Origin of the sequence: Flavobacterium anhuiense, from assembly GCF_001705175.1 — a bacterium.
GTDB lineage: Bacteria > Bacteroidota > Bacteroidia > Flavobacteriales > Flavobacteriaceae > Flavobacterium > Flavobacterium anhuiense.
The window spans coordinates 4,902,072-5,017,414 of record NZ_CP016907.1; the positions used below are offsets into that span (position 1 = coordinate 4,902,072).

Annotated in this window: 103 protein-coding genes (1 of these 103 only partly in view); 38 read left to right on the plus strand and 65 right to left on the minus strand. The window is 34.3% G+C overall.

The features are described from left to right. From BB050_RS20625 to BB050_RS20650, 6 genes are all read left to right on the plus strand, one after another. A protein-coding gene (locus tag BB050_RS20625; protein WP_236940384.1) for a RagB/SusD family nutrient uptake outer membrane protein crosses the window boundary here: on the plus strand, positions 1-280 show its 3' end. Its footprint begins 1,178 nt before the window's first position; only the last 280 of its 1,458 coding nucleotides appear in the window; its start codon lies off the left edge, out of view; it ends in the stop codon at positions 278-280. After that, positions 249-1,733: a hypothetical protein gene (locus tag BB050_RS20630; RefSeq protein ID WP_066034945.1), complete on the plus strand. Its 1,485-nt coding sequence runs from the start codon at positions 249-251 to the stop codon at positions 1,731-1,733. The genes BB050_RS20625 and BB050_RS20630 overlap by 32 nt, the downstream gene beginning before the upstream one ends. Before the next feature lie 134 nt (positions 1,734-1,867). Beyond that, on the plus strand, positions 1,868-3,010 hold the full coding sequence (locus tag BB050_RS20635; RefSeq protein ID WP_066034946.1) for a cytochrome-c peroxidase: 1,143 nt from the start codon (positions 1,868-1,870) through the stop codon (positions 3,008-3,010). A gap of 164 nt (positions 3,011-3,174) precedes the next feature. Continuing rightward, positions 3,175-4,629, plus strand: a complete 1,455-nt coding sequence (locus tag BB050_RS20640) for a sulfatase family protein (protein WP_066034947.1) — start codon at positions 3,175-3,177, stop codon at positions 4,627-4,629. A gap of 263 nt (positions 4,630-4,892) precedes the next feature. Then, positions 4,893-5,543 (plus strand): VOC family protein, encoded by a 651-nt coding sequence (locus tag BB050_RS20645; protein WP_066034948.1) that lies wholly within the window; start codon positions 4,893-4,895, stop codon positions 5,541-5,543. A gap of 62 nt (positions 5,544-5,605) precedes the next feature. After that, positions 5,606-6,889: a DUF6624 domain-containing protein gene (locus BB050_RS20650; protein WP_066034949.1), complete on the plus strand. Its 1,284-nt coding sequence runs from the start codon at positions 5,606-5,608 to the stop codon at positions 6,887-6,889. A 4-nt stretch (positions 6,890-6,893) separates the two neighbouring features. Here the strand turns inward: BB050_RS20650 and BB050_RS20655 are convergent, their stop codons facing one another. The 5 genes from BB050_RS20655 to BB050_RS20675 all read right to left on the minus strand — a co-directional run bounded on the left by BB050_RS20655 (position 6,894) and on the right by BB050_RS20675 (position 15,234). Continuing rightward, positions 6,894-8,894, minus strand: a complete 2,001-nt coding sequence (locus BB050_RS20655; protein WP_083219916.1) for a heavy metal translocating P-type ATPase — start codon at positions 8,892-8,894, stop codon at positions 6,894-6,896. 275 nt (positions 8,895-9,169) lie between these two features. Beyond that, positions 9,170-10,447, minus strand: coding sequence for an efflux RND transporter periplasmic adaptor subunit (locus BB050_RS20660; protein ID WP_066034951.1), 1,278 nt, complete (start codon positions 10,445-10,447; stop codon positions 9,170-9,172). Positions 10,448-10,449: 2 nt separating this feature from the next. Beyond that, positions 10,450-11,697, minus strand: a complete 1,248-nt coding sequence (locus tag BB050_RS20665) for a TolC family protein (RefSeq protein WP_066034952.1) — start codon at positions 11,695-11,697, stop codon at positions 10,450-10,452. A 16-nt stretch (positions 11,698-11,713) separates the two neighbouring features. Continuing rightward, complete coding sequence (locus BB050_RS20670; protein ID WP_066034953.1) at positions 11,714-14,854, minus strand: efflux RND transporter permease subunit; 3,141 nt, start codon at positions 14,852-14,854, stop codon at positions 11,714-11,716. Between the two features lie 107 nt (positions 14,855-14,961). After that, entirely contained in the window at positions 14,962-15,234 is a 273-nt protein-coding gene (locus tag BB050_RS20675) for a DUF6660 family protein (protein WP_066034954.1), read from the minus strand. 354 nt (positions 15,235-15,588) lie between these two features. Here BB050_RS20675 and BB050_RS20680 point away from each other — a divergent pair, with 354 nt between their 5' ends. Further along, complete coding sequence (locus tag BB050_RS20680; protein WP_008463216.1) at positions 15,589-16,710, plus strand: hypothetical protein; 1,122 nt, start codon at positions 15,589-15,591, stop codon at positions 16,708-16,710. Between the two features lie 10 nt (positions 16,711-16,720). Next, entirely contained in the window at positions 16,721-17,485 is a 765-nt protein-coding gene (locus BB050_RS20685) for a porin family protein (protein WP_066034955.1), read from the plus strand. Between the two features lie 69 nt (positions 17,486-17,554). Here BB050_RS20685 and BB050_RS20690 read toward each other — a convergent pair whose 3' ends face one another. From BB050_RS20690 to BB050_RS20710, 5 genes are read right to left on the minus strand one after another with little or no spacing between them, the layout of a single operon-like run. Then, the gene (locus BB050_RS20690) at positions 17,555-18,148 is read right to left on the minus strand and encodes a chemotaxis protein CheB (protein ID WP_008463214.1); all 594 of its coding nucleotides are present in this window, start codon (positions 18,146-18,148) and stop codon (positions 17,555-17,557) included. After that, positions 18,127-18,939 carry a CheR family methyltransferase gene (locus BB050_RS20695; protein WP_008463213.1) on the minus strand — a complete coding sequence of 271 codons (813 nt, stop codon included), beginning with the start codon at positions 18,937-18,939 and terminating at the stop codon, positions 18,127-18,129. The genes BB050_RS20690 and BB050_RS20695 overlap by 22 nt, the downstream gene beginning before the upstream one ends. Next, the gene (locus BB050_RS20700) at positions 18,936-19,313 is read right to left on the minus strand and encodes a response regulator (protein ID WP_008463212.1); all 378 of its coding nucleotides are present in this window, start codon (positions 19,311-19,313) and stop codon (positions 18,936-18,938) included. Before BB050_RS20700 ends, BB050_RS20695 begins: the two co-directional genes overlap by 4 nt. 17 nt (positions 19,314-19,330) lie before the next feature. Then, entirely contained in the window at positions 19,331-22,894 is a 3,564-nt protein-coding gene (locus BB050_RS20705) for a response regulator (protein WP_066034956.1), read from the minus strand. Positions 22,895-22,910: 16 nt separating this feature from the next. Next, the gene (locus BB050_RS20710) at positions 22,911-24,125 is read right to left on the minus strand and encodes a hybrid sensor histidine kinase/response regulator (RefSeq protein ID WP_066034957.1); all 1,215 of its coding nucleotides are present in this window, start codon (positions 24,123-24,125) and stop codon (positions 22,911-22,913) included. Positions 24,126-24,514: 389 nt separating this feature from the next. On the opposite strand from BB050_RS20710, the gene BB050_RS20715 reads away from it, so the two are divergent. Together BB050_RS20715 and BB050_RS20720 are read left to right on the plus strand one after the other, a co-directional pair. Further along, a complete protein-coding gene (locus BB050_RS20715; RefSeq protein ID WP_066035250.1) occupies positions 24,515-25,360 on the plus strand; it encodes an SDR family oxidoreductase in 846 nt (281 codons plus the stop codon). A gap of 173 nt (positions 25,361-25,533) precedes the next feature. Then, positions 25,534-25,797: a SemiSWEET family sugar transporter gene (locus BB050_RS20720; RefSeq protein ID WP_008463204.1), complete on the plus strand. Its 264-nt coding sequence runs from the start codon at positions 25,534-25,536 to the stop codon at positions 25,795-25,797. 72 nt (positions 25,798-25,869) lie between these two features. Here the strand turns inward: BB050_RS20720 and BB050_RS20725 are convergent, their stop codons facing one another. Beyond that, positions 25,870-26,694, minus strand: coding sequence for a hypothetical protein (locus BB050_RS20725; RefSeq protein ID WP_066034958.1), 825 nt, complete (start codon positions 26,692-26,694; stop codon positions 25,870-25,872). Between the two features lie 378 nt (positions 26,695-27,072). Then, on the minus strand, positions 27,073-27,414 hold the full coding sequence (locus BB050_RS20730; protein WP_008463201.1) for a hypothetical protein: 342 nt from the start codon (positions 27,412-27,414) through the stop codon (positions 27,073-27,075). A gap of 199 nt (positions 27,415-27,613) precedes the next feature. Between BB050_RS20730 and BB050_RS20735 the strand changes: the two genes are divergently transcribed. After that, positions 27,614-30,436, plus strand: a complete 2,823-nt coding sequence (locus BB050_RS20735) for a PAS domain-containing sensor histidine kinase (RefSeq protein WP_066034959.1) — start codon at positions 27,614-27,616, stop codon at positions 30,434-30,436. Here the strand turns inward: BB050_RS20735 and BB050_RS20740 are convergent. After that, entirely contained in the window at positions 30,426-30,857 is a 432-nt protein-coding gene (locus BB050_RS20740; RefSeq protein ID WP_008463197.1) for a response regulator, read from the minus strand. The genes BB050_RS20735 and BB050_RS20740 overlap by 11 nt on opposite strands. A gap of 231 nt (positions 30,858-31,088) precedes the next feature. Between BB050_RS20740 and BB050_RS20745 the strand changes: the two genes are divergently transcribed. After that, on the plus strand, positions 31,089-31,589 hold the full coding sequence (locus tag BB050_RS20745; protein ID WP_066034960.1) for a pyridoxamine 5'-phosphate oxidase family protein: 501 nt from the start codon (positions 31,089-31,091) through the stop codon (positions 31,587-31,589). A 138-nt stretch (positions 31,590-31,727) separates the two neighbouring features. Here the strand turns inward: BB050_RS20745 and BB050_RS20750 are convergent, their stop codons facing one another. The 3 genes from BB050_RS20750 to BB050_RS20760 all read right to left on the minus strand — a co-directional run bounded on the left by BB050_RS20750 (position 31,728) and on the right by BB050_RS20760 (position 33,822). Continuing rightward, positions 31,728-32,441, minus strand: a complete 714-nt coding sequence (locus BB050_RS20750) for a DUF72 domain-containing protein (RefSeq protein WP_066034961.1) — start codon at positions 32,439-32,441, stop codon at positions 31,728-31,730. After that, positions 32,438-33,169 carry a DNA-formamidopyrimidine glycosylase family protein gene (locus tag BB050_RS20755; RefSeq protein WP_066034962.1) on the minus strand — a complete coding sequence of 244 codons (732 nt, stop codon included), beginning with the start codon at positions 33,167-33,169 and terminating at the stop codon, positions 32,438-32,440. Before BB050_RS20755 ends, BB050_RS20750 begins: the two co-directional genes overlap by 4 nt. A gap of 68 nt (positions 33,170-33,237) precedes the next feature. Next, positions 33,238-33,822: a YciE/YciF ferroxidase family protein gene (locus BB050_RS20760; RefSeq protein WP_008463192.1), complete on the minus strand. Its 585-nt coding sequence runs from the start codon at positions 33,820-33,822 to the stop codon at positions 33,238-33,240. 188 nt (positions 33,823-34,010) lie between these two features. Here BB050_RS20760 and BB050_RS21940 point away from each other — a divergent pair, with 188 nt between their 5' ends. After that, positions 34,011-34,556, plus strand: coding sequence for a hypothetical protein (locus BB050_RS21940; protein ID WP_066034963.1), 546 nt, complete (start codon positions 34,011-34,013; stop codon positions 34,554-34,556). A gap of 203 nt (positions 34,557-34,759) precedes the next feature. On the opposite strand, the gene BB050_RS21700 is transcribed toward BB050_RS21940, so the two are convergent. The 5 genes from BB050_RS21700 to BB050_RS20790 all read right to left on the minus strand — a co-directional run bounded on the left by BB050_RS21700 (position 34,760) and on the right by BB050_RS20790 (position 37,443). After that, the gene (locus BB050_RS21700) at positions 34,760-34,924 is read right to left on the minus strand and encodes a DUF1328 domain-containing protein (RefSeq protein ID WP_008463190.1); all 165 of its coding nucleotides are present in this window, start codon (positions 34,922-34,924) and stop codon (positions 34,760-34,762) included. Between the two features lie 77 nt (positions 34,925-35,001). Next, positions 35,002-36,069, minus strand: coding sequence for a DNA topoisomerase IB (locus BB050_RS20775; RefSeq protein ID WP_418251614.1), 1,068 nt, complete (start codon positions 36,067-36,069; stop codon positions 35,002-35,004). Between the two features lie 68 nt (positions 36,070-36,137). Next, the gene (locus BB050_RS20780; protein ID WP_008463188.1) at positions 36,138-36,377 is read right to left on the minus strand and encodes a DUF7218 family protein; all 240 of its coding nucleotides are present in this window, start codon (positions 36,375-36,377) and stop codon (positions 36,138-36,140) included. 235 nt (positions 36,378-36,612) lie between these two features. Further along, entirely contained in the window at positions 36,613-37,203 is a 591-nt protein-coding gene (locus BB050_RS20785) for a hypothetical protein (RefSeq protein WP_066034965.1), read from the minus strand. A gap of 27 nt (positions 37,204-37,230) precedes the next feature. Beyond that, positions 37,231-37,443 carry a hypothetical protein gene (locus BB050_RS20790; protein WP_066034966.1) on the minus strand — a complete coding sequence of 71 codons (213 nt, stop codon included), beginning with the start codon at positions 37,441-37,443 and terminating at the stop codon, positions 37,231-37,233. A gap of 147 nt (positions 37,444-37,590) precedes the next feature. On the opposite strand from BB050_RS20790, the gene BB050_RS20795 reads away from it, so the two are divergent. Then, complete coding sequence (locus BB050_RS20795) at positions 37,591-38,178, plus strand: DUF4142 domain-containing protein (protein ID WP_066034967.1); 588 nt, start codon at positions 37,591-37,593, stop codon at positions 38,176-38,178. A gap of 222 nt (positions 38,179-38,400) precedes the next feature. On the opposite strand, the gene BB050_RS20800 is transcribed toward BB050_RS20795, so the two are convergent. The 5 genes from BB050_RS20800 to galA all read right to left on the minus strand — a co-directional run bounded on the left by BB050_RS20800 (position 38,401) and on the right by galA (position 44,505). After that, positions 38,401-39,453: an NAD(P)-dependent alcohol dehydrogenase gene (locus BB050_RS20800; RefSeq protein ID WP_066034968.1), complete on the minus strand. Its 1,053-nt coding sequence runs from the start codon at positions 39,451-39,453 to the stop codon at positions 38,401-38,403. A gap of 235 nt (positions 39,454-39,688) precedes the next feature. After that, a complete protein-coding gene (locus tag BB050_RS20805; protein WP_066034969.1) occupies positions 39,689-40,087 on the minus strand; it encodes a cupin domain-containing protein in 399 nt (132 codons plus the stop codon). A 312-nt stretch (positions 40,088-40,399) separates the two neighbouring features. Then, entirely contained in the window at positions 40,400-41,269 is an 870-nt protein-coding gene (locus BB050_RS20810) for a helix-turn-helix domain-containing protein (RefSeq protein WP_008463179.1), read from the minus strand. A gap of 417 nt (positions 41,270-41,686) precedes the next feature. Next, on the minus strand, positions 41,687-41,854 hold the full coding sequence (locus tag BB050_RS22120) for a hypothetical protein (protein ID WP_236940386.1): 168 nt from the start codon (positions 41,852-41,854) through the stop codon (positions 41,687-41,689). A gap of 14 nt (positions 41,855-41,868) precedes the next feature. After that, positions 41,869-44,505 (minus strand): beta-galactosidase GalA, encoded by a 2,637-nt coding sequence (gene galA, locus BB050_RS20820; RefSeq protein WP_236940387.1) that lies wholly within the window; start codon positions 44,503-44,505, stop codon positions 41,869-41,871. A 213-nt stretch (positions 44,506-44,718) separates the two neighbouring features. Here galA and BB050_RS20825 point away from each other — a divergent pair, with 213 nt between their 5' ends. Next, a complete protein-coding gene (locus BB050_RS20825) occupies positions 44,719-45,099 on the plus strand; it encodes a hypothetical protein (protein WP_008463176.1) in 381 nt (126 codons plus the stop codon). A 211-nt stretch (positions 45,100-45,310) separates the two neighbouring features. Here the strand turns inward: BB050_RS20825 and BB050_RS20830 are convergent, their stop codons facing one another. Then, positions 45,311-45,805 (minus strand): TlpA family protein disulfide reductase, encoded by a 495-nt coding sequence (locus tag BB050_RS20830; RefSeq protein WP_008463174.1) that lies wholly within the window; start codon positions 45,803-45,805, stop codon positions 45,311-45,313. 305 nt (positions 45,806-46,110) lie between these two features. On the opposite strand from BB050_RS20830, the gene BB050_RS20835 reads away from it, so the two are divergent. Both BB050_RS20835 and BB050_RS20840 read left to right on the plus strand, forming a co-directional pair. Then, positions 46,111-46,413 carry an ArsR/SmtB family transcription factor gene (locus tag BB050_RS20835; protein WP_008463172.1) on the plus strand — a complete coding sequence of 101 codons (303 nt, stop codon included), beginning with the start codon at positions 46,111-46,113 and terminating at the stop codon, positions 46,411-46,413. A 7-nt stretch (positions 46,414-46,420) separates the two neighbouring features. After that, entirely contained in the window at positions 46,421-47,527 is a 1,107-nt protein-coding gene (locus BB050_RS20840) for an NADH:flavin oxidoreductase (protein WP_066034971.1), read from the plus strand. Positions 47,528-47,774: 247 nt separating this feature from the next. Here the strand turns inward: BB050_RS20840 and BB050_RS20845 are convergent, their stop codons facing one another. The 4 genes from BB050_RS20845 to BB050_RS20860 form a co-directional block, all read right to left on the minus strand. Continuing rightward, the gene (locus tag BB050_RS20845; RefSeq protein WP_066034972.1) at positions 47,775-48,908 is read right to left on the minus strand and encodes an acyltransferase family protein; all 1,134 of its coding nucleotides are present in this window, start codon (positions 48,906-48,908) and stop codon (positions 47,775-47,777) included. Between the two features lie 120 nt (positions 48,909-49,028). Further along, positions 49,029-49,676, minus strand: coding sequence for a DUF1349 domain-containing protein (locus BB050_RS20850; RefSeq protein ID WP_066034973.1), 648 nt, complete (start codon positions 49,674-49,676; stop codon positions 49,029-49,031). Positions 49,677-49,878: 202 nt separating this feature from the next. Beyond that, positions 49,879-52,095: a glycoside hydrolase family 3 C-terminal domain-containing protein gene (locus BB050_RS20855; protein ID WP_066034974.1), complete on the minus strand. Its 2,217-nt coding sequence runs from the start codon at positions 52,093-52,095 to the stop codon at positions 49,879-49,881. 206 nt (positions 52,096-52,301) lie between these two features. Then, positions 52,302-53,948, minus strand: a complete 1,647-nt coding sequence (locus BB050_RS20860; RefSeq protein WP_066034975.1) for a DUF6377 domain-containing protein — start codon at positions 53,946-53,948, stop codon at positions 52,302-52,304. Between the two features lie 115 nt (positions 53,949-54,063). On the opposite strand from BB050_RS20860, the gene BB050_RS20865 reads away from it, so the two are divergent. Further along, on the plus strand, positions 54,064-54,408 hold the full coding sequence (locus BB050_RS20865) for a 5-carboxymethyl-2-hydroxymuconate Delta-isomerase (RefSeq protein WP_066034976.1): 345 nt from the start codon (positions 54,064-54,066) through the stop codon (positions 54,406-54,408). Between the two features lie 122 nt (positions 54,409-54,530). Here the strand turns inward: BB050_RS20865 and BB050_RS20870 are convergent, their stop codons facing one another. Continuing rightward, on the minus strand, positions 54,531-56,789 hold the full coding sequence (locus BB050_RS20870; protein ID WP_066035251.1) for an acyl-CoA dehydrogenase family protein: 2,259 nt from the start codon (positions 56,787-56,789) through the stop codon (positions 54,531-54,533). Positions 56,790-57,005: 216 nt separating this feature from the next. Beyond that, complete coding sequence (locus BB050_RS20875; protein WP_066035252.1) at positions 57,006-57,920, minus strand: EamA family transporter; 915 nt, start codon at positions 57,918-57,920, stop codon at positions 57,006-57,008. 111 nt (positions 57,921-58,031) lie between these two features. Here BB050_RS20875 and BB050_RS20880 point away from each other — a divergent pair, with 111 nt between their 5' ends. Continuing rightward, the gene (locus BB050_RS20880; RefSeq protein ID WP_066034977.1) at positions 58,032-59,453 is read left to right on the plus strand and encodes an aminotransferase-like domain-containing protein; all 1,422 of its coding nucleotides are present in this window, start codon (positions 58,032-58,034) and stop codon (positions 59,451-59,453) included. A 461-nt stretch (positions 59,454-59,914) separates the two neighbouring features. Here the strand turns inward: BB050_RS20880 and BB050_RS20885 are convergent, their stop codons facing one another. The 6 genes from BB050_RS20885 to aspA form a co-directional block, all read right to left on the minus strand. Beyond that, a complete protein-coding gene (locus tag BB050_RS20885) occupies positions 59,915-60,862 on the minus strand; it encodes a bestrophin family protein (RefSeq protein ID WP_008463161.1) in 948 nt (315 codons plus the stop codon). Between the two features lie 108 nt (positions 60,863-60,970). After that, positions 60,971-61,693 (minus strand): hypothetical protein, encoded by a 723-nt coding sequence (locus BB050_RS20890; protein ID WP_066034978.1) that lies wholly within the window; start codon positions 61,691-61,693, stop codon positions 60,971-60,973. Between the two features lie 83 nt (positions 61,694-61,776). Continuing rightward, a complete protein-coding gene (locus tag BB050_RS20895; RefSeq protein WP_008463158.1) occupies positions 61,777-63,159 on the minus strand; it encodes a HAMP domain-containing sensor histidine kinase in 1,383 nt (460 codons plus the stop codon). 1 nt (position 63,160) lies between these two features. Beyond that, complete coding sequence (locus tag BB050_RS20900; protein ID WP_066034979.1) at positions 63,161-63,835, minus strand: response regulator transcription factor; 675 nt, start codon at positions 63,833-63,835, stop codon at positions 63,161-63,163. A gap of 163 nt (positions 63,836-63,998) precedes the next feature. Further along, positions 63,999-65,270 (minus strand): BamA/TamA family outer membrane protein, encoded by a 1,272-nt coding sequence (locus BB050_RS20905; RefSeq protein ID WP_066034980.1) that lies wholly within the window; start codon positions 65,268-65,270, stop codon positions 63,999-64,001. A gap of 158 nt (positions 65,271-65,428) precedes the next feature. After that, positions 65,429-66,838 (minus strand): aspartate ammonia-lyase, encoded by a 1,410-nt coding sequence (gene aspA, locus BB050_RS20910; RefSeq protein WP_066034981.1) that lies wholly within the window; start codon positions 66,836-66,838, stop codon positions 65,429-65,431. A gap of 156 nt (positions 66,839-66,994) precedes the next feature. Between aspA and BB050_RS20915 the strand changes: the two genes are divergently transcribed. Further along, positions 66,995-67,573 (plus strand): pentapeptide repeat-containing protein, encoded by a 579-nt coding sequence (locus tag BB050_RS20915; protein WP_066034982.1) that lies wholly within the window; start codon positions 66,995-66,997, stop codon positions 67,571-67,573. A gap of 132 nt (positions 67,574-67,705) precedes the next feature. On the opposite strand, the gene BB050_RS20920 is transcribed toward BB050_RS20915, so the two are convergent. The 4 genes from BB050_RS20920 to glyA all read right to left on the minus strand — a co-directional run bounded on the left by BB050_RS20920 (position 67,706) and on the right by glyA (position 71,512). Then, positions 67,706-68,203 (minus strand): GNAT family N-acetyltransferase, encoded by a 498-nt coding sequence (locus tag BB050_RS20920; protein WP_083219889.1) that lies wholly within the window; start codon positions 68,201-68,203, stop codon positions 67,706-67,708. Between the two features lie 2 nt (positions 68,204-68,205). Further along, a complete protein-coding gene (locus BB050_RS20925; protein WP_066034983.1) occupies positions 68,206-69,246 on the minus strand; it encodes a GMP reductase in 1,041 nt (346 codons plus the stop codon). Positions 69,247-69,472: 226 nt separating this feature from the next. Next, positions 69,473-70,066 carry a MiaE family protein gene (locus tag BB050_RS20930; RefSeq protein WP_008463152.1) on the minus strand — a complete coding sequence of 198 codons (594 nt, stop codon included), beginning with the start codon at positions 70,064-70,066 and terminating at the stop codon, positions 69,473-69,475. A 171-nt stretch (positions 70,067-70,237) separates the two neighbouring features. Then, positions 70,238-71,512: a serine hydroxymethyltransferase gene (glyA, locus tag BB050_RS20935; RefSeq protein ID WP_008463151.1), complete on the minus strand. Its 1,275-nt coding sequence runs from the start codon at positions 71,510-71,512 to the stop codon at positions 70,238-70,240. A 109-nt stretch (positions 71,513-71,621) separates the two neighbouring features. Between glyA and fahA the strand changes: the two genes are divergently transcribed. After that, on the plus strand, positions 71,622-72,905 hold the full coding sequence (fahA, locus tag BB050_RS20940; protein WP_008463150.1) for a fumarylacetoacetase: 1,284 nt from the start codon (positions 71,622-71,624) through the stop codon (positions 72,903-72,905). Between the two features lie 172 nt (positions 72,906-73,077). Here the strand turns inward: fahA and BB050_RS20945 are convergent, their stop codons facing one another. Further along, on the minus strand, positions 73,078-74,118 hold the full coding sequence (locus tag BB050_RS20945; protein WP_066034984.1) for an agmatine deiminase family protein: 1,041 nt from the start codon (positions 74,116-74,118) through the stop codon (positions 73,078-73,080). Positions 74,119-74,302: 184 nt separating this feature from the next. Between BB050_RS20945 and BB050_RS20950 the strand changes: the two genes are divergently transcribed. Together BB050_RS20950 and BB050_RS20955 are read left to right on the plus strand one after the other, a co-directional pair. Further along, a complete protein-coding gene (locus tag BB050_RS20950) occupies positions 74,303-75,823 on the plus strand; it encodes a choice-of-anchor I family protein (protein WP_066034985.1) in 1,521 nt (506 codons plus the stop codon). Between the two features lie 203 nt (positions 75,824-76,026). Next, on the plus strand, positions 76,027-77,286 hold the full coding sequence (locus BB050_RS20955; protein WP_008463144.1) for an OmpA family protein: 1,260 nt from the start codon (positions 76,027-76,029) through the stop codon (positions 77,284-77,286). 303 nt (positions 77,287-77,589) lie between these two features. Here the strand turns inward: BB050_RS20955 and BB050_RS20960 are convergent, their stop codons facing one another. The 4 genes from BB050_RS20960 to clpB form a co-directional block, all read right to left on the minus strand. Then, positions 77,590-78,480 (minus strand): carbon-nitrogen hydrolase, encoded by an 891-nt coding sequence (locus tag BB050_RS20960; RefSeq protein ID WP_008463142.1) that lies wholly within the window; start codon positions 78,478-78,480, stop codon positions 77,590-77,592. 175 nt (positions 78,481-78,655) lie between these two features. Next, positions 78,656-79,069, minus strand: a complete 414-nt coding sequence (locus BB050_RS20965) for a hypothetical protein (RefSeq protein WP_066034986.1) — start codon at positions 79,067-79,069, stop codon at positions 78,656-78,658. Positions 79,070-79,405: 336 nt separating this feature from the next. Beyond that, positions 79,406-80,290 (minus strand): DUF808 domain-containing protein, encoded by an 885-nt coding sequence (locus tag BB050_RS20970; protein ID WP_008463137.1) that lies wholly within the window; start codon positions 80,288-80,290, stop codon positions 79,406-79,408. A 396-nt stretch (positions 80,291-80,686) separates the two neighbouring features. Continuing rightward, the gene (gene clpB, locus BB050_RS20975; protein WP_066034987.1) at positions 80,687-83,284 is read right to left on the minus strand and encodes an ATP-dependent chaperone ClpB; all 2,598 of its coding nucleotides are present in this window, start codon (positions 83,282-83,284) and stop codon (positions 80,687-80,689) included. A 206-nt stretch (positions 83,285-83,490) separates the two neighbouring features. Between clpB and ytxJ the strand changes: the two genes are divergently transcribed. After that, a complete protein-coding gene (ytxJ, locus tag BB050_RS20980; RefSeq protein ID WP_066034988.1) occupies positions 83,491-83,880 on the plus strand; it encodes a bacillithiol system redox-active protein YtxJ in 390 nt (129 codons plus the stop codon). A gap of 183 nt (positions 83,881-84,063) precedes the next feature. Here ytxJ and BB050_RS20985 read toward each other — a convergent pair whose 3' ends face one another. Continuing rightward, the gene (locus tag BB050_RS20985; RefSeq protein ID WP_066034989.1) at positions 84,064-85,230 is read right to left on the minus strand and encodes a hypothetical protein; all 1,167 of its coding nucleotides are present in this window, start codon (positions 85,228-85,230) and stop codon (positions 84,064-84,066) included. Then, positions 85,227-86,228, minus strand: coding sequence for a DUF2157 domain-containing protein (locus tag BB050_RS20990; protein ID WP_066034990.1), 1,002 nt, complete (start codon positions 86,226-86,228; stop codon positions 85,227-85,229). The genes BB050_RS20985 and BB050_RS20990 overlap by 4 nt, the downstream gene beginning before the upstream one ends. A 261-nt stretch (positions 86,229-86,489) precedes the next feature. On the opposite strand from BB050_RS20990, the gene BB050_RS20995 reads away from it, so the two are divergent. Continuing rightward, complete coding sequence (locus tag BB050_RS20995) at positions 86,490-87,809, plus strand: pectate lyase family protein (RefSeq protein ID WP_066034991.1); 1,320 nt, start codon at positions 86,490-86,492, stop codon at positions 87,807-87,809. Positions 87,810-87,890: 81 nt separating this feature from the next. Here the strand turns inward: BB050_RS20995 and argH are convergent, their stop codons facing one another. The 12 genes from argH to BB050_RS21055 all read right to left on the minus strand — a co-directional run bounded on the left by argH (position 87,891) and on the right by BB050_RS21055 (position 102,268). Then, entirely contained in the window at positions 87,891-89,171 is a 1,281-nt protein-coding gene (gene argH, locus BB050_RS21000; protein WP_066034992.1) for an argininosuccinate lyase, read from the minus strand. Between the two features lie 176 nt (positions 89,172-89,347). Further along, positions 89,348-90,418, minus strand: a complete 1,071-nt coding sequence (locus BB050_RS21005) for a M20 family metallo-hydrolase (RefSeq protein WP_066034993.1) — start codon at positions 90,416-90,418, stop codon at positions 89,348-89,350. Positions 90,419-90,665: 247 nt separating this feature from the next. Then, the gene (gene argB, locus BB050_RS21010; protein WP_066034994.1) at positions 90,666-91,442 is read right to left on the minus strand and encodes an acetylglutamate kinase; all 777 of its coding nucleotides are present in this window, start codon (positions 91,440-91,442) and stop codon (positions 90,666-90,668) included. Positions 91,443-91,544: 102 nt separating this feature from the next. Then, a complete protein-coding gene (locus BB050_RS21015) occupies positions 91,545-92,498 on the minus strand; it encodes an N-acetylornithine carbamoyltransferase (RefSeq protein WP_066034995.1) in 954 nt (317 codons plus the stop codon). A gap of 98 nt (positions 92,499-92,596) precedes the next feature. After that, positions 92,597-92,986 (minus strand): GxxExxY protein, encoded by a 390-nt coding sequence (locus BB050_RS21020; RefSeq protein ID WP_066034996.1) that lies wholly within the window; start codon positions 92,984-92,986, stop codon positions 92,597-92,599. Between the two features lie 104 nt (positions 92,987-93,090). Next, positions 93,091-93,852 carry a glutamate 5-kinase gene (proB, locus tag BB050_RS21025; RefSeq protein ID WP_066034997.1) on the minus strand — a complete coding sequence of 254 codons (762 nt, stop codon included), beginning with the start codon at positions 93,850-93,852 and terminating at the stop codon, positions 93,091-93,093. Between the two features lie 198 nt (positions 93,853-94,050). Then, positions 94,051-95,244, minus strand: coding sequence for a glutamate-5-semialdehyde dehydrogenase (locus tag BB050_RS21030; protein ID WP_066034998.1), 1,194 nt, complete (start codon positions 95,242-95,244; stop codon positions 94,051-94,053). A 99-nt stretch (positions 95,245-95,343) separates the two neighbouring features. Then, on the minus strand, positions 95,344-96,483 hold the full coding sequence (locus BB050_RS21035) for an aspartate aminotransferase family protein (RefSeq protein WP_066034999.1): 1,140 nt from the start codon (positions 96,481-96,483) through the stop codon (positions 95,344-95,346). Positions 96,484-96,573: 90 nt separating this feature from the next. After that, positions 96,574-97,551, minus strand: coding sequence for an N-acetyl-gamma-glutamyl-phosphate reductase (gene argC, locus BB050_RS21040; RefSeq protein WP_066035000.1), 978 nt, complete (start codon positions 97,549-97,551; stop codon positions 96,574-96,576). Beyond that, a complete protein-coding gene (locus BB050_RS21045) occupies positions 97,544-98,737 on the minus strand; it encodes an argininosuccinate synthase (protein ID WP_066035001.1) in 1,194 nt (397 codons plus the stop codon). Before BB050_RS21045 ends, argC begins: the two co-directional genes overlap by 8 nt. A gap of 55 nt (positions 98,738-98,792) precedes the next feature. After that, entirely contained in the window at positions 98,793-99,440 is a 648-nt protein-coding gene (locus BB050_RS21050) for a GNAT family N-acetyltransferase (protein ID WP_066035002.1), read from the minus strand. A gap of 560 nt (positions 99,441-100,000) precedes the next feature. Then, positions 100,001-102,268: a M1 family metallopeptidase gene (locus tag BB050_RS21055; RefSeq protein WP_066035003.1), complete on the minus strand. Its 2,268-nt coding sequence runs from the start codon at positions 102,266-102,268 to the stop codon at positions 100,001-100,003. Positions 102,269-102,454: 186 nt separating this feature from the next. Between BB050_RS21055 and BB050_RS21060 the strand changes: the two genes are divergently transcribed. The 3 genes from BB050_RS21060 to BB050_RS21070 all read left to right on the plus strand — a co-directional run bounded on the left by BB050_RS21060 (position 102,455) and on the right by BB050_RS21070 (position 104,525). Then, positions 102,455-103,306, plus strand: coding sequence for an aldose 1-epimerase family protein (locus tag BB050_RS21060; RefSeq protein WP_066035004.1), 852 nt, complete (start codon positions 102,455-102,457; stop codon positions 103,304-103,306). A gap of 8 nt (positions 103,307-103,314) precedes the next feature. Further along, positions 103,315-103,863 (plus strand): GNAT family N-acetyltransferase, encoded by a 549-nt coding sequence (locus BB050_RS21065; RefSeq protein WP_008463110.1) that lies wholly within the window; start codon positions 103,315-103,317, stop codon positions 103,861-103,863. A gap of 107 nt (positions 103,864-103,970) precedes the next feature. Next, positions 103,971-104,525: a DUF3575 domain-containing protein gene (locus tag BB050_RS21070; RefSeq protein ID WP_066035005.1), complete on the plus strand. Its 555-nt coding sequence runs from the start codon at positions 103,971-103,973 to the stop codon at positions 104,523-104,525. A gap of 3 nt (positions 104,526-104,528) precedes the next feature. Here BB050_RS21070 and BB050_RS21075 read toward each other — a convergent pair whose 3' ends face one another. Together BB050_RS21075 and BB050_RS21080 are read right to left on the minus strand one after the other, a co-directional pair. Continuing rightward, a complete protein-coding gene (locus BB050_RS21075; RefSeq protein WP_066035006.1) occupies positions 104,529-104,753 on the minus strand; it encodes a VF530 family protein in 225 nt (74 codons plus the stop codon). A gap of 107 nt (positions 104,754-104,860) precedes the next feature. Continuing rightward, positions 104,861-105,499, minus strand: a complete 639-nt coding sequence (locus BB050_RS21080) for an outer membrane beta-barrel protein (protein ID WP_008463105.1) — start codon at positions 105,497-105,499, stop codon at positions 104,861-104,863. A gap of 136 nt (positions 105,500-105,635) precedes the next feature. Between BB050_RS21080 and smpB the strand changes: the two genes are divergently transcribed. The 3 genes from smpB (at position 105,636) to BB050_RS21095 (ending at position 107,939) form a co-directional block, all read left to right on the plus strand. Continuing rightward, on the plus strand, positions 105,636-106,091 hold the full coding sequence (smpB, locus tag BB050_RS21085; protein ID WP_008463103.1) for an SsrA-binding protein SmpB: 456 nt from the start codon (positions 105,636-105,638) through the stop codon (positions 106,089-106,091). Between the two features lie 80 nt (positions 106,092-106,171). Continuing rightward, positions 106,172-106,807 (plus strand): hypothetical protein, encoded by a 636-nt coding sequence (locus BB050_RS21090; RefSeq protein ID WP_008463101.1) that lies wholly within the window; start codon positions 106,172-106,174, stop codon positions 106,805-106,807. Positions 106,808-106,889: 82 nt separating this feature from the next. Beyond that, complete coding sequence (locus tag BB050_RS21095) at positions 106,890-107,939, plus strand: Fic family protein (RefSeq protein ID WP_066035007.1); 1,050 nt, start codon at positions 106,890-106,892, stop codon at positions 107,937-107,939. A 27-nt stretch (positions 107,940-107,966) separates the two neighbouring features. Here BB050_RS21095 and BB050_RS21100 read toward each other — a convergent pair whose 3' ends face one another. Further along, positions 107,967-108,608 carry a protein-L-isoaspartate(D-aspartate) O-methyltransferase gene (locus BB050_RS21100; protein ID WP_008463097.1) on the minus strand — a complete coding sequence of 214 codons (642 nt, stop codon included), beginning with the start codon at positions 108,606-108,608 and terminating at the stop codon, positions 107,967-107,969. 309 nt (positions 108,609-108,917) lie between these two features. On the opposite strand from BB050_RS21100, the gene BB050_RS21105 reads away from it, so the two are divergent. The 7 genes from BB050_RS21105 (at position 108,918) to miaA (ending at position 115,339) form a co-directional block, all read left to right on the plus strand. After that, complete coding sequence (locus tag BB050_RS21105; RefSeq protein WP_008463096.1) at positions 108,918-109,883, plus strand: Gfo/Idh/MocA family protein; 966 nt, start codon at positions 108,918-108,920, stop codon at positions 109,881-109,883. 86 nt (positions 109,884-109,969) lie between these two features. Further along, the gene (locus BB050_RS21110; RefSeq protein ID WP_066035008.1) at positions 109,970-110,857 is read left to right on the plus strand and encodes a 3-hydroxyacyl-CoA dehydrogenase family protein; all 888 of its coding nucleotides are present in this window, start codon (positions 109,970-109,972) and stop codon (positions 110,855-110,857) included. A gap of 11 nt (positions 110,858-110,868) precedes the next feature. Further along, entirely contained in the window at positions 110,869-111,525 is a 657-nt protein-coding gene (locus BB050_RS21115) for a YggS family pyridoxal phosphate-dependent enzyme (protein WP_066035009.1), read from the plus strand. A 63-nt stretch (positions 111,526-111,588) separates the two neighbouring features. Beyond that, on the plus strand, positions 111,589-111,936 hold the full coding sequence (locus BB050_RS21120; protein WP_066035010.1) for a four helix bundle protein: 348 nt from the start codon (positions 111,589-111,591) through the stop codon (positions 111,934-111,936). A 98-nt stretch (positions 111,937-112,034) separates the two neighbouring features. After that, positions 112,035-113,396: an exonuclease domain-containing protein gene (locus tag BB050_RS21125; RefSeq protein ID WP_008463088.1), complete on the plus strand. Its 1,362-nt coding sequence runs from the start codon at positions 112,035-112,037 to the stop codon at positions 113,394-113,396. Between the two features lie 30 nt (positions 113,397-113,426). Beyond that, positions 113,427-114,266 carry an ion transporter gene (locus BB050_RS21130; protein ID WP_008463086.1) on the plus strand — a complete coding sequence of 280 codons (840 nt, stop codon included), beginning with the start codon at positions 113,427-113,429 and terminating at the stop codon, positions 114,264-114,266. A 152-nt stretch (positions 114,267-114,418) separates the two neighbouring features. Next, complete coding sequence (gene miaA / locus BB050_RS21135; protein WP_066035011.1) at positions 114,419-115,339, plus strand: tRNA (adenosine(37)-N6)-dimethylallyltransferase MiaA; 921 nt, start codon at positions 114,419-114,421, stop codon at positions 115,337-115,339. The last annotated feature ends 4 nt before the right edge of the window (positions 115,340-115,343 follow it).

The following is a 115,343-nucleotide window of genomic DNA, read 5'->3' on the forward strand; positions in this document are numbered from 1 at the left end:
AATGCAAGACATCAATACAATTCGTGCGCGTGCTAATGCCACTTTACTTACAAACACTTCAAACCTAAAAGAAGAAATACTTTTAGAAAGAAGAAAAGAACTTTGCTTTGAAGGACATTTGTTTTTTGATCTAATGCGTAATCACAAAGATATTTCAAGAAATGACGGGTGTATTTCTACAAACTGCGGTATGAAATATCCATCTCTAAAATTTGTGCTTCCAATCCCACAATCCAATATTAATCTTAATGAAAACTTACAGCAAAATGAATCCTATTAAGATATTTAGCATATTATCAGCAGCATTACTTTTGGCTTCCTGCTCAAAAGATGATTACAAACTAGGCTCTGAGATTGACCCGTACTTAAGATTTAACTTCTTGGTAAACAGCAATAATATTCCGTTAGAATATCCTACGGTAAATTCTGTTTTAGTACCTCAGTCCACATATACAAATAGTTCTGTAAAAACCCTAAAAGTTCCAGTTGCTTTAACTACTCGTGCCTTAAAAAGTGCGGTAACCACAAATTTCAGTGCGGTTTCTTCAACTGGAGACAACGAAAGTTTTACTGTTAATCCATTAAATCAATTAGTATTTGAAGGCAGTAAATTAACAGATACCATTTATGTTTCTTTTGATAAAAGATGGGTTGCAAACCAAAGCATCAATCTAAAACTCGAAACGGTTTCTGATCCTGATATTCATATCGGAAATTTAAACACAGCATATCCAAACAATACTTTCAAAATTGATTTGGGAACAATTGCAACTAACTACACTTTCCCTGTAACGCAATATAATGTCAAAGGTGAAGTAGGCGAAACAATTGATTTTGAAGTGAACTTCCCTAATGGCTTTTTCCCTGAAGAAATTAAAAATGCTAATTTTTTCAAATTTCAAAACGGTTTTGAATATTCTTTAACGCGCGATGATTTTGGCGATAACAGAAGTTCTGTAACATATCATTTAACTCTTTTAGAAGATCTGCAAAATGATGATGCCCGTTACGAATCAAAAATTACTTTAATAAATATTCCTAATTACACTGCTACAGGAAACACCAATCTGACAATTGTAAAACCGATAAAATCTCTAAGAGATATTCAGGCAAATCCAGCATCAAAATTTACCGATCCTACAAATGCGTTTTATTTGACTTATGGAGAACATTGGTTTAGCAACGGAACCACTTGTACTTGGCAAACTTTCAACGCTCTGACTTTTCCTGTTGTAGTTACAAAAGATGATCCGAATGCTATATTATATAGCGATAAAGGAACAACAAATCCTAATGACGATGTGTATCACGATGCATTCAAAATCGGGTTTAACGTTGCGAGCGGAACCAATACAGTAAATTCTTTTGGTTTAAAAAGATGGTTTTCTAACGAAAGCAACTCAGCTGCAATTTCTCCTGGATTCAATATTAAATCTGCTTTGGAATTTTTCCCTGCAAACGGAAACAGCAAAACCGAAGGAACTGTTTTAGTAATTCCACAAGACATTACAATCGGATCAAGTGCAACAAATACTCATGTTATTGCCATTTCTGGCGAAGGTACATACAAAGAAATCAGCAATGGCTTATATGAAATCTCATTTGAATTAAAACTGACAAATGATAAACTATTTGGAGGAACAGTGTCAACACAATACAGAATGTACAACAATAGAACATATCCAAAACCAACGGCATTGAGCATTCCGTGTCCTAAAGAAGTTACGTTATAATTATGAATTGTGAGTTATAAATTATGAATGTTTTACCTAGTGAACTTTGTCAAAATTTAAAACTTCAACAAAGTTCCGTGACAAATTGAAACCTGTCCCGATAGCTATCGGGATGAAACAAAAACCAAAAAGAATTGAAAAAGCTAATCTTCCCTCTCCTATTCCTGCTATGCTTGACGGCATACAAAAGCGTGGAAAATCCTAATTACATTGATATTCAGGAATTACGAAAAATCTATTCCAGCGGAGACTCATCAAAATGGCCTGCTGCAGAATTACATGAAAGTGTAGACAAATCTAAATTTCAGGATATTGGCGTTTTACCCGCTGTTCCTTATCCTGCTTATAATCCGTATTCAAAAGAAAAAGAAAGTTTGGGTAAGATTTTGTTTTTTGATCCAAGATTATCGCAAAGCGGACAAATTGCATGCGCTTCGTGCCACAATCCTGAACTGGGCTGGACAGATAATTTAACGCGTTCATTTGGCCACGACAGGCAAACCGGAAAACGCAATTCGATGACCATTTTAAATTCGGCGTATGCCACTTCCCTGTTTTGGGATGGACGTGCGTCAAGTCTTGAAGATCAAGCGCAGTTTCCTGTTCAGGATCCTTTAGAAATGAATGAAAAATTGACGATTGCTGTTGACAAAATTGCAAAAATAAAAGGTTACAATTCTTTATTTACGGAGGCTTTTGGAGACAAAAAAGTGACTTTAGAGCGAATTCAATACGCTATTGCTACTTTCGAAAGATCGATTAATAGTCCGAAAAGTAAATTTGATCAGTTTGTAAGCGGAAAATCAGACATTTATACCGATCAGCAAGTAAATGGAATGCATTTGTTCAGAACCAAAGCACAATGTATCAACTGCCACAATACGCCTTATTTCAGCGACAATCAGTTTCATAATGACGGGCAGACTTTATTCGGAACCAAAAATGAAGATTTCGGACGTTACAATGTTACTAAAGATGTAAAAGATATTGGCAAATTTAGAACCCCAACTCTTCGTGAAGTTGTAAACACAAGACCATGGATGCATCATGGACATTTTCCAACTTTATTGGACGTGGTCGAATTATACAATTTAGGAAATCCTTCTCCTGTGCAGAAAAAATATCTAGGAACTGCTCGCGATTCTTTGATTCCAAAAGTGGATCCTGCACTTAAAAAATTAAACTTAAGCAAAGAAGAAATAAGCGATTTACTAGCTTTTATTGAAACTTTAAGTACTCCAACAAGAAGAATTATCACTCCAGAAATGCCAAAATAAATTAGTTATACAATTTGTATTTTGCCACAAAAAGTGCAAATCTTCCAAGCCCTTTCTTTATGAAACGGGCTTTTTTTATTTTTAAACTTCATCTTTTGAATATATTTGTGGTCAACCAAACTTATACGCCATGCAATTATTAATTATTCCAAAAACCACAAGTTATGAAAAGAAGTTTCTTCTTGCTCTTTCTTTCGGCAATCACTTCTTTAGGCATTGCTCAAAGTAAAGACTCAAATTCTAAACCCAATATTATTATCATCAATATGGATGATATGGGTTATGGTGACACAGAACCGTACGGAATGACGGGAGTTAATACTCCACATTTCAATCAAATTGCCGAAGAAGGAATGCGTTTAACCAATTTTAATGCTGGACAAGCTATTTGTACAGCTTCTCGAGCTGCCTTACTAACAGGCTGTTATCCTAACAGAATTGGAATGTCAGGCGTATTGCTTCCAGGAGCTAAACACGCTTTGAATCCGAATGAAGAAACGATTGCATCGCTTTTAAAGAAAAACGGTTACAAAACTGCCAATTACGGCAAATGGCATTTAGGCAATGTATTGCCTTACTGGCCTACCAATTATGGTTTTGATGAGTTTTTCGGGATTCCGTATTCGCACGATGTATGGCCAATTGATTATGATGGGTACTCAAAAGTTACCGATTCTAAAGACATGCGTTCGAGCTTTCCTCCGCTTCCTTTAATCAGTAATACAACCGTTATTGATACGATTGAAAACATCAAAGATGCTTCAAAACTAACCACGCTTTTTACCGAAAAAGCAATAGGTTTTATCAAAAAAAATAAAAAAGATCCTTTCTTTTTATACCTGACTCATCCTCTGCCTCACGCTCCTTTGGCGGTTTCAGACAAATTTAAAGGCAAAAGCGATTTAGGCCTTTTTGGTGATGTTATTATGGAACTGGATTGGTCTATTGGCGAGATTATAAATGCGCTAGATAAAGAAGGAATTGCTAAAAACACCGTTTTAATCATCACCAGCGACAATGGGTCTTGGCTTGTTTTTGGTGATAATGCAGGTTCTTCGGGAGGTTTTAGAGAAGGAAAATCTACCACTTGGGAAGGCGGCACAAGAGTTCCTTTCCTGATTCGTTGGCCTGGCAAAATAAAAGGCGGTTCTGTAAACAGTTCGCTTATGACCAATATGGATTTATTACCTACAATTGCCACAATAACAGGAGCTTCTTTACCTAAAAATCAAATTGACGGTTTAAACTTTCTTCCTGTCTTAACTGGAAAAACAGCTTCTGGTCCGAGAGAAATTTTTTATTATTATTTTGGAGTTGGAAGCAATAATCTAGAAGCTATTCGCTACAAACACTGGAAATTGGTTTTTCCGCACAAAAGCATAACCTACAACAAAAAGCTACAAGGAAAAGATGGATATCGCGGTGAAGGTGCGTCTGCAGAATTTCCTATGGCACTTTACGATTTAGCGCACGATCCGGGAGAAGTGCGTGATGTGCAGCAATTATATCCCGAAATTGTAGCCAAAATTCAGAAAATTGCAGATACTGCAAGAGAAGATCTTGGTGATGATTTAAATCAAAAGGTTGGAAAAAATATTAGAAAACCTGCTACATATTAAAATATAAGAGCCCGACCACAATCGGGCTTTTTAATTGAAAATCAATTATAAGATGAAAGTTTTTTCGATAATCTTACAACAATTGGTATCTATCTTTTTGTAGCTTTATAGATTATTTAAAAATGCCATTAAGCGCCAATCCATAATTTTTTACTATCTTTTTATTGATACATAAAATACCTCTTCAACCTTGAAATTATTGGCATTTCTTAAATTTGACTAGAACTCAAAAGAAGCTTTTTCTTTTATAAAAATTTACTGCCATGAGAATAGATCAGATACAAATCAAAACAAACGATATTCAAAAAACGAAAGCATTTTATCAGAACATTTTTGGACTTTTCATTCTAGAAAATGATCAAAAATCGATAACATTTCAAGCAGGAACTTCTATTTTAAAATTTGTTGAAGATTCAGATTTTAATTCCATATATCATTTTGCTTTCAATATTCCCGAAAACCAACTTGAACAAGCTATTCAATGGTGCAAGGACAAAGTTGATTTAATTGTTCTGGAAGATAAAAGCGTCGTTACCAATTTCGAAAATTGGAATGCACATTCTATATATTTCTTCGATCACAACGGAAATTTACTCGAATTCATTGCTCGACATGACCTTAATAATGAACAAGTTGGCGAGTTTAATTCTGCTTCGATTTTAAACATAAGCGAAATCGGAATTGTTACGGAAAGTCCATTACAATTAGGAAATCAGTTAATCGAAGAACACGGATTGCATTTCTTTTCTCAAAATACAAATACCGATAAATTTGCTGCAATTGGCGATCATGAAGGTTTATTGATTCTGGTACAGCCTACTAGAAATTGGTATCCAACTCAAATTCCTTCTGAAAGTAATCCGGTGAAAATAACTTTGGAAAATAATGACAACATAATTGAATTGTTTTTTTAAAACACTTTGTTTCAAACATATAAAAATATAATTTGTATTTTCATCTTTCAAAAAGCTGAAAAATGATTTTAAAATATCTGAAACCATTTGGACTTGTCTTGCTGTTATTTAGTTTTTATACTTCTAAAGGACAAAACAATCTGAGTAACGAAGCTTTGCTTGCAGAAGCTTCGTTATTGCATCTTCAAAAAGATTATAAAAATGCTATTCTGAAACTGGAGAAAGCATTTTCAATCCAAAAACCAGATGCTTTGAATGCCTACAAAGCGGCTGGAATGTATTCGCTTGACGAAAATAAAACTAAAGCTTTACAGTATTTAAACTTATCGCTAGATAAAGGCTGGACAGAAGCCGATCAATTACTGATCGATCCATATTTTGATTTCATTAGAAATAATTATTCTGAAGAATGGAAAATCATTGTGCAAAAAGCGCATTTAAAAGAACAAGAATATGAAAAGACACTGAAACTGCCAGAACTTCGAAAACAAATTAACGCAATGGGAATTGAAGACCAGAAAGTCAGGTATTCTAAAATTCAAACTTCAGATCCCGAAAAATTGAATGCTTTACAGCAGAAAATTAACGAACTGGATTATAAAAATCTTTCTACGGCAAAAGAGATTCTAAGAAGCAACGGCTGGCCAAAAATATCTCAAATAGGAAAAGATGGCGCTCATAATTTCTGGCTTATTGTCCAGCACTCAGATCAAGATATTTTGTTCCAAAAAAAGGCTTTGGAAGAAATGGAAAAATTAAAAGGGACAAAAGAACTTGAAATTGAAAATTATGCATTTTTGTATGACAGAGTTCAATGCAATTTAAATTACAAACAAGTTTACGGAACACAAGTAAATTGGACGCAAAATGGAGAAGCTTCGAGTTTTCGAAGTATCATCAAAGAAAATGAAACCGATAAAAGAAGAGCCTCTTTAGAACTTCTTCCTTTAAGAATTTATGCTTTGAATTATGGTTTTAAATACATTCTTCCAACAGCAGCAATTGCTTCAAAAAAGGATCAAAAAGACAAAGAAGATACTTTAAGTCTCATCAACTCCGCTAAAAAATATTATGAATCAAAAGAATTTCAGAATGTCTATGAAAATTATAATAACGCTTCAATGATTTTAGGAGGAATGACTAGCGCTCAAAATTTTGAAGCAGCAGAACTTTTTGCGAAAATTTACAATCAAACGAACGAAGAGCAATATCGAAGTATTGCTTTAGATTTTTTAAGTTTAAACCATCTTAGAGGCGATTTAAACTTAAAATCATTATTGTCGAATGCTGCATTTCAAAAATTCTATTCTGAAAATAGATGGAAAGATATTGTCGGCAGTTTATAATCTCTTAAAACCTCATCCTCTGAATCCTAACCGCATTCAAAATCGCTAAAAGTGCTACTCCCACATCTGCAAAAACAGCTTCCCACATGGTTGCAAGTCCGCCCGCGCCAAGAATTAAGACAAAAGCTTTAACTACGAATGCCAAAGTAATATTCTGCCAGACAATCTTTTTGGTTTGTTTCCCAATATTGATTGCCATTGCAATTTTGCTAGGTTTATCATCTTGAATAACCACATCGGCAGTTTCTATTGCAGCATCGCTTCCTAAACCTCCCATCGCAATTCCAACCGTACTTAAAGCAATTACAGGCGCATCGTTTACTCCGTCGCCGACAAAAGCAATCGTTTCGTTTTTTGCTTTAATTTCATTGACTTTATTGACTTTATCTTCTGGAAGCAAATCACCAAAAGCTTTTGTGATTCCCAATTTATCAGCAACAAATTGAACCACATTGGTTTTATCTCCGCTCAACATGGTCAATTTTACTCCTAAAGATTTTAGTTTAGAAACCGTTTCTTTAGCATCTGCTTTAATTTCATCTGCAATAGTTAAGTAACCAGCGAATTTACTTTCGTAAGCGATAGCAATTGTCGTATAAACGATTGAAGATGGATCAATGTCATACGAAATCGAATATTTATCCAAGAGTTTAAAATTCCCAACAAACAATTCTTTTCCGTTGTGAGTTGCTTTTAGTCCATGCCCTGAGATTTCTTCGATTTCTTTTAACTCCACCGAAGAGTCAATTGGTCCAACATGATTGTGAATAGCTGTAGCCACGGGATGCGTGCTTCTATTTTCAAGAGCATTGACTAATCTTAAGATTTCATTTTTATCGAATTCTGGTTTTATGATAACTTCTTGAACTTTAAAAACGCCTTCGGTCATAGTTCCTGTTTTGTCTACCACAACATTCTGAATCGTCGAAATACTGTCAAGAAAATTACTGCCTTTAAACAGGATTCCGTTTCTGCTTGCAGCGCCGATTCCACCAAAATAACCAAGCGGAATACTAATAACCAAAGCGCACGGGCAAGAAATCACAAGAAAAACCAACGATCTGTAAAGCCAATCTGTAAAAACATAATTCTCAACAAAAAGCATCGGAATCAAACAAATTCCAATGGCGAGAAATACTACAATTGGCGTATAAATTTTCGCAAACTTTCTAATAAACAATTCCGCTGGCGCTTTTTTAGTTGTGGCATTTTGTACGAGTTCCAGAATTTTAGACAATTTACTGTCGCTGTAAGCGGTTGTTACTTTTACTTCGGCAATAGTATTGCCATTTATCATTCCTGCCAAAACAGTTTCGCCTTTCTTCTTAGTATCGGGTTTACTTTCTCCCGTTAAAGCCGCTGTATTAAACGAAGCGAAGTCTGATAACAATTCGCCATCCAAACCCAATTTTTCGCCTGCTTTTAGCTGAATAATCGCTCCAATCTGTACCTCTTTAGCTTTTACTTTTACTGCGACATTGTTTTCTAATATGTGAACCTCATCGGGACGCTGATCCAGCAGACTTTTAATACTCGATTTTGCTCTGTTAACTGCCATTCCTTGAAAAGTTTCTCCAATCGTATAAAACAGCATAACAGCGACACCTTCCGGGTATTCTCCGATGGCAAAAGCTCCGATTGTAGCAATGCACATGAGGAAAAACTCAGAGAAAATGTCTCCTTTTACAATACTTTCGTAAGCTTCTTTTAAAACAGGAAGCCCGACTGGAAGATACGCAATTGCATACCACGCAATTCTAACATATCCTGTAAACCAATCTTGCGGAAAATAATTATCTAAACCAATTCCGAAAATCAGTAAAATAAAGGATATAATCGAAGGCAAAAATAGTTTAAACCAACTGCCACTTGCATTGTGTTCATGATCATGTCCATCGTAATCATGTGCCTCATTATCAGAATGCACGGGTTCATCATGCGAACAGCAGCAGGAAGATTTGGCTTTATTTGTAGCGTTTTTTACTTCTTTATCTTGATGTATCATTTTTTTGAGTTTCATGCTTCAGGTTTCATGCTTTGAATGCCTGAAGGTATGTTTAAATAATGTTCTAAATTTAAGCATTTTGTGGGAAAGTTTATTGCAACAAAGGCACCAAGACGTTAAGTTTTTTTAGTATGATGGAGTTAATCTCGCAATCCCGATAGCTATCGGGATTGCGAGCAAATTGCACTCCAACAAAAAAACTTAGTCCCTTAGTATCTTAGCAAATTAGCATCTTAAAAAAACTTTGTGCCTTAGCGTCTTCATGGCAAAACTAGCTAGTGGGTGTGCTCTCCTCCGCCCTTCATGGCAGACAGCAGATAAAATGCGCCTTTTGTCACAATTTTAGCATTTGCCGAAATATCATGTACGAACTTCACTTCGGTAAAACCCAAATCGGTTGTTCCCGGCATAACTTCTATTGCTTTAAAATGAATTTCTTTTTCATGAGCTTCTTCCTTTTCTCCTGCTGAATGTTCATGTTTTTCTTCCGCATGCTCTTCTTCTTCAATGAAGACAAAATACTTATCGGCATTTTTGACAACCGCATCTTTTGGAAGAGCTGGGACAGTGGTGTTTGTAATATTGATATTTGCCGAAACATACATTCCCGGAATCAGCCCTTTGGCATCAGCAGGATCGATTTTAGCGTGAACAGCAACGGTTTTGCTTTCGTTAGAAAAAGATTTATTGATTCCGAAAATCTTTCCTTTAATCGATTTATTGGATTGATTCGTTAAGACAAAATCAATGACTTGACCAATCGAAATGGATCCCAAATCTTTCTCATACACATTCAAATCCAAATGCATCTGACTGTTGTCAACCACTTCAAAAAGCGAAACCCCTGTATTCGCAAAAGCGCCTTTCGCAATATTGATTTTTCCAACAAAACCATTTATCGGGGAAACAATTGGAACGACAGACGAACTTCCTTTTGTATTCACATGCAAAGCATCAAGTTTATTTTTTGCCGCTTGTGCGCGAGCTCTTTCTGCTGCTAATTTCGCTTTTACTTCCTGAAAAGTCTTTCTCGGATTCACATTTTCATCACTCAAGGTTTTCTGGCGGTTATATTCTAACTGTAAATATTCAACATTGGCAACAGCCGATTGGTAATCTTCCTGCATTCCAATAACTTCCAGATTTTGAATTGTGGCCAATACTTTTCCTTTGTTTACATACGTTCCTTCCAAAACAAAAATGTCTTTAACCGTTCCGCCAATCAAAGTCGAAACTTCAGCAGAATTTTGCGGGGGAACCGTCGTATAACCATTTGCTTTAATGACTTTATTTAGGTTTCGATCTTCCACAAATCCAGTTTCAATTCCCACTGTTTTGTATTGAGAAACTGTTAACGCCACTTCTGTAGTTGATTTTTCTTCTTCCTGTGGTTCTTCTGTCTTTTTTTCGCTACAACTAATTAAGGTAACCGCAAGGCACGCAATCCCGATAGCTATCGGGAGCAAAGCACGCAAGGAAATTAAACTTTGCGAACTTTGCGTTAAAATCTTTGCGCTCTTTGCGGTTAAATTATTTTCAGATATATTTTTCATTTTTAATTGTTTTTGATAGTTGGAAATTGAAGTTCGATCGCACTTTGATTATAGCTGTGCGTTGCCTCTGCAAATTGTTTTTTAATATCGATTGCTTGATTTAGAAAGCTTATATAAGACCAGTAACTCATATCACCATTAGCATAACTTTTTTGAGCCGTTTCAATAATCTGATTAGCGTATTGCAAACCTTCATTTTTATAATAATTTAGGTTCTTCTGCTGTTTTTGAAAGTTGTTCTGCAATTCTTCTCGTTGCAGATTCAGCATCATTTTGTTTCTATCTAAAGCCAATTGAGACTGCGAAACACTAATTTCTGCTGCTTTTGCTTTAGTAGTATTAACACCTCCAAACAACGGAATCTGCAAACCTGCCGTAAATCCCTGAAACAAAGATTCAGTATTTATCGTCTGTGCAAAATATCCTAAACCAACTTTTGGCGTACGCAGCGCCTTAAGTGTTCCTGCCTCTTTCTGATATACTGAAATTTGCTGCTGATAAAAATCGGTCATTAGAACTTCTGCTTTTGTATTTTCCTGACTTTCTATAAAAGTGTATTGCAAAGCGGTATTTGAATCAGGAACTATATTTTCATCTGTCTGAATGAAAAACTGCAATTGTTTCTGATAAATCGCCAAATCGTATTCTAACTGTGCTTTCTGGGTTTCAATTTCTTTTACTTTTGCTTTCGCGCTGATGACTTCAATGTTTCCGCTTTCCCCTGTTTTAAAACGCAGTTCAGCATTTTTTAGAAATTTTGTATAAATATCATTCAATTCTGAATTGAGTTTCTGTATCGAAATGCCATACAAATATTGATAATACGCCAATGTAACCGCTTTTTCGATTTCATAAGAAGACAGCGCTTTTCGTTTCTCCGCTAATTTTGCCAATTCTTCCTGCAATTGTCGGTTGGCTTTTGTAATATTTCCTAGAGGAAAAAACTGCTGTACCGAAACATTATGATCAAAATCGACACTATTGAATTGACCGCCCTGATACTGTACTTGCAAAGGATCTGGCTGAAAAGCTGCTTTTTTGAGAACGGTTTGTTTTTCGATTTCTTTATCGGCAATTTTTAAATCGATGTTGTTTGCTTTTGCTAGTTCTATGGCTTTTTCCAGACTTATCATTTGCTGTGCTTGCAAGGGTAAGGCAACCAATAGAAACGCAATTAACCGCAAAGTTCGCAAAAGAAGCGCGAAGTTCGCAAAGGTTATTTTTCTTAAACTGTATAATAACTTTTTCATTTTCTTTAAATTTTTCTTAGTGTTCTTCGCGTAAATCTTTGCGCTCTTTGCGGTTAAACTTCTCCAACAATAAATACAAAATTGGCAAAACAATTAAGGTTAATAAAGTCGCTGAAATTAATCCGCCGATTACTACGGTTGCCAGAGGTTTCTGCACTTCTGCTCCGCCGCTTGTGGATAATGCCATTGGCAGAAATCCTAATGAAGCTACGGCTGCGGTCATTAAAACAGGACGCAAACGTGTTTTCGTTCCAATCAAGATTCTTTGAAACGGATCTGAAATTCCTTCTGTTTTTAATTGATTGAAATACGAAATCAGTACAATTCCGTTTAGAACGGCAATTCCGAACAAAGCGATAAAACCAATTCCGGCAGAAATACTAAAGGGCATTCCTCTCAGCGAAAGCGCAAAAACACCTCCAATCGCCGATAACGGAATCGCACTAAAAATTAGCAACGCTTGTTTGGCGCTTTTAAAAGTAAAATACAGTAAGACCAAAATAAGTCCTAAAGCAATTGGCAAGGCTACAGAAAGTCGTTTGGATGCTTCAATCAGATTTTCAAATTGTCCTCCATAAGTCACATAATAACCAGCTGGAAGTTTGAAACTTTTGTCCAGTTTTACTTGAATTTCTTCTACGACACTTTTAATGTCTCTTCCGCGAACATTTAATCCAACCGTTATTCTTCGTTTTCCGTCTTCGCGAATGACTTGTACAGGGCCTTGCTCATATTCGACAGAAGCCACTTGCGAAAGCGGCACTTGCTGGCCGCTTGGAAGCGGAATAAACAAATTGCTCACATCTGTTATATCGCCACGATTGTTTTCGTCCATTCTCACCACAACATCAAACCTTTTGCTTTCGTCATAAATTTTTCCTGCCACTTCTCCCGCAAAAGACGAACGGATGATTTGGTTAATGTCTGAAATATTCAGCCCGTATAGCGCGATTTTATCATAATCATATTTAATGGTAATCTGTGGCAATCCTGTTACTTTATCAGCTTTTAAATCTCCAATTCCATCAATTCCTTTTATTTTCGAAATCAATTCTGCTGCTTTGGCATCCAGTATTTCCAAATCGTCTCCAAAAATCTTGATCGCAATATCAGAACGGCTTCCTGTCATTAATTCATTAAAACGCATCTGAATGGGTTGCGAAATCTCGATATTCGCACCAGGAATAATTTCCATCTCCTTTTTCATGGCATTGGCGATTTCTTCCCAATTTCGGTATTTGCTTCTCCATTCTTTCTTGTCTTTTAAAACAATAATCAAATCCCCACTTTCAATTGGCATGGGATCGGTTGGAATTTCACCGCTTCCTATTTTGGTCACAATAGTTTTGATTTCTGGGAATTTGGCTTTTAGAATCTGTTCATATTTAGTCGCAGTTTCAACCATCTGCGTAAGTGAACTTCCCGTCATAATAGTGGCATTGATTGCCAAATCGCCTTCTTCGATTGTCGGGATAAATTCGCCTCCCATGTTTTGGAAAACAATAAAGGCAAAAGCAAAAAGTCCAACAGCGACTGAAAGCACCACTTTTTTAAACTCTAAAGCTTTTTTCAATAAAGGCGTATATAGGCTTTCTAACCATGCCATCATGCGGTCGCTTAAATTTTCTTTGTGCTCTGTTTTTTTTGAAAGAAATAAAGCGCTCATCATCGGGATATAGGTCAGAGAAAGAATAAAAGCTCCGATAATGGCAAAACCAACAGTCATAGCCATTGGTTTGAACATTTTTCCTTCGGTTCCGATTAAAGCTAGGATTGGCAAATAGACTATTAAAATGATAATTTCGCCAAAAGCGGCGCTGTTTCTTATTTTTGAAGCCGAATTATAAACCTCAATGTCCATTTCTTCCTGCGTTAATTCTTTTTTGCTTTTGAATTTCTGGAGATGATGCATCGTGGCTTCCACGATAATAACGGCACCGTCGACTATGATTCCAAAATCTATGGCACCAAGACTCATTAGGTTTCCGCTTACGCCAAAGGCATTCATTAAAATAACGGCAAACAGCATCGCCAGAGGAATTACTGAAGCGACAATGAGTCCTGCACGAAGATTTCCTAAAAATAAAATCAAGACAAAAATGACGATTAATGCTCCTTCTAATAAATTCTTTGCGACGGTACTAATAGAGTTATCTACGAGTTTTCCTCTATCAATAAAAGCTTCCGCAACCACTCCTTCTGGAAGGCTTTTGTTTATCTGCTCCATTTTTTCGTGAACACGGTTTACAACAGCGCTCGAATTTTCGCCTTTCAGCATTAAAACCATTCCGGAAACAATTTCACCTTTTCCATCTTTGGTCGAAGCTCCATAACGTAATGCAATGCCTTCGCGAACCTGTGCTACATTTCGAACCAAAACAGGCGAACCATTTCGGTTTTTCACCACTACATTTTCAAGATCTTTTATGCCTTTAGCCATTCCGACACCGCGGATAAAATAGGTATACTGATCTTTTTCAATATAAGCGCCTCCCGTATTTTGATTGTTTTTTTCTAGCGCCTCAAAAATTTCGGTAATCGTAACGCCCAAACTATTGAGCATATTTGGGTTTACGGCAATTTCGAACTGTTTGAGTTTTCCTCCCCAAGAACTTACCTCGGCAACGCCTTTAATTCCCTGCAATTGTGGAATAATAATCCAATCTTGAATAGTTCTCAATTCAATTGCACTGTATTTATTTTCGTAGCCTTTTTTGGCATAAACGTCATATTGGTATATCTCTCCCAATCCTGTCGAAATGGGCGCTAATTCAGGAGAATTTACATAATCGGGAATGTTTTCTTCGGCTTGTTTTAAGCGCTGAAATATCTGTTCACGAGCCCAGTAAATGTCAACATCGTCTTCAAAAACAACAGTTACTACGGATAATCCGAAACGGGAAATACTGCGTAGTTCTATTACTTTTGGAACTGTTTTTACAGCTCTTTCTAAGGGATACGTAATTAATTGCTCGACTTCCTGACTTGCCAGTGTTGGCGAAGTTGTAATAATCTGAACCTGATTGTTGGTTACATCTGGAAGGGCATCGAGCGGTAACTTTTTAAGCGAATAACTTCCCCAAGCTATAAGCGCAAGGGTAAATAATAGTATTACGAATTTGTTTCGTATACTGAATTGAATGATTTTATCTAACATTTGAATATATAATGACGTGAGAAATTAGACAATAAATTGCCTGTAAATCTGTGGAAAGTCCACAACTCTCTCGCCCGTTTCCGATCTTTATCGGACAGGCATAATCATTATGCTATCTGAGGGGGTTGCCAAATACTTCCGTAGAAATTGGAAATAAAAACAGAATTATAATTGGGTAAAGCAATTGAAATTTGATTGTAAGCTTTAGGGAATTCAAAACTTACAGCAGAATGGTAACTTAAAACCTGTACACCGCAACAATTGCAGGCGCAAAACGGAGAACATAAATCGTTGGTTTTATCATGAGAATGATTGTCTTCTGAAGCAAACTGAGCTGTTTTATGCATCGCACTGTTTACTTCCATATCCGCGCATGGCATATTAGACAACGCCAGCAGATAAATTGACAATATGATTCTTATCCATTTCACAGTTGTAAAAATACAATTTATTCTTTAATTTTTCATTGGGCGAAATAATAATAGCAAAATAAAATATCGTCTAATGGTCTGAAAATTATTCCAATAGTTTTTTATTTTATTCAAAAATTTTATGAGCGGTAAGAAAATTTCGTTAACTTTAACAATGATTTTAACACTTCTTTAAGTTCCTAATTTTAATTCTTTAAAAAATCATTTTTCTATAAGCCAAAAAAATAACAAGAGATTCTCTACGCACATTAGTACAATTTTATTTTTCGCAGTCTAATTAATTAATTTTAAATATTCTAATCAATGAAATGTAAGACACTAATATCAGCCTCTTTATTATTTTTCAGCATGCAAATTTTCGGACAGGTTTATACCGATAAAATTGTAGGAGAAAAAAACCAGACATTAAAAGACAGTCTTAAAACAGAAAAATATCCTTATGCTCTTCCTATTTGGGGAGAAAAAGTAGCCCAAAAAGGATATAAACTTCCTTATTCAGCCGGTTTATCTGTAAACTGGTTTTGGCAGGAGTCTGATATTGTAATCAACAATCTGCAAATTGGCTTTAATCATGGACCACAATATAATTTAGATGAGATTGTACGATTTGACAAATCATCAGTTGAGGCTACCGCGTTAACGATCAGACCTGATATCTGGCTTCTTCCTTTTTTAAATATTTATGGAATTTTTGGAAAAGCTAATACTGCCACTAAAATTAATGCCGGAATTTGGATTCCAGATGCTGATAATAATTGGTCAGAAATAACTACTTTCAGCACCAGAGCCAATTTTAATGCCACGACATTTGGTCTGGGAATGACACCAACCATAGGTATTGGAGGCGGCTGGCTGGCTCTTGATATGAATATGGCTTGGACCGATATTAGTTCGCTTGACAAACCCGCCTTTTCTTATGTATTTGGACCTCGATTAGGAAAAACCTTTAAATTTAATAAACCAGACACAAATATAGCGGTTTGGGTCGGCGGATTTAGAGTTCATATTGCTGGAGATACAAACGGAGATCTGCCGTTATCTGATTTCATTAATTTAGAAGGAGCACAAGAAAAAGTAGATAATGGTCTGGCTAAAGTGGCAGAAAACCAAACCAAAGTAGACAACTGGTGGGATGGTTTAACTCCTGCCGAACAAAAAAATCCTGCTAATATAGCGAAGCATAATACGGCAAATAGAGCTTTAGAAAGCGCTGGCAATATTTTAAATACATTAGACGGAGCGCTGAGTACAGCTGAGAATTCTTCTGTGCAATATTCTCTTCAAAAAAGACCAAAAGATATGTGGAACTTTATCATTGGATCTCAATATCAGTTCAACAAACATTTTATGTTTCGAGCAGAATGTGGCTTCTTAGGCTCTCGAACACAGGTATTAGGAAGTTTTCAATACCGTTTTGGACTTTAATTCAAATGGCATGAAAAAAGGTTTTCTAATCTTTATCACATTTTTTTGTATTACCACGGCACAATCACAAGTCTTAATTTCGTTAATATTTGGAGATAAACTCAATTCAGAGTTTTTGGAATTTGGTTTGGAGGGCGGTGCTAATTTTTCTACGATTTCTAATATGAGCTCCTCTGCTTTGAACCCCGGTTTTAATCTTGGCTTTTATTTTGATTTGAAATCTAGAAAAAACCCCGCTTGGATGATCAATACTGGCGTAATTGTAAAATCGCCTATGGGAGCTCAGGATATTCCGGTGTATTCTTTAAATGATGAAAATCTCGATAACACTTTTGCCGGCGGTCATGTGAATCGTGAAATCCGTTATTTTAATGTTCCGATATTAATTAAATATCAATTCAAAAACAATATTTACCTCAAAACAGGACCTCAATTTGGTTTATTGGCCAAAGCCTTTGATGAGTTTAAAAACGAAATCAATAATGACGATGTGGTCTACAAGAAAAACATTAGAGATCAGATTCATGTTATAGATGCCGGACTTGCTTTTGGTGCTGGCTATCATATGAATGTTGGAAACGGTTTGAATGTCACTGTTCAATATTATTACGGACTCGTTACTGTAATGAAAGGTGATGGCCCGAACAATCAATTCAACAGATCTTTGTATGTTACAGCAGGAATTCCGATTGGAAAAGGTAAAGCGGCACAAAAAAGAGCTCAGAAAGAGGCTGAACTCAACAAAGTGGTTCTTCCTGAAGATGAGAAAAATTAAGAGATTGAAGATTTTAGATTGAGGATTAACGATTTTTTATTTCTTCCATCTGAAATCAAAAATCGTTAATTAAAAACCAGCAATATTAATTCCTTTTATAAATTCCAGAATTTCTTCTGTGCTTAAAACAAAGTCAGGAACTGTATGCAGAATGGCATTATTGGGCATAAAAGGCATTTCTGCTGAAAGCGGATTCTGAACAACACTTATTCCGCCAGCAGCTTGGATTGCCCTCAATCCGATTGTTCCATCTGAATTGGAACCTGAAAGTAATATTCCAATCAAATGTTCACCATATATTTCTGCCGCAGACTCAAAAGAGACATCTATGCTTGGCCTGCTATAGTTAACTTTTTCTGAAGTATCTAATGAAAGCGTTTCGTTTTTCTCAAACAATAAATGATAATTGGAAGGTGCGATATAAACAAACCCAGATTCAAATTTTACTTTATCTTCTACTTCTTTTACAGTAATTTTAGATTTTAAAGCAATTAAACTTTCTAAGGTTTGTTCGTCTGAGTTTTTTCTGTGAACCACAATTACAATCGCAAATGAAATTGGTTTTTCTATAAAAGGCAAAATCTGCAATAATGCCTGTAAACTTCCTGCCGAGCCGCCAATTATTACTACTTTACAATTTGTTATTCTTTTATTTTTCTCCATATTTTCTCTTTAGCAAATTGTTTGTATTTGGTCTGAGATATAGAATATTTTATCGTTTCTTTTGTTCCGAGTGCCAAAAAACCCAAAACAGCGAGACTGTCATCAAATAAATTAACGACTCTTTTCTGCAGATTATTATCAAAATAAATTAAAACATTGCGGCACAAAATAAGATCAAACTCATTGAATGAAGTGTCTGAAACTAAGTTATGTTGCGAAAAAACCATTTTTTCAGAAAGACTTTCATTAAATTTTGCAAAGCCGTAATTGGCGATGTAATAGTCTGAAAAATCCTGCTGTCCGCCAGCATCGCGATAATTATCAGCGTAATCTTTTATCATTCGTAATGGAAAGATACCGCTTTTTGCTGTTTCTAATACTGAAGCATTTATGTCTGTTGCATACAATATCGATTTATGCAGCAATCCAGCTTCTTTCAGCATAATAGCCATCGAATAGACTTCTTCTCCTGTAGAACATCCTGCATGCCAAATACGGATAAAAGGTTTGGTTCCTAATAGCGGAAGGACTTCTTTTCTGAGTGTCAAATAAAATGATGGATCGCGAAACATCTCGGTTACGTTAACCGTAATTTCGTCAATCATTCTTTTACAATATTCGGGATCAGTACGGACTTTGGACAAAAAATCATGAAAATGCTTAAATCCGTCTAAATAGAAAACACGGCTTACACGTCTTTTAAGTGAGGCTCTGGAATAACTTCCAAAATCAAAACCGTAATATTCGTAAACATCATTTATAAGAGTTTCTAATTCAATATCTTCAATCATAATTCATTTAAATTTCCTCCCAAAATCTGAAGTAATTTATCAACATCTACAGGTTTTGAGATATAAGCATCTGCTCCGGCTTGTAAACATTTTTCTTTATCTCCTGCCATTGCCTGCGCTGTTACGGCAACCACCAATGTGGATTTTTGTGATGGAATTGCTTTTATAAGCGGAATTGCCTCATAACCATCCATTTCGGGCATCATCATATCTATCAAAACGACATCTATCGATGAGTCTTCTTTTAATATTCTTAATGCTTCTTCGGCACTTAGACAAGAGATACAATCGTACGATTTTGCTTTTAAGGTATTCACCATAGCAAAAATATTTCTTGAATCATCATCTACAATCAACACACGTTTTTTTCCCATTTAAAGCATTTTAAAGATTAGATTTTATCATAAAGCCATACTCGCAGCAATGATAACAGCTGGTCAACATCTACAGGTTTTGTAATATAATCTGAGGCTCCCGCCTTAATACATTTCTCTCTATCGCCAGTCATTGCTTTGGCCGTTACTGCTATTACAGCTAAGTTAAGAAATTTAGGGTTGCTTCTTATCTTTTCTGCTGTTTCATAACCATCCATATTTGGCATCATCATATCCAGCAATACCACATCGGTATCTGGATTTTCATCTAAAATTTTAATCGCTTCTTTTCCGTCAAAAGCCGTAATGACATTCATTTTAAATGCTTCTAAAGCTTTTGAAAGCGAATATATATTTCGTACATCATCATCTACAATTAATACTTTTTTCTCGAACAGAATATTGTTCAGCGAATTCAGTTTTTTGTAGTTTTCTTTATTATTTCCTTCTTTCTTTTCTTCTACCAAATGAAGGAAAAGTGAAACCTCATCGAGCATTCTTTGATACGAATGTGCCGTTTTTACAATAATCGAATCGGCGTACTTTCTGATTTTTAATTCTTCTTTTATCGATAAACTTTTTCCGGTAAAGACAATCACTGGCAGATTTTCTAATCCTGGACTTTTCTTTACCCCATCTAAAATATCATAAGCCTGTTTGTCTGGAATTCCCATATCTAGAATCACGCAGTCTACATCTTCTTTGCTCAAAGCCGATAAACCTGCCGAAACTTCGCTTTTTATTTCAGAATTGATGCTATAAGTCTCCAAGAAATAAGCCAATGCCTTAGCGTGTTTCGGATTATCTTCAATAATTAAAACCTTTTGAGATTCTTTGTTTATGATATGTTCAATACGCATAAAGACTTCGGGAATTTTATCAAAAGCCACAGGTTTGTCTAAGAAATCCACGGCGCCTTTCAATAAACTTTCCTGCTTTAATTTGTGCGATGACATAATGTGCACCGAAATGTGCTTGGTTTGTGAATGATTTTTCAATTCTTCCAAAACTTGCCAGCCACTTTTTATTGGCAATTCGATATCCAATAAAATTCCGATTGGTTTGTAGATTAAGGCAAAATTTAAGGCATAATCACCTCTAACTGCTACTACACCTTTATATCCTTTTTTCTGCGTAAAAGCCAATAATGATTTGGCAAAACTTATGTCGTCTTCTACAATCAGAATTACTTTATCGCCTTCTACAATTGAATCTCTGTCATCTTCAATTTCTTCAGGAACGACTTCGCTGATATATTTTGGTTTTACCTCTTCGATTTCGGCAGTTTCTTCGACTTCTTCTACATGCGGAATTTTATCTGCTGTAACTTTATTGATTGCGAATCCAAAAACTGGAAGACACAACGTAAATGTACTACCTTCATTGACTTTACTATGCAGGATAATTTCTCCTCTCAATAGTTTAGCCAATTCACGGCTAATAGACAATCCTAGACCAGTTCCGCCATATTTACGTTTAGTCGAACCGTCTGCCTGCTGGAAAGCTTCGAAAATTAAAGGCTGTTTTTCTAACGGAATTCCGATTCCAGTATCTTTTACAATAAAGCAGATTATTTTATCATCGTCTGTATCTACTTTGATTTCAAGAGAAACAGTTCCTTTTTCGGTGAATTTAATGGCATTCGAAATCAAATTTTTCAAAATCTGCTCCAAACGCATTTTGTCTGTTTTAATAACGATTGGCGCTTCTTTGGCAATAATTTCAAAATTAATTCCCTTTTCTTTTGCCACCATATAAAACAGATTATGAAGGTTATCTGTAATTTCTTTGGTCGAAACATCTAAGAATTCGAGATCCATTTTACCCGCTTCAATCTTAGATAAATCAAGAATTTCATCAATTAATCCTAACAAACTGTTTCCTGAACTCTGAATTACTTTTGCAAATTCGATTTCTTCATTGTTCATCGTTTTATTGTTATTTTCAGACAACAAACGGCTCAACAATAAAATTGAATTAAGCGGGGTTCTCAATTCGTGAGACATATTGGCCAAAAACTCAGATTTGTAACGAGTTGTTAATTCTAAAGCTTCTGATTTTTTCTGAATTTCTGTATTTTTCTCTTCTAACAGAACGCTTCTTTCCGATAATTCTTCGTTGGTTTGCTCCAACTCTTCCTGTTGCACGCGGAGTTCTTCTTCCGAAGCTTGCAATTTTTCGGTTTGAGCTTCTAATTCTGCATTTATCGCTTCCAATTCGCTATGCTGAATCTGCAATTCTTCTGCCTGAGATTTCGTTTCTTCCAGCAGTTCCATAACTCTTTTACGGTTTTGCGTCGCTTTCAAAGCAATTCCGATATTATTGGCAACCATATTCAGGAACTCTAATTGCAGCACAGAAAAACCATAAATACTCGCCAATTCAACAGCACCTTCTACTTTAAAATCCATTAGCGGAAGCGCCACAATATGAGTAGGCTTAATTTCACCTAAAGCATAATTGATATGAATGTTATCTGGCGAAAGTGATTTTAATTCCAACATTTTACCCGAAACAATTGCTTGCCCGATCAGACCTTCACCCTTTTTAATGCGTTCTCTATTTTTACTCGGTATATAGCTATAACCTCCGGAAATTGCCATTTCTTCTCCATCTACAACATACAAAACCCCAGCACTGCTGTTGGTGTACTGGCATAAAAATTCGATAACATCCTTAGATAATTTCTGAATAGTCTTTTCGCCCAGCATTTTGTCATTCAAAGCTGCGACTCCTGACTGAAGCCATTCTTTTTGAGATAATAATTCGAAAGAATTTTTTAAAGAATCTTTCATCTCATGAATAGAAACTCCAAGAGCTCCCAAAGTATCAGATTTTCTATCATCAATCTGAACGTCATAATTTCCTCTAGAAATCTGAGATGCGATACCGCTTATTACTTGCAGCCTTTCAGCAGTTTCTTTATCTTTTTTCTCCAACTCATGCTGCAGCAAAGATCTTTCGTTGTAATCTTTTAGAATTCTAATCATAAAAACGATAGAAATAAGAAAAGCAATAAAAAAGGCAACAACGATTAAAATCAAACTATAATTGCCGTAGCGTTCTGAGTTTAAATTGCGTTCTTCTAAAAGTTTTTGTTCTGTATTTTCTACTTTTCTGATGATTGCTCTTATCTCATTCATCATTTTCCTTCCTTCATTCAGGTCGAAAATAAGCGTTTGTTTGCTTAAACGTTTTTTTACAATTTGATTGTTTAAATACTTAAAGAAACCAGAACGTTTGTTTCGCAACTCTTCTAATAATTTTCTCTGCGAAGGATTGTCGGATGTGAGTTCATCTAATTTTTCGAAATATTCATTTGATTTATTTTCAGCATCATTAAATCGCTCTACAAACTGTTCGTCGCCTGTAAGCAAATATCCCCTCATGCTGGTTTGGGCTTCGGTAATAATCGATGAACCTTCGTTTAGGTTATAAATTACATCTTGAGTATGATTGACCCAGAAATTACTATTTAGTAAACTTTTAATACTTATAAAAGAAGCAACCGAACTCACAGTAAGTACAAGCAGTGATACTAGTGAACTAATTAATAAATTTCTTTTAAAATTACCATTCATATATTCTAAGTTATTTTTATTCGTATTTTAAAGGAAGAACAATGATAAAACTTGCTCCTTCTCCCGGTTTACTTTTTGCAGTGATTAATCCGTTGTGTTTTTCTATGATTTTCTTCGCTATTGCCAATCCAATTCCAGTTCCTTCATAGGTTTGGCGGTCGTTTAGGCTTTGAAAGATAATGAAAATTCGATCCAGATACATTTCATCAAAACCGATTCCGTTGTCTCTTACTATTATTCTGCAAAATTTACCTTCTGGAGAAGTCGGACTTTCTATTGATTTCTCCAAAATGGTTTCTGAAGTGATTTCGATTATCGGCTTTTCTTCATTTCCAGAAAACTTCAAAGCATTTCCAATCAGATTTTGAAACACTTGGCGCATCTGACTCGGAATGCTGTCAACCGTTGGAAGTTCATTGGTTTTTATAATGGCATTTTTCCGTTCAATCAAATAATCAAAATCCCCCAATACTTCCTGCAAAACAACATTTAAATCTGTTTTTTCAGGTTTAACCTGTGCCGAAAGTCTCGAATAAGCCAAAAGATCGGTAATTAAAGTCTGCATTCTTTCTGCAGATTTTATCGTTCGATCAACATAATCTACCGCTTTATCATCTGCTTTTAAGTAAAGGTCTTTTATTATTTTGATGAAAATTTGAATTTTACGGATAGGTTCATTCAAATCGTGCGACACCACCCAAGAAAACTGCTGTAATTCATGATTTCGAAGTTCCAGTTCTTCATTTTTCTGAACCAGTTCTTTTGTCCTTTCTGCAATTTTAATTTCAAGATTGTCCTGCGCTTCTTTTCTAATTTTGATTTCTTTAGAAAGCAGGTCTTTCATAGCTTTAAGCTCGTTCTGCTGCTCGTAAATCTTAAGGAAAGTTTTTACTTTAAGTATCAGCAAATCAGAGTCTACAGGTTTTGTAATATACTCAACAGCGCCTGTTTCGTAACCTTTAAAAATATATTTTTTCTCGGTATTAAGAGCCGAAAGAAAAATTACGGGAATATCTTTGGTACGCTGATTTCCAGAAAGGATTTTTACCACTTCAAAGCCATCAAGTCCAGGCATTTGAACATCCATAATAATCAGACAGTAATCTGTTTTAAGGATTTTTTTTAGTGCCTCTTCTCCAGATTCAGCACTATCAACATCGATATTATGCAGCTCTAATGTCTTTTTTAGAGCGATAATATTCGCTCTTATATCGTCTACAATTAATACCATGTCGGAAAACTAAATCGGTTGTAAATCAAAACACTTAATTTTAAAATAAAATATAAAAATTTTCTTATTTCTTAAACAAATTGCAAAATTGTCTGTTAAAAAATGATGTGGAAATCTCAAATGTATAAAAAAAATAATGGGGACCTTTTTTATTTAAATCAAAAATCTTTACAAAATTCCCATCTTTTAACACTATTCTGAACGTTATATATGATTCCTAGCCTGTTAGAAATTCTTAATAAATGAACCTTTTTTGAAAACAGAAGTATTTTCATACGTGATTTACAATTTGTTTTTTATTGAGGTAAATAAAATTTCTTTTAAGACAAACAAAATTTTTGCTTAAAGCTAATTTTAAATAGCATATAATGTTTAAATACGCAGAAATCATGAAAAAGAAACAAACATTCCCCGAACAGAAACAAAATCTTCCTGGTAACGAATATATGATGACTCCCGAACCAGAAATTATACGAGAAAATTATACTGGAAGCGGCAAACTCTTAGGAAAAACCGCTTTTATTACGGGAGGCGACAGCGGAATTGGTCGAAGTGTTGCGGTACACTTTGCAAGAGAAGGCGCCAATATTGCCATTGTTTATTTAAAAGAAGACAAAGATGCTAAAGAAACAAAAGATCTAATTGAAAAGGAAGGCCAGCAATGTCTCTTAATATGTGGTGATTTGAAGGATGAAAAATTTTGTCGTGCCGCCATAAAAAAATGTCATACGACTTTTAAAAATATAAATATTTTGGTAAATAATGCGGCGGTACATTTTCCTCAAAATGAATTGGAAAAGATAACAAATGTACAGCTCCATAAAACTTTTGAAACGAATATTTATCCGTTTTTCTATATTACCAAGGCTGCGCTTCCTTTTTTAAAAGAAGGCGATACCATTATTAATACGACTTCTGTAACAGCTTTTCGCGGAAGCGAACATTTAGCGGATTATGCTAGTACAAAAGGCGCCATTGTAAGTTTTACGCGTTCGCTTTCGAGCATGTTGGCAAAAAGGAAAATACGTGTCAATGGTGTAGCGCCAGGACCAATTTGGACACCTTTGATTGTAGCCAGTTTCGATAAATTATCTGAATTTGGAAAAGACAATCCGATGGAAAGAGCCGGACAACCTTCTGAGGTGGCACCTGCTTATGTTTTTCTAGCTTCTGAAGACAGTAGTTATATTACAGGGCAATTTATTCATGTAAATGGAGGTGAATTGGTAGGTTAAAAAGGTTCTAAACTTTTTCTTTTTTAACCACTATCAAAGCCAAGATTTTATGCTTTGCTCTCGGAAAGACGCAGAGTCGCAAAGTTTTGTTTCTATAACTTAATGAAAGACTTCACGACTCTGCGTCTTTGCGAGATTATTTTCTAACCAACTTAAAAACAAATCTTATAGAAATGAATTATATAGACATCATAGGACTTTTTGCTGGAGCGTGTGTTACAATATCGACAATTCCGCAAATTTTGAAGGTTTGGAAAACCAAAAAAGTGAAGCAGATTTCGCTTAAAATGTTTGGCACGCTTACTTTCGGAATCGCGGTGTGGGTTATTTACGGCATTCTGAAAAACGATTTGCCGATTATTATCACCAACAGCATTTCGCTGATTTTAAATCTTACTATGGTTTACTTTATTATTTATTTTGAAAAAGAGCAGTAGCCTATAAAAATAAAAAAAACAGCTCGATCGAAGCTGTTTTTTATTGAAAAGTGAAGGATATAATAATGCTTACTAGCTAGCTAATTTTTGGTTGTAAGGTTCTAATTCTAAATATTTTTCCTTTAGAATTTTTGATTGTAAATTTCTTTTTAAAGATAGCACTGGCGCTACAAAATGTCCGAAATTGATTTCTGATAGCTTTTTGATTTCTGTCAGCTGTTTAGACGCAAAATTTAAAACAGGTTCAAACGGAGTCAGATAATTATAACTATGCTGAGCTATCTCTAACTGTACAATTTCGCGCAAAATGCTTTTCATTAGCAAATAACGAACCGTTCCTTGTTTCGGAATCGTTTTAAGTTCTTGAAACTTCTCTCCTATTTTTGAGCCCTCAGCTCCGATATAAATATAATTTCCAGATTCATGCGTAAATCTTTTTTTAATCTGAAAAGCAAAATCAGCATTTGCTGCATCATTTACATTTGTTGGTATTCCAATTAATGAAAACTGGATCTTTTTATGGCTTTCAAAGCACAATACGCTATTTATTGAAGACGAATTGCTCATAATACCCGATTGCTGCTCTTTTAAACGTTTAACAGCTCCATTTGCTCCAAAACGGTGCAATACGCTTCCCTTTTCGCAATACACAAAAAATACAGGCAAATAAGGATTGGATTCAATACTTAAATTAACATCTTGATTGAAAGTCAAATCAAAATTGAGGTATGACATTTCTTTCTCAAAACGCACTCCAGAAATATTCCCAGTTGCCCATTTTGATTTTACTGCCAGTCTATATTCATTGGCTGTAATAGATAAGTCTCCGCCAAAGCTTTCTTTCAAATTATTAAAAACAGCGTCAAAGCTTCCAGTATTTATGTAAAGTTTTTTCATGTATTAGAATTTTGGTTTTTAATGAATGAGTTAGTAGTTATTTACGCACAAAAACTAACTTTGGTTTTTATTTCATTTCTATAATCCAAATTTCGTTTATATTGGAAGCTAAATCTTTATAGAATTTTGCGGAGAAATTTCATAATTTTTATTTCTATGATTCTAAGGTTCTAAGATGCTGAGTTTTTAAGTTTCTTAGAACTAGAAAATTTTACCCATCAAAGTCTTAGTAACTTAAAAACTTTCAAAAAAAAGCTGGAAAAATCTTAGCATCTTAGAACCTTAGGAATTTGGAACCTAAAAAAAAGCAGCTGCCTCAAATAAATTTGAAACAACTGCTCATCAGCAAAATAAAAATACCAATCTATTTTTATTCTTTTAAGTCAATTCGTTTATATCAGCATTTTTAGAATAATTGGCTTTCGGAATATCTTTAAAAAATTCGGCTTCTTCTAAATCGGCCATCGGGCCATATCCTAATAAATGTGTTCCTTTTCTTTTATCTCTTGTTTCTATAACATACAAAATCGACATATCATCAGGATCGCTCATTCCTTCATATCGATGATGAGCTACAATAAATATATCTTCAGGTTTGTAGGCTTCTTTTGTTTCTGCATCTATTAAACGATCATTTTCGAATAGATAACTAGCAGTATAACCTTCGTCCTGATATCTCTTTATATTGTCGGTTTCATGTTTTGAATCTTCTCGTTTCATATCTTTTAACTTTATCTGTTTATCAAATTTCCGTATAGAAACAAGATAAAATTAACTCAATTGATTTTAATGTTGCCTCATTCAAAAATCGCTTTTAAATGAATATTTATTTTTTCTTAATTTTAGCTAAGGCTAATTTGAAACACTAGAAAACATTGAAAAATTAGCTGATTTTGAGACCAATAAATACAACCCTTAAATGAGTAAAAATTATTCTTTTCTGGCAAATGGAGGAGAAATGGGACAACTAATCCGTGCTAAAGATTGGAGCAAAACGGCTATTGGACCAGTAGAATTATGGCCACAGAGTCTGCGTACAACTTTAGGAATTCTGTTAAACTCCAAGTTCCCCATGTTTTTGTTTTGGGGGCCAGATCATATATGCTTTTATAATGACGCCTATCGTCCTAGTTTAGGAAATGATGGCAAACATCCCGCTATTCTTGGCGAAAAAGGTGCCGATTACTGGCCAGAAATCTGGGATTTCATAAAACCTTTAATCGATCAAGTTTTTGATAAAGGCGAAGCAACATGGCATGAAGACCAATTGTTGCCGATTTACAGAAATGGTAAAATGGAAGATGTATACTGGACTTTTAGCTACAGTCCTGTGAATGATGAAAATGGAAAAACAAACGGTGTTTTGGTAATCTGCAATGAAACCACTGAACAAGTGCTTACACGCAAAAATCTGGAAGAAAGTGAAAGACGTTTTAGAAACACTGTAAAACAAATCCCGCTTGGCATCTGTATTTTAAAAGGAGCAGAATTCATTGCTGAAATGGCTAATGCAACGTATCTTCATATTGCAGGCAAAGAAGAAAGTGATATTTTAAACCAACCTATCTTTGATTCGTTTCCTGAAACTAAAGAAGCTGTTTATCCCTTGCTAAAAAACGTCTTTGAAACTGGAATTCCTTATTCTCAAGATGAATTTGCTGTAACTCTAAATAGATATAACAAACAGGAATTAGCCTACTTCAATGTCGTTTTTTATCCTTTAAAAGAAGAAAACAATACTATAACAGGAATCATAGTAGTGGCTTATGAAGTAACAGAAGATGTAAAAGGAAGACATCTGCTCACAGAAAATGAAGTTGCGTTTCGCAATATTGTTATGGAATCTCCTATTGCAATGGCAATTTTTAGAGGAAAAGATTATGTAATCGAAATGGCCAATAAAGCCATGATGAAGGATATTTGGCAGAAAGAAGAAAAAGACTTTATTGGTCGTCCCTTATTGGAGGTTTTTCCAGAATTATACAATCAGAAATATCCTGAAATATTGCACGAAGTGCTCACAACTGGAAAAAAAATCAGCGAAAATGAAGCTGTTACCCATATTAATATTAAAGGAAAGCTTAAAAAATTCTACCTCGATTATGAATTTACGACGTTATATGAAAAAAATGGAAAAGCTTCTGGAATTATGTGCACCGTTTATGACGTAACTTCTAAAGTCAAAGCTCGCAAAAAAGTGGAGACTACAGAAGAAAGAGCACGTTTGGCAACTGAAATTGGAAAAATTGCTACCTGGGATTTAAATCTTAAAACCAAAAAGTTACTTTATAGCGATAACATTCTAGATATCTTCGGATTTGAAAAAGGAACTAAAATAATACATGAAGACGTTCGAAGCCGTATTCTTCCTAAAGACGAACATATTGTTAAAGAGGCTTTTGAAAAAGCGTTAAAGGAAGGCATTTACAAATATGAAGCTCGCATTTTAAAAGTAGACAATTCAATTGGATGGATTAAAATGCATGGCAAAATCTTTTTTGATGAAAATAATATTCCTTCAAAAATGATTGGAACTGTAATGGATGTAACTGTAGAAAAAAATATGCAGCATGTTCTAGTAAAAAGCGAGCAAAAGTTTCGACTCCTCGCCGATTCTATGCCCCAACTTATCTGGACAAGCGATACATTGGGGAATCTAAATTATTTTAATGAAACCGTCTACAACTATTCTGGACTTTCTAAAGAAGAAATTGAAAAGAATGGCTGGCTTCAGATCGTGCACCCAGACGATCGAGAAGAAAATGTAAAACTCTGGATGGAATCAGTAAAAACGGGACATGATTTTCTTTTTATCCACCGATTTAAACGTTATGATGGCGAATACAGATGGCAGCTCAGCCGTGCCGTTGCCCAATTGGACGAGTCTGGAAAAGTGACCATGTGGGTGGGAAGCAGTACCGATATAGAAGAACAAAAAAACTTTACCAATCAGCTGGAAGAACAGATTATTGAACGCACAACGCAACTGGAACTCAAAAACAGAGATCTGGTCAATATGAATATAGAACTGCAGTCATTTGCTTATATATCGAGTCATGATCTTCAGGAACCTTTGCGTAAAATCCAGACTTTTGCTAGCCGATTGGCCGATTTGGATGAGCAGAATATTTCGGCGAATGCCAAAACCTATTTAAACAGGATTGAGTTTTCGGCTAAAAAAATGCAAAATTTAATACAGGATTTATTAACCTATTCCCGCGCCAATTCTGCCGATCGTATATTTACAAAAATTAAAATAGACGAAATCGCTGAAGAAGTAATCAGTGATTTTTCAGATCGCATTGAAGAAAAAAATGCCATTGTAGAATATCACGATTTGGGAGAAGCAACACTGATACAGTTCCAATTTAGACAACTACTTCACAATCTGGTGGAAAATGCCCTAAAATTTTCACGTCCTGGCGTTCCTCCAAAAGTAAAAATATCAGTTAAAAAAGTTGATGGAAAATCGCTTCCAAATGCTGAATTTAAAGACAAAAAATACCACCATCTCCAAGTTTCGGATAACGGAATTGGTTTTGAGCTCGTTTATAAAGAAAAAATCTTTGAAGTTTTCCAGCGTTTAAACACCGAGAGCGAATATCGAGGAACAGGTATTGGCCTTGCAATTGTGAAAAAAATTGTAGAAAACCATAAAGGCTTTATCACTGTTGATAGTGAAAAAGGAAAAGGTTCTGTCTTTAATATTTATATTCCAGATTTATCTGAAATCAGTATTTAAATACAAAATTGGATTGGGTCGGGATAAACTTTTTCCAATCAATTTGTATTGCGTGTTCTATTGCTTTTATAATATCACTCATTAAAACGGGTTTGGTAATAAAGCAATTGGCTCCAAGTTTAAGACATTTTTCAATATTACCTGGCTCACTCGAAGTGGAATAAATGACTACTGGAATGTCTTTTTTGTCATCAGAACTTCTTAGTTCTTCCAAAACGTCAAATCCATTTTTTCCAGGCATATTTAAATCCAAGAAAATCACGGATGGAACAACAGATGATTCCGAAATGGCATTCAAAAAATTTTGACTTCCAGAATATGTTTGCAGCTTAATATTATGGGGAATAGATTCTACGGCATCTGCAAAAATACATAAATCATCTTCGTCGTCATCAGTATAGAATATGGTGAAATCTGTCATCGTATTTTTGGCTTAGAATTTTAATATGCCCAAATATAGTGCAATTTTATCTAATAAATAGGATTTAGATTTAATTTCTTACAAAGTAAATTGAAATATCATAATTTATAAGTTTAATTATATAAGCTGAAAAAGTGTAAAAATCTCCAACTTTACTTTAATATTTTTCAGACAATACCTTCTGTTTGTCAAATAATTAAAATATAAAAAACAACTTAAAAATATAACGTTATGGGCGATCATAAAGACCTTACAGATGAATTTGCAGTAGACAAAATAAAAGATCTGGCTGCGCATATTAAAACGTGTATGTTTTGTACATATAACGAATACAGGATACAATCTCGACCTATGTCTGTGCAGAAAATTGATGATTTGGGAAACCTATGGTTCTTATCTGACAGAAACAGCGGACAGAATGCAGAAATCACACAGAATCCAATGGTTGAAATCTTTTTTGCCGAACCGCATGATAAATTCTTAACTCTTCATGGAACGGCAAGTATTTCATACGATCGAGAAACAATTGAAAAATTATGGAATCCAGCAGTAAAAATCTGGATGCCAGGCGGTGTCGATGACCCAAATTTAAGCGTAATTAAAGTAGTTCCAGAAGATGGTTACTACTGGAATAATAAAAACGGAAAAATGGTTGCGATTGCAAAAATGACAGCTGCTTTTATTACAGGAAAAACTATGGATGACGGAATCGAGGGAAGCTTAAAATTGTAGTTTTTTTGAACCGAAAAGTTTTTTTTAAACCGCAAAGAGCGCAAAGGTTTACGCTAAGTTCGCTAAGATTATTTTCTTTTGCGTGCCTTACGTAAACCTTTGCGCTCTTTGCGGTTAAACATCATTACTAAATTAAAATCAAACAGTCATCCTTTTCAATTCTAAAGCATTCAAAATACCTGCTTCGCTTGCTGTATTATTAAAATAAATAAATCCTTTCTTGGAACGAATCTGGCGATATACCTCCCGTAATTCTTCCGTAGAATAACTTGAATGAAATAATCTTGGGATTCCATGAAAACGCATGTAAAGTATTGGAAAATCTTTGAAGATAGTTTGAGGAAGATTGGGATAACTCACACTGCAAAACGTGATATTGTTTTCCTTAAATGCGTTCCAAACTTCATCGTTCCACCAGCTTTCGTGGCGAAATTCGACTACATTTTTGAAATTGTAATTAAGAATTCCGATTATGGCATGTAATTTTTCTCTGCTAAAAGCATAACTTGGCGGAAATTGGAAGAGAATAGCAGCGAGTTTATCTTTCATGCCTTCCTTGCAAATGTTATAAAAGTCATTCAAACGGCTTTCACAGTCTATAAGCTTTTTGATATGTGTGATTTCTTTTGGCACTTTTACCGAAAACAAAAAAGACTCTGGCGTTTTATTGTACCAATTTTGGAAAATACGAACGGTAGGAAATTTATAAAAACTGCCATTAAACTCATAAGTGTCAAAATGCTGGCAATAGAACTCAAACCATTTTTTGGAAGGAAGATTTTGAGGGTAAAAAACGTTCTTCCAAAAACTGTTGTAAAAACTGGAACAGCCTATTTTTACGTGATTTTTCATATATATAATTGTTGGCAGTTAGTGCAGAAAAAGCTTCTGCGTTTTCGTTCTCCAGTCTGCTTTTTCTGGAAAGGAAGATTGCATCGTAAACATATACTTTTTGTATATGCTTCCCAATGTTTTTTAAGTTCAAACTTCTTTTTCCAGTATAGAAATTCAAAACTGTATGTGGAGCATTCAGCAATAAGCTGGCTTTTTATATGAGGCGGAATTTTCTCTACAATCGATTCTGGATGCACATAACAGCGGTACAAAACTTCATTTTTTATAATGTTGCCTACTCCAGAAAAAATATCCTGATCTAAGATGACATCGCAGATCATTTTTTGAGGCATTTTTTCGATACTCTCTTGGGCTTTTTTAGGATTCCAATTTTCATTCATGACATCAACACTCCAATCGTAATGAGAATTAATGTCTCCCTCTAAAATTTTTACAGAACAAGTATAAAAATTAAGCTCTCCGTTTTCAAAAACTAAACTCAATCTGGGTTTTGAAACTTTACGCTCATTTATTCGGTATGTCCCAAACATGAGCATGTGAATTTTTACTGTAAATGAATCAAAACAGATTAAAAAATGTTTTCCCCAAGTTTTAAAAGCTAAAATGGTTTTATCCTGTAGCCTAGAAATATCAATATGCGTATTCCCAGATACAGAAATTATTTTCTGTCCCGTAAATTGCTGCACTTCTTCTTTTAAAATTACTATTGACGGACCTTCGGGCATATACTCAATTTTTTATTTAACTAAAAAAGTGCAGCTCTAAAACTGCACTTTTATTTTATTTCTTATGCTTATTCAATTTCTGCAGCTTCAAGATTTACTGCATTTACAGCAACTTCTGTCAGGGTTTTATCAGCACCTTTTTCTTCATCGAGTGTTTGCTCTAACAAAGTGGCTGCTTCAGGAATACCTAGAGTTTCGGCAAATTGTCTTAAAGTACCGTAAGTAGCAATTTCGTAATGCTCTATTTTCTGGCTCGCAGCAATAATTCCTGCATCACGCACTACTCCAAATTCTGTTTCTTCCAGCATTCCTTTAGCTTCTTCGATCAAACCTTCCATGGCATCGCATTTTTTTGCCGTTGGTTTTTTACCGACTATTTTAAATACTTCTTCTAAACGGGCAATTTGCTCCTCCGTCTCAGTTAAATGATTGTCAATTGCATCTTTCAATTCAACAGAAGAAGCATTTTTAACCATTACAGGCAAAGCTTTTGTCAGCGCTTTTTCTGCCCAATAGATATCTTTTAGTGCTTCTTCAAATAATTCAGTCAATCCTGAGGCTGCACTCGATTTTGGCTTTGTAACTCCTCTTGGCGTTGTGTCTTTTGTACTTTCTTTTGCTGTACTTGCATTTTTACTATTTGTAGTTTTCATGGTAATAATTTTTTATGATTAATAACATGATAAAATTACTTCGTGAATAGCGAGAGAGGTTACAAGATTTTAAATTAAAATTCTATTCTAAACATCTGTTAATTATAGAATTACACTAAAAAATCTTATAAGAAATTCCTTCGTCTTGGTGTTAGATTTGTAAATATTAATCATAAAAAACAAACATCATGAATACTATCGATAAAAAAAACGGTTATAATACAGATTTAAAAAATCATTTTTCTGATGATCGAAATTTAGGTGAAGACTTAAAAGATGATAGACGACAAACGGATAATGATAATCGAGAAATTGCAGAGCGCGGCTATACTATTAGAAACGGATATAATCCGAACAAGCCAAATCCAGATCAGGAAGATTATCTAAACGATGATGATTTGGACGACCTTAATGACGATTTCCATAACGACAGAGACCTAGAAGACAGCAATGATGAAATCTATGAAGTCGAATTGGAAGATGATAATTTTGCCGAAGAAAATGACGAATTCGACAATCCTTCAGATCTAAAAGAAGATGAGTATGACTTTAACGAAACCGAAGATGTGCTAGAAGACATTGACGATGAGGACGAAGATGAAAATGATGACGAAGATGATGACGATTATATCGAAGAAGATATTGACGACGATGATAATGATTATGTAGAAGATGATGTTCAGGAAGATGATGATGAAGAAAGTTATCCCGAAAATGATCCGCGCAGATTTTAATCGTTTATTCGTATTAAAATAAAACCGTCCCGTTATTTAACGGGACGGTTTTTTTTTGAGTCTAAAATTTAACTACTTAATCTCCAATAATTTTCAGTACTGGATTACCGTCTTTCGTGGTTTTATAATTATTACAGAAACCACAAAACGACACATTATAAAAGTCAATGTGCCGTTTTAAATTTGTTTTTATTTACTGATTTTTATACCCTTGTAGATCTTCCGCTGATTAATGAAATAACGAATAGAACTAAAAATATAAAGAATAAAATTTTAGCGATACTAGCGGCTCCAGCGGCAATTCCACCGAAACCAAATATTCCTGCCACTATGGCTAGAATAATAAAAGTGACTGTCCAACGTAACATAATAATAGTTTTTTAGTTAATAATGATTTTGTTTGTATTGCAAACTTTTAAGCTTTTGTAGAGATGCAGTAACTCTTTTATGAACAAGGCGTTTCTAAATTGATTTCGTAATTCTGAATCAATTCAGAAAATGCTATTTCTGATTTTGTAAAATATTTTCTTGTGCTTCGGCTTTTTTTTGCCAAATCGAAATATTTCTGAATAGAACCATCTTCGTAAGTTGAAATCAAAAGCGGATGAACGTAATAATCTTTGCAGACTTTTCGAGTGTTTCCTAGTGCTTCAGCTGTAAGATCAAAAGCGGTTATAATATTCTGTTTGATTTCTTTTTCATCTGAAGCCACACCTATTTCCATTAAACTTTCAAAGAAAATAATAGACGCTGCCCAAGTTCTAAAGTCCTTTGCACTAAAATATTCGCCCGAAATATTGTGCAGATATTCATTAACGGCATGACTGTCCAGAACTTTTCGTTCGCCATTTTTATCGTAATATTTAAAAACCTCATAGCCTGGAATTTCTTCGCAACGGCTTACCAATTTTACCAATTGTTTATTGCGAGTGGTAATAGTATGCTGTTTTCCTTTTTTTCCAACAAATTCAAATCGGAGGGAATTTTTATTGATATTGATGTGGCGTTTTCTTAAAGTCGAAAGTCCGTAAGATTTGTTGTCTTTGGCATATTTCTCATTTCCGATTCGAATATGCGTTTCTTCCATTAAACGAATCACCAAAGCAGTAACTTTTTCTTTAGACCATTCTTTTTGTTCCAAATCAAGATCGACTTGTTTTCTTATTGCTGGAAGTTTAGCTCCGAATTCGGCGATTTTATAAAACTTGGTCTGATTTCGAATCAAATTCCATCTCGGATGATAACGGTATTGTTTCCTATTTTTAAGATCTGTTCCTACAGCTTGCAAATGTCCGTTTGTAATATCTGTTATTCGGACATTTTCCCATGCCGGCGGAAGCACCAAACTATTAATGCGTTTAATTTCGTTTTTACTTTTTACATTTTTTCCGTTCTTTTTATAAACGAAATTTTCTCCTTCGCGGCAGCGAACAATTGTTAATTGATGATCATTAATATATTCTAAGTCTAGTTTTTCAATTACTAGATGTGGCGCTTTAATTAGCTGATTCATTAAATTTTCTTTTTTCGCCGCATTCATGGTATTTAAAAATTTATCACAAAAATAGGTTTGAATTAATTTTAATTATTTCTTAAAGACTCGATTAAGTCTTTTTTGTTCATATAAGATCTTCCCTTTATACCTACTTTACTGGCTTGTTTCAAAAGTTCTTCTTTTGTCCATTCATCATAAGGCTTTGCTTTTCCGCCTTTCTTTCCTGCGTTTGGCGTATTAGCGATACGAGCCGACTTTTCTTTGCTGTATCCCTTTTTCACCAATGCTTCATACTGCTCTTCATTCTTAATTCTTGGATCTGGCATGACTTTAATTTTTATGGTTAACATTTGACATTTCATATGTCGAAATCTGTTATATCAAAATTCATCATTAACACAGGAATTTTTGTTATAGAATTTTTGTCGCAAATTTCATTTTTGTAGGATGGGAATTGTGAAAGTGGAAATGTAAATTTTTCTTTTTTTTGAGAAATGTAAAATGTTAGATGTAAAAAATCCCAACTCTTTTGGAGTTGGGATTAAATTATCTCTTTTAATCTTATTTTTTTGAATGACAATATCCCTTTAGCTTTATTGTTTCTAAAGCACTTACAAATTGATTTTGAGTCTTCTCTTTTAAATTAAAACCATAGAAAGCCATTTTTACTTTATTAAAATCTTTGGAGTTTCCTTTCAAACTATCAATATAAATCCCCGTAGCACCAAATCCTACATTAGTTGGTATTGTCATTTTCGCTTTAAAACAATCTATTGAATAAAAGACAGATTTATATTTTTCATATTTTCTAAAATCAATATCTCCGCACAAAGAATCAACGATTAAATGTTTCGTTTCTTTTAAAAGTTCTTTTTGCTTTTTAGTTAACTCTGCATAAGATTGTTTATCAAAAACTAATGGAAAATCATTTGAGGCATCTCCAGAATACAAGCCAATATCAAAAATTAAAGAATCTTTTTCTGGTGTAATTATTCCACCAACATAACTGTCAACTCCTTTAAATTCCAATTTATTCCATTGTTCTAGAACTGTTATTTCAAAATCACCGAAATCGATGGTTTTATATTTTTTCTTCTGTTTACATGAAATTATTAGTATTGAAACTAAAATTATAAAAAGTGCATTTTTCATTTTAATATTAAATAAAATCTCCAATTACTATTTAGAGAATCCTTCTTCAGTTATGTATTTAAATTCGTAATCACTATTTAAAATACTACCTCCTATCCTAATAAATGTCCCAAATTGTCCTTTCCAATCTTCAATATCATTTTCTTTCGGTGTATCCCAACGAATCAATCCATAAAAAGTAGACTGATCATTTTCATCTTTTATAACAACACCAAATTCGTTACCTAAAGAAACTTTCATTCCATAAATAAATCTTTCTCCATATAAAGTGATTTTAGGCTAATTTAAAAATTTACATTTTAATCCTATAACAATCTCTAAAAATCCTGTAAGACATTCCTTTAACTTGTCTATAATTTTACATTATAACATTAAACTATTAAAATCATGAAAAAGTTATTATTAGCCGGAAAAGCCATTTTAGGAGCAGGACTTATTATTATATTCCTTCAATCTTGTAAAAACGAAACCAAACAAGAAGATCCAAAAGAGGTTGCAGAAGATGCGAACGAAACAAAATTTGATTCTATTGACAGCAAAGAAGATGACTCTGAATTTTTAGTAGATCAAGCTGAAATTAATTTAGCTGAAATCGAAATTGGTAAACTGGCTCAAACAAAAAGTACTAACGCTGAAGTGAAAAAATTTGGTAAAATGCTTGTTGATGAGCACACTAAATCGGCTTCTGAAGTGAGTGCTTTAGCAAAAGCAAAAAACTTTACGCTTCCAACTTCTCTAACTGAAGAAGGACAAGAAGAATACAATAAATTAAATGAAAAATCGGGTGTTGATTTTGATAAAAAATTCGCCGATATGATGATTGATGGTCACGAAAAAGCGATCAAGAAATTAGAAAAAGCCGCAAAAGATGCTAACGATCAAGAAGTAAGAACTTGGGCTTCTAACAATATTGCAGGTTTAACAGCACATTTGGAACATGCTAAAATGCTGAAACAAAACCTAGACAAAAAGTAAAATGAATTAAGACGCTAAGATTCTAAGGTTCTGAGATTCTAAGCTATTGAGTCTAAGAACCTCAAATCTTTGCTAAAAACCCCTTCAAGAGTTGAATTGCTTGAGGGGGTTGTTTTTTTGAGATGCTAAGATCATCGTTCTGCTTTATTAATTTCTAAATTCGCTAAGATTCTAAGCACAAAAGAAAAACTTAGTCTCTTAGAATCTTACCAACTTAGCATCTTATTTAAGCGACGCCATATCAATCACAAAACGATATTTAACGTCTCCTTTTAATAATCTTTCGTAGGCGTCGTTTACATCATTTACACCGATTACTTCGACATCCGATGTGATATTATGTTCGGCACAAAAATCAAGCATTTCTTGAGTTTCGGCAATTCCTCCAATAAGAGATCCTGAGAAGCTTCTTCTTCCTAAAATCAAGCTGAAAGAAGTTACAGGAAGCGGATCCATTGGTGCTCCAACCAGAGTTAATGTTCCATCTACTTTTAGTAAATTTAAATATGCGTCAATATTGTGTTCGGCAGAAACGCAATCTAAAATAAAGTTCAAACTTCTTGCATGCGCTGCCATTTGCGCTTCGTCTGTAGACAATACCACCTCATCTGCTCCAAGACGTTTTGCATCGTCTGTTTTAGATAAAGATGTTGTAAAAACCACTACATGAGCGCCCATAGCTTTAGCTATTTTAATTCCCATGTGGCCCAAACCGCCGATACCTACAATTCCGACTTTTTGACCAGGACCAACTTTCCAATGTTTTAATGGCGAATAAGTTGTAATTCCAGCGCATAATAAGGGAGCAACAGCAGCTAAATCTAATTTATCTGAAATATGCAAAACGAAGCTTTCGTCTACTGTAATGCTTTGAGAATAACCTCCATAAGTTTGTCCTCCTAAATGTTTGTCTGGCGAATTAAAGGTCTGAGTACTTCCCTCATCGCAGAATTGCTCTAAATCATTTTTGCAATGTTCACATTCTCTGCAAGAATCAACTAAACAGCCCACACCTGCCAAATCACCAACTTTGAAGCCTTTTACATGATCTCCAACTTTAGTCACGCGTCCCACAATCTCATGTCCCGGAACAATCGGATAAATGGTGCCATGCCATTCATTTCTAGCCGTATGTAAATCTGAGTGGCAGATTCCGCAATACAAAATTTCGATTTCTACGTCATGCGCCTGTACAGCTCTTCTTTTAATATCTAAGGTTTTTAATGGTGCTTCGGCAGCTTCTGTACCAAAAGCTTTAATGTTTTTTGTTTCCATAATTTATTTGTTGTTTTTTGTTTTTGTTTCATCACGATAGCTATCGGGACAGGTTTAAAACCGTTCTGAAATTGCAATAGAAATCTAGCTGACTTATACTGATTTGCAAACAGTTATATAAATTTCGATTATTTTTATCTAATCAAAAAATATAATCTGTTATAAATCAGTAAGATCTGCGTAAAAAAACTTAGTCCCGATAGCTATCGGGATAGCAACTTAGTGTCTTAGAAACTTAAAAAGAATAATATTCCTCATCTGTAACACTATCCAGCCATACTCCCGAGCCTTTGTCTACTTCGGTCACAATGGTGATATGAGAATATTTGGTGTTTGGTGTTGCTCCGTACCAATGTTCTACTCCAGGCAAAACCGTAATTACTTTTCCTTTTTCGATAAGATTAATTTGTCCGCCTCTTTCTTGGTAATAGCCAACCCCATCTGTTACAATGATTAATTGCAGACTCGCATTACTGTGCCAATTGCTTCTCGCTCCAGGTTCAAAAGAAATATCTTTGATTACAGTATTTTCAGGGTGAATTTCGCTTGTCTGCTTTTTATATGACACTTCGCCTGTCATATAAGTGTTTGGAATTTTACCTTCTTCGATTACAGCAGTGAAATGTGTCGACATAATTTCGTTGTTTTTTAGGTTAATAATTAATTTTTAAAATTCTTATAAGCTTATTTGAATGAAATAATCAGTACAACGAATCTCTTTTTTAGAAGGATATTTTGCTTTTAATCAATACTTTAAAGATTTTTATTTTTTTCTATTATCAAAATTTAAAACTAAATGCAAAGCAGAACATGCTTTTGTGAAGTATTATTTAGTCATTAAAAAAACTGATGCAAAGGTTCGTTGTTTATTTCAGGGCAAATGTAGTGCAATACTGCAATGCAGAAATAACAATATTCAAACAAAAAATTAAGAAATTGAAACAATTTACATTCGAAGCGATTTTGGAACCGTTCCTGTAAGTCTTTTAAAATAATTATTGAAGTAACTCGGATATTCAAATCCAAGCGAATAACCAATATCAGAAATGCTCCAATCTGTGTGCTGCAACAAAGCTTTTGCTTCATTAATCACTCTTTCTGTAATGTGTGCCGTTGTCGGTTTTCCTGTAACTTCTTTCACAGAACGATTTAAGTGATTCACATGTACAGAAAGGCTTTGCGCATAGTCTTGGGGAGTTTTTAAAGCTAAAGGCTGATCTTTTGTCTCTATTGGAAATTGTCTTTCTAATAATTCTAAAAACAAAGATGTAATTCTTGAAGAAGCATTTTTATGTTTAAAGAAGTTCTCAGAAGGCTGCATTTTCATAGATTCATGAATAATCAAATTGACGTAACTGCGCATCAAATCATCTTTGAATGCATAATCGGTTTCGTATTCTTGAATCATTTTTTGGAATAACGAATCGATAAACACCTTTTGTTCAGGAGTTAAAGTAAAAATTGGCGTTCCTCCTATTTTAAACAAAGGCGATTCCTGAAGGGTTTCTGAACGGTCTTTTGTCTTAAAAAATTCCTCAGTAAAAACGCAAGCATAACCTTCAAATTTCTCAGAAACCGTTTCCCAAGAATATGGAATAATCGGATTACCGAAAAACAAAATCGTTCCGTCGGTTTCTATTCCGCGGTCGGCGTATTGAATGATGCTTTTGCTGGTATTGATGCAGATTTTATAGAAGTCTCTTCGGCTGTAAACGGGAACTTTACTGAAATCTCCATTTATAGGATACACTTTAAAACCCTTCATTTTTAAATCTGAAGTAAAATCGCAATTCTGAGTTTCTGTCTGACTATTCATTTTGCAAAGTTATGAAAATCAAACAATATTCTTTTGTTATTTTTTTGTTTCAGATTTAAAGTTTCAGGTTTGCGGGGTTAACCGCAAAGAGCGCTAAGGTTTACGCTAAGTTCGCTAAGTTTTTTTTAATTAAAGAAAATGCTCGCAAAGTCGCAGAGTCGCAAAGTTCTTTTTGAATTGCCTCCAGCTTTAGCTGGAGGTCTAAAAGAGAAAAACATAGAAAAGGCTTTAGCCAAACTATCCGCAGTTTGGCTAAAGCCTTTAAAAGTACCTTTTTTTCACATCCAGCTAAAGCTGGACGCAATTCATTTATTGGTATTAAAAAAACTTTGCGTTTCTGCTCCCGATAGCTATCGGGATTGCGAGATTAAATACTTAGCGTGCTTTGCGTAAATCTTTACGAACTTTGCGGTTAATTTAATTTTTTAAACTGGTAGTTCGTAATCCTTTTGCGGAAGCATATAAAACCACTTCTTTAGCATTTTCATCTTTTTGAATGATAATTTGCGCATAACCATTAAAAAGCTTTCTTTTCCAAGGTTCTGCAGGCGTTATAACTTGAATGATTCCTGGATCGGTATTCATAACATCCCAATCTTTTATTTTTTGCAATGGCGTTGCTGCAATGTAAATCGTGTTTTGCCTTCTTTTAGAATAGATGCATTCAAAATATATTTTTGAGAATCTTCTTTGCTTGGTTCCACTTTAGTTCCGTTAACGAAAATCACTGCCTCTGCTCCTATTTTTTTATAAAATAAGCTCACGAGATTAGAAGCCGAATTACTTTTCAAATCAAATTCACCTTTATAAATATATGATGGCGCTTGTTTTTTATAATCACGATCTTTAAAAGCATCACTCCATTCATTTTCAGGATAATTAGGCAATTGTTGAGGCAAAGAAGCACTTTCTGCCTTTTGCTCTTTAAAATTATTTATGGCAACTAATGCAATGTCATCAATAAACTGATCACTTTCTAATGAAGTTGGATCTCCGTTACCCACTCCTAAAATTTTTCCGCCTTTTATAGATAACGTAATTTCGTCGTTTGCGGTCGGAACGTGCAAGCCATTTTTATCAGTAGTTTCAACCGTTACAACCGAAACATTTCCTTTTAAAACATTTTCTTTATCTAATGACAATTTGATGTTTTCTGGTTTTCCAGTTGTTTTTTGAATATCTGAAAGCACTTTCTTTCCGTTTTTATAACCCACAGCTTCCAAAGTTCCTGCAGCGTAATTTACTTTCCATTCCAAATGGCTGTTTTGTTCCATCTTCTTTTTTCCTAAACTCTTTTTATTTAAGAATAGCTCTACTTCATCGCAATTCGAATACGCCCAGACATCAATTGCTGCACCTTCCATTCCGCTCCAATTCCAATGTGGGAATATGTGTAAAATAGGTTCTTTCCCCCACCATGATTTTAAATAGAACACATTGTCTTTAGGGAAACCGCAAACGTCCATCATTCCGAAATAAGAAGTCACAGAAGGCCAGCCATAAGGCGTTGGTTCGCCTCGATAATCAAAACCTGTCCAAATAAACATTCCAGCTAAATAAGGTCTTTCAGCGTAAAATTTCCAGCCTTCTTCGATACTATAAAAAGTGGAACGAGGTTTTTTATCATAAGCGCTTTGATAATGTTTAGCATCTTCGGTAAAATAAATGCCTCGCGTGGCAAAGGTCGAACCTTCTTCTGTACCCATTCCTGGCTGATTTTTAAACTGATTTCTATGCGCATCGATATCTCCATTTCCAAGATAATTATAGCCCATGATTTCCACTACATTTGATATTCCGCTCTTAAATCCGCTACTAATTCCTACCGTTACAGGTCTTGTCGGATCAATGCTTTTGCTGAAATCCTGCATTACATTGGTAATTCTTTCACCCGTAATTCCGCCTTCAATCTGCCATTCTTCATTTCCAACAGACCAGCAGAAAATACTCGGATGATTACGATCACGTTCCATCATTCGTTGCAAATCATTCAAATGATACTCGTTGATTCCCATTAAGCGGGTTTCATCAATAACCAGCATTCCCAATTTGTCGCAAGCGTCCAATAATTCTGGCGTTGGCGGATGGTGCGAACAACGATACGCATTCGAGCCCATTTCTTTCAGTTTTGCGATTCTGTAGTACTGAATTTCATCTGGAAGAGCTGTTCCAATTCCCGCATGATCTTGATGATTGTTTGTTCCTTTAAGTTTGACCTGTTTTCCGTTAAGGAAAAAACCATTTTCTGGATCGAATTTTATGGTTCTGATTCCGAAAGAAGTTTTGTATTGATCAATTACTTTTCCATCACTTTTAATTTCTGTGACCAATTGATACAAATTTGGATTATCAATATCCCACAAAAGCGGATTTTTGACGTTTAATTTTGCTGTGTAAGTATTTGTTTTGTAAAATTCAGGAGCTAAAACATTTTCAGTATTTACTGCAACTTGTTTTCCCAAAGCATCCAAAATAGTTTGGTTTATCTCAACATTTCCTTTAAAATGGCCTTTATTTTCCAATTTTACTTCTGCAGTAATTGAAGCATTATCATTCACGATTTCGGAAGTTACGTACGTTCCATTCAGCGCCACATGAAGCGGATTCGCTTTCTGAAGATAAACATGCCTGTAAATCCCTGCGCCTTCATAAAACCAGCCTTCTTCCATTGAAGCATCGACACGAACTACGATGGTATTTTCGCCTCCATAATTAACGTAAGCCGTTACATCATACTCAAAACCATTATAACCGCTTTCTTGTGTTCCTAAATAAAATCCATTAAAAAAGACTTTTGAATTTCTAAAAATGCCATCAAATTTTAAAGAAATGATTTTTCCTAAATCATCATTTGAAATCGTTATTTTCTTTCTGTACCAGCCAATGCTTTTCTCTGGGAAATTTTTCCCTGCTGCTTTAAATCCGTGGCTGAAACTTGCGCTTTCGCTAAAAGGCTGTTCGACTGCCCAATCGTGCGGAAGATCTAATTTTCTCCAAGCTCGATCATCAAATCCAGAAGCAGCTGGCCCATCACCAAATCCAGTTTTAGTTAAATAGGAAAAATAGCCTTCTGCATGGCCAAAATCTTTCTTTGTATCGTATGAATGTCCAAATGAAAACCGCCAATCTTTATCAATTAGAATGACTTCTCTTGCTGATTCTTTCTGTGCAAAAACAGGAATTGAAAATAGAATTAAAAAACAAAGAATTGTTCTTAAAAGGAAATTGGTTTTCATAGGTTTGGTTGTTAGTAAAATCAGATAGTGATAAAAATAAAGCTTTTAGAGAAGAAACATTAATAGTATTTTGTCAAAATATGATAAGTCATTCATAACAAATGCTTCTAGAATGGGCTTTCAAAATTTAGAATGAATCTAATGGCTTCAGATTCAAAAATGATTTTCTTTTGATGTAATTTTATATTTAAATCATAAAAAGCAATTACCACTATGAGTACTATTATTAACGAAAATAGACTCCAGACAACTTTTAAAAACCTTGATCAGAAGATTAGCAAACTTAATGATCAGAAGATTGTCGCTTTTTTTGAATCTTTAGGATTATTGGAAAGAAAAGATGTTCCAAAAGACTTTTTGAACTGGGAAAACATACTAATTGTAGTTCCAAATCGACATGTCTCTCACGAACTGAAATATTATAAATATACCATTTCACGAATTTCATTCTTAACTAATCCTTACGCAGATCAGATTCATATTTTTGATCTGAAAGATTGGAAAAGCGCTTCGCAAAACAAAACGCAGTTTCAGATTAGAGAAATGCTGAAAACGAGTTTTGGAGGTGTAAAGAAAGTTATTAAAGAGTCTTAGAGGAAAATTAAAAATTTAGAATTAAAAATTAAAAGTCCAATCGATATTGGGCTTTTTTGTTTTTAACTGCACTCGCAAAATTTTATTTCTCTCGCAGATTTGGCAGATTATGGAGATTTTTTCTGCTATTTATAAAAAATTAAATCTGCTCAATCTGCCAAATCTGCGAGAGAAAATCTTTTAGATGAAATACTTTGCGGTTAAGGAAAATTTATTGTACTTCTAAAAGTTCTTTAATTTTAGCTTCTAAAGCTTGACCGTGAATATTTTTTGCTAAAATGATTCCGTTTTTATCGATTAAAAAGTTCAAAGGAACAGATTGCAGCATATAATCTCCGACAACAGGAGACTGCCAATATTTTAAATCACTAACATTTGTCCAAGGCAATTTTGCTTTTGCGATTGCACCTGTCCATAATGGCTTTTTAGTATCCATAGAAACTCCATAAATCGATAATTTGTCTGGATAAGCATTATGCAATTTGATTAGCAATGGCTGTTCTTTAATGCAAGGTCCACACCAAGAAGCCCAAAAGTCCACTAAAACTAATGAGCCACGCAAAGAAGAAAGCGCTACTTTCTCTCCTTTTGTATCCGGAAGATCGATTTCTGGAGCAATATCTCCAACATCTACGCCTACAACTTGAGCTTTAGAATTGGTAATTACACAGCATAAGAATGCTAGAATGAGTACAGTTTTTTTCATGATTAAGTTTATAATTAGATTACGGGGCTGAAATTTATCTCTCGCAAGTCGCAGAGGCGCTAAGTTTTATAATTAAGTTAAGCATTCGGCTAAAGCCTTCTCTCTTACCTTTTTTTAACCTGCATCTAAAGCTGGAGGCAATAGATTAAAAAACTTTGCGACTTCGCGTCTTTACGAGATTTTTCTATAGGCAAATATAAATTTTCTTTCACAAAACATCTAGTTTTCTGTATTGCCAATCATAAAATTATACTAAATATTTCTCTTCAAATCCATATATCGGGAAAAGTCGATATATTTGCACTATGGAAACGATAGAAATTTTTAAAGCATTATCTAATAAGTCCCGACTGCAAATGTTGGAATGGCTAAAAGAACCCGAAATTAACTTTCCTGGCCAACTGGAACATGCAGGATTTGAGCATGGAGTCTGCGTTGGACAGATCCAAGCCAAAGCTGGTTTGACACAATCTACTGTATCTGAATACCTGTCCATTTTACAGCGCGCTGGTTTTGTCGAAGCCAAACGTGTTGGACAATGGACTTATTATAAACGTAACGAAGGTGCCTTTGAAGCACTTAGTAAATTAATTCAATCTAATTTGTAAAATTACTATGAGTACAAACAACCTATTCTCGGAGTTTAACTTAAAATCGTTAAATCTGAAAAACCGAATTGTAATGGCGCCAATGACGCGCTCTTTTTCTCCTAACGGAGTTCCAACCGATGAAGTCGCAGCTTACTACCAAAAAAGAGCTGAAGGCGAAGTTGGATTAATTTTGTCTGAAGGAACTGTTATTGACAGAAAATCATCTTCTAATGATGCGAATGTTCCTCACTTTTATGGCGATTTAGCTTTAAATGGATGGAAAAAAGTGATTGACGGAGTTCATGCTGAGGGCGGAAAAATGGGACCACAAATCTGGCATATGGGAATTATGGACAACCATCATTCTGGATGGGTTCCTCCTGTTCCTTTTGAAGGGCCGTCTGGATTAAACCGACCTGATTTTAGAAACGGCGTTGCCATGACTGAAAAAGATATTGAAGATACTATTCTTGCTTTTGGAAAAGCTGCTGCTGATGCCAAAAGATTAGGATTTGACACTGTTGAAATTCACGGTGCACACGGTTACTTAATTGATCAGTTCTTTAGAGCTGAAACTAACTTGCGTGATGATATTTATGGCGGAAAAACGTTGCCAGAACGTAACCGATTTGCAATTGAAGTAATTAAAGAAGTGAGAAGACAAGTTGGTGATGATTTTGCAGTAATTATGCGTTTTTCTCAATTCAAACCTTCTGACTACAACTATAAATTGGCAAAAAATCCGCAAGAATTAGAAGCTTGGCTTACTCCTCTTGTTGATGCCGGAGTTGATATTATTCACGCTTCACAACGCCGTTTCTGGGAACCAGAATTTGAAGATTCTGATTTGAACTTTGCAGGATGGGCTAAAAAAGTTACTGGAGCGCCAACTATTACTGTTGGTTCTGTTGGGCTTTCTGGTGATTTCTTCGGTGCTTTTGCTGGAGAAAGTTCGCAACCAACTTCTTTAGAAGAATTAAACAGACGTTTCGACAGAGGCGATTTTGATTTGGTTGCCGTTGGAAGACCGCTTCTTTCTGATCCAAATTGGGTTGCTAAAATCAAAGCTGGAAAAACTGATGAGTTAAAAGGTTTCAGTAAAGAAGCTTTAGGACAATTGGTTTTAGAATAATTTTTTTTTAAAGGTTCAAAGGGACAAAGAAACAAAGTGGCAAAGGTTTTCTGCCAAACTGCTTATTCTTTATCTTGTTAAATAAAAAAACACAAAATAGAAAGGGATGAAGTCAGACTTCATCCCTTTTTGAATATCTATAACTAACAAAATTTAGAAATTCATTTTTTTTAGGTTCAGACTTGCAGAGCTACAAAGGGACAAAGTATAAAAACTTTGCGCCTTTGTCACTTTGTTACTTTGTACCTTATTTAGACCTTTTTTGAAATTTTTTCACAAGCCAGTTTCTTACTGGTTCATCGTATAATTTTAAGCATACAAATGCTAGTATGATACTTACTATCAATACTCCTATTCCTTCTAAATAGCCATTTTCCATGGTCACTTTGTTGTCTACAACCCAAGCTGTAAACCAATAAATCAATGGATAATGTGTGATGTAAATTGGATATGAAATATCTCCTAAAAGTTTGCAGATTTTCAATGAAAATTCATTTTTAATTTCTCCCCCTGCCCCGATTGCTACAATTAGAGGGAAAATAAAAATAATACAGAACGATTCATACAAACCGTTGATCCAAAGGCTGTTTTCGTCTCCAAATCTTGGCAATGCCAAAACAATGGTGATTAAAATACTGCAAACCCAAAAAGCATTTTTTACATGGATTAATTTCCCTAAACGGCATAATAAAACTCCAGCAAAAAACGGGAATAATAGACGGGTAAAGCCAACATTCATTTGCTCTAAATTCAGAGACCATCCTCCAATTACATCTCCTTTTGGGCCAAATACTGTATAATTAATTAACAGTCCGGCAAATATCAATACAAAAACTGACATTACTTTATTCGAAAATTTACGGAAGATAACGGCGTACAAGATATTTGCGATGTATTCGAAAAAAAGCGACCATGCCGGACCGTTTAAAGGATGCATTTCTCCCCAACCTCTAATTTCCATTGAAGGCGGAATTGGCAATAAGGTGAATCCTATTACCATGGTTAAAATAACTTTCCAGAATTCCATTCCTTTAATCATCGGAAACAGTATGTCTGAAGCTTGAAAATAGTAAAATATAGCTCCAATGATCATTCCCAGAATTACCATTGGCTGTAAACGGATTAAACGGCGTTTGTAAAACTCCCATTGGCCCATTTTACCCCAGCGGTCATCGTAGGCATAAGCCACAACAAATCCAGATAAAAGGAAAAAGAAATCAACGGCCAGATATCCGTGATTGATTATTTGAACAAATCGATTGCCACCAGCAAAAGCTTCAAAAATATGAAAAGCAACTACTAAAATAGCAGCAACACCACGCAAACCATCAAGTATTTCGTAGTGTTTTTTGGGTTTAATATCAATTGAAATTGAACTCATTTTTGTTTGGTTTAAGGTTAAGTTAGGTTTTAATTTGAAGATTTTAGATTGCAGATTTTAGATTTTCTACATTCTCAAAACCCCATATTTTAGCTTGGAATTTAAAAATTGAAATTTAATCTATTGATGATTTTTAAGCCACTCTAATCTTCTTTGGTCTGGAAGATGCTTTACAGAGAAATTTTCGAATTTTGCTTCAAAACCTTTTCCGTCTGGCGAAGCAGCCATTAGCCCCACCATAACTGGCGTATTGTCTTGCAAAGGAGCATTTCTGGTTAGGATGTAATTTTTATCATCAAACGAATAAAATACCTCAACAGCATCTAATCTTCTCACAGCTTTAATCCAGATAAACGGCGGAGCTTTTTCTAAAGTTGTCACACTCCAATCGCTTTTGTCATGCGTTACAACAGTACTGACATTAAATTTTCCGTCTACAAATTCTACTCCTGTTTTGATATAATTCTTTTCGTCAATACGAATCATTAATCCCATCTGATCAAAACGAGCAATATAATTTCCCGTCAATTTTACTTTCGCTTCAAACTCGCCTCCATAAGTTGCGTAATAAAAAGGCGCATCATCTACCGTAAAACCATAATGCGAAATTCTCCAGTAATCGCTGTTTGCAGTAACATTCATAATTAAAGCATTGTTTTTAATTTCCCATTTTTCAGGTTCATTAAACCATTGCATTTTATTCAGGCTTTGTGCTGAAATATTTTTCGCAAAAAATAAAGTCAATATTGCAATCGTAATTTTTTTCATGTTGTTTCTTTTTTTACCATTAAGATATTAAGAAAATTGAGTCTGACTTAATGATTTTAATCTTAATGCTTAAATATTAAGAAAATAAAGCTTCTCTTTATGTTTCTTAATGTCTTAATGGTGAATTTTTAACCAAAAGCAAAGCTGCAAATTTTTACACTTGCAGCTTTACAAACCAACCAATTTTTAGAAATAAAAAAACTTATTTAAGTGAAAAATTCACTTTAGATTTAATATCTGTCGAAGAAGCTCCAATAATCGCTTCAAAATCACCAGGTTCAGCAACCCAGTCATGTTTTTTATCGTCAAAGAAACTTAAAGCCGATTTATCAATTGTAAATGTTACTGTTTTTTCTTCACCAGCTTTAAGAGCTACTTTTTCAAATCCTTTTAATTCTTTTATCGGACGCGGCAATGAAGATTTTAAATCTGAAATATATAATTGTACCACTTCAGAACCTTCTCTGCTTCCTGTATTCTTTACGTTTACTGAGAATGTGATTTTATCTCCAGCATTCACTTGCTTTTTGTCTGCTGTAACTTTTCCATAAGCAAAAGTCGTATAGCTTAAACCGTGTCCAAAAGGAAATAAAGGTTTGATTTTGTTTTTGTCTGTCCAACGGTATCCAACATAAATGCCTTCGTTGTATTTTACGTCATCACCACCTGGAAATTCTCCTAAAGCATGAGCTCCATTATCAGATAATTTTACTGGGAATGTGAAAGATAATTTTCCTGATGGATTCACATCTCCAACCAATACATTTGCCAATGCATTTCCTGCCTCTGTTCCTAAAAACCATCCTTGCACAACTCCCGGAACTTCTTTAATCCAAGGCATTGCCACTGCATTTCCAGAAATATTTACAAAAACAATGTTTTTATTTACTTTCGCTAATTCGCTGATTAATTTATCCTGACCATAAGATAAATTCAATTCTTTACGGTCGTGTCCTTCATCATCCTGATTTGGACTTTTGTTTAATCCTCCAATAAAAAGAACAATATCAGCATCTTTAGCGACTTTTAAAGCTTCTGCAGTCAATTCAGCTTGAGGACGTTTCTCTTCTAAACTTACTTTAGCTACAACGCCGTTGTAGTTGCTTGTAGGGTCTCCAACATAACCTCTTGCATAAACGATTTCAGCTTGGTTTCCGATTCTTTTCTTTAAACCTTCAAGCGGAGTGATTTCGTATCTTGCTTTAAGTGAAGAACTTCCTCCTCCAACTGTCATCATTTTAATGGCATTTTCTCCAATTACAGCTATCTTTTTAGTTTTAGAAAGATTGATTGGCAGAATATTGTTGTTGTTTTGCAATAAAACGATTCCTTCTTCAGCAATTTTGCGTCCTGCCAAAGCATGTTCTTCAGTTCCAAAAGATCCGAAAGGACGGTTTCTGTCCATTGTTGTCAAGAAAGATAAACGTAGAATGCGACGTACTTTTTCGTCTAATTCTTTAGTTCCCACCTCACCTTTTTTGATCATTTCAGCGTATGGTTTTGCCAAATAATAGTTGTCATAAGCATTGCTTGTTCCCCAAGAAAGACCGTTTGTCCATGAACCAAATTCCATATCCAAACCATTGTGGATTGCTTGCTTCGTATCATTAACTCCTCCCCAGTCTGAAACTACAACTCCTTTGAAGCCCCATTCTCCGCGAAGAATATCATTTAATAAATATTCGTTGTGGCAGCATTGCTGTCCTTTATATTTGTTGTAAGATCCCATAATTGACCAAACATTTCCTTCTTGAACAGCCGCTTTGAAAGCAGGAAGGTAAATTTCGTATAAGGCACGATCGTCAACAATTACGTTCACAGAATTACGGTTTGTTTCCTGATTGTTTAAAGCAAAATGTTTTACACACGCAGCAACTCCGTTTGACTGAACCCCTTTAATGTAAGGAACAACCATTTTCGCAGCTAAAAACGGATCTTCTCCCATATATTCGAAGTTACGTCCGTTTAATGGGCTTCTATAAATGTTTACACCAGGTCCTAATAATACGTTTTTGTTACGGTAACGTGCTTCTTCTCCAATAGATTTACCATATAAAGAAGCCAATTCTTTGTTCCAAGTTGACGAAAGTGCTGTCAGCGCTGGAAAAGCAATACAAGAATCGTTTGTCCATCCTGCTTGATCCCATTCGTCCCATTTTACCTCTGTACGAATTCCGTGCGGCCCATCGGTCATCCAGTTTTCAGGAATTCCAAGACGTTTTACACCTGGAGAACTAAATTTAGACTGCGCATGAATCATGGCGATTTTCTCTTCGGTTGTCATTCGTTTAAGCGCATCTTCTACACGCTCTTCAATCGGTTTTTTATCGTCTAGATAAACTGGCACTTTGTTCTGAGCATTCATTCCAGCAGAACTTAGTAAAAGTAAAACAACAATTGTTTTAACGTTTTTTAACATAACAGTAATTATTAAAGTATTAGTTCATTAAGTGGGAAAAGTCTTCTTGAGAAAAACTTTTATATCATATTGTAAAACTAAAACGTTATCGTACAAGTTACATTTTTAGACTAAAAAAAGTAGTAGATTAAAAAATTAAAATATTGATTTTCAAATATTTAAAAATTAAAAAGCACTAAAAAAAGTAGTAGATTTAAAATAAATATTTACGCTTTCAAAGCCATTGAACCAATTTTCATGACCATTTCTTCGAAATCATTTCGTGAAACTGCAGCCTTATTTCGAGCTCTAGTGCGATAGTTGTAAATTGTGCTTAAAGAATAACGTAAAAATGCCGCTATTTTAACACTGTCCGTAATTCCAAGTCTGATTAAAGCAAAAATTCGAAGTTCGGTATTCAGCAATTCATTTTGTTTAAGAACAATCTGTTCTTCTGGAATTAATAAAGCATTAAAGTCTTTGACAAATGTTGGATATAAGTTTAAAAAGATAATATCGAAGTTCTTGTACAATTCTTCCAGCTCATTATCAACCAAAGTAGTTGATTTTAATATTTTATAAATTTCATCAAATTGTTTTGCAGTAGCTTTCTTGTTTAGAATAATGCGGTAATTTTCGAGCTTATTGATGTAGGTTGAGCAAAGATTGAAGAAATGCGCAATATATTCTTCTTTAACCAAATTAGACTCAGACAATTGCAAGTTACTTTCCTGAAGCTGGCTGTTGGTTTCGGTAATATCTTTGTTTAATTCAGCTAATTTCTGGCTGGTTTCGAAAAGTTCGGTTTTAATTCTCGAAACCTTTTTCATCTGTATATACACATAAATAACTGCAACGATCAAAAATAAAGAAAGCAGACTAATGCAAAGCAGATAAATCTGTAATTCGCTTTTTCGCTGTGCTTCTCGTTCTAAATAAACCGTATTGATAATCGAATATACTTCTGACATCAGCAAAGTTCTAAACTGAACATTGCAATAAAGTGCATCTTCAATAGCCGATTGGGTCAGTTTATACGCCATATCTACATCGCCAATTTCGTAAAAAACCAAAGCTAATTCTTGCAATGAAGCATTGTCTTTATTGGCATTTTTAATATCCGAAGTCGCAGAGAGCGCGTAGTATTTTTTTCTGGCTTCTAGGTCATGTGTAGCTTCTCCTATTTTTCCCAACAGATAGGTAATCATCGCGTATTGAGGGTTTTCCTCTTTTGTTTTATTCAATAAAACCAATAACTGCTTTTTGGGATCATTGTATTTTTTATGAATAAAAATGTCTTGCTGAATTCTATTTATTTGATATTCTAAGGTATTCGGGTTGAGAACACTTAACAATGAATCTCGATATTTGCCAATCTGTTTTCTATACTCGGGGCTATAACTATTAGCCGCATAATGCTCGAAAAATTCGCGATATGAAATGTAATAATTAGGAACCAATGAAAGTGCCAAGTTCTTTTTGTTGATACTTTTCAGAATGGCTTCAGATTCACGGTATTTTCCAGAAGAAGAATAAAGCGTTACGAGTTGTAGTTGGGCTAAATCGTAGAGCTCTTTATCCTGAAGTTCTTCTGCGATTTTGAGATTCTTTTTTACGTACTGAATAGCCGAATCAGAATTTAGTTTCTGATATTCTAAATACAGTGTTTTATTGTAATTGTATTCCTGCTCTTTAGTAAGATTATCTGATTTAATTTTCTTGAAATTCAGAATTCGCTCTTCTTTAATCTTAACGTAATGCTGTTTATTTTTGATTGCTTCGTTTAATTCTTTTAAAATAGCATCTGTGCTCTCTGATGCAAAAAGAGGAAAGCTGATAAGAACTATAAAAAGGGACAGAAATAGATTTTTCAAACTAACAAAAAAATTAATAAGATGTACAAATATAATAAAGTACAAATTCAATAATATTACAAGTATCCTTTTTTATAATTTTGTTACAGCAAACCTTGTCTAAAACTTAAAAATTATGCCACACTTTATAATTGACTGCTCAGAAAATGTATTACGCAGAAGAGCTGCAGATGAGATAATGCAAGAGGTTTTTGATGCTGCTTTATCAACTAATCTCTTTACCGCTTCTGAAATCAAAGTACGCATTAATCCCTTTACTTATTATAACAACGGAAATACCTTAGATGATTTTATTCATGTCTTCAGCTACATTATGGAAGGAAGAAATGACGAGCAAAAGGCTAACCTATCAAAAGTAATTGTCACACAATTGAATGCTGTGCTTCCAGAAGTTTCTGTAATTTCTATTAATGTAATGGAATTCGAAAAGCCCAATTATTTCAATAAAACGATGATATAAACATATTTTAAGATATAAATATACTTATATCATTAAATACGGTTTCATAAAAAAACTTTGTCAAAGTCTAAAACTTTGACAAAGTTGCTTCAATTCTTTTATCACTTATATGGTAAAAAAAATTAGACCGCAATTGGCGCCGCTAAACAGCTTTCAGGAATATCAAAAGCATTTACCAAAGCCACAGCATCTGGACGAATATCCCAACAAAGCTGATTCACCATTTTACGAACTGCTTTCGTTTTAACCGCTTCCATATAGCCGTCTTCTAGATACCAAGCTTTATTTTTTTCTATAGTTGAAAGCGCGTACAACTGATTTAATTTTGTCAAAATTGCTTTTGATGATTCATCTTCAACCGCTTTTATTGCAATCTGAAATTGTTCTAAAACTATTCTTTCTAGATACGCCTGCGCTACATCAATCATTTGATGCTGCACCACATTAAAGGCGTCATAAGGTTCTAATCCGCCATCAATTAATTTCTTGATACGTCTCGCTGCCGAAGCCAAAATTGTTTTTTCTCTGTGCACAAATGCCTGAAGATGAAACTCTCCCTCCAATAAATGTTCGTCTTCTGTTCTTCGAGTTGCAATTGGGTTTTTCTCTGCAATAGCTGTTTTTGCATTTTCGTAGACATAATTAATAATTCCCAACGATCCCATTTCTCCAAACGCCTTTCGGAATTCTGCCAAACGATTTTTAGCTACCAATTGCATTAAAACGGTATTATCGCCTTCAAAAGTAGTGTAGATTTCAGTGTCGTTTTTAAGCGCGTCGATTCGGTTTTCAGACAAATAGCCTTTTCCTCCGCAGGCTTCTCTGCATTCCTGCAAAATATCTCTAGTGCTCCAAGTAGAAAAAGATTTCATTCCCGCCGCCAAAGCTTCGATTTCTTGCATTTCGGCTTCGGTTCTATTTAAAAATCTATTCGTTAAATATTGCAGCGCAAAATGAACTGCATACGTTTTCGCTAAATGCGGCAATAATCTACGCTGATGCATTCTATAATTTAAAATTGGAACCTCAGATCCACCCTCTGGCCCGAATTGTCTTCTTTGATCGCTGTAGCGAATGGCAATTGTCAATCCAGATTTTGCTGCTGCTAAAGCCGAACGCGGAATCCCAATTCTCCCTCCTACCAAAGTGCCTAACATTGTAAAAAATCTACGGTTATCACTCGGAATTGGACTTTCAAATTCTCCTTTATCATTCACAGAAGCAAAACGATCCAGCATATTTTCTTTCGGAATCACTACATTATCAAAACTAATGGTTCCGTTGTCAACGCCATTTAATCCCATTTTATGGCCGCAATCGCCAATTGTCACGCCATTTACGACATTTCCATTAGGATCTCGTAATGGAACCACAAATGCATTTACGCCATAATCATGATCATCAATAATAAGTTTAGCAAAAACTGTTGCCATTTGTCCGTGAACGGCTGCGTTGCCAATATATTCTTTTTGGGCGTTTTTGTTTGGCGTATGAATAGTAAAAGTCTGATCGCTATGGTTATAAGTTGCCGTAGTTTCCAGACCTTTTACATTAGATCCGTGATGCGTTTCGGTCATAGCAAAACAGCCAGGAAGTTTCAGCGAACCAATATCTTTTAAATATTTAGCATAATGTTTTTCGGTTCCTAAAGATTGAACGCTCATTCCCCAAAGCCCGAATTGAACACCAAATTTAATTACCAGACTTAAATCATGATAACTCAGCGTTTCCATAATCGCAAAATAATCTGCTATGTTTTCTCCTCCTCCATATTGTTTTGGATATGCCATATTTCCGAGATTTTCATCGGCTAGAATCTTGCACCATTTATAGACAGTCTGTCTGAAAACATTAATATCGGTAGAAGTTTCGTAAGCAAATTCAGGTCTTGAAATAACCGATTTTACTCTTTCGATTATTGCTGCTTCTTTTCCATCCAAAATTTGAGTGATTTTCTGAATATCAAAACTGGCATTAGTTTGAGAATCGGCTGTAAAAGAACCTGCTTTCGTCTTGAAATTTTGCAATGCTTCTTCTCCCAAAATTCCTAAATCATTTTCTAATTTTTTAAAATCAGATTCTATAGGAGTTAAATCTAGATTACTTCCTGAAAGTGCTTTTGCAATATCAAAAATAGACTTGATCGAAGAGGTATCCTGAATACTTTTTTCAATATCCAATTTCCATTGTGTGAGTTCATTCCGTGAAGGCGGATTTGAAATATCGGCTTTAGAAAGCAAATATTCTTTTTCGTCTGGAGACAAAACATTTAAGGAATTTATAAACTCTTTTAAGGTTGCAAATTCTTTCTGTGTCAGTAAATCATCTGACCACACTAAATAAAATAATGGAGTAAAGGCTTGAAGTTTGGTATTTTGCATATCAATAGTATTCAGTTTAGAAATAGTTTTTTTAGCCACGAATTCACGAATTATTAAAAAATTAGGCTGAAAAAATTCGTGAATTCGTGGCTATATTTTTTACGCTTTATCGCATAAAAAAAACAGGAATGAAATATACTCATTCCTGTTTAAACATCCTGTTAAGATTCTGACAATTTTCGATTTTAAACCAATAAAAAATATGAAAACTAAGAATTAAGAACCCTTGGATATTGTGGTCATTTTTTGCTTTATGGCAAAAATATGATGCGAATTAAAAACTAACACTGCGGTAAAAATGATACCATATGCCGTAATTTGCAAAGGCGTAATATTTTCTTTGAAAAAAAAGGCCGCCAAACCAAATGCAATCATAGGATTAATGTTTAATAACATTCCAACTGTCGAAGAATTGATTCCTGAGAGTGCATACAAATTGAGAAATAACGGAATTATAGTAAATACAATTGCAATGGTTTCAATGCAGAGATAAAACTTAAATTCCGTTGGAACCGGTCCCCCAAAAACCGGATAAAACGGTAATAATACTAATGCAGCCAAAGTAATATGAAAAGTCAGTACAATAAACTTATCAAAACCTTTATTGGCTCGCTGACTTACTAAATAAGATGCATACGTTAGTCCGATAATGATGCTAAAAACCATATCCATAATGGCAGCGTAAGACAGTAAAACACAGCCTGAAATACTTAATCCCACAGAAATCCACTGCGTTTTGGACAGTTTTTCGTGCAATATAAAATAAGCGAGTATGGTCGTCAGAATAGGACAAACTAAATATGCCAGAGAAGTCGCTTTTACACTAACATGATTCATTACATAAATATACGTAAACCAATTTCCCATCAAAAAGGCACTTCCGCCAATATTAAGCAGAATCGATTTTCTTTTTTCTGATTTTGGCAACGCTTTAAAGATTTCGACGGTCTCTTTTATCTGTTTTCTTTTGAATAACAAAGCAATTAAGAGCATCAGAATACTACAGCTAAAAACGCGAAAAAATAAAATATCTAATGATGGATATTCATGAATTGGTCTTAAAACCAAACTGAAAAGTCCCCATGTCGTAAAGGCAGAAATAGCCGCGATATAATATTTTGTTGTTTTCACTAAAGTTGCTTTTGAAATGTTTTCTTTTTGATGAAGCAAATTTCTAAAAAATAAAACAGCAATACAGATACAGTTTTTGTAAATTGCAGCATAACAGTTTTTATTTTTATAATGAAAAATTCAAATTACTTATATCTTCAATTTGCTGACCTCATCGAAAAACAGATCAAATCTGGACTTCTAAATGTAGGTGACAAATTGCCTTCTATACGAGAGGTTTGTGCTGAAACGGGCTATAGTATGAGCACTGTCAGCAAAGCATATTATGAAGTGGAGAGCCGCTCTTTGATAGAATCAAGACCGCAATCTGGTTATTATGTAAGTAACATTTCGGCCAGAACAATTCCAGAACCATCGGCAAGTAAACCTCTTTTAACTCTTGAAAATATTGAACGCGAAGATTTAGTGGATTTGGTTTATGGCGATATGCGTAAAAAAGATATTACGATGCTTTCGCTTGGTTTCCCGTCCAATGAATTGCTTCCGATTGCGAAACTGAATAAAGGAATGGTTCAAGCCATGCGCCAATTGCCGAACAGCGGAATGAGTTATGAGGAAATTGAAGGAAACAGTAATCTAAGAAAAGAAATTGCACGCTGGTCTTTTACTTGGGGCGGTTCTCTTACTGAAGATGATATTATAACGACTCCAGGCTGTATTTCGGCAATTTCAAATTGTTTGCTGGCACTGACTAAACCAGGAGATACTATTATTACTGAAAGTCCGGTTTACTTTGGCATTCTACAATTGGCCAGATCCTTAGGCTTATATGTAATGGAACTTCCAACTAATATGACAACGGGAATTGAACTCGAAGCGGTCAAGAAGACTCTTGCTTCCAATAAAGTAAAAGCCTGTGTTTTAATGAGCAATTTCAGTAATCCATCAGGAAGTATGATGCCAAATGAACATAAAAAAGAAATTGTCCGTTTAATGGAATTTTATAATGTTCCACTAATTGAAGACGATATTCATGGTGATTTATATTTCGGTTCAAGCCGTCCTACGAATTGCAAAACTTATGATGAAAGCGGTATTGTCTTGTGTTGCAGTTCGGTTTCTAAAAGTCTGGCACCAGGCTATCGTGTGGGCTGGGTTTCTCCGGGGAAGTTTAAAAAAGAAGTTCTGAGAACCAAATTGTACCATACGATCTCCAATTCAACTATTACACACGAAGTGGTTGGTGACTTTCTAAAAAATGGCCGTTATGAAAATCATCTTAGAAAAATTCGTCAGATTCTGAATCGAAACTGTACTAACTACATTAATACTGTTTTAGAGTCTTTTCCAGCAGGAACAAAAGTAAGTCAACCACAAGGCGGATTCTTCTTATGGCTCGAACTGGATAAAAAAATCGATACTGCGGCTTTTTATCATTTAGCGTTAAAACATAATATTAGCATTGCTCCGGGAAGGATCTTTTCATTTCAAGATCAGTTTTCAAATTGTATGCGATTGAGTTTTGGATTGCCTTGGTCTAATGAAGTGAGAACTGCTATTCAGACGTTGGGAAGATTAGCGAAGCACCTTTAGACTCCAAAAACAAACACAATATTGTCATTTCGACGAAGAAGACTCGAGCGATAGCAAACAGGCGAAGCAAATCTCCGTGAGAAGCTCGGCAAAGATTGGAAAATTGTTACGGAATTACTTGTGGAGATTTCTCCTTCGTCGAAATGACAAAACAATGTGTTTAAAAAAGACTAAATACCTTCTAAATTAACATAGCCCGTGGTTTCAACCACGGGAACACATAGTAGGTTTTGCCATTCTTTGCGTTCGAGCGGTTGAAACCGCTGGCTATGTTTAAAACATTTGGTAATTTCTTCCTTCTTCACCTTTCGGCGTTTCTTGTGGAGATTCCTCGTTCCTCGGAATGACAAACTATTATTTGTTAGCGTGATTGCTTCGTTCCTCGCAATGACAAAAAAAAACTGGACAGCGCAACTACACACTGTCCAGCCAACAATTAAAAGAAGACCAAAATTAAATAGTTATAAGACAAAATAAGCGTCTTTTTCGACTTTCTTAGGTTCATCATTTAAATCAAATTCTTTTAGGATATCAAATTCGCTTTGATATTCGTTCAGCATTTGTTTGATATTTTTTTCAATCGTATTTGCAATTGCAGTAACTGGCGTATCTGTTGGTCTGTTTTCGAACGGATCTTGCAAATGAATCGCCATTCTTTCGATCAAAAAGAAAGCGGCACCGATTGCAGTAATCAGCGGAATGGCAAACCAGCTTAATACGCTTGTTAATCCGAAAGGCAATACAAAAATGAATAAACATAAAGTCAATCTAATGTACATACTGTATGTTGTTGGAAAAATCGTGTTTTTAATTCGTTCACATTTTCCCATTTCATCACATAATCTCGACAAAGTGTTATCGATTTCAACCTGCTGATACATATTGATTCTCTTTTCGTTTTTCGCATTTCTCAAATCTCTTGCATGTAGCATTAAAATAGCATTTGGAATATTTTGATGATTCTTGATGTATTTGATTTCTTCTTCACTCATTAATCCTTCAAGCGGTTTTATGGCATCTCTATTTCGAAGCGACTGTCCTAAACTGTAACACCAAGCGATTTGTCTTTTGGCAAAGTTTTCTTTGAATTCACTAGCTTCAACAGAAAAATCAGGGTCTTCATAAAACGTCAAAACCTGACGAATTAAGGTTCTGGAATCGTTTACTACGGCTCCCCAAACAATTCTCGCTTCCCACCATCTATCATAAGCCTGATTTGATTTAAAGGCCAATAATAGAGAAATAATCGTTCCGATCATGGTCGGAATGGCAATCGGGATATCTACAGGAAGATTGATAAAATAGTGATGGAAAATTTCAAACAGTATCGTATAAGCCAATACTAATGCAATTTCTACTTTAATTTTCCCGAGAACGTACTTCATTGGTATTCTTTTCTTTAATAACATATTTTCGGATTTAAATTAATATTTTTAAGGGGCTAAGGTTCTGAGATTCTAAGGTTGAAAATTAAAAAACTTAGTACCTTAGAACCTCAGAATCTGAGGACCTTAGTCTCAAACCATCTCTTCGTACAATGAAAGAACTGGGAGCCCTAGTTTTTCGTTGACATTTTCTTTTTTCGCTTTTTTAAATTTGATTTTTTCGCCTTTTCGGGTTTCTACCAGCATATCGATGTTGTGTTTTGAAATGGCTTCTGATAAAAATGGGGCTACATTTTCGTAGTTATCTTCAAAACTGGCGGTCTGGCTTACAATTTCGAAAGAGAAATTAGCGCTCAAAAATTCCTGAACATCTTTTACGTGGATATTTTTGCTAGAATTTTCTACATACAATGCTTTATGGAAAACCTCTTTATTAACTTCTGTACTGAGATGCAGAATCGGACATTTCTGATTTCCTGCCAATTGCACGAGATATTGATGAATTCTTTTGGTTTCCTGTTTATAAGAATGCGTGAGAATGACCAATTTTACTGAAAAAACTTCTATCAGGCGTTTGAAAATTGGTGCTGAAAGTCCGTATTGATTGTGGACTTTTAATTTAATATTTGAAGTGTGTTCAATAATATAACGGCAAGTTTCCAGAACTTCTTCCTGACTCCTAGTAAGTCCTGACTTCATTTCTCTTAAAAAACCCGATGACGAAAATGTATCAGGAGCTTCTGAAACTAATACTAAAATAATTTCCGACTCAGTATTTTTAGACTGATTTACCGCAGATTTAACAGCCGAAATGGTGTCATCTTTTAAAGTTGTAGGTATAAGAAAATTTTTCATAAGTATATTCTTTTAGTTTATACTTACAAAATAACTCTCAGTAGATTAGACCTTTATTAATCTAAAATTAGAATTTTCTAAAATTAAACATTAGATTTTTTAATGTTGCCTTTTTTGAAGATGATTGTAACGATTGTTCCTTTGTTTTGCTCAGATTGCACTTGAAGTTCGCCATCGTGCATTCTAATAATTTTAGACGCCAAAGGAAGTCCTAAACCATAGCCAATATATTTGGCTGCAATTTTACCTCTAAAGAAAGGCTCGTATAAATGCGGAATATCTTCTGGCGGAATTCCGATCCCGATATCATTGATCGTGATTTTGATCATTTCTTTATTGGCCGTAAGGTTCACAAACACTTCATTGTTATCAGAATATTTTACTCCATTGGTAATAATATTGTTGATTGCCAATTCTAAAAGCGGTTTATTGCACGGCAAAAGCAGTAAATTAGAATCTTCTGGAGCAAAATTAAGTTTAATGCTTACGCGGTTGTCAGGATAAATCTTGTCGAGATCAGATTTTACATCCAATAATAGTTCGTCCATGCGAGCAATGTCCGATACTTGTTTCTGTCCGTCATAACCCGTTTGAGTAAGCTTAAGGAGACTTTCTGTTAGATTTCCTAATCTAGAAGCCTGGCTATAAATATTTTCTAATGAGCCAATATATTCGCTAACTTCTCTTTCTTTGAGAAGCATAATTTCTGCTTCAGCAATGATAGTGGTGATTGGGGTTTTTAACTCATGAGAAGCATTATTGATAAAATTAGCCTGAATCTCAAATGAAGTTTCCAATCGATCCAGCATATTATTAAAAGTATTGGTCAAATCTGATATTTCATCAGAGTTTTTAACTTCAGGAAGACGATTGTGCAGATTAGAAGCACTAATTCTTTTTACTTCTTTGGTAATTCGTGCTACTGGATTGATAACTCGTTTTGCTAAAAATCGTCCTAAAAGAAAAGCTAGAATCACAAATCCGATTCCGCCAAAAAGCATAATTTTAACTATATAAACCGTTGTATCTTTTCCTTTACGGTCTCTCGCGCCAACAATTACAATATATTTTTGATTGTTTTCTTGAAAAATCTGTCCGAGATAATACTTGTTATCTATTTCGTAAGAATCTTTTCCTGTACTTAAAACATTGGTATAAAAAGTATTCGGAAGATTTAGATTTGTATTATAATCAAAACTATTGTGGCTGTTTACTTTTAATACGTATTCCTCTTCTTCAATCAATTCTTCAAGACCATTTTTTTGAAGATTTTTATAATATTTAATTTTCTCAGGATCTTTCTGAAAATGAATTGAAGCTACAATTTTTGCTCTATCATCTAAACGCTTTAAAAAGTGATATCGATTATTTTCCCTGAATAAAAAAAATACGATGATACACAATAGCGAGGTGCTAAAGGTAGAAAGAGCAACGTAATTGAAAGTGATTTTTTTCCTAATGTCCATATTATGGTTTTATTACATATCCCAAACCTTTCATGGTGTGAATCAGTTTCGTTGAAAAAGGTTTATCTATCTTTCTTCTTAAATACGTAATATATACATCAACCACGTTGGTATTCATATCAAAATTAATATCCCAAACATTATCTAGAATTTGGTCACGCGAAACAATACGCCCCGTATTTTTAGCCAAATAATACAAAAGCTTAAATTCTTTAGCAGTCAATACAATATTCTCTCCATCTCTTTTAACCGTTTTTGCACGGCCATTTATTTCTAAATCACCAATTGTGATGGTATCTATTTTTTCTGTTTCCTGCTGAGATCTTCTGTATAAAGCATTTACCCTGGCATCTAGTTCTCCAAATTTAAAAGGCTTAACCAAATAATCATCTGCGCCAGAATTAAGTCCAGTTACAATATTTTCTGAAGTTCCTAGAGCGGTTAAGAGTAAAATAGGCACGAAGTTTTTTGCGGCACGAAGTCTTCTGCAGATTTCAATCCCGTTGATATCAGGAAGCATTACGTCTAAAATTACCACATCGAAAGTATAATTATGAATCATTTCTATGGCTGTTTTACCATCCATAGCCACGCTTACTTCATTATTATTTTCTGCAAAACCTTTTCGTAATATCGATAATAGATTTGGCTCATCTTCGACTATCAGTAATTTCATATTAAGAAGTTTGTATATACAACAAAAATAAGAATACAATTTAAAATAATTTTAAACAACTTTACAAATTATGATTTAATTATGAAGAATAAAAAAAGCAGGCCTTATTGCCTGCTTTTTGATATTTTTTAGCGTTAAAGTTTCTTATTCTTAATTTCTGAAACTAAAAAGTTTCTCCAGCATTCAAATAAAATCCTTTAGAATTGTTACCCCACGAGTAATCAAAAATAAGATTAGTTTTGGACGCTTTGTCAATTAAAAGCCTTAAACCAATTCCAGCTGCCGGCTGAATCGACTTGAATAGTTTAAGATCGTTATCAGAATTACTTGTTGTTACAAAATTGGTAAAAACAGTACCGCTCAGCAATTGATTGCAAGTTATCGGAAATCGGAACTCAGTAGATAAATAAACCAATCCATTTCCTCTAAATAATCCTTGCGTATAACCCTCTCCACTTCTACTACGCTGATCCCAACCAATGGCAGGTAGATTCAAGTACGGCACTTTCCCTTTGGTTACAAATTGTCCGTAGGTCCAAAATGCCAAAATATAATGCGGATTTTTATGAGAAACAGGAACAAAATGACGATACTCAGCAAACAACACATTACTGTATTCCTGATTGTTGAAAAGCACAGGATTAAATCTGTAGTTAATATTGGCAAACCAACCTTTTGATGCATTTACCTGATTATCACGCGAATCGTGAACCAGATTTAAACTTACTCCGTTTAAGAAATATTCAAAATTATTAAATCCGTATTTTTGGCTATAATTATAATGATACGTATACTTCTCGTTTGCAACATCCAACTCTTTGTCATCTATACTCGAATACCAATCAATATTAATACCTCCTCCGATGTAATAATTTTCTTTGACTTCAAAAGAAACTGTCTGATGAAATTTGAAATAGTTATAATCCATATCCTGAGCTAATGAATCTATACTAAAACCGGGAGGACGGTCTCGTCTTGGCGGAATAATATCAGTCCCTAAACCATAATTGGGTTGTGAAAACAGATACAAGCGATAATCGCCACTTAAAAAGATTTTATTGTTCTTAAGCAAAATATTGTTTTTTACATTTACCAGCCACTGATTTTTTAAGGTATACGTGATTCCAATATTAGCAATTGAATATTTGTCTTTTTCTTTTTTTCCTTTAAAAGTATATTGTGCGACCGCACCAAAAAAGAACCCAGTTGCGGGCTGCGAGCCAATTGCAGGAATTACTAAAAAGAAATTGTTTTTTGTGGGCTTAACAACCAGTGCATCGTCATCTTTCTTAAAAAGATCGAATACCGTTTTAGGAGGGCAAATTTTCGGATTTTGAATTTCTTCTTGAGAAAATAAATTAAAAGAAATAAGAAATAATAATCCTAAGATTTTAGACTTGTACTGAACGGCATTATTTTGAAAAAAAAGCACCATTTACAAAGTTTTGTTTTAGAAATAAGATTACTATCTCATTGTAAATATAAGCCTTATTTTCAACATGTTAAACACTAAAACCAAATAATTTTCAAAATATTTTAACAAAAAAAGCCGTCAAAAAATATTTGACGGCTTTTTCATATCGCTATTTAATATTATTTAGTTATAAACTTTGGATGGATTAGATTTTCTAAAGAATAAATTTCATCCCATTTTTCTTGTGTAATCAATTTTCTTTCGAGAACAGCAATTTGATGCACACTTTTACCTGTTTTTAAAGCTTCTCCAGCAATACTAGCACTTTCTTCGTAACCTAAAATCGGATTCAATTGCGTTACAATTCCGATGCTGTTCATCACCATATTGTAGCAGTGATCCACATTTGCTGTGATTCCGTTAATACATTTGTCAATTAAAGTCTGAATCGCATTTGAAAGATAATCCAACGAAGTAAACATCGCAAAAGCAATGACAGGCTCCATTACGTTTAATTGCAATTGCCCTGCTTCTGCCGCCATTGTAACTGTTAAATCTTGGCCAATTACATAAAAACAAGTCTGATTTACCACTTCTGGAATTACAGGATTTACTTTTCCAGGCATAATAGACGAACCTGGCTGACGTGCTGGAAGATTAATTTCATTCAAACCTGTTCTTGGCCCGGAACTCAATAAACGTAAATCGTTACAGATTTTAGAAATTTTAACGGCAGAACGTTTTAAAGTTCCCATAATCTGAACATAAGCTCCCGTATCAACCGTTGCTTCAATTAAATCGGGTGAAAGTGTCAGCGGAATTCCAACCTCATCTGCTAAATATTTCACGCAGATTTCAGGATAACCTTCAGGAGCATTTACTTTTGTTCCAATGGCAGTTGCGCCCATGTTGATTTCTAACAATAAATCTTGAGCATTTTTCAAACGCTGAATATCTTCACCAATAGTAGTCGCATAGGCTTTAAATTCTTGTCCTAAAGTCATCGGAACCGCATCTTGCAATTGCGTTCTTCCCATTTTTAAGACATCTTTAAATTCTTCTCCTTTTTTAGCAAAAGCTACTTCTAAACCTGCAAAAGTTTTAATAAAACTTTCCATTTTCAAATACAAAGCAATTCTAAAAGCGGACGGATAAGCATCATTTGTAGATTGAGAACAGTTTACATGATTATTTGGATGCAGAAAATTATATTCTCCTTTTTTATGGCCAAGATATTCTAAACCGATATTCGCAATTACTTCATTGGCATTCATATTTACAGAAGTTCCTGCTCCACCCTGAATTAAATCGCTCACGAATTCCTGATCAAATTTACCTGCAATTACCTGATCGCTTCCGTAACAAATCGCTTCAGCAATTTTAGGATCAAGCGCTCCACAATCTTTATTTGCCATGGCAGCAGCTTTTTTTACATATCCTAAAGCCTTAATAAATAAAGGCTCTTTTGAAATTGGAATTCCAGTAATATTGAAATTCTCTACCGCTCTAAAAGTCTGGATTCCGTAGTATAAATGATTGGGAATTTCTAATTCTCCCAGAAAATCATGTTCTTTTCTTGTTGATTCCATATAATAAAATTGATATGTTTTGACTTAAAAAATAAGTGTAAAGCTACAGTATTTTATGCATAAAAATATGAATAGAATCAAAATCATTTCTGATTTGTTCAGATTATTTTATGGCAAATTAGTACCTTTTCGGCCTCAAATAATTATTAAAAAGAGTTGAAAAAAGAAAGCGAATATTTTCTTGATAAAGAATACAATGCGATTGTTTACGCCAAAGATGATTTGAATTTTAAAGACTTTGAATCTTGCGTTTTTAACAATTGTAACTTCTCTGCCTGCACTTTTCTTGCCGTTACTTTTATCGATTGCGTTTTTAATGATTGTATTTTCAGCGAAGCCAAAATTAATTACGTTGCTTTGAGAACGGTTACTTTCAATCGATGTGAAATTAAAGAAGTGAATTTTGCCATGTGCGACAAACTCATTTTTGAAGTTCGTTTTAATGATTGTATTCTTGACTTTTCGAAGTTTTATACTTTAAAATTAAAAGGAACTCCGTTTACTAATTGCAGTTTAATAGCTGTGGATTTTATGGCAGCCGATTTAACCAGCGTGATTTTTGATAACTGCGATTTATACCGTTCCGAATTTAGCAAAGCCATCGCCAATAAAGCCGATTTTAAAACGAGTTATAATTATACTATTGATCCGTCTAAAACTAAACTGAAGAAAGCTATTTTTTCTTTGAGTGAAGTAAAAGGGTTATTGTTTACACATGATGTGATTGTGAGTTAATCAAACAAAAAACGTATAGTTTGTCATCCTAAGGAACGAAGGATCACACTTAGAATTCGACAAATATTGGCGATATACTTTACGGAAATATTAGTGTGATCCTTCGTTCCTTAGGATGACAAAAAAGCTGTTTTAGATTTTCTTCCCCATCACATAATCCTCCATCAAATACCCATTTCCAATTTCTATATCAACCGTTTCTTTTATTTCAAAACCTAGTTTTTTATAGAAATTCAGTGCCGTATTAAAACGGTTTACGTTTAATAAAAGTTCGTTTGAATTATTTTCTAAAGCCATTTTTGCAATTTCTTCAAATACTATTTTACCAAAACCTTTTCCTTGAGTTTCTGGCAAAAGATAGATTTTATGGATTTTGGTTATCGCTTCGTTTTTATAATTGTGTTCAATTCCGATAAAACCAATTATAGAATCAGCATCGGAAATCATATAAAACAGTTGCTCTTTATTTTGAATTTGTTTTGATAAAGCTTCGTCAGAATAAATGAGATCTAGCATATAATCTAATTGTTCCTTCGTTAGAATTTCGCCATACGTAATTGGCCAAGTTATATGCGCGATTTCTTGAATTTTAGCAATATCTTCAATAGATGCTTCTGTAATTTTAATCATATTTATTTAGTAAAAACTTGATTTTCTTGTTCGCTTACGCGGATGAAAGTCGTTCTTTTTGTTAATTCTTTTAATCTAGAAGCCCCCACATACGTACAAGTGCTTCTTATTCCGCCTAAAATATCTAAAACCGTATAAATTACTTCCCCTTTAAACGGAACTTGAACTGTTTTTCCTTCACTTGCTCTGTATTCTGCAACACCTCCAGCGTGTTTGTCCATTGCAGTTTTCGAACTCATTCCGTAAAACTGTTTGAATTTTTCGCCATTTACTTCGATTAGTTCTCCACCACTTTCGGTATGTCCTGCCAGCATTCCGCCTAACATTACAAAATCGGCTCCGGCTCCAAAAGCTTTGGCTACGTCTCCTGGAGTTGTACATCCTCCATCGCTTATAATATGTCCGCCTAAACCGTGAGCGGCATCAGCGCATTCTATAATTGCAGACAATTGCGGATAACCAACACCCGTTTTTACGCGAGTTGTACAGACTGAACCTGGTCCAATTCCGACTTTTACAATATCAGCGCCGGCCAATAAAAGTTCTTCAGTCATTTCTCCTGTAACGACGTTTCCTGCAATAATGATTTTATCAGGATACTGTTTTCTGGTTTTCTTTAAAAACTGAACAAAATGTTCCGAATAACCATTGGCAACATCAATACAGATAAATTTCAGTAAAGGATTTGCAGAGATTATTTTTTCAATCTTTTCAAAATCTTCTTTTCCAGTCCCCGTACTTACCGCAATATAATCGTAGAAATCTGGAGCTGCATTTTTTAAGAAATTATTCCATTCCTCTAAAGTGTAATGTTTATGAATGGCCGTAAATAGCTTCTCTTTAGCCAAAACCTTTGCCATTTCAAAAGTTCCCACGGTATCCATATTGGCTGCCATAATAGGAATTCCTATCCAACTAGCAGTACTATGCAAAAATTTGAAATTTTGTTCTAAGGAAACTTCGGATCTGCTTTTGAGCGTTGATCTTTTAGGTCTAAACATTACATCTTTAAATCCTAATTTCAGGTCCATTTCTATTCTCATATTTCGAGATTTTGGTTACTCTCAAATGTAAGAATTTCTGATTTTAGATTTCAGATATTAGATTAACAAAAAGTTGAACTTTTGAACAATTGTCCATTAGTTTGCTTTCGCGAAAGCGCTGATTAAAGCTCTTTTAATTTGATGTACTTTGCGCGGGGTTCGACTTCGCTCAGCCTGACAAAGATATAAACTGAAAACTGTGACTGAGACTGAACACTAAAAAAAGCTATCCGTGAATCGTTTCGTTTTTCCCGTAATTGGTAATGATAGATTCTTCAAAAGCTAACCATTCTCTCCAACGTTTTTCAACATCAATTCCAACTCCATATTTACGAGCATAAGTAATGAAAGTTGTGTAATGTCCTGCTTCACTTTCCATTAATTCTCTATAGAAAACAGCCAATTCTTCATCTTGAATATTTTCTGAAAGCACTTTAAAACGTTCACAGCTTCTGGCTTCGATCATAGCAGAGAAAAGAAGTCTTTCTACAAGACCAGAAACGCGGCTTCCGTCTCCGCTTCTTTTCATATATTGATATAGTTCGTTTACATATTCGTCTTTACGCTCACGACCTAATTTTAGTCCTCTTTTGATAATTATATTATGAACTTGTTCAAAATGATCTACCTCTTCTTTTACTAAAGCCAATAAATCTTGAACTAAATCCTGATGCTCTGGATTGTTTGTAATAATCGTAATGGCATTGGTTGCTGCTTTTTGCTCGCACCAAGCGTGGTCGGTTAGAATTTCTTCTATATTCTTCTCAACAATATTTACCCATCTTGGGTCGGTTGGCAATTGTAGTCTTAATACGCCCATTTCTTTAATTTGTTTCAGGTTTATTTTGTTTGCTTCGCCAATTCGGCTAAAGCCTCGTGTCAAGTTTCAAGTTTTTATTCTAAACGAAAAAAGTTTAAAGTTTCATAATGCGTTTATTATCGCATTACAAAACTTTAAACTTGAAACCTTAAACTTTAAACTTTAAACTAATTAATAAGCAAAAATTGGTCTTTCGCTCATCATATCGTTTACTTGTTCTGCAACTTCTTCGATAACTGCTTCATCTGTATGGTTAGATAAAACTTTATCAATAAGTTCAACAATAGTTTCCATATCTTTTTCAACTAAACCACGAGTTGTGATTGCAGCTGTTCCAACACGAATTCCAGAAGTGATAAATGGAGATTTATCGTCAAAAGGAACCATGTTTTTGTTTACTGTAATTTCAGCTTTTACTAATGCATTTTCAGCTTCTTTACCAGAAATATTTTTGTTTCTTAAGTCAATAAGCATCATGTGGTTATCAGTTCCGCCAGAGATAATGTTGTAACCTCTTTTTACGAAAGCATCAGCCATTGCGTTTGCATTTTTTTGTAATTGCATTGCATAAGTAAAGAACTCATCTTTTAATGCTTCACCAAAAGCAACTGCTTTAGCAGCAATAATGTGCATTAAAGGTCCACCTTGGTTTCCAGGGAAAACAGCTAAATCCAATAATGAAGACATCATTCTGATTTCTCCTTTTGGAGTTGTTAATCCTTGTGGATTTGGGAAATCTTTCCCCATTAAAATAAGACCTCCACGTGGTCCTCTTAATGTTTTGTGTGTTGTTGTAGAAACAATATGGCAATGTGGAATTGGATCGCTTAATAAACCTTTTGCAATAAGACCAGCTGGGTGAGAAATATCAGCAAATAATATTGCTCCAACGCTGTCAGCAATTTGTCTGAAACGAGCAAAATCCATGTCACGAGAATAAGCAGAAGCTCCAGCGATGATTAATTTTGGCTGTTCTTTAGTTGCAATTTCTTGAATTTTATCATAATCTAAACGACCAGTTTCAGCATCTACACCGTAGAATACTGGACGATATAAACGTCCTGAGAAATTTACTGGAGAACCGTGAGTTAAGTGACCTCCGTGAGATAAATCGAAACCTAAAATAGTATCACCAGGATTTAAACAAGCGTGGTATACAGCTGTATTTGCTTGAGAACCAGAGTGAGGCTGTACGTTTGCATATTCAGCGCCAAACAATTCTTTAGCTCTGTCAATTGCAATCTGCTCAATAACGTCAACTACTTCGCAACCGCCGTAGTATCTTTTGCCAGGATAACCCTCAGCATATTTATTAGTTAAAACAGACCCTGCTGCTGCCATTACTTCATCACTTACAAAATTCTCAGAAGCGATAAGCTCTAGTCCATGAATTTGTCTTTCTTTTTCCTCTTGGATAAGATCAAAAATTTGTTCGTCGCGTTGCATTTTTTTGTTTTTCGTTAATTTCACGCAAAAATACAAAAAAACGTTTGTCAAACAGCTAGATTATGATATATTTGACATGTAATTTTTCAACAAACAATTAACATTAAACATGCCAATAACCGCCAACGATACCAGTAGAAAATCATGGTTAGAAGTGCCTCAAAATAGCGACTTCCCTATTCAGAATATTCCTTTTGGTGTATTTCTTACCAAAGAAAATGTCGTTACAGTAGGAACGAGAATTGGCGATTATGCCATAGATTTAGGGGCTTTACAGCAATTAAACTATTTTGAAGGAATAGAATTGACCGATGATATGTTTATGCAGGATACGCTGAATGATTTTATTTCTGACGGAAAAAAAACATGGCGTCTGGTTCGAAATCGTATCGCAGATATTTTCGACGAAAACAATCCGCAACTAAGAGATTCAACAAAACACCGAGATATTGTTATATTTAAAATTGAAGATGTAGAAATGCAGCTTCCTGTTTTAATTGGTGATTATACTGACTTTTATTCAAGCAGAGAACATGCTACAAACGTAGGTAAAATGTTCCGTGATCCTGATAATGCATTATTGCCAAACTGGCTCCATATTCCGGTTGGATATCACGGAAGAAGTTCTACAATTGTGCCATCTGGAATTCCAGTTCACCGACCAATGGGACAAACCTTGCCTGCTGGCCATGACACACCTGTTTTTGGTGCTTCACGCTTAGTAGACTTTGAATTAGAAACTGCTTTTATCACAACAGATGTGAATGTAATGGGCGAAAATATTTCAACTTATGAAGCTGAAGACTATATTTTCGGAATGGTTTTATTAAATGACTGGAGTGCTCGCGATATCCAGAAATGGGAATATGTGCCACTTGGACCATTTTTAGCTAAAAACTTTGCCACATCCATCTCGCCTTGGATTGTTACTATGGATGCTTTAGAGCCTTTTAGAACAAAAGGTCCAAAACAAGATCCGTCACCGCTACCTTACTTACAGACAAAAGGTAAAAAAGCTTTTGACATTCATTTGGAAGTTTCGTTACAACCAGAAGACCAAGAAGAAACTGTTATTTCAAGATCGAACTTTAAATATATGTACTGGTCTATGGCTCAGCAATTGACACACCATACCTCAAACGGATGCCGTGTAAATTCTGGCGACATGATGGGTTCTGGAACTATTTCTGGCCCAACTCCTGATAGTTTTGGTTCTATGCTGGAATTAACTTGGGGTGGAAAAAATCCATTGAAGTTAAAAGACGGAAGCGAACGTAAATTTATTGAAGATAATGATACTGTAATTATTCGCGGTTTCTGCGAAAATAACGAAGTAAGAATTGGTTTTGGAGAAGTTTCTAGCCAATTGTTGCCTCCTTTTACAAGACAATGAAGAGCAGAACAGTCTGAAGAAATATAGAAATAGAAAAACCTTGGCGATAACCAAGGTTTTTTTTATGCTTTTTAATCTCTCTTAAAATCGTAGAAATTTTAAACCATATAAGTAATTTAAATTCATTTAATTCAGACTTAATTTTCTTTTATTACTTATATGGCTTTATATATTAAGCAGGAATCTGCTGACTTAAGCAATGCAAAGTTCCGAATCCCCAGATAAAATCAATACAACTGATTCCGATTACTTCTCTATCAGGAAAACATTCTGCTAATATGTTTAAGGCTACACGATCATTACTGTCATTGAAGGTCGGAACTAAAACACAATTATTCAAAATCAAGAAATTAGCATAACTTGCTGGCAAACGTAAATCTTCAAAATCAACACGTTTTGGCATTGGAAGCGCTACAATAACTGGAGATTTCCCGTTTTCTAATTTTGCATTCTGAAGACGTTTCAAATTATCCTGCAAAGGCTTGTAATTTGAATCATTTTTATCTGTTTCAACAATCGTTACAATCGTATCTTCATTTACAAATCGACATAAATCATCAATGTGGCCGTGAGTATCATCACCTTCAATTCCATCTCCAAGCCAAATTACATTAGTCACACCAAGATATTCTTTAAAAACGGCTTCGTAATCTTCTTTGGTAAAACCTGGATTTCTAACCTGAATTGTTGGATGCATTAAACATTCTTCAGAAGTCAGTAAAGTCCCTTTTCCATTTACATCAATTGCTCCGCCTTCAACAATTACTGGCTTTCCTTTATATATGACCTGTGTTAGCGGAACATCAATAAAATCAGCCACTTTACCTGGAACAAACTTATCTAATTGATAATTTTTATATTTTGCCCAACCATTAAAATTGAAGTTTAATGCTTCTCTTTTTGAACCATTCTTTACAATAATTGGCCCCGAGTCGCGCATCCAGCTTCTGTTGGTTTTATGAAGAATATAAGAAACGTTTTTGATATTTACGCGGGCTCTTTCAAGCATATCAGCAACTTTTTCTTTTAGTTTTTCATCGGCAACCACCAAAAAAACAGTTTCAAAAGTGGCTACTTTTTTTATAAATTCTACAAAAGCCCATTGAACTGCTTCGTATTTTCCCGGCCAGTCATTGCCATTGTGCGGAAAACACAATACAATTCCTTGCTGTTTTTCCCACTCTGCAGGAAATCTTCTATTATTTGTTGACATAAATAGGTTCTAATTAAGAAAGTGCAAAGATAAGCATTCGTTAGGATTTTAAAACAAATGAGTAAAAATCATACTCCATTTCACAATAAATATCCTTCAAAAATTAAGTTAAAGATTAAATAATACATCCTTAATATTTAACAGAGACCTCAGAATTACTTTTGCCAAAACTAAAAACTAACACATGAAAAATTTATCAATCTCATTATTAGCGGCACTTTTCATATTAGCAAGCTGTAACAATGATGAAAATTCGAACAGCGAACCAGAAGTTGTTGTTAACGAAAATCCTGGAACTTTTAAAGAAATTGGTTCTATCACAATTGGCGGAGAAGCTGCAGCTGAAATTTCTGCTTACTGCGAAAAAACAAAAAGACTTTTTACAGTAAACAACAGTGGGGTAAACCAGATTGACGTTATTGACATTACAGACCCTACAAAACCAATGAAAATTGGAAAAATTGATTTAACTGCTTATGAAGGTGCTGCGAACAGCGTTTCTGTTTTTGACGGAAAGCTTGCTGTTGCTTTAGAATCTACTGTAAACAAGCAAGGAAACGGAAAAGTAGTTATTTTTAATACTTCTGATTACAGCTTAATCAAACAAGTTACTGTTGGAGCATTGCCTGATATGATTACTTTTTCTCCAGACGGAAAATTTATCATGACTGCTAATGAAGGTGAGCCAAATACTGATTATACACAAGATCCTAACGGAACGGTTTCTATTATTGAAACAAGCACTTATAATGTTACAACACTTGATTTTAGCTCATTAGCTGGTCAAGCTGCGACATTAGCAAAAGATGGATTTAGAATTTCAAAATTTGCTAAAACGAGTTTTGCTCAGGATATTGAGCCTGAATACATTACAATTTCTGACGATTCCAAAACTGCTTGGGTAACTTTACAAGAGAATAATGGTGTTGCAAAAGTTGATTTAACTTCTAAAACTATTACTGCGATTTACCCTTTAGGATTAAAAGACTACAATACTGCTGAAAACGCAATTGACGTAAGCGACAGTGACAGTAAAATTGCTTTTAACCCTTGGAAAGTAAAGGGTCTTTATATGCCAGATGCTATCAGTCATTTTACTGTAAACAATACCCCTTATTTTGTTACAGCCAATGAAGGAGATGCAAGAGAATACACTGCCTATACTGATGTGAAGCGTATGAAAAGCATGACACTTGATGCAACAGTTTTTCCAGATGCAGCAACCTTAAAATTAGATGCTAATTTAGGCAGATTAAATTTAGTTGCAGATATGGGAGATACTGATGGAGATGGCGATTTGGACCAAATGGTAAGTTTTGGCGGAAGATCGTTTTCTATCCGGAATGGAAACACTGGAAAAATTGTTTTTGACAGCAAAAATGATGTTGACAAAAAGACCAACGAAATAGGCACGTACGACGATAAAAGAAGTGATGACAAAGGTTCTGAGCCAGAAGCTGTAGTTGCGGCTAAAATGGGAAATCAAAACATTTTGTTTGTTGGTCTAGAAAGATCTGACGCTTTTATGGTTTACGATGCTACAAATCCAACTTCACCACAATATTTGCAAACTGTAAAAACAGGAGATGCGCCAGAAGGAATTCTTTTCATCCCTGCTTCAAAAAGCCCTACAAAAAGAAGCTTATTAGTGGTAAGTAGCGAAGGAGATGGATCTGTTAAAATTTATCAGCCCGATTTAAAATAATAACTTTTTTTTTAGGATAGCAAACGGGACAAAATGTGAATTTTGTCCTTTTTTTATGCATTCTATTATACTAATATTAACGGATTTACACAATTAAATGCCAAAAGATGGGAATTATGTAAGGGTATATACAACACAATCTAAAATTCGACCTCTAATTTTGCTTCAGAGTTTAAAATAAAAACAATTTAATTTTTGATATCATGAAAAAGAAATTAGTATCAGTATCCTTATTATTGCTATCATTTGCTGCAGGTGCTCAAAATATGGCTACCACTTCTACCAAACCTAGTGTAGATCAAGAATACAACAAATGGTCGATCGAACTAAATGGCGGAGTTAATAAACCAACTAGAACAATGACTCCAGGTTACACTACAGAATCATTAAATTTTTTCCACGGTGATTTAGGTGTTAGATATATGTTTAGTCCAAAATTTGGGGTGAAATTAGATGTTGGTTACGATCAATTTAAAGAGAAAAAAAACACTCCAGATTTTGAAAGCCGTTATGTTAGAGCAAGTTTACAAGGAGTTATCAATGTTGGACGTGCTTTAAATTTTGAGACTTGGACAAACACAATTGGTCTTTTGGCTCATGGTGGTTTCGGGGTTTCTCAAATTAGTACTGAAACTGGATTTGGAGGTCAAGATTACATGGCTCACGGAATTGCCGGTTTAACGGGACAAATCAGATTGAGTGATCGAGTTGCTTTGACAGGAGATCTTACTGGAATTGTTAACGGAAGACAAAACTGGAACTTTGACGGAATGGGAACTACTTCTACAGGTGCTTTTGACGGTGTTTTATTAAACGCTTCTGTTGGTTTAACATTCTACTTAGGTAAAAACCAAAAACATGCTGATTGGGTTGGTGAAGAAGACAGAATTAGCGAATTGGAAAAAAGAGTGGACTTAATCGAAACTGGCCTTTTGGACACAGACAAAGATGGAGTTGCTGATTTATACGATTTAGAACCAAATTCTATTGCAGGAGTTGCCGTTAACACTAAAGGACAATCTATTGATACTAATCAAAATGGTGTGCCAGATGAATTAGAAAGCTACTTAGATAAAACTTACGAAAAGAAAGGTGCAGGAACAGCTACAAACAATACGGTTGAAGAATTAATCAACGGAGGTTATGTAAATGTTTATTTCGATTTCAATTCGTCTAAACCAACAAATGCATCTTTATCTGGTGTTGATTTCTTAGTGAAATACTTAAAAAACAATCCTGGAAAATCTGCTGACATTATTGGTTATGCTGACGAAATTGGAAATTCAAACTACAATGTTGAGTTATCTAGAAAAAGAGCTGAAGCTGTGAAAAAAGTAGCAGTAAATGCTGGAATTGACGCTTCAAGATTGAATGTAATTGCTAATGGAGAAGATACTTCTGTTAACAAAAATTCTAAAGAAGCACGTCAAATCGTGAGACGAGTTACTTTCCAAGTGAAGTAATCTATATATAAAGCTAAAAACGAGAAAAGGAGCCATTCAATTGAATGGCTCCTTTTTGTTTATAAAAATAGAGTTTAAAAAACTAGATTTATAAAGCTTCGGAGAAATTAAATATTTATAGCAAATGACAAATGTTTATAATATAAAGCTCAAGAGGAATAACATGCTCTTTTGAAACTTAATATATATCGCTCCTCCGGAGCTTTTCCATTTGCCGCTATAAATATTTAACTTCTTAAAAGCTTGCATAAAAAAAGGACAAAATGTGAATTTTGTCCTTTTTTTATATTTTAGATAAATTAATTATTTATCGATTGCTCTTTTTGTGATATCTCCAAAAGCATCAATTCTTCTATCTCTGAAGAATGGCCAATTTTGGCGAACATTTTCCTGAAGGTCTAAATCAACCTCAGCAATTAAGATTTCTTCCTTATCGTGCGAAGCTTGAGCTAAAATTTCTCCTTGCGGTCCAGCAATAAATGAAGCTCCCCAGAATTGAATTCCTTCTGTCCCGTCGATATACTTTTCTAAACCAATTCGGTTTGCAGCTGCAACGAAAACACCATTTGCTACAGCATGACCTTTCATTACGTTCATCCAAGCGCCATATTGATTTTCTCCATATTGCTCTTTTTCTTTTGGATGCCATCCAATTGCTGTTGGGTAGAATAAAACTTCTGCTCCTTTAAGCGCTGTAATACGAGCCGCTTCTGGATACCATTGATCCCAGCAGATTAAAGTTCCAACAGTTCCTTTTTTAGTTTCAATCGCTTGGAAACCTAAGTCACCTGGAGTGAAATAGAATTTTTCATAGAAATGAGGATCGTCTGGAATATGCATCTTACGATATAAACCAGCTTCAGTTCCATCAGTATCGATAATATAAGCACTGTTATGATAAATTCCAGCCATTCTTTTCTCGAAGAAAGGAACAATAATTACTACTCCTAATTCTTTTGCCAATTCGCTGAATGCAATAAATGAAGTGCTGTAAAGTGGTTCTGCTAATGCAAAATTCTCTACATCTTCACTTTGACAAAAATAATGACTGCTATATAATTCAGGCAATAAGATAACTTCTGCACCTTGACTCGCAGCGTCTCTTACCCAGCTGATACATTTTTTAAGATTATTTTCGGCAACATCATTCAGGTTTAACTGAATAACCGATATTTTATACTTTCTTTTCGCCATGACATAAAATTTAGAGTGCAAAAATAGTACTTTTTAAAGGAATGGCAAAGTCGATAACTTTTATATAACAACTAATCGACCTGTATTATTTCATATAAATCAAAAAACCATTTTACATTGATTCAAATCTCTGTAAAATGGCTTTCAACCTAAAAAATATCAGCTAAGCTCCTTATTATTCGATAACTACTTTCTGAGTTAAGAATTCTGTTTCTGATTTCTTGAATTTGATTTCAAAAGTCCCTTTTGTAGTAGACTTGAATTTATAAACTGTTTTCTTTGGTTCTGGCACTTGCTGGGTACAAACTTCTGATGGGTATTTCGCAATTACTTGCAAACCTTTTACAGATCCAATTGTTACTTCTGAGATTTTATCAAATTCTGCACAAGCGTTATCAACTGTGTAAGTCACATCGTAGCTTAGTTCATCATTAACTTTTCCTGTTGCCGGTCCTTTAATTTCTGTTACTAAAGCTGCCTTTGTGGTTGGAGCTGGTACTTGATCCTTATCATCATCACTGCTGCATGAAACAAATCCAATTGATAAAAATAATACTACTAAAGCTGTTTTTAATCTAAAACTTTTCATATAAAATAATAATTAATTGTTAATTACTATGAAGACAAGACTTAGTTGCAAAGGTTGCTTAGAAGAAATGTTAAAAAATTCAGATTATCGATTAATATTTTAAAAATCAACAACTTATTCAATAAAAATTATTAAAAAAAATACCGTTATTTCTTATAAAAATAAAAACTCTCTAAAATAGCCCCGATAGAAACGGCATCTTTTTGTTGTGGGGTTCACAACAAAAAATATAGTGAATAGCGGGACTGAACTTTCTTTTAAATGAATCACTCCTGCTCCTAAAACAAAAAAACACCAGCGTGTACTGGTGTTTCCTTTACTATTTTTAAAGCTGAATTAAGCTGTTTTCTTTTGAAAAATCTTTTTGAAAAGATTTACAAAAAGTAAAACTATAAATCCTAGAACTAATCCAACCGTAAATTCTTTGAAGATTGAAGGGATTTTAATTTCTTCTGACAAATGGTGAAAAAATGGAATATAATGTACAAATATTCCTCCAGCCACTAAAAGTAAAGCAATCGTCCCAATTACGGTTAAACTTTTTATTACAAACGGAAGTGCTTTTACTAACAAGTTTCCGATAAATCTTGAAAGACTCTTTTCACTTTTGCTAGATTTAATAAGCTTAAAACCTGCTTCGTCCATTCTAACGATAAGCGCTACTATTCCATAAACCCCAATTGTAGCTACGACTGCAATTATCGAAGTTACAATTATTTTCTGCAGGAGAGGCTGTTCCATTACAGTTCCTAATGCGATAATCACGATTTCAACCGAAAGAATAAAATCTGTTACAATTGCCGATTTTACCTTGTCCTTTTCAATTAATAAAATTTGTTCCTCAGTAAGAACTTCATCTGTAATTCCCTCAGATTCTTCATGTTTATGAGGAACGATAAACTCGTAGATTTTTTCAGCTCCTTCGTATGCTAAAAAAAGCCCTCCTAAAACTAAGATTATTATAATGGCAATCGGAAAAAATGCACTTAAAAGGAATGCAACTGGAAGAATAATGATTTTATTCAATAAAGAACCTTTACTGATAGCCCACAAAACCGGCAATTCTCGTGAAGATGCAAATCCAGAAGCTTTTTCTGCATTTACAGCTAAATCGTCACCTAAAATCCCTGCTGTTTTTTTTGCGGCAACTTTACTCATTACTGCAACATCATCCATAATTGCCGCGATATCATCTAATAGTGCGAAAAAACCTGAACCCATTTTTTAAATTTATTTTTTAGTGACGCGAATCTAGACATTTTGGCTTAATCTGCCCAATAATATTGCATCAAAATTTATCTTTTTATTCGTATTTTTCTGTACAGCATTTTTAGTTGCATTGTCCTAAAAGAACCCAAAGAATAATAAAAACTATAATGGTTCCGAAACATCCGCCTCCTAATTTTTTAGCACCATATCCTGCTAATAATCCTCTGAAAATATTGTTCATAATTTTAATTTTTTAATTAATAATTTGCTGATTTTTAAAAACTTAAAATTGAATATTTCTTCAATATTTATTGTTATAAGAATTGTGTAAAAAGTTTCAGAATTCACGGCAAAAAAAAGCACCAGCTTTAACACTGATGCTTTTCAAGATTAACTAAACAAAAATAATTATTTAACTGTCTGGTTTCTAAAAACCAGTTTGCCGTCGAAAGCATCTAATAAAATGATGCTGTCTGTTGTAATATTTCCTGCCAAAATTTCTTTTGACAATTGATTTAAAACTTCACGCTGAACCACACGTTTCACTGGTCGAGCTCCAAAATGTGGATCGTAACCTTTGTCTGCCAAATACCCAATAGCTTCTGGAGTTGCATCCATTGTAATGCCTTGCATAGCCAGCATTTTGGTCACGCTCTTTAATTGTAAACTCACAATTCTCGAGATATTTTCTACCGTAAGCGGTGTAAACATTACAATCTCGTCAATACGGTTGATAAACTCAGGACGAACAGTTTGTTTTAATAATCCTAAAACTTCGTTTTTAGCTGCCTCTGTTGCTGCTTCAACACTTCCTTTTAGGTTTTCAAATTTCTCCTGAATAATATTACTTCCCATATTTGAGGTCATAATAATAATCGTATTTCTAAAATCTGCTAGACGTCCTTTGTTGTCCGTTAAACGTCCTTCGTCTAGAACCTGCAACAAAATATTGAAGGTATCTGGATGCGCTTTTTCGATCTCATCTAAAAGCACAACAGAATATGGTTTTCTGCGAACAGCTTCTGTCAGCTGACCTCCTTCATCATAACCTACATATCCTGGAGGCGCACCAACCAAACGGCTTACACTGTGACGTTCTTGGTATTCACTCATATCGATACGAGTCATTGCATTTTCATCATCAAAAAGATATTCAGCCAAAGCTTTTGCCAGCTCTGTTTTACCCACTCCGGTTGTTCCTAGGAATAGGAAAGTTCCAACTGGTTTTTTCATATCCTGCAAACCGGCACGGCTTCTACGAACCGCATCACTCACCGCTTCTATTGCTTCTTCCTGACCTACTACACGTTTGTGCAATTCATCTTCAAGATGCAATAGTTTTTCTCTTTCTGTCTGAAGCATCTTGGTTACCGGAATTCCTGTCCATTTTGCTACAACTTCCGCTATATCTTCTCTGGTAACTTCTTCTTTGATTAAAGAATTTCCAGATTGGAATTCAAGCAATTGTTTCTGCAATGTTTCTTGGCGTTCCTGTGCTTCTTTTATTTTTCCGTAACGAATTTCAGCTACTTTTCCGTAATCTCCGTCACGTTCTGCACGTTCTGCTTCGTATTTAAAGTCTTCAATTTCGTGTTTTACAGCCTGAATTCCGTCAACGATATCTTTTTCCTGTTTCCATTTTGCATAGATTTCGTTGCGTTCTTCTTTCAGGTTGGCCAATTCCATACCTAAAATTTTCAGTTTGCTTTCTTCTTTTTCACGCTTAATGGCTTCAATTTCGATTTCCAACTGCATGATTTTACGATCCAAAACATCTAATTCTTCTGGTTTCGAATTGATTTCCATACGCAATTTAGAAGCCGCTTCGTCCATTAAGTCGATCGCTTTATCTGGCAAGAAACGATTCGTAATATATCTTTGCGAAAGCTCAACTGCCGCAATAATTGCTTCATCTTTAATCTGAACTTTATGGTGCGTTTCGTATTTTTCTTTGATTCCACGAAGAATTGAAATCGCGCTTTCAGTATCAGGTTCATCGATTAACACCTTTTGGAAACGTCTTTCAAGCGCTTTATCTTTTTCAAAATATTTTTGATATTCATCTAAAGTCGTAGCTCCAATTGCTCTTAATTCTCCACGTGCTAAAGCTGGTTTTAAGATGTTTGCCGCGTCCATCGCACCTTCACCTCCACCCGCTCCAACAAGCGTATGAATCTCATCGATAAACAATACGATGTCACCTTCTGCAGCTGTAACTTCTTTTACAACCGATTTTAAACGTTCTTCGAATTCTCCTTTGTATTTCGCTCCGGCAATCAAAGCTCCCATATCTAATGAGAAAACGATTTTTTCTTTTAAGTTTTCAGGAACGTCTCCGTCCACAATTCTATGCGCTAAACCTTCTGCAATTGCAGTTTTACCAACTCCAGGCTCACCAATAAGCATTGGGTTGTTTTTGGTTCTACGAGTCAGAATCTGCAAAACACGTCGAATTTCTTCGTCACGTCCAATAACTGGATCTAGTTTTCCTGTACGAGCTAATTCGTTTAAATTTTTAGCATATTTATTTAGCGAATTATACGTTTCTTCTGCCGAAGCTGAAGTTACTCTTTCGCCTTTTCTTAATTCTTCAATAGCAGCTTTAAGACCTTTTCCTGTAACTCCCTGATCTTTTAAAATCTGAGAAACTTTACTTTTTGAGTCAAAAATGGCTAAAATTAAATGCTCGATCGAAACGTATTCGTCGTTCATTTTTTGTGCGATAATTTCAGCTTCATTCAAAGCTTTATTAGCATCTCTGGAAAGCATTACATCTCCTCCAGAAACTTTTGGAAAACTCTGAATTGTACTGTCTAGAATTTGTAAAAACAAAGGCACATTTACATTTAGTTTTTTCAAGATAAATGGTGCCACGTTTTCATCAACTTCAAAAATAGCTTTGAAAATGTGCTCATTTTCAATTTGCTGTTGGCCATTTCGCTGTGCTAACTGTTGAGACAGCTGAATGGCTTCTTGCGATTTAATAGTAAACTTATTTATATTCATATTTTTACGTTTTTGATTGATTTTATTTGTTTGACATTTTATAAGATTAAAGTTACGATTTATTGAGGTACTTTTTTAACTCAAATAATTTAACTTTGCATTGTAACAGACAAATTATATTCCATAGCATAAAAACAGACAAAAAGACAGTTTAGATCAAATTTTTCTCGATTTAACGCGTCAAAAAGTCATAAAACAAGCCAAATATGAGTTTTTTTAATTCAATCTTCGGAAGTTCAGAGAACTCAGAAGCCGCAAAAAGTAAAGTAAACTGGACAGAATTAACCGATATGCTTCAATTAATGGAAATTGAAGCCATTTCTCAAGAAAGACCAGTTGTAATTTTCAAGCATAGCACAAGATGCAGCATTAGCCGTATGGCTTTAAAGCAATTTGAAAGAGAGTTTGATCTTGAAGGTGTGGTTGATGCGTATTTTTTAGATTTAATCGCACACAGAGATATTTCAAATGAAATCGCCAGCAGATTTAGCGTTTATCACGAATCTCCACAATTGATTTTAATCAAAAACGGAAAAGCAGTTTACGATGTTTCGCACAGCGATATTGATGCTGAAGCGTTAAAAAGTAAGATCTAAGTTATAAATTATGAGTTGTGAATTATGATTTATGAGTCTTAACTTAGAATACAACAAATTTTAAAAATTAAAAGCCTGAAATTATTTGTATAATTCCAGGCTTTTATATTTTTACGCCAAGTCCAATTTTAATTCAAATTAGCGCTCAACTCATAATTCATAATTCACAACTCATAATTAAACTTAAAAACTTCCATCAGATCCGCCTCCACTGAAACCTCCTCCTCCAAACTCCATTGGAGAAGCTTGCGGCTTTACTTCTGGTTTCATACCGAAAGTTGAAGCTACAACTAAAGCTTCTGCATTTAATAAGCTATCTGAATGATTGATTCTATCTGGTTTAAAAGTCAGACCGCTTTCTTTTTCTTTTAAATTTCTAATTGAAAAATAAGCAATTCCGAATAAAACTATACCGCCAAGTGTAAGCGCAACCTCAATCGGTAAAACCGAATGATAAAATCGAATCGTATAAATTGAAAATCCTATAGCTAAAAAGCTAATCCAAAGCATTAATCTGTCTTTCGTTTTTAAAGCCTGAACCAAATAAAGTACTGGAACTATAAAAGTGAAAGCATAAAAGAAAAATGCAAACGGAATATCTATTCCAGGTTTTACTTCTGTTCCTAAAAGCTCTGCTGAAAGTTCTCTAACAACCAAATAATTACAAGAAAGATAAAATAAAACTAGACAAAAACTATTTGCCAATAATAGTCCGTTGTAATAATACCTTTCGTTCAGACGATTCATCATTTTTTTCGTCAAAAAGTAAAAAACTCCTGCAAAAATCATTGCTGTAAATGGTAAAATAGCTTTTCCGATATCTCCAAATTCAAACATTCCAAAAAACAAAAATGCCGTTGCAGAAAGGCAGAACACAAGCATTGAAATTACATGCAAATACCTTAGAAAGATAAAAAGCGCTCCAACTGCTACAAAAAAAGCAATTACCATTTCGTAACCTTCCGTTGTTATTCCTATTGCTGCTCCTAAGCATAAAAGCGCATTCAAAATAAAAGCATCGTCTAAACCGTGATTATGATACCCCTGATTTGCAAGCAATTCTACTCCTGCAAATCCAACTACAGCAAAAATATAACAGCAGATTTTAAAAAATGTATTCTCAGCGCTTAGCCCAAACAAAGAAATTGCTCCACAAATTGAACCAAATAATAAACAGCCAAGCAAAAAGAAACCTATTCTAACAAGGATATTTTTCTGGCTTTTTAAAACTGGAAGTTCTTTTTCTATAAATTTCTTCTGTTCTTTACTGATAAAACCTCCTTTGTACAAAGCATCCGCTTCATCCGTTAAAACCTCATTATCCAATAATTGTTTGTTGTATACTATCATTCTGCGATTTCTTTATGGAAGTTTTTAATCAATTTAATAAACATAATAATCGAACCAACAAAGTAAGCTGGCAACAAGAAAATAAGTAATTCCCAAATATCAGAGAAATCAAAATTTTCAAAAATTCTAAACAAAACAATGTTTCCGCCGATATAAGCGTAAACAATCATAAATACATATAGAGACATGGCTCTATACTGATAACTGGCTTTATAAAAATAATACGTTGAACCAGCTAAAATTAGAGCAAATAGTATCCAAGTTAAAGTTTCATAACCAGTTAAATTACTAATTGTCGCGATGCTTACAATGTGTAGCGCAAAAGTGAGAAAAACCAAACCAAAATGAGCTTTGAGTGAAATTCGCTGGCTATAGATTGTCCATAAAACCAATAAAACTCCTAACATTACTGCTGAATAGCTTAAACTTTGGCTTGCATACAAATTATTGCTGTCATTAAATATATCTTGTGGCGTAACTGAAAGTCCCACATAAGCCGCCAAACCAGTAATTGCAATAGTTAAAACGCTTCGATTATCAAAATAATATGCGCAAAAGAAACTAACAATGGTTGGTACTAAAGTAGCCAAACCGTAATGCTCTCCAAAGGGTTTATATTGAAATTGGAGATACCCAATGAAAATACAGGTTAGAATATTTCCCGCCAAAACCAGATATTCTAAAACAGGATGTTCAAATGTTGTTTCTGATTTCTGAAAACCTTTGGAATGTTTGAAACAATAAAAAAAGCAAACTGCAATCACAATTAAAAGCAATGATAGAATGGCAATATGCCCGATGGTATCAATATTTTCATAAATCAAAATTCCAATTCCTGAAGTAAACAGCAATACTGATAAATAAAGGAACAATTTTAATTCCGCGTTTAATGAAAAGATTTTTAGGCTTCTATAGGTTTTAATTTCTTCAAACTGATTTTCAGTAATTAAGCCTTTCTCAAAAAGATGGAGGGTCGACTGATCTTTGAATTTTTCCATTGGCGTGTTTTAAACTGGCACATCAAATATATGTATTTAGCATGAATTTTCTGCTTTTAACCTAACAACCTTTACTACTTTTTATAAATATATCTACAATTTATTTGATATTATAAACGTAAAAACAACATTTATAATTCTAAAAATCAAAACCTTAAAACACAAAAATCTGATAAATTAATTTGAAATTATTTTAATTCTTTTACATTTGTGCAATCGATTACATTTACGATTAAAACCACAAAAAACCACACTTAAAAAATGAAAACAAAAATTATTTTATTAGCATTGCTTCTGCCTTGCTCCTTTCTGTTTGCTCAAAATTATTTTATGAGTGCTCCCGAAGGATTTGGCGCCTCCGCAACTGGCGGTGGGAATGCAACTCCCGTTACAGTTACTACTCTAGCTGATTTGACTGCAAAACTAAAACTAACTACACCACAGGTTATTTTAGTTTCAGGAACTATAAATTGCACTTATACGAGCTTATTGGTGAATGATAAAACCATAATTGGCCTTCCGGGCGCACGATTATTAAATCTGGATCAAACGGCTGCTGGCTCAGGGATTTTAAGTTTGAAACCTGGTTCTAATAACATTATCATAAGAAATTTAATTTTTGAAGGACCAGGCGCATATGATGTTGATGGGCGTGACAACATTACTTCAGAAGCAACGAATCTTTGGGTCGATCATTGCGAATTTCAAGACGGAATGGATGGCAATTTTGACAATAAAGGCGCTGCCGATAACGTGACAGTTTCTTGGTGCAAATTCATTTATCTGAAAGCGCCAAAAGCTGGAGGTTCTGGCGGAGCAGATGATCATCGCTTTTCTGATTTGGTGGGCTCTTCCAAAACTGATGCTCCTTCTGACGGCCATTACAGCATCACTTTTAAAAATTGCTATTGGGCTGAAGGATGCAAAGAAAGAATGCCAAGAGCAAGAAATGCTGAACTTCATATTTTAAACTGCTATTATAACACCTCTGTTTCGGGTTCACTAGCCATTGGTTTAGGCGGCGGAAGTAATAACACAACTTGCTACGTTGAAGGAACTGATTTTGCTAAAATTGGAACTGCCTTTAAAAATTATGTAAGTACTGATGGTGGAACAATCGGAATTACCTTTACAGATTGTTTGAATGCGCCTGCAAATTCAGGAACTGCAGTTACAAAACCTTCTTACCCTTATAGTGTTCTGCCAATCGGAAATGTTGCGGGCTATATTTCAAACGCTTCGTGCGGAGCCGGAGCGACACTTCAGGTTACTCCTCAAGGCATTCTTTCTACAAGCTGCAATAATTTAGGCCTTAATGACAACAATGCAAATAATCTGGATTTGAAGTATTATCCATCAGTTATAAATCGTCTTTTGAATATTGATTTTTCAAGTTCAGATAATGGTTTAGCTGAAGTACATTTATTTTCATCGAATGGATCGAAAGTATATTCGCATTCAAAAAATGTATCTCCTGACGAAAAATTAGAACTAAACGTTGGCAATCTTGCAAAAGGTATTTATGTGTGCAAAGTACAAATTGACAATCGAAGCAAAACATTTAAATTAGTAAAAAACTAATTCTTCTATAAATCAAAAGGTCATTGAAACAAATCAATGACCTTTTTACTTTTTACAGCTTATTTTTCACATTTAACAAAACTAAAAAGCCGCTTTCATTTTATCTTTTATTGCATCTAAGCATAAATTATTGATACTGCCTTCATGCGTATGTTTTGTCGCTTTTGGAGACTGATACGTTCCTGATTCTAATTGTTCAGCAACAGCTTTGTAAGCATCTCTAAACGGCATTCCTGCAACAACCATTTCGTTTAGAGTATCTACAGTAAATAGATAATCGTATTTTTTATCTTCTAAAATATGATCTTTTACTGTAATGTCTTTTATTGAAAAGATTGCAATATCCAAACAAGCTTTCAGGTTTTGAATCGCTGGAAACAAACCTTCTTTTAAAAGTTGTAAATCTCTATGATAACCACTTGGAAGATTGTTTGTAATCAAAGTGATTTCGTATGGAAGCGCCTGAATTTTATTGCATTTTCCTCTGATTAATTCGAAAACATCTGGATTCTTTTTGTGAGGCATAATGCTCGAACCTGTTGTAAGATGCGCCGGAAGTCCAATAAAATCGAAATTCTGGCTCATATACAGACAAACATCCATCGCAAATTTTGACAACGTTCCTGCAACGCTTGTCATTGCAAAGGCAACTGTTTTTTCTGCTTTTCCACGGCTCATTTGTGCCGCAACAGCATTGTATTTCAAAGTTTCGAAACCCAATTCCTGAGTCGTAAATGTTCTGTTGATTGGAAATGAACTTCCATAACCAGCTGCAGATCCCAACGGATTCTGATCTACAATTTTTGAAGCAGCATTCAGCATTGTAATATCGTCGATCAAACTTTCAGCATAAGCAGAAAACCACATTCCGAATGATGATGGCATTGCAATTTGCAAATGCGTATAACCTGGCAATAAAACGTTTTGATGTTTCTCTGCAGATTCCATCAGCAAATCAAATAATGTTTTTACCTGCTCTTTGATTGCTTTTAATTCGTCTTTTAAATACAAATGAACATCAACCAAAACCTGATCGTTACGAGAACGTGCCGTATGGATTTTCTTTCCTGCATCGCCTAGTTTTACCGTTAACAGATATTCAATTTTAGAATGGACATCTTCAAAACTATCTTCGATTTCGAAATTTCCAACTACAATATCTGCAATAATTTCGTTTAAAGCATCAACTAAAGATGTTGTTTCTTCATGAGTCAATAAACCAATCTGACCCAACATTTTGGCGTGCGCGATTGAACCTAAAGCATCATATTTTGCTAAAACTAAATCCAGTTCACGGTCGTTTCCAACGGTGAATTGTTCGATTTGTTTATCTGTTGGTATTCCTTTTTCCCAAAGTTTCATAACTTAGATTTTTAGACTTCTTAGATTTTAGACTTCTTAGATTGTTTTCTAATTCAGACCTAATGTCATTGTTTATACTGGTATTATCTAGCCCCGATAGTAGTGGAAATCCTTTTATTTTTTTCTTTAAAAAATAAAAGATTGTAACGGATAGCGGGATTAGCTCCTAAAAAATATTATAATTTAAAGAAATCGGTTAGTATTTTGATATACAGGTCGACTCCTTCTACAATTTCATTTACAAAAATAAATTCGTCAGCTGAATGCGAACGTAATGTTTCTCCCGGTCCTAATTTTAAAGACTGACAGCTTAAAACGGACTGATCTGAAAGTGTTGGCGAACCATACGTTGTTCTTCCTAAAGCAATTCCTGCCTGAACCAAACCGTGCTTGATTGGAATAGACGATGAATTTAAGTGCATTGATCTTGGTGTTACTTCGGCATTTACGTTTGCTTTTACCACTTCCAAGATTTCGGCATTGTTATAACGGTCTGTTACACGAATGTCAACTACTAAATCACATTCTGATGGCACTACGTTGTGCTGTTTTCCTGCATTGATTTGGGTTACAGTCATTTTTACAGGACCTAAAACATCAGAGATTTTATCAAATTTATAGTTTTTAAACCACTCCATTACTGGAATTGATTTATATAATGCATTATCGTCGTTTTGATGTGCAGCGTGGCTTGCAGTTCCTTTTACTTTTACATCAAGAACTAAAAGTCCTTTTTCAGCAATTGCTAATTGCATTAAAGTTGGTTCTCCTACAATAGCGCAATCTAGTTCTGGTAAATGTTTTAAAACACTGTTTAAACCGTTTTTACCACTACTTTCTTCTTCCGCAGAAGCCACAATTACAATATTGTGAGAAAGGTTTTGATTTTCGTAAAAATGTACAAAAGTCGCTAGTAATGAAACTAAACATCCTCCAGCGTCGTTACTTCCTAAACCAAATAATTTTCCGTCTTTTTCGATTGCTTTAAACGGATCGTTGGTATACGCTTGATTTGGGCGAACGGTATCGTGATGTGAGTTTAGTAAAAGTGTTGGTTTATTTTCGTCGAAATATTTGTTGAAAGCCCACACATTGTTGTTTTCTCTCTTGAAAGGAATTTCATTCTGATTGAACCAATTTTCTATTAAAAGAGCCGTCTGATCTTCTTCACTTGAAAATGAAGGGGTTTCGATTAGGTTTTTTAATAAACTAATTGCTTCCTGGGTAAGCGTATCTATATTTTTCATTTTAATAAGGTTCAAAGGCTCAAAGGAACAAAGCAGCAAAGTTTTTGAGCTTTCCTTTGACCATTTTTACTTGCGCAAATTTATTTAAAATACCTCGCGCGCTCTATTTTTTTGCCACTAATTACACGGATTTCCAAACATTATTTTTTTGTTGTAGATTTAAAATCAAAATGAACTTTTTAATGTTTCTCTAAAATTATTTTCTCTTTTAACAGCAAAAATCAAAGTCAATTTGTGGCAACATTTTTTATAATGTAATTGTTGTATGTGGAATATCCGAATTTTGAAGCATTCTGTGATGTCCAATTTTGATTTTCTGCACGCCTCTTGACAAACTATTGAAACAGTTATCCAATTTTGGAATCATTCCGGAATGGATTACTTTTTCTTCTTTTAGTTTATTATATAATGTCTCGTTGATTTCTGTAATTACAGATGAATCGTCTTCTGAATCCATTAAAACACCTTGTTTTTCAAAACAGTAGGTCAGCGTAACATCAAAAACTTCAGATAAAGCAATTGATAGTTCACTTGCGATTGTATCAGCGTTGGTATTTAACAATTGTCCGTTTTTGTCGTGTGTGATGGCACAAAAAACAGGAACAACTCCAGCTTCTAATAAAGTCGCTAATAATTTGGTATTCACTTGTTTTACATCACCTACAAACCCGTAATCAATCGTTGGGTGATTTCTTTTTGTCGACTGGATTAAATTTCCATCAGCTCCCGAAAAACCAATCGCATTGTTATCTTTTGCCTGCAATTGCGCTACAATATATTTGTTGATTTGTCCTGCGTAAATCATCACCACAACATCAAGCATTGGAGCATCTGTAATTCTGCGTCCGTCAATCATTTGCGGAACTAATCCAATACTCTGTGCCATTTTTGTAGCCGATTTTCCACCGCCGTGAACTAAAACTTTATGACCTTCAATTTTAGAAAAATCAGTTAAAAACTGTTCTAATTCTGTTGGACTGTCAATGATGTTTCCACCTATTTTTATTACGGTAACTTTCTTCATGAGGTTGAAAGGTTCAAAGTGACAAAGTAACAAAGTTGCAAAGTTTTTTTACAAGGTTTAAGCCTCTGTCACTTTGTAACTTTGTTTCTTTGTAACTTTAATTTACAATTTCTTCAAAATCTTTTGTAAAACTAATTGTGCTGAATACGTTCTATTATTTGCCTGCTCGATTACGATTGAATTTTCTCCGTCCAAAACTTCGTCACTTACAATTACATTTCTACGAACTGGAAGACAGTGCATGAATTTTCCGTTGTTGGTTAAAGCCATTTTTTCAGCGGTGACGGTCCAATTTGGATCGCTGTTGGTCACTTTTCCGTAATCGTTGAAATTACTCCAGTTTTTAACGTAAACAAAATCAGCATTTTCAAAAGCTTTGTTTTGATCGTATTCGATTTTGCAGTCTTTTGTGATTTCCGGACTTAACTCGTAACCTTCTGGATGTGTGATTACAAAATCCATATCTTTCTGCATCTGCATCATTTCTACGAATGAATTGGCAACTGCCTGTGGCAACGCCTTTGGATGTGGCGCCCAAGAAAGCACTACTTTTGGTTTGCTTTTGTGTCTTGGTTTGAATTCTTCCATTGTAATGGCATCTGCCAACGATTGTAATGGGTGACGAATAGCGCTTTCCATATTTACAATCGGCACTGTAGCATATTTCAAAAATCCTGAAATCACAGTTTCTTGATAATCTTTTTCCTTATCAACTAAACCTGCAAAAGCACGAATAGCAATGATATCACAATATTGCGAAACTACTTCTGCTGCTTCTTTAATGTGTTCAGAAGCGCCAGAATTCATCACAGCTCCGTCTTCGAATTCCAATGTCCATCCTTCGTTGGTAAAATTCATTACCATAACGTTCATTCCTAAGTTCATTGCCGCCTTTTGAGTACTCAAACGCGTTCTTAAACTTGGATTGAAAAATAACATTCCAAGAGTTTTATTCTTTCCTAAACTCTGATTTTTAAGCGGATTCTTTTTGATTTTGATCGCTTGTTTTACCCATTTTGATAATGAGTTGATGTCTTTTATTGAAATATAGTTCATTTGTTTTCTTTTGTTTTTGTTATTTTTATTTGTTGTCTAAAAATTAGACGCGGATTATACTGATTCGCTATCGCAAAGACGCGGATTTAAACGGATTTTTATACTCTTGTTTTTTTGCTGTTTTCAAAAATTTTTCTTCGAAACTCTGGTTTTGTTCCAAAATTTAGAAGCAAACCTACTTCACAGTCTGTTCCTCTTAAATAGTTTAAAATTTGGTTTTCAAATTCTATAACTATACAATCTGCTGCTTTTAATTCCAAAATAATTAAATCTTCAACAATCAAATCTGCATAATACTCACCTACCTTGATTCCTTTATAATAAACATTGATTTTCTTCTGAGCTTCAACATGTAGGCCTTTATTTTTCAATTCCAAATACAAGGAATTTTGATAAACTCTTTCTAAAAATCCATATCCCAACTCATTATAAACTTCATAAAAAGTTTTAATAATAATATCGGTAAGGTCTTGATGCAATAATCTCATAAAAAAATAAATTTGAATGAAATGTACTACATAAAATTAAAATAAAAAAATCAGTTTAAATCCGCGTCTTCGCGATAGCGAATCCGTTTCATCCGCGTTCCATATCACACAATCCTAGTAAAAGGAATTTCATCTTTTAACGCCTTCAAAATAAAATTATCATTCAGTCCATTGACAATCCATGTTTCGATGTTTGCTGCTTTTGAAATTGCCGCTGCTTCTATTTTTGATTGCATTCCTCCTGTTCCGTGTGATGATTTTGATTCACCGATTTCCTTCTCGAGCGTTTTTAAATCATTTACTAATTTGATCGTTTCCGGATTTTCATCATGAATTGATTCTTTCGTGTAAATTCCGTTTGTATTGGTCGCAATTATAAGAATATCAACATTTAGCAATACCGCTGTTAAAGCCGCTAATTTGTCATTATCTCCAAACCTAATCTCATCTGTAGCAACGGTGTCATTTTCATTGATAATCGGAATGTAATTGTTTTTGACTAATACATTAATGGTATTTACGATATTCTTTTTGGTCTGCTCTTTTTCAAAATCAGAATAAGAAAGTAAACACTGCGACGTATTTAAGCCTAAATCTTTGAAATTCTCATTGTAAATCCGCATTAAATGTGGCTGTCCGATTGAAGCTAAAGCTTGCTTTACAAAAACATCTTTATCTTGATTATCCAGTTTTACAAATTGCTTTGCCGCCGCAATTGCTCCAGAACTTACTATGATAAATTCATATTCATCGTTTAAAGCCGCAATCTGTATTCCAAGATCTTCAATCTTTCCCCGCGAAATATGATTGGTTTCTTTGGTTAAAGTATTACTTCCTATTTTTAATAAAATCCGTTTTTTTGCCATGTCTTTTGTTTTTGCCGCGAAGGCGCTAAGGCACTAAGTTTTTTTTTAAAACCGCAAAGTGCGCAAGGCTTTATATTCTTTGTGCTTACAAACGCTACGTTCGCAAAGCTTTATCTATAATAAATTCCAAATTCTAATAATCTGAAATCAAAAATCGTTAATCATCAATCTAAAATCTGAACTCTAAAATCTAAAATTCTAACGTATTTGTCCTTCTCCGTACACGTACCATTTATTGGTTACCAAATGCTGTAAACCAATTGGGCCTCTTTGATGCAATTTATCAGTGCTTATTGCTAATTCTCCTCCAAGACCGAATTGTCCGCCGTCCGTGAAACGGGTCGAAGCATTTTGGTAAACTGCTGCCGCGTCTATTGATTCCATAAATTGTTGTGCGATTTCATCGTTTCTGGTAATAATTGCTGCAGAATGTCCACCACAATACTTATTAATCTTGTCAATAGCATGTTCCTGAGAATCGATAGTTCCGATTACAATTTTATAATCTAGAAACTCTTCATACCAAATATCTTCATTTTGAATGGTTTTGGTATTTTCAAAATTCTCTAATGATTTATCAACGATAACTTCCACTTTTGATTCTACTAAAGCTTCGATTAACATAGCTGTAAAACCTTCAAAATTTGGAAGTTTAGAACTTATCAAAACTTTATCTAGTGCATTACAAGCCGAAATTTTAGCTGTTTTAGCGTTTAAAATCACTTTTAAAGCCAAATCTGTATCGGCATCTTCATGAACGTAAACAAAATTATTTCCTCGTCCGCTTACGATAACAGGACAAGTTGCATGCGCTTTTACAAATTCAATCAATTTTTCTCCACCTCTCGGAACTATTAAATCGACTTTTTGAGTTGGTTTTTCTAAAAAAGCTTGAGTTTCTGTTCTATTGTAATTCAAATATTCAACCCAATCTTTTGAAACTCCGTTTTCTTCTAAAGCTTTGTGCCAAAGACTTACGATTTTCAAATTTGATTTTAAAGACTCTTTTCCGCCTTTTAATAAAATCTTATTTCCTGATTTGAAGGCAATTCCGCCAGCTTCGATTGTAACGTCTGGACGAGATTCATAAATAATTAAAATCGTTCCGAAAGCAGCGGTTTTATTAACCACTTTAATTCCATTATCATGAGTAAAATGAAAACGCTCTACACCAACGGGATCTTCTTGAGAAGCTAACTGATTAAGCGATAAAATCATTTCATCGACTTTTTTATCATCTACTTTCAGGCGTTCTTCCATCGCTAAATCTGAACCGTCGTAATCGGCAAGATCTTCCTGATTGGTCAAGATTATCTCATTCCGCTCTTGCTCGACCAGCTTTGCCATAGTCTGCAAAACCGCATTGCGTGTTTCAATTGATAATGGTTTCATAATTTCAAGTGGGTTGGTTGTTTTTTGGTTGTTTCTTTTTATAGAAACTTATTAATATCTAACAGGTTTTGGAAACCTGTTAGGATAATAGTATTATGTTTAGTTTTTTAATTCTTCTAAACTTTCTTTTAAAGCTTTTACAAACGTATCAATATCTGCTTTTTTAACAGTCAATGGCGGTAAAATTCTTAATAGATTTTTATTGTTCGCGCTTCCTGTAAAAATATGTTTCTCGATGATTAATTTCTTTCTTAAAGCCGCAACATCAAAATCAAATTCTACTCCAAGCATTAGACCTTTTCCTTTTACTTGTTTGATTCCTGGAACTTCTTTGATTTTTTCTAAGAAATATGCATAAACTTCGTTGACATTATTTTGTAAATCAAGTTTTTCAATTACATCTAAAACTGCAATTCCTGCCGCACACGACAGGTGGCTTCCGCCGAAAGTAGTTCCTAATAATCCGAAACTTGCTTCGAATTTTGGAGAAATCAAAATCGCTCCAACCGGGAATCCGTTCCCCATTCCTTTTGCAACTGAAATAATATCAGCGTTGATTCCGTGATGTTGGAAAGCGAAGAATTTCCCGCTTCTTCCGTATCCTGACTGTACTTCGTCTAAAATTAAAACCACATCGTGTTTTTTACATGCTTTTTCTAAAGCCTGAAAAAACTCAGTTGTTCCCTGGTCTAAACCTCCAACTCCCTGAATTCCTTCGATAATTACTGCTGTAACATCTCCTTTAGCCAATTCAGCTTCGACTAATTCGATTTGATTTAAAGGTAAAAAAGTAACAACTTGCTGTGCGTTAATTGGCGCAACGATCTTTTTATTATCTGTAACCGCAACGGCTGCAGAAGTTCTTCCGTGGAAAGAATTATCAAAAGCTACAACTCTTGATTTTCCGTTATGGAAAGAAGCTAATTTTAAAGCATTTTCATTCGCTTCAGCCCCAGAACTGCATAAAAACAATTCGTAATTTTCAAGACCTGAAAGTTTTCCTAATTTTTGAGCCAATTCAACCTGTAAAGGATTCTGAATAGCATTCGAATAAAAACCTAAATTATCTATTTGATTTTTAAGTTTAGCTACATAATCCGGCTGTGTGTGTCCAATAGAAATCACACCATGACCGCTGTATAAATCTAAATATTCTACTCCTTTGTCGTCAATAATAGTACAATCTACTGCTTTTACTGGAGTTATGTCGTATAATGGGTAAACGTTGAATAAGTTCATTTTTTTTTAGTTTTTGGTTTTTGGTTGATGGTTGATAGTTTAAGCTCAATATTTCCATAAACTATAAACCAACAACCATCAACTATAATATTAAAATCCGCTTGGTTTCAAATGTAAACCTGTGGTTTCTTCTAATCCGAACATTAAATTCATGTTTTGAATTGCTTGCCCTGAAGCACCTTTGGTTAAGTTATCGATAATTGATGTTATGAGAACCCGGTTTCCTTTTTTCAATAAACTAATAATACATTTATTCGTTTGCACTACCTGTTTCATATTGATGTTCGTTGTAGTAACGGTTACGAAAGGTTCGTTTTTATAGAATTCTTCGTATTTAGCAACTAATTGTTCCAAACTATCATCGCAAACTGTATATAAGGTTGCAAAAATTCCTCTTGGGAAATCTCCTCTGTTCGGAATAAAAAGCAATTCGCTGTCAAAATCGTCTTGCAATTGCACTAAGCTTTCTGAAATTTCACCTAAATGCTGGTGTTCAAATGCTTTATAATGCGACATATTGTTGTTTCTCCAACTGAAATGAGAAGTTTCAGAAAGACTTACTCCTGCTCCTGTACTTCCGGTTGTAGCATTAATATGTACATCGTTATTCAACAAATTATGTTTTGCCAAAGGCAATAAAGCCAACTGAATAGCAGTTGCAAAACAACCTGGATTGGCAATATAATTTGTCTTTTTGATTTCGGCTTTATTGATTTCAGGCAAACCATAGACGAAATTTTTTCCTTCAAAATGCGCATCTTTATTCAATCTGAAATCATTTCCTAAATCAATAATCTTAGTATGACTTGCAAACTGATTTTCTTTCAAAAATGAAATTGATTTTCCGTGCCCTAAACACAAGAAAACTACATTCACATTCGGATTGATTTCGGCTGTGAAATTCATTTCGATATCTCCCATCAAATCGTGATGCGCTACAGAAAGTGGCTTTCCAGCATTTGTTGTACTGTAAACAAAATCGATGTTTACTTTTGGATGATACATTAAAATTCTGATGAGTTCTCCGGCCGTATAACCCGAACCACCAATAATTCCGACATTAATCATGATCTAATTTGTTTACAGATGAGAATATGTTTTGTGCATTTCCTAAAATCTTGATAAACCCTTTTGCATCTTCTGATGTCCAAGCATTGTTCATTTCTCCGTACTGACCAAAACCTGTGTTCATCAAATCGTTTGGAGATTCTATTCCGTCAAGTGAGAAATGATATGGTTTTAATGAAACGGTTACAGTTCCATTTACTGTTTTTTGAGTGTCTTGAAGGAAAGTTTCAATGTTTCTCATAACTGGATCTAAGAATTGACCTTCGTGGAATAACATCCCATACCAATTTCCTAGCTGCTCTTTCCAGTATTGTTGCCATTTTCCTAGAGTGTGTTTCTCTAATAAATGGTGCGCTTTGATGATAATTAACGGAGCTGCAGCTTCAAAACCAACTCTTCCTTTAATTCCGATAATGGTATCTCCTACGTGAATATCTCTACCAATTGCATAAGCACTTGCCAATTTTTCAAGAGCTACAATATTATTTGAAGGCTTATCCGTTTTTCCGTTTAAACCAACTAATTCTCCTTGCTCAAAATGAAGTGTTACTTTCTCTTCTCCTTCTTTTTGTAATTGCGATGGATAAGCTTCGCTTGGCAACGGTTGTCCTGAAGTCAACGTTTCTTTTCCTCCAACGCTAGTTCCCCAAAGTCCTTTATTGATAGAATATTGTGCTTTTTCCCAAGAATAGCTTACACCATTTTTTTGAAGATATTCCACTTCTTCTTGTCTTGACAATTTTAAATCTCTAATTGGAGTAATGATTTCGATTTCTGGAGCAATAGTCTGGAAAATCAAATCGAAACGAATTTGATCGTTTCCTGCACCAGTACTTCCGTGGGCGATAGCAGTTGCTCCCACTTTTTTAGCATATTTTATAGCTTCAATTGCTTGAAAAACACGTTCTGCACTAACTGATAACGGGTAAGTATTGTTTTTTAAAACATTTCCGAAAATTAGGTATTTGATAGCTTTATCGTAATATTTATCTAAAATAGTTAAGTTGGCGTGTTGCGCACTTCCTAACTCGTAAGCTCTTTTTTCTATTGCTGATAATTCTTCTGCACTAAATCCTCCTGTATCAACAAGAACGGTATGAACTTCATAACCTTTTTCGTTTTTTAAATATTTCAAACAATACGAAGTATCTAATCCTCCGCTATAAGCTAATACTACTTTTTTCATTTTATATAATTTAGGCTAATACTTTCGTATATAGCAGTTTGAGATTTCTTTTTAATTAAATTTTGAATAAAAAAATAAATGACAAGATTTTGTTTAAGAATAAAGCTTGTTTTATTTTTCTAAGTCTGTTTAAAACAGCCTCATTAAAAGGATGTCTTGGCGGTGTTTTTTGTTTTTCTTTTGGGTCATATAACATTCCCGTACAAAGGCACATTTTATTTTCTTTGCTTTGCAAAATGTGATAATTTGTACATGTTTTACAACCCGCCCAGAAACTCGGATCTGTTGTCAATTCTGAGAAAGGAACTGGTTTATAGCCTAATTCAGAGTTAATTTTCATTACAGCCAAACCAGTCGTAATTCCAAATATTTTAGCATCTGGGAATCTCTTCAAAGAATATTCAAAAACTTTTGATTTTATCTTTTTGGCCAAACCATGACTTCTATAATCTGGATGTACAATTAATCCAGAATGCGCAACGAATTTTCCGTGCTGCCAGCTTTCTATATAACAAAAACCGGCAAATTTTCCGTCTGCCAAAGCAATCATTGCATCACCATTTGCCATTTTTTTCTGAATGTACTCAGGAGTTCTTTTAGCAATCCCCGTACCTCTTAATAAGGCAGACGATTCTATCGTATCGCAAATTTCCTGCGCATACTTAAAATGTTCTTCTTGAGTTACAACAATAGAGATCTTCATTTCAATTATTGAAGTTAGAGTTAAAAATTAAAGCATATTGATTCGTTTGAAATCCAGAATTGAATCCAATAAAATTAAGCAAAAAAGAAGTAACACCTTCAAAATCAAAACATTGATTAAGAAAATTTACAAAATAATAAATACTTTTAGGATATGTTTGTCCAATGGACAAATTATGTGATTTCAAAATGAAAAATGGGTATGAATAAATATACGGCTATAAAACTCAGTGAACACTATAGAGATAGCGTCCGTACTTCGGGAGAAGTAATCGGTGAGTTTGTCCGTGACAAAGAAGTTATATGTAAACTTATTTTATTCATCGGTGCAAAAGTACATCTTTTTTTTATTCACAAAACAAAAAATTAAATTTCTAACATTTTTTTGACGTTTTGTTGTTTTTTAAAGATTTTAAAACTCTAAGGTAATGAGGTTCTAAGGCTTTACTTTTAACTTGAACGAACTAAAAACTTGAAACCTGAACTTGAAACTTAAAACAAAAGAAAAAACCCGACAGTTAAAATAACTATCGGGCTTTAAAATTTTCTCTATTATTCTAATTACTTTCTAGTAAAAGGTATTACTTGACCATTTGAAAGTATCAAATCGAAACCGTTTTTAGCTTCGTTAAATTTAAGTTTTAAGCCAGCTCTAGCAGATTCGAATGTATCTTTTTCGTTTGCGACAGGCTCTAATGCAAATTTTGGATAATTAGGAAGTTCTGCATTTAAAACGCTATTTTTCTCTGTCAATTCAATTGTCAGAGGAGATTTTGCAGTAACATAATTACCTAAATATGGATCTAAAATAAGATCTTTTTCTATTTTACCTTTTCCCGCTGTCCAAACATTGTTTGACTCATTATTATCTGGGAAAGCATGGTCAGGATCTAAAGTAATGCTCTCAATTTCTTCAGTTGAATTATGTTTGAAAGACCAAGAGTTATTTCTTTGCCAAATTTCTACAGGTAAATTAACTCTTGTTACTTTTCCGCTCTTTGTTTTAACATCTAACACAATTGGCATTGGCATTTTATCAAAATTCTCAACTGTGATTACAGCACCCTTAGCTGGATCGTTTTTCACATATTTAACTGAGTTAACACCTTGGTCAAAACGCCAGTTGTTTACATACCAGCTTCTCCAGAACCAGCTCAAGTCTTCTCCTGCCACGTTTTCCATAGTTCTGAAAAAATCGTCTGGCTGCGGATGTTTATATGCCCAACGCTCAATATAAGTTCTAAAAGCAGTATCAAAACGTTCTTTTCCTAAGACTTGTTCTCTTAATAAAATAAGACCTGCGCTTGGTTTAAAGTAGCATAACATTCCAATATTAGCTTCTTTCATATTATCAGGAGAACTCATGATAGTTTCTAAATCTGGGCGTGTGAAAGATTCTGCTTCTTGATGTAAATCTGTAGGCTGTTCTTTGTATTCGCCGTTATTAAACGCAGCAGTACTTAAAGAATTGATGAATGTATTAAATCCTTCATCCATCCACGCAAATAATCTTTCGTTTGACCCCACAATCATTGGGAACCAAATATGTCCAAATTCATGATCGGTTACTCCCCAAAGATCTTGTCCTTTAGATTTCCATCCACAGAAAACAATTCCTGGGTATTCCATACCACCTTCATTTCCAGCCACATTTGTTGCTGCTGGGTAAGGATATTCAAACCATTGTTTAGAATAATGCTCAATTGACGCTTTTACATATTCTGTAGAACGTCCGTAAGCACCTTGTCCTGCACTTTCAACAGGATAAGCAGATAATGCCAATGATTTTTTACCGCTTGGAAGATTAATTTTTGCTCCATCTAAAATGAATGCTGGAGATGACGCCCAAGAGAAATCACGCGCATTTTTGATTTTATAATGCCATGTTTTTTCTGTTCCTGAATTACTATTTGCTGTTGCATTAACTTCTTGCTCTGAGCGAATTGTCACCGTTTTATCACTGTTTGCAGCATCTTTATATCTTTTTAATTGCTCAGCAGAAAACACTTCCTGACCGTTTAACAATTCTCCAGAAGCTACAACATAATGATTTCCTGGAACTGTAAGTTTCACATCAAAATCACCATATTCTAAGTAAAACTCAGATGCACCTAAATAAGGAGCCGTATTCCATCCTCGCACATCATCATACACACACATACGCGGATACCACTGTGCAATTGTAAAGATTTTTCCGTTTTTAGTTTCCAAAACCCCCATTCTGTCTGATCCTTCGAAAGGCGCAATAAATGAGAATTCAATTTTAACCTTTACAGAACCTCCTTTTGCAGCCAATGCTTGAGGAAGAAAAATCTGCATTCTGGTATCTGTAACTACATATTTAACATCAACTTCTGTTTTGTTTTTTCCTCCAGAAACTACTTTTACAGATTTAATTTTATTTCCGCCATCAAAAACTTGTCCTTGAGCTCCGTTACGACTTCCTGTTAAAGGCACAACAGCATTTCCTCTAGAATCGTCTTTGAATAAGTTTTGATCTAAATTCAGCCAAAGAAATGATAATTTATTAGGGCTATTATTGGTATAAGTAATTTCATCTGTACCTACAATCTCATTTGTAGTTGCATTTAATTTTGCCGTAATCTGATAATCGGCTCTATTCTGCCAATACTCTACTCCTGGTTCACCGCTCGCAGTACGAGTTGAAGTACCATTTTTAGTGTAAAAATGAGGTCCAAAGGCATCATGGTAATTGTAATTGTTTACTGGATTTGCTGCTGGTGCTGACGGAGTTTGCTGCGCCCATACTGAAGAAATCCCAAAAAATAAAGCCGCGGTTAAAATGGCTTTTGCAGATTGCTTTTTCATATTTTTTAGCTGTTTATGTAGCAAATTAATGAAAAAAAAAGCTATTCACAGAGAAATTTTAAAACATAAATTTAATTTTAGCATAATTTTATCAATAAAATAATTCTAAGCCTTTTTCTTAAAAAACTAAATTTTATAAAATATATTTACATCTATTAAAAAAACATTCATTTTAGATTCAACATTGTGACTACAACTATCTCAAATTCTATATTAAAAGCTTCTATCAAACATGCTGGAGCCGAATTATTTTCTATAAAAGACAATCAAAACAACGAATATATTTGGGAAGGCAATCCTGATTTCTGGGGCAAGCATTCACCTGTACTTTTTCCGATTGTAGGAACTTTAAAAAACAACACCTATACAATCAATGAAAAAGAATATCATTTGCCACGCCATGGTTTTGCACGTGACATGGATTTTGAATTGATTGAAAAAACTGAAAGCAAAGCTGTTTTCTCTCTTAAATCTTCTCAAGAAACATTCGCAAAATATCCTTTTGAATTTGAGTTGCAACTTATTTATACGCTTAGCGAAAATGCACTGGAGCTTGAATACAGAGTAATAAACAATGGGAAAGAAAAAATGCCTTTTTCTATTGGAGCACATCCGGCAATAGCACTTCCTAATAGCTTTGAAAATTATGCGTTTCAATTTGAAAAAGAGGAAAATTTAAAATACTATCTTCTTGAAAACGATTTAATTTCATCTAAGACTAAAGTTTTGGAGACAAAAAATAATGTAATTCCTTTAAATTATGAACTGTTCAAAAATGACGCCTTGATTTTTAAAACATTAGAATCAAAATCATTAACCATTCTTAACAATTCAAAACCCTATGTAAAGGTGGATTATTACGATTTTCCAAGTTTAGGAATCTGGACAAAAGAAAATGCTCCGTTTGTTTGCATCGAACCTTGGCTTGGTTATTCTGATACCGATCAGAATACTGGTGACTTATATAAAAAAGAAGGGATTTTGACATTAGAAGAAAACAAAAATTTCAGTGCAAAATTTAGTATTACAATATTATAAAGTAAAAAATGTTAAATTTTAATTTTACCCCATTTCCAGTAATAGAAACAGAAAGGTTAGTTTTAGACAGGCTTACAGATAAGGACGTACAAGAAGTCTTTGACTTGCGTTCTAATCCTGAGACTATGAAATACATCCCAAGACCTTTAGTGAAAGACCATGAAGACGCTCTGGAACACATCAGAACGATTGATGAAAAAATTGAAACTAATGTTGGCATAAATTGGGCTATTAGACTTAAAGGCAACACCAAATTACTTGGGATTATTGGTTATTATCGAATGCAACCCGAAAATTACCGAGCTGAAATAGGTTATATTCTTTCGCCTGATCAGCATGGAAAAGGAATTATTCCAGAAGCTGTAAAGAAATTAATTACTTTTGGTTTTGAAGATCTAAAACTACATTCGATAGAAGCTGTAATCGATCCCGAAAATTATGCCTCTGAAAAGGTATTACAAAAATGCGGTTTTGTTAAAGAAGCACATCTGAGAGAAGTAGAATTTTGGGACGGAAAATTTTTAGACAAAGTAATTTATTCATTATTAGAAAAGTAAAGTTTTATACTTGTTAAAATAATCTTATAATTAATAGTTCTCAAGCATTATCTGCTATATTTGCGCTCGAAATCAGCTAAAAGGCTGTTTTGAATTCCCAAAAATATATGAAAAAGATATCCGCCTTAATTGTTCTTTTGTTTTGTGTGCAAATGCAAAGTCAGACTTTTGTAAAATTTAATGGAGCAACTGCCTTATTATTAGTTCCAAATATTGGGATTGAAACGAGTATTGGAGAAAAGACTACGTTTAGTGCTGATGTAATGGCTTCTTTTTGGGAATCTTTTAATGGAAATAACCCAATGAAGTTTGTCACCGTTACTCCTGAAATCCGTTACCATTTTAAAGAAAAATACAATGGTTTTTATGCAGGAGCTCATATCGGTGCTGATAAATACGAAATACAAAAATGGAATTACTGGAACAGCAACCGTTACGAAGATGGTTTCGGTTATAGAATTGGAGCTACAGTGGGTTACAATCTAAAATTAAGCGATAAATTTTTACTTGACTTTTTTGTAGGTGGCGGATGGCACCAAGGATTTTATCATGGATATTATAACGACGGAACTCCTGGAAGATATGAAAAAGCAATTCACTGGAATAAAAGCGGTGAATGGCTACCTTACCGTGGCGGTGTTATGATTTCGTATAAATTATAAAAATCAGCTTAATTTAGGAAGCGTTTTAATATAAAGATCCTCTACTTTTTTACGAGCCCAATCTGTTTTTCTTAAGAAAGTAAGACTTGATTTTACACTTGGATTTGAATTAAAACATTTAATTGGAATTAATTCACCCAAAGTATCAAACCCATAATAATCTACTAAAGTTTCAACAATTTTTTGAAGTGTAATCCCATGTAAGGGGTCTTTGGATTGATTTTGCATCTTATACTTTTTAAACAATATTAAAAGACCGTACTTCAAAAAAGTACGGTCTTCCTTTTTCGCAAAATTACTAAATAGAATTTTACATTAATCAAATAAAGAATAAATTAGAATATGAATTTAAATCCGACAGAAACAGGAGAAGTCAAGTTTGGATTACTTCCTGCTAATGCTGTATTGTAAAATGGATCTACATTGGCAACGTGTGCCAAACCAAAATTGGTAACTGTTGTTTTTTCTCCATCCTTCGCTTTAAGTGTTGTAGAAGTAAAATTAGCCAAATCATAAGAGAACTCTACAGAGAAGTTTTTAGTAACAAAATAATCTAAACCTCCTGATACTGAAAGCCCTACCTGATTAACTTTCAACTCACTCTCTTTTTCTTTACCTGTAATAACTGGAATTGCTGCTTGTCCGAAGAAGTATAACGAACCAGCTACATTCCAGTATTTTCTAATTAAAGGCTGAACAACGATTAAATCTGTTTTAGCTGCTGTTCCTGCATCTGTATCGGCTTTGATATTAATATACCCTACACCCGCTCCAACAGCAACCGATGGAGTAACAAATGTACCTACAACTGGAATTACAGATAAATTTGTATTTTTATTGCCTTCATTTTTAGTCTGCTGATAACCAAATTGAGAAGTGGCAAACCAAGCCCCTTTTAATCCTTGAGACGAATCTTGAGCTTTAGCAGTTAAACTGATTAATACGATACTCACTAAGGTAACAATCTTTTTCATTTTTATTTTGTTTTTAATTACAGGACAAACTTATGAGTAAGGTTTCTGCTTAAGACTGATTTAAATCATATATTAAAAGAAAACTTTAATTATCTTTAACTGCAACATTTTTCAATTTTGTCTTACATTTGCAGCTATGATAAAATCAGTCAATATACTTAACAAGAGAGCCCGATTCGATTACGAAATAATCGATACTTATACTGCTGGAATTGTTTTGGCAGGAACAGAAATCAAATCTATCCGCTTAGGAAAAGCCAATATTACCGAAAGTTTCTGCGAGTTTAGCGGCATGGAACTTTTCGCCATTAACACTTATATTGAAGAGTATTCTTTTGGAAACCAATTCAACCATAAATCAAGAAGCGAAAGAAAACTACTTTTAAACAAAAAAGAATTAAAAACACTTCATAAAAATGTTCAGGCAAAAGGTTTAACCATTATACCTTTAAAGCTATTTACCAACGAAAAAGGTTTAGCAAAACTTCAGATCGGGTTGTGTAAGGGAAAGAAAAACTATGACAAACGTGAATCTCTAAAAGAACAAGATACAAAAAGAGATTTGGACAGAATTAAAAAAGCTTACAACTAATAGCAAATTTAATTTCCTCTTAATGATATATTTATAATATTTTATTGTTATTTTTATTACAAATAATTTAACTGTAAAATATGAAAAAGTATTTAGTTTTATTTTTCGCTATTGTGTTTTCAAGTTGTGGCAGTAATACTTCAATTGTAAACAGCTGGAGAGATCCTGATGTAACTATAACTCAGGAACAATTTAAAAAAGTTTTGGTTGTAGCTTTAGTCAAAGACGAAGCTTCAAGAAGAATTACAGAAAACAGAATTGCAGCGGCCAATCCGATATTCAAAACTTCGTATCAATATTTAAACGCAACTTCTCAATTAACGCAAGAACAAAAGCTAAAGGTTTTGCAAGATGAAAACTTTGATGGAGTAATCAGTATGCGATTAGTTAGCAAAGAAAAAGAAGTTAATTATGTTCCAGGCACTTATACAGGAATGTATTACGGAGGTTTTGACGGAATGTACACCGGAATGTATGGATATGGTTTTGGAAACTGGTACGGAATGTATTCTCCTAACTTTTATGATCCAGGTTATTATCAGGAGACCACTTCTTATATGGTAGAAACCAATGTTTTTTCTTTAAAACAAAACAAATTAATCTGGACAGGAACTACAGAATCTCAATATGTTACAGATTTAGGCCAGACGGTTGATGCAATTATGCAAGCTGTAGTGAAAGAAATGAGAAAAGACGGCTCTCTGCCTCCAAAATAATTATAGAAAAAGCGGTGTATAAACATCGCTTTTCTTTTGATCTAAAATTGACTAAATTTGTCAAGACTAAAATTTTCATTAAATGAAATCTTTATTAAAAAACGCCAGAGAACAGAAAGGATTAAAAACGCGTGAATTGGCTCATCTTGCAGGAATTGATCAAGCGTTGATTAGTAAATTTGAATCAGGAACACGAAAACCAACCAAAGATCAAATTATTAAACTTTCTCAACTTTTAGAAATTGATTATGAAACTTTAATGATTGCTTGGCTTAAAGAAAAGATTCTTAAAGAAATTGGGGATGACGAACTTGCCTTAAAAGCATTAAAAGTTGCTGAAGACGAAATCAAATACAATAAAACGGTTTCAAATCTTAAATTATCTACTTCTTTAGAAAAAATCTTAAAAGAAATTGATGCCTTAAAAGAAAAACTAGGTTCTTACCGCCAGTATGACAGCTTTAAAATAAAACAAGCTTTAGAATTGGAATATACTTTTGAAAGCAATCGAATTGAAGGAAATACAATGACACTTCGTGAAACAGATATGGTCATCAATGAAGGTTTGACAATTTCTGGAAAAAGCATGCGGGAACATCTTGAAGCTATAAATCATCAGGAAGCAATTGGCTTTATTAAAGATTTAATGAATAAAAACAATTCTTTAAACGAACGTGATCTTTTATCTATTCATAATCTAATTTTACGCGGAATTATTCCGGAAGATGCAGGACGCTATAGAAAAGTTCAAGTTATGATTCAGGGAAGTAGTCACATGCCTCCACAACCTTTAATGATTCCACAGGAAATGGAAGAATATTTTGTTTGGTATGAAATCAATAAAAATAAATTACACCCCATTATTCTTGCTGCTGAAATGCATGAACGATTAGCTACAATTCATCCTTTTATTGATGGAAACGGAAGAACTTCAAGATTAATAATGAATTTAATTCTGATGCAAAAAGGTTATCCAATAGCCAATATTAAAGGAGATTATGAAACAAGAATGCAATATCACCAGTCTTTAGAAATTGCTCAAACCCAAAAAAACAAAGAAGATTTTTTTCTGTTTATAGCTCAAAAAGAAAAAGAATGTCTGGAAAGATATATTTCAATTCTTACACGATAAAAAAGCCCGTTCAAAACGGGCTTCTCATTAATTTTTATCTTCTAATAAAGGAACAAATCGAAACTCTCCAAATTCATGTTTTTCAAATTGCGTTTCGTTTTTCCTGATTAATAAAGTCATAATCTGAACATCTTCTCCTAACGGAATAACAAGTCTTCCTCCTATTTTTAATTGTGCCATTAATGGCTGCGGAATAAACGGTGCGCCTGCTGTAACTATAATACTGTCAAAAGGCGCAAAATTTGGCAATCCTTTATAACCATCACCAAAAGTAACGTGTTTTGGACGAATATTTAATTTAGGAAATAAATTAGACGTGGTTTTAAATAATTCGCTTTGTCTCTCAACAGTATATACTTTTGCGCCTAAAGCAAACAAAACAGCAGTCTGATAGCCAGAGCCTGTTCCTATTTCTAAAACTTTGTGGTCCTTTTTAACTTCGAGCAATTGTGACTGAAAAGCCACCGTATAAGGCTGAGAAATGGTCTGTCCCGCACCAATAGGAAAAGCTTTATCCTGATAAGCGAAATCTTCAAAACTGGAATTCAAAAAAAGGTGTCTCGGGATTTTTTTTATCGCATCTAGAACCGCTCTATCAGTAATTCCTTTTTGCTCTAAAGTGGTTACTAATTGATTACGAAGTCCTTGATGTTTGGCAGTGTCTTTCAAAATGGGTAGGTTTTATTTTCGCAAAAATAAGAAACAAAACAGGATTTCAAATATTGATTTTTAAATAATAAATTTTATAAAGTCGAAAGTCAAAAGTCGAAAGTAGAAAGCTCTCATTTATTATGCTGAACGAAGTTGGAGCTTTCACGTCCTAACTAAGCGCCCGCCGACTTCGCTCAGGGTGCTAAACGAAAAAAGCAGTTCCAACCATAACTCATAATTCATAACTCATAATTCATAACTCACAATTAGATAAATTCATTTTCACGTTAAGCAAATAAATTATATTTTTGTTTAAAATACATTCTCATGTTAAAAGTAGGAGTTTTAGGTGCTGGTCATCTTGGTAAAATACATTTACGCTTATTACAACAATCTGACAAATACGAATTAGTTGGATTTTACGACGAAAATCAAGAAAATGCCGAAAAAATCTCAAAAGAATTTGGCTATAAAAATTTCAGCACAATTGCCAAACTCATTCACGCTGTCGACGTGATTGATATTGTAACTCCAACACTTTCGCACTACAAATGTGCAAAAGTTGCCATAAAATCAGGAAAACATATCTTTATCGAAAAACCAATTGCCAATACCGTTGAAGAAGCTGAAGAAATTATTGCTTTGGCCAAAGAACATAACGTAAAAGGGCAAGTAGGTCACGTAGAGCGCTTTAATCCAGCTTTTATCGCTACTAAGGAAATGATCGAAAATCCGATGTTTATAGAAACGCATCGTTTAGCAGAGTTTAATCCTCGCGGTACAGATGTTCCTGTAGTTTTGGATTTAATGATTCATGATATCGACGCTATTTTAAGCGTTGTAAAATCTAAAGTAAAAAGCATCAATGCGAGCGGTGTTTCGGTTATCAGCGAAACTCCGGATATTGCCAACGCCAGAATTGAATTCGAAAATGGCTGTGTTGCTAACTTAACTGCCAGCAGAATTTCAATGAAAAACATGCGTAAGTCACGTTTCTTTCAAAAAGATGCCTACATTTCTGTTGACTTTTTAGAGAAAAAATGTGAAGTGGTTCGTATGAAAGATGCACCAGAAGTTCCTGGAGATTTTGATATGATTCTTCAAAATGCTGAAGGCGTAAAAAAACAAATCTATTTCACAAATCCTGATGTAGAGCAAAACAACGCCATCTTAGATGAGTTAAATTCATTTGCAGATGCTATCAATAACGACACAACTCCAGTTGTAACACTTGAGCAGGCAACTGATGCATTACGCGTGGCTTATCAAATTATTGATTGTTTCAAAAAATAATAAAATTTCAAAAAATAAATTAGCCACGAATTCACGAATTATTTGGTGAATTCGTGGCTAAATCATAAAAAAATATCTAGCATAAAATGAAAACAATAGCTGTAATTGGAGCAGGAACAATGGGTAACGGAATTGCTCATACTTTTGCACAAAGCGGATTTACCGTAAAATTAATCGATGTTTCTGAAAAATCATTAGATAAAGGAATGGCAACTATTGCTGCCAACTTAGACCGTATGCTGTCTAAAGGAACAATCACTCAGGAAGATGTTGCTAAAACTATAACTAATATTATTACTTATACAGATTTAAAAGACGGAGTTGTTGGCGTTGATTTAGTAGTTGAGGCTGCAACTGAAAACGTTGAATTAAAACTGAACATCTTCAAACAATTAAATGAATATTGCTCGCATAATACAATTTTAGCAACTAATACATCTTCAATCTCAATTACACAAATTGGAGCTGTTGTAGCACATCCAGAACGCGTAATCGGAATGCATTTTATGAATCCGGTACCGATTATGAAATTAGTTGAAATCATTCGCGGATACAATACAAGCGATGAAGTAACTAAAATCATCATGGATTTATCTGAAAAATTAGGAAAAGTTCCTGTAGAAGTAAATGATTATCCAGGTTTTGTGGCAAACAGAATTTTAATGCCAATGCTAAATGAGGCAATTGAAACGTTATATAATGGTGTTGCTGGAGTTTATGAAATCGATACGGTAATGAAATTAGGAATGGGGCACCCGATGGGACCATTGCAATTAGCTGATTTTATTGGACTTGACGTTTGTTTAGCAATCTTAAATGTAATGTATGACGGATTCAAAAATCCTAAATATGCTCCTTGCCCACTTTTAGTAAATATGGTGAGAGCTGGAAAATTGGGAGTGAAATCTGGCGAAGGTTTTTACGATTATAGCGAAAGCAAAAAAGCAGAGAAAATCTCTAAGCAGTTTTTATAAAAAGAAATACCATGTCGATTCAATCGAATTTAAATACAATTAAAGCAACTTTACCTGAACATGTAACTCTAGTTGCCGTTTCAAAAACTAAACCTGTTTCAGACTTGATGCAGGCTTATGAAGCTGGGCAACGCATCTTTGGAGAAAACAAAATTCAGGAAATGACTGAAAAATGGGAACAAATGCCAAAAGATATCCAATGGCATATGATTGGTCACGTTCAGTCCAATAAAGTCAAATTTATGGCGCCTTATGTGACTTTAATTCATGGCGTTGACAGTTTGAAATTATTGCAAGAAATCAATAAACAAGCTTTAAAAAACAACAGAACAATAGATTGCCTTCTTCAAATTTATATTGCCGAAGAAGAATCTAAATTTGGTTTGGACGAAAATGAACTAAATGAACTTTTAACTTCTGCGGAGTTTAAAGAGTTAAAAAATATTCGTATCTTAGGTTTAATGGGAATGGCCACTTTTACCGAAGACCAAAACCAAATTAAAAAAGAATTTACCCATTTAAAATCTATTTTTGATTCAATCCAAAAATCACAAGACATTAAAGATTTTACAATTATTTCAATGGGAATGTCTGGAGATTATCAATTGGCAATAGAATGCGGAAGTACAATGGTTCGCATTGGAAGCAGCATTTTTGGCGGTCGTTAATTTTTTCAATATCAATTACAATTGCAAAAATCAATGTCAATTTAAAAAATGGGGAAAAATTAAATGGAAAAAATATTCAATTTTGAAGATCGATTAGTGCGATTTGCTGGAGAATGTATTTTTTTCACTCGACAATTAGAAAGGTTATTTGAAAATGAATATTACAAAAATCAATTAATTCGTTCATCTGGAAGTGCCTCTTTAAATTTTGGAGAAGCACAAGGAACGATAAGTGATAAAGATTTTGTCTTCAAAGTTTCATTAGTCGTGAAGGAGTTAAAAGAATCTAGAAACTCATTAAAAATTCTAGATTATATTAAAGAAGGCGATGACAGTAAAAGAAATAAACTTCTAATCGAAGTGGAGCAATTAATCGCAATTTCATCAAAAATGATAATAAATAAAAGATAACTTTTCAATGACAATTACAATAACAATTGCAAATTTCAATTTTCACTATTGATTTTTGAAATTGACATTGATTTTTGAAATTGACATTGACGTTGAATATGTACGCAATACTTGACATAGAAACCACTGGGGGACAGTTTAATGAAGAGGGAATTACCGAAATCGCTATCTACAAATTTGATGGGCATGAAGTAGTTGATCAATTCATTAGCCTTGTCAATCCTGAAATTCCGATTCAGCCTTTCGTAGTAAAACTGACTGGAATTAACAATGCGATGTTGCGTTCTGCTCCAAAATTCTACGAAGTTGCGAAACGAATTATAGAAATCACTCAAGATTGTGTTATTGTAGCACATAATGCTTCTTTCGATTATAGAATCCTTCGCACAGAATTCCGTCGTTTAGGCTACGATTTTGAAGCCAAAACACTTTGTACAGTAGAATTAGCCAAAAAACTAATTCCAGAACAGCCTTCATATAGTTTAGGAAAACTAGTTCGTTCACTCGGAATTCCTATGGCCGACAGACATCGCGCGAGTGGAGACGCTATGGCTACGACTAAGCTTTTCAAAATGCTTTTGGAAAAAGATGTTGAGAAAACCATCGTAAAAGACTTTATAAAACTCGAAGTAGAAAAAGGTATTTCTCCGAAATTCTTGGATATTTTAAATCAAATGCCAGCTAAAACAGGCGTTTATTATATCTACAAAGAAGATGGGACTTTAATTTACATTGGAAAAAGCCAAAATATCAAAAAAAGAGTCAATCAGCATTTTACAGGAATTACAACCAAAAGCAAACGAATTCAGGCAGAAGTTTTCACCATTACTTACGATGAAACCGGAAGCGAATTAATTGCACTTTTAAAAGAAAGTCAAGAAGTTAAAGTAAATCGTCCGCGATACAATCGTTCGCAGAAAAAAACTGTATTTCCCGTCGCTTTATATTCAGAAATAGATTCAAACGGTTACATCAATTTAATACTTGAAAAAGCAGACGGACGTAAAAAAGAAATTACTTCTTATACTTCTTTACAGGAAGGCAAAAATGCGCTTTTTAAAATTACGGCAAAATATCATTTGTGCCAAAAATTAACAGGTTTATACCAAACCAAAAAAGAATGTTTTCAATATAAAATCAAAGAATGTGACGGCGCATGCATTGGTGAAGTCACTTCCGAAATTTATAATTTACGAGTACAGCAATTTATCTCAGAAAACAGTTTCGAAAACAAAAGCATGGTATTGATAGACAGGGGAAGAAATGTAAACGAACGAAGCGCAATCCTGATCGAAAACGGAATTTACAAAGGTTATGCCTATTATGATCTAAATTATCAAATCACGAATATCGATATCTTAAAAAATATTCTGGTTCCGATGCAGCACAATCGCGACGTAAAGAACATCATTCAGAGTTATATCCGCAAAAGCAAATCATTAAAAATACTTCATTTTTAACAAAACGAAACTTTCATTATCTTTAAGGATATGAAAAACAAAAAATCACAATACGAAATCTTTAGAGAAAAAGTCAAAATCGTCCTATATGGCACCAACACTATTCTAGGACGAATGTTCGATTTAGTGTTGCTGGGTTTAATCTTATTGAGCGTTCTTCTTATAATGTTGGATACTGTTGAAGGCGTAAGCTCAAAATATCATGAACAATTATTGATCTGCGAATGGGTAATTACAGTATTTTTCAGCATTGAATATATACTAAGAATTATCTCCATTCAAAAACCAGTCAAATACATTTTTAGCTTTTACGGAATTATCGATTTACTTGCCGTTTTGCCCATGTATTTGTCCATCTTTTTCCCTGGCGCAAGCATTTTATCGATCGTAAGGGCCTTACGTTTCCTTCGATTATTCAAAATTTTGCATATTCCGCAAATCAACCATCAATCACTGCAATTAAAAGAAGCCATAGAAGCCAGTAAAGAAAAAATTCTGGTTTTTATTTATTTTGTTCTCGTAAGTACCGTAATCATCGGCACCATTATGTACCTAGTCGAAGGCAAAGAATCAGGATTTACCAGCATTCCAATGGCAATTTACTGGACAATTGTAACCTTAACAACAGTAGGCTACGGAGACATTTCGCCACAAACTCCACTAGGACAGTTTATTGCGGCACTTGTAATGATTTTAGGTTATGGCATCATAGCTGTTCCAACTGGAATCGTAACTGCCGAATTTGCCAAAAGCAGTCTAAAAAACAATTCAGTAAGCGGTAAAAAAACATGCAAGAAATGCCAGTCCCAAGTCCATTTTGACAACGCTAAATATTGTTATGAATGCGGAACCGAACTGCCAAATAATTAATTTTAGAAGCTAATCCAGCTGTACATTCCAACTCCTCCTTATATTTGTAATTTTTTAAGGCATAAAAGGAGCTTCCGCTGGTCGCTCTTTTATACCAAAAAAATACAACAAATATAAGTCCGGGGTTTCCATTTCCATCTGGGCTAAAAAATATGAAATACCTAATTACCATTGTCGGACCAACAGCCATAGGCAAAACAGCCTTAAGCATTGCTTTGGCACAACATTTTAAATGCGAAATCGTTTCTTGTGACAGCCGTCAGTTTTTCAAGGAAATGACAATAGGAACCGCAGTTCCAAGCCAAGAAGAATTGAATTCGGCCAAACATCATTTTATTCAAAACAAATCTATTTTTGAAAATTACACAGTTGGCGATTACGAAAAAGAAGCTTTAGCCAAAATCGAAGAATTATTTCAAACCAATGATTTCGTAATTCTCATTGGCGGTTCAGGATTATATGTTGATGCCATTTTAAAAGGTTTCGACGAATTTCCCGAAATTGATCCAAAAGTTCGTGCTGAAGTAAATTCAAACTATGAAAAACTTGGAATTGAATATCTTCAAGAACAACTGAAAAATTTAGATCCAGAATATTATCAAAAAATAACAGCCGAAAATCCACAAACTTTACAAAACCCGCAACGAATGATGCGTTTTGTAGAAGTTTGTATCGGAGCTCAAAAACCATATTCTTCCTTTTTAAATCAAAAGAAAAACAATAGAGACTTCACTCCTATTTTAATTGGCTTAGACGCCGACAGAGAAATCATTTACAGCAGAATCAACCAGCGTGTTGACATCATGATGAACGAAGGACTGCTAAAAGAAGCCGAAACACTTTATCCTAATAAAGCGTTAAATGCACTTCAAACGGTCGGTTATAGAGAATTATTTAGTTATTTTGAAGGAGAATTCACTTTGCCTTTTGCAATAGAAGAAATCAAAAAGAACACCAGAAGATTTTCTAAAAGGCAATTAACGTGGTTCAAACGAAACGAAAACACCAAATGGTTTGATTACGCAACAAATAGAAAAGAAATCATACATTACATAAAAAATCTTACAAAGTAAGAAA

Excerpts from the sequence above, each read along its gene's own strand:
- BB050_RS20985 (WP_066034989.1), bottom strand. The coding sequence starts at position 85,230 with ATGATAGTATACAACAAACAATTATTGGATAATGAGGTTTTAACGGAT.
- BB050_RS20830 (WP_008463174.1), bottom strand. The coding sequence starts at position 45,805 with ATGAAAAAAACTGTACTCATTCTAGCATTCTTATGCTGTGTAATTACC.
- argH (WP_066034992.1), bottom strand. The coding sequence starts at position 89,171 with ATGAAACTTTGGGAAAAAGGAATACCAACAGATAAACAAATCGAACAA.
- BB050_RS20695 (WP_008463213.1), bottom strand. The coding sequence starts at position 18,939 with ATGATTGAAGATATTGAATTAGAAACTCTTATAAATGATGTTTACGAA.
- BB050_RS20925 (WP_066034983.1), bottom strand. The coding sequence starts at position 69,246 with ATGAGAATAGAAATGGACCTGAAATTAGGATTTAAAGATGTAATGTTT.
- BB050_RS20705 (WP_066034956.1), bottom strand. The coding sequence starts at position 22,894 with ATGAATGGTAATTTTAAAAGAAATTTATTAATTAGTTCACTAGTATCA.
- BB050_RS21130 (WP_008463086.1), top strand. The coding sequence starts at position 113,427 with ATGAAAAACAAAAAATCACAATACGAAATCTTTAGAGAAAAAGTCAAA.
- BB050_RS20710 (WP_066034957.1), bottom strand. The coding sequence starts at position 24,125 with ATGGTATTAATTGTAGACGATATAAGAGCGAATATTATCGCTCTAAAA.
- BB050_RS21120 (WP_066035010.1), top strand. The coding sequence starts at position 111,589 with ATGGAAAAAATATTCAATTTTGAAGATCGATTAGTGCGATTTGCTGGA.
- BB050_RS20840 (WP_066034971.1), top strand. The coding sequence starts at position 46,421 with ATGAGTACAAACAACCTATTCTCGGAGTTTAACTTAAAATCGTTAAAT.
- BB050_RS20900 (WP_066034979.1), bottom strand. The coding sequence starts at position 63,835 with ATGAAATTACTGATAGTCGAAGATGAGCCAAATCTATTATCGATATTA.
- BB050_RS21030 (WP_066034998.1), bottom strand. The coding sequence starts at position 95,244 with ATGAAACCATTATCAATTGAAACACGCAATGCGGTTTTGCAGACTATG.
- BB050_RS20850 (WP_066034973.1), bottom strand. The coding sequence starts at position 49,676 with ATGAAAAAAATTACGATTGCAATATTGACTTTATTTTTTGCGAAAAAT.
- BB050_RS20825 (WP_008463176.1), top strand. The coding sequence starts at position 44,719 with ATGAGTACTATTATTAACGAAAATAGACTCCAGACAACTTTTAAAAAC.
- BB050_RS21055 (WP_066035003.1), bottom strand. The coding sequence starts at position 102,268 with ATGAAAAAGCAATCTGCAAAAGCCATTTTAACCGCGGCTTTATTTTTT.
- BB050_RS20835 (WP_008463172.1), top strand. The coding sequence starts at position 46,111 with ATGGAAACGATAGAAATTTTTAAAGCATTATCTAATAAGTCCCGACTG.
- BB050_RS20945 (WP_066034984.1), bottom strand. The coding sequence starts at position 74,118 with ATGTCAACAAATAATAGAAGATTTCCTGCAGAGTGGGAAAAACAGCAA.
- BB050_RS20690 (WP_008463214.1), bottom strand. The coding sequence starts at position 18,148 with ATGGAGAAAAATAAAAGAATAACAAATTGTAAAGTAGTAATAATTGGC.
- BB050_RS20995 (WP_066034991.1), top strand. The coding sequence starts at position 86,490 with ATGAAAACAAAAATTATTTTATTAGCATTGCTTCTGCCTTGCTCCTTT.
- BB050_RS20775 (WP_418251614.1), bottom strand. The coding sequence starts at position 36,069 with ATGAATCAGCTAATTAAAGCGCCACATCTAGTAATTGAAAAACTAGAC.
- BB050_RS20655 (WP_083219916.1), bottom strand. The coding sequence starts at position 8,894 with ATGATACATCAAGATAAAGAAGTAAAAAACGCTACAAATAAAGCCAAA.
- BB050_RS21075 (WP_066035006.1), bottom strand. The coding sequence starts at position 104,753 with ATGCAAAATCAATCCAAAGACCCCTTACATGGGATTACACTTCAAAAA.
- BB050_RS20805 (WP_066034969.1), bottom strand. The coding sequence starts at position 40,087 with ATGTCGACACATTTCACTGCTGTAATCGAAGAAGGTAAAATTCCAAAC.
- BB050_RS20780 (WP_008463188.1), bottom strand. The coding sequence starts at position 36,377 with ATGCCAGATCCAAGAATTAAGAATGAAGAGCAGTATGAAGCATTGGTG.
- BB050_RS20845 (WP_066034972.1), bottom strand. The coding sequence starts at position 48,908 with ATGAGTTCAATTTCAATTGATATTAAACCCAAAAAACACTACGAAATA.
- BB050_RS21700 (WP_008463190.1), bottom strand. The coding sequence starts at position 34,924 with ATGTTACGTTGGACAGTCACTTTTATTATTCTAGCCATAGTGGCAGGA.
- galA (WP_236940387.1), bottom strand. The coding sequence starts at position 44,505 with ATGAAAACCAATTTCCTTTTAAGAACAATTCTTTGTTTTTTAATTCTA.
- smpB (WP_008463103.1), top strand. The coding sequence starts at position 105,636 with ATGATAAAATCAGTCAATATACTTAACAAGAGAGCCCGATTCGATTAC.
- BB050_RS20650 (WP_066034949.1), top strand. The coding sequence starts at position 5,606 with ATGATTTTAAAATATCTGAAACCATTTGGACTTGTCTTGCTGTTATTT.
- BB050_RS21940 (WP_066034963.1), top strand. The coding sequence starts at position 34,011 with ATGAATACTATCGATAAAAAAAACGGTTATAATACAGATTTAAAAAAT.
- BB050_RS20715 (WP_066035250.1), top strand. The coding sequence starts at position 24,515 with ATGAAAAAGAAACAAACATTCCCCGAACAGAAACAAAATCTTCCTGGT.
- BB050_RS21090 (WP_008463101.1), top strand. The coding sequence starts at position 106,172 with ATGAAAAAGTATTTAGTTTTATTTTTCGCTATTGTGTTTTCAAGTTGT.
- BB050_RS22120 (WP_236940386.1), bottom strand. The coding sequence starts at position 41,854 with ATGAATACCGATCCAGGAATCATTCAAGTTATAACGCCTGCAGAACCT.
- BB050_RS20700 (WP_008463212.1), bottom strand. The coding sequence starts at position 19,313 with ATGGGAAAAAAACGTGTGTTGATTGTAGATGATGATTCAAGAAATATT.
- BB050_RS20890 (WP_066034978.1), bottom strand. The coding sequence starts at position 61,693 with ATGAAAAATTTTCTTATACCTACAACTTTAAAAGATGACACCATTTCG.
- BB050_RS21065 (WP_008463110.1), top strand. The coding sequence starts at position 103,315 with ATGTTAAATTTTAATTTTACCCCATTTCCAGTAATAGAAACAGAAAGG.
- ytxJ (WP_066034988.1), top strand. The coding sequence starts at position 83,491 with ATGAGTTTTTTTAATTCAATCTTCGGAAGTTCAGAGAACTCAGAAGCC.
- BB050_RS20960 (WP_008463142.1), bottom strand. The coding sequence starts at position 78,480 with ATGGCGAAAAGAAAGTATAAAATATCGGTTATTCAGTTAAACCTGAAT.
- fahA (WP_008463150.1), top strand. The coding sequence starts at position 71,622 with ATGCCAATAACCGCCAACGATACCAGTAGAAAATCATGGTTAGAAGTG.
- BB050_RS21115 (WP_066035009.1), top strand. The coding sequence starts at position 110,869 with ATGTCGATTCAATCGAATTTAAATACAATTAAAGCAACTTTACCTGAA.
- proB (WP_066034997.1), bottom strand. The coding sequence starts at position 93,852 with ATGGCAAAAAAACGGATTTTATTAAAAATAGGAAGTAATACTTTAACC.
- BB050_RS20885 (WP_008463161.1), bottom strand. The coding sequence starts at position 60,862 with ATGTTATTAAAGAAAAGAATACCAATGAAGTACGTTCTCGGGAAAATT.
- BB050_RS21105 (WP_008463096.1), top strand. The coding sequence starts at position 108,918 with ATGTTAAAAGTAGGAGTTTTAGGTGCTGGTCATCTTGGTAAAATACAT.
- miaA (WP_066035011.1), top strand. The coding sequence starts at position 114,419 with ATGAAATACCTAATTACCATTGTCGGACCAACAGCCATAGGCAAAACA.
- BB050_RS20660 (WP_066034951.1), bottom strand. The coding sequence starts at position 10,447 with ATGAAAAATATATCTGAAAATAATTTAACCGCAAAGAGCGCAAAGATT.
- BB050_RS20740 (WP_008463197.1), bottom strand. The coding sequence starts at position 30,857 with ATGACAGATTTCACCATATTCTATACTGATGACGACGAAGATGATTTA.
- BB050_RS20760 (WP_008463192.1), bottom strand. The coding sequence starts at position 33,822 with ATGAAAACTACAAATAGTAAAAATGCAAGTACAGCAAAAGAAAGTACA.
- BB050_RS21110 (WP_066035008.1), top strand. The coding sequence starts at position 109,970 with ATGAAAACAATAGCTGTAATTGGAGCAGGAACAATGGGTAACGGAATT.
- BB050_RS20750 (WP_066034961.1), bottom strand. The coding sequence starts at position 32,441 with ATGAAAAATCACGTAAAAATAGGCTGTTCCAGTTTTTACAACAGTTTT.
- BB050_RS21070 (WP_066035005.1), top strand. The coding sequence starts at position 103,971 with ATGAAAAAGATATCCGCCTTAATTGTTCTTTTGTTTTGTGTGCAAATG.
- BB050_RS20795 (WP_066034967.1), top strand. The coding sequence starts at position 37,591 with ATGAAAAAGTTATTATTAGCCGGAAAAGCCATTTTAGGAGCAGGACTT.
- BB050_RS20970 (WP_008463137.1), bottom strand. The coding sequence starts at position 80,290 with ATGGGTTCAGGTTTTTTCGCACTATTAGATGATATCGCGGCAATTATG.
- BB050_RS20665 (WP_066034952.1), bottom strand. The coding sequence starts at position 11,697 with ATGAAAAAGTTATTATACAGTTTAAGAAAAATAACCTTTGCGAACTTC.
- BB050_RS20920 (WP_083219889.1), bottom strand. The coding sequence starts at position 68,203 with ATGATTAAAATTACAGAAGCATCTATTGAAGATATTGCTAAAATTCAA.
- BB050_RS20865 (WP_066034976.1), top strand. The coding sequence starts at position 54,064 with ATGCCACACTTTATAATTGACTGCTCAGAAAATGTATTACGCAGAAGA.
- BB050_RS20880 (WP_066034977.1), top strand. The coding sequence starts at position 58,032 with ATGAAAAATTCAAATTACTTATATCTTCAATTTGCTGACCTCATCGAA.
- BB050_RS21020 (WP_066034996.1), bottom strand. The coding sequence starts at position 92,986 with ATGAGATTATTGCATCAAGACCTTACCGATATTATTATTAAAACTTTT.
- BB050_RS20680 (WP_008463216.1), top strand. The coding sequence starts at position 15,589 with ATGAAATGTAAGACACTAATATCAGCCTCTTTATTATTTTTCAGCATG.
- argB (WP_066034994.1), bottom strand. The coding sequence starts at position 91,442 with ATGAAGAAAGTTACCGTAATAAAAATAGGTGGAAACATCATTGACAGT.
- BB050_RS21035 (WP_066034999.1), bottom strand. The coding sequence starts at position 96,483 with ATGAACTTATTCAACGTTTACCCATTATACGACATAACTCCAGTAAAA.
- BB050_RS20895 (WP_008463158.1), bottom strand. The coding sequence starts at position 63,159 with ATGGACATTAGGAAAAAAATCACTTTCAATTACGTTGCTCTTTCTACC.
- BB050_RS20670 (WP_066034953.1), bottom strand. The coding sequence starts at position 14,854 with ATGTTAGATAAAATCATTCAATTCAGTATACGAAACAAATTCGTAATA.
- BB050_RS20630 (WP_066034945.1), top strand. The coding sequence starts at position 249 with ATGAAAACTTACAGCAAAATGAATCCTATTAAGATATTTAGCATATTA.
- BB050_RS20785 (WP_066034965.1), bottom strand. The coding sequence starts at position 37,203 with ATGAAAAATGCACTTTTTATAATTTTAGTTTCAATACTAATAATTTCA.
- BB050_RS21045 (WP_066035001.1), bottom strand. The coding sequence starts at position 98,737 with ATGAAAAAAGTAGTATTAGCTTATAGCGGAGGATTAGATACTTCGTAT.
- aspA (WP_066034981.1), bottom strand. The coding sequence starts at position 66,838 with ATGGAATCAACAAGAAAAGAACATGATTTTCTGGGAGAATTAGAAATT.
- BB050_RS20685 (WP_066034955.1), top strand. The coding sequence starts at position 16,721 with ATGAAAAAAGGTTTTCTAATCTTTATCACATTTTTTTGTATTACCACG.
- BB050_RS20800 (WP_066034968.1), bottom strand. The coding sequence starts at position 39,453 with ATGGAAACAAAAAACATTAAAGCTTTTGGTACAGAAGCTGCCGAAGCA.
- BB050_RS21125 (WP_008463088.1), top strand. The coding sequence starts at position 112,035 with ATGTACGCAATACTTGACATAGAAACCACTGGGGGACAGTTTAATGAA.
- BB050_RS20930 (WP_008463152.1), bottom strand. The coding sequence starts at position 70,066 with ATGGGCGTATTAAGACTACAATTGCCAACCGACCCAAGATGGGTAAAT.
- clpB (WP_066034987.1), bottom strand. The coding sequence starts at position 83,284 with ATGAATATAAATAAGTTTACTATTAAATCGCAAGAAGCCATTCAGCTG.
- BB050_RS20755 (WP_066034962.1), bottom strand. The coding sequence starts at position 33,169 with ATGCCCGAAGGTCCGTCAATAGTAATTTTAAAAGAAGAAGTGCAGCAA.
- BB050_RS20950 (WP_066034985.1), top strand. The coding sequence starts at position 74,303 with ATGAAAAATTTATCAATCTCATTATTAGCGGCACTTTTCATATTAGCA.
- BB050_RS20725 (WP_066034958.1), bottom strand. The coding sequence starts at position 26,694 with ATGAAAAAACTTTACATAAATACTGGAAGCTTTGACGCTGTTTTTAAT.
- BB050_RS20870 (WP_066035251.1), bottom strand. The coding sequence starts at position 56,789 with ATGCAAAATACCAAACTTCAAGCCTTTACTCCATTATTTTATTTAGTG.
- BB050_RS20810 (WP_008463179.1), bottom strand. The coding sequence starts at position 41,269 with ATGAATAGTCAGACAGAAACTCAGAATTGCGATTTTACTTCAGATTTA.
- BB050_RS20990 (WP_066034990.1), bottom strand. The coding sequence starts at position 86,228 with ATGGAAAAATTCAAAGATCAGTCGACCCTCCATCTTTTTGAGAAAGGC.
- BB050_RS20955 (WP_008463144.1), top strand. The coding sequence starts at position 76,027 with ATGAAAAAGAAATTAGTATCAGTATCCTTATTATTGCTATCATTTGCT.
- BB050_RS21080 (WP_008463105.1), bottom strand. The coding sequence starts at position 105,499 with ATGAAAAAGATTGTTACCTTAGTGAGTATCGTATTAATCAGTTTAACT.
- argC (WP_066035000.1), bottom strand. The coding sequence starts at position 97,551 with ATGATTAATGTCGGAATTATTGGTGGTTCGGGTTATACGGCCGGAGAA.
- BB050_RS20745 (WP_066034960.1), top strand. The coding sequence starts at position 31,089 with ATGGGCGATCATAAAGACCTTACAGATGAATTTGCAGTAGACAAAATA.
- BB050_RS20735 (WP_066034959.1), top strand. The coding sequence starts at position 27,614 with ATGAGTAAAAATTATTCTTTTCTGGCAAATGGAGGAGAAATGGGACAA.
- BB050_RS20640 (WP_066034947.1), top strand. The coding sequence starts at position 3,175 with ATGAAAAGAAGTTTCTTCTTGCTCTTTCTTTCGGCAATCACTTCTTTA.
- BB050_RS21005 (WP_066034993.1), bottom strand. The coding sequence starts at position 90,418 with ATGAAAAATATAGATACGCTTACCCAGGAAGCAATTAGTTTATTAAAA.
- BB050_RS21015 (WP_066034995.1), bottom strand. The coding sequence starts at position 92,498 with ATGAACTATATTTCAATAAAAGACATCAACTCATTATCAAAATGGGTA.
- BB050_RS21050 (WP_066035002.1), bottom strand. The coding sequence starts at position 99,440 with ATGAAGATCTCTATTGTTGTAACTCAAGAAGAACATTTTAAGTATGCG.
- glyA (WP_008463151.1), bottom strand. The coding sequence starts at position 71,512 with ATGCAACGCGACGAACAAATTTTTGATCTTATCCAAGAGGAAAAAGAA.
- BB050_RS20790 (WP_066034966.1), bottom strand. The coding sequence starts at position 37,443 with ATGAAAGTTTCTTTAGGTAACGAATTTGGTGTTGTTATAAAAGATGAA.
- BB050_RS20675 (WP_066034954.1), bottom strand. The coding sequence starts at position 15,234 with ATGCCATGCGCGGATATGGAAGTAAACAGTGCGATGCATAAAACAGCT.
- BB050_RS20720 (WP_008463204.1), top strand. The coding sequence starts at position 25,534 with ATGAATTATATAGACATCATAGGACTTTTTGCTGGAGCGTGTGTTACA.
- BB050_RS20730 (WP_008463201.1), bottom strand. The coding sequence starts at position 27,414 with ATGAAACGAGAAGATTCAAAACATGAAACCGACAATATAAAGAGATAT.
- BB050_RS20855 (WP_066034974.1), bottom strand. The coding sequence starts at position 52,095 with ATGTTAAAAAACGTTAAAACAATTGTTGTTTTACTTTTACTAAGTTCT.
- BB050_RS20645 (WP_066034948.1), top strand. The coding sequence starts at position 4,893 with ATGAGAATAGATCAGATACAAATCAAAACAAACGATATTCAAAAAACG.
- BB050_RS20965 (WP_066034986.1), bottom strand. The coding sequence starts at position 79,069 with ATGAAAAGTTTTAGATTAAAAACAGCTTTAGTAGTATTATTTTTATCA.
- BB050_RS21095 (WP_066035007.1), top strand. The coding sequence starts at position 106,890 with ATGAAATCTTTATTAAAAAACGCCAGAGAACAGAAAGGATTAAAAACG.
- BB050_RS20905 (WP_066034980.1), bottom strand. The coding sequence starts at position 65,270 with ATGGTGCTTTTTTTTCAAAATAATGCCGTTCAGTACAAGTCTAAAATC.